The organism is Pseudomonas sp. KCJK9111 (assembly GCF_046231935.1).
GTDB classification, from domain to species: Bacteria; Pseudomonadota; Gammaproteobacteria; order Pseudomonadales; family Pseudomonadaceae; genus Aquipseudomonas; species Aquipseudomonas parafulva_B.
The window spans coordinates 113104-194081 of sequence record NZ_JBJJMO010000002.1; the positions used below are offsets into that span (position 1 = coordinate 113104).

Below are 80978 nucleotides of genomic sequence, written 5' to 3' on the forward strand. Positions count from 1 at the left end.
AACAGGATGCCGCGGGCCTGTTCGGCCGTCGCCGACTTGGTGATCAGAAGCGCCGTTACAGCATTGAACAGCTGCGAGCCGGCCACCCCGGCAAGGATGACGTGAGCCCCCGTGCTGCCTGGGCTCGCGGCGCGCGCCAGCAGCAGCACCAGTGCAAAGGCTGCCAAGGCGCCGATGAAGGCCCCAGCAGACATGCTCAGGGTCATGCTGCCCACGCCCAACAGACCCACCAGCACCGCTCCTGTAGATGCGCCCGCCGACAGGCCCAGCAGATAGGGCTCGGCCAGCGGATTGCGCAGCAGCGCCTGGAGGATCACGCCGCAGGTGGCCAGCCCGGCGCCGCAAGCCGCCGCGACGAGGCTACGGGTCAGCCGGTAGTTCCACACAACACCAGCATCGATGGGGTCGAGCGGGTAGCCCGCTTGCCAGGCGTGGTTGGCCAGCACCTGGCCGACCAGGCGCAATGACAGAGGGTTTTCACCGAACGCAGTACCCGCCAGCAGCGCACCCCCCAGGGCTACCAATGCGGCGCAGGTCACCGTCAGGCGCTTGATCACGGGGCTGCAACGCCAGTGGAAAAGGCTGCCGCTAGCGTTTGCAAGCCGCGGAACAAACGAATGCCCGCCTGCATCGCCTCGGCATCGAGCACGATGATGCGCCCATGCTTGACGGCGTCCATGTGCTGGGTCACAGGGTCATTGCGCAAGAAGTCGAGTTTCTTCTGGTAGTCGTCGGCCGGAAAACGACGGCGGTCCATGCGTGCAATGATCAGCCAGGTTGGGTTGGCCTTGGCCAATGTCTCCCAGCTCACAGTTGGCCACTCCTCGGTGGAGCTCACCACGTTGCGCACGCCAAGGGCACGCAGCATGAAATCCGCAACGCCCTGGCGACCTGCCACGTATGGGTCGGTGGCCAGGTCAGCGCTGGAGAACCAGAACAGCGCCGAGGTGTTTGACAGGTCCACGCCTGCCAGCTGCGCCTGGGCATTGGTCAAACGGCCCTTGAGTTCGTCATTGAGGGCGGCGCCACGGGCCTGCACATCGAAGACGCTGGCCAATTCGCTGACACTCTTGTAAATGCTTTCGACCTGGAAGGCCTGCAGCCGCGTGCCGTCGGCGCCTACCAGGTTGTCCTTGCCTTCGCAATCCGACGGCAGCACATAGGTGGCAATGCCCAACTCATCGAATTGCTCGCGCGTACCCACCGCGCCCTGGTCCCCGACCATCCATTCGAACTGGGCCGTCACCAGTTGCGGGCGCTTGCCCACCACCGCTTCGAAGCTGGGCTCGTTGTCGGCAAGCCGAGGGACCTTGGCGTTTTGCGCCTGGTAATCGGGCAATACGTCATTGAACCACAGCGATGAACCGGCGAGCTGGGCACCCAAGCCCAACGCGTACAGCATTTCGGTGCCCGCCTGACCGATGGTCACCACGCGCTGGGGTGCCTGGGTGAACACCTGGGGTTTACCGCAGTTGTCGATCGTCAGCGGATACGCGGTGGGTGCACCCTGGGCCAGGCCGGCGATGCCAAGGCCAGCGAGCAGGGTGGCGAAACGGGGCAGCATGCAGGACGATCTCCTGTGGGGCAGTTCCCGATGGCTCGCGCAAGACGAACGCGGGATTCCCTATTGATGTGAGGGTGGAAACTGGCGGCACGCATGGTAGACCATCGCGCCGCCGGGTGAAACGCTTTTAGGGCCTGGTTGAGCCGCCTAGAAGTACTTCAGCCACGCCAGATCACGCCGGCGTGCCTTCAGCCGGGCGAACCAGCGTACAGGCGGGTAGAGCATCAGCGGTAGCAGGGCCGACGTGAGCCAAACTGCGGCAATGGTCTGGAAACCAAAGTAGGCCCCCTGGTTGGCCCCCCACACACCTAGTGCGCTCAGGTACAGGAGCTTGAGCACGTAAAGGTGCAGCAGATAGAAAAACATCGGGGCTGCGCCAAACATCGCCAGCACTCCGATCCAGCGCGGGTGCTCTGCGCGCTCGAATGCACGCAGCAGCAGCAACCCAACGCCCAGGGTTAACGTCAGGAACACCAGTGACGGCGGGTATTTGGTGATGTTGAAGAAACTCATCAGCGTCTGCGCCAGCGCTGGGTGAACACTCCAGTGCGCTTCGCCATAGGCGTTGATCGCGCGCAGCGCGACAAAGCCCAACAGTGCGCCGCACCCAGCGTGTAGCAGCCGCCGTTGACGCAGTGCCGGTGTGCACGCGCTGTGCAACCAGGGGCCGAGCCAGTAGCCAACGGCGATGACGCCGACCCAGGGCAGTACCGGGTAGGAGGTGCGCAAGCGCAGTGTGGAACTGACGTCGAGCCAGGTACGGTCGTGAGCGATGGCCCAGGGCACATGCCAGGGGGATGCGGCGTCGAAGTGCACACCGTCAAGCAGGTTGTGCCCGGCGATGAGGGTCAGCCCAACGGCGAGCAGGCCAGCCCGGGGCAGCCATATCAAGGCTGACAGCGCCATCATGCTGATACCGATGGCCCAGATCACTTGCAGGTAGATCACAGTCGGCGGCACCTGGAATGTCCAGGCGAAGTTCACCAGGGTGAATTCCAGCACCACCAGAAATAGCCCGCGCTTGAACAAAAACATCGAGACTTCGCCGCGACGCTGCCGTTTTTCGCCGTAAAGCCAGGCAGACAGGCCGGTGAGCAGCACAAAGACCGGCGCGCACAGGTGTGCGAGGGTGCGACTGACGAATAACGCAGGCTCGGTGGTTTCCACGGCCATCGGGTCACTGACCTGATACTGCATGAAAAACGTTTCGCGCACGTGGTCCAGCAGCATGATCAGCATGACGAAACCGCGAAGGGCGTCGATGCTCTGCAGGCGTTGGTGTGAGAGGGGAGGTGGCAAGGATGTAGGGGGCATGGACATCACGGTTAAAGACGACGGACGAAACGTTATCTTATAACCCTGGCGGTGAGCAAGACTGCCTGTTTCAAACCGTCAGAATCTGGCGTGTACTGGCTCCAGGGCACGGGCCTCAGACCCTGGAGCGCCGTGGCTGACTACCGACCCTTGCGACGCGATACACGCGCTTCGATGTTCTTGCGGCCAATGAGCAACGCAGGCTTTTCCGTGACTGGCTCATCGGCCAGCCATTTATACATGACAAGGCAATCCACCAACCCCAGGTGTGCATGGCGATAAGCCTTGGGCAAGCGGCCGACGGTTTCGAAGCCCAGCTTGTGCCACAAGGCCACCGCCACTTCATTGCTGGCGACCACCGAGTTGAATTGCAGCGCCAGAAAGCCTTCCTGACGAGCCAGCTTCTGCGAGTGCTCGCACATCAAGCGCGCCACCCCGCGGCCACGTGCCTGCTCGGTCACCATGTAGCCACAATTGCCCACGTGGCTGCCTGGCCCGCCGGCGTTGGCCTTGAGGTAGTAGGAGCCCAGGAGCTCGCCCTGCGCTTCGGCTACCAGTGTGTGCCGGGGCAGCTCGAGCCACATATGGCGGGCCTGCTCAAAGGTCATGTCGGGGTCAAGGGCGTAGGTTTCGCGCGCCTGGACCACGCCCTGCAGCGTGGGCCAGAAGCGCTCGAAATCTTCTGGCGTCATGGGGCGGAGATTGATCATGTGCAGCCTCAGATGTAGATGAACACCAACACCAGCGCCGCCACCACTGCCCATTTTTCGAGGTAGTAACGCGTGCGATTGCGCTTCTTCAGTGCTTTGCCGCGTTCGCGGATGCGGTAGATGCGGGTGAACAGGCGGTTGATGGCGCCGGTCTTGTCCCCTGCATCGTTGGGCGCCGCGGCGGCGGCCATGACGTTGCGGCTGAACCAGCGATTGAACGCCGTGGCCCAGCGATACTTGAGCGGGCGCTCCACATCGCAGAACAGAATGATGCGATTGTGCTCGGTGGTGTTGGCCGCGTAGTGGATGTAGGTTTCGTCGAACACAACGCCCTGGCCATCGCGCCACGAATATTTCTCGCCATCGACGTCAATGTAGCAGCCGTCGTCGTTTGGAGTATCCAGGCCCAAGTGATAGCGGTAGGAGCCAGCATAGGGGTCGCGGTGCCGAACCAGCTTGGCCCCAGGGGGCAGGGTGGCGAACATGGCGGCCTTGACGGTGCCAATGCCTTGGAGCAGTTGCGTGGTGCGCGGGCACAGGGTCATGGCCGACGGATGACTTTCGCCGTACCACTTCAGATAAAACCGCTTCCAGCCGGTCTTGAAGAACGAGTTGAAGCCCACGTCGTCGTAATTATCGGACTTCTTGATTTCGCCAACCTGGAGTAAGCGCTGGGCTTCTTCACGGATTTCCTGCCAGTGTTCCTGCAGCGGTTGTAGCTCAGGGAAGGCTTCGACCGGCAGGTAAGGTTTGGCCGGATGTTTCGAGAACAAGTAAAGGAAACTGTTGACCGGGGCCAGGAAACTGGAATGGTCACCCAGCTGGCGGGTCAGCTTGTGACGCACCCGGCCGCGCAGGTGAACGTAGGCGATCGAGAGGACGAATAGCAGAACGAGTGCAATTTTCATGGACGTTTACTTGTCGAAAAATGGCCATGCGCGATGGCATAAGCCCGCCAGCATAAACAATCGTCGCGGCAGTTTGTACCTATTGTTACGAAACTGTCCGGCCAGTTCGGTGTCGCGTTGCATCGTCCGCGACCCTGGTTTCACCTTCAGGAGGTCTTATGGTTCAGGACACTCGCTCCACGGCCAGCCCGTTCAAGCGGCTGTTTTTCGCCCTGCCAGTCAGTGATGCCCAGCGCCGCGATGTCTCCCAGTGGCGACGCAGCCTGGCGCTGCGCAGCGGCAAGCCGGTGCCGGCCGCCAATTTCCATATCACCCTGGCCTTCCTGGGCAATGTCGATGCGGCCCAGGTCCCATCGGTGTGCGCTGCCGTCGACCAATTGCTGCTGCCCGACAAGGCGCCAAGGCTGGTGCTCGATCGCTTGCAGGTGTGGCACAAGGCCGGTGCCCTGGTGCTTGAGGCGCAGCATACGCCTGCGCCCCTTCTTCAACTGGTCTATGGGCTGCAACAGGCGCTGCTGCCCTTGGGTATCGCCGTTGCAGACCGCACCTTTCGACCCCACTTGACGTTGTCCCGCGACTTTCACGGGCAGCCCCCTGAGGCCAGCACGCCGCCCGAGTTCTTTGTCAGCGCCCGGGAATGTGTACTTTACGAATCTCGAAAGGGCGCCTATCAGCCATTGGCACGCTGGGCATTGGGGGATGGGGGCGCATTCATTAGCCCACTGGGCTTACACCGGTAGGCTCTGATAGGGCAATTCTTCGCCGGGGCTGCGTTCGAACTGGCGTTTGTACTCGCGGCTGAACTGCGACGTGCTCTGGTAGCCCACCCGATGGGCGACCTGAGCCACGCCCATACCTTCGCCGATCAGCATCTGCTGTGCCTTGAGCAGCCTCAGGCGCTTGAGGTACTGCATGGGCGCCATGTCCGTGCAGCGCTTGAAATGCTCGTGGAAGGTGGAGACGCTCATGTTCGCTCGCCCAGCCAGAGCCTCGACGCTCAGTGGCTCGCTGTAGTGTTCGCGCAGGTGGGCCAAGGCGGCGCCGATGCGGGCGAAATGGCCCTGTTGCTCGACCAGCGCTCTGAGTACCCCGGCCTGCGGGCCACGCAGGGCGGCGTACAGCACTTCGCGCACCCGGGCCGGCCCCAGCACCTTGGCGTCCACAGGGTCTTGCAGGCACTCCAGCAACCGCTCGACCCGCTCACGCATGGGCGCGTCCAGGGCGGCCGAAGTCATCGACTGGGGCGTCTGAGCCTGCACCGGGCCATCGGTGGCAAGGCCGCTGCTCTGCACCAGTTCGCTCAGCGTGGCGCGGTCGATGGCCACTGCCACGCCCAGCAAGGGCACATCGGGCGTGGCGAAGGTTTCGCACATGAACGGTACCGACAGTGCCTGCACCAGGTAATGCCCCGCGCCGTACTCCAGCGTGCGGGGCCCCAGGCGGGCCAGCTTGCTGCCCTGGGCCAGGATCATCAGGCTCGGCTCGTAGATCTGTGGGCTGCTGGCGACGTAGTGGTCCCAGCTCAGCACTTGTACCTGGGGCAGGTGGGTGGGCACGAACCCTGGGCGAACCGCCAGACGGCGTATGAGTGCGCAAAGCGGGGCATTGGCGTCGACGTGACGGGTCAGTTGCATGGAGCACCGGGGCAGAGAATCGGACAGCATGGGTGGACGGATTATGCCCGCCGCGCGTTGGCTGCACCAGAAGCTTCGGAGAATCAGGCAAGGCTTCCGGAGAATCTGCGGTGGGCAATGTTCCTATCTGAGAACAAAATGCTTCACATGAACCGTTTCACTTAACCGCGAGGTCTCCATGTATACCGCTATCGGTTACGCCGCCCAAACCCCCACCAGCCCGTTGGCACCCATGACCTTCGAGCGCCGCAGCCCGCGCCCGGATGACGTGGCCATCGACATCCTGTATTGCGGGGTGTGCCACTCGGACATTCATCAGGCCCGCAACGAATGGGGCATTGCGGTCTACCCCTTGATGCCGGGCCACGAGATCGTCGGCCGCGTGACCGCGGTAGGCGCCCAGGTCACCGGCCACAAGGTCGGTGACCTGGTCGGTGTCGGCTGCATGGTGGATTCCTGCCGTCAGTGCGCAGCCTGTGCCAAGGACCTTGAGCAATACTGCCTCGAAGGCCCCACCATGACCTACGCCACGCCCGATCGGGTCGATGGCAGCAACACCATGGGTGGCTACTCCAGCAGCATCGTGGTGAGCGAGCATTTCGTGGTACGCATCCCCGAGGGCATGGACCTGCCCAGCGCCGCCCCTATCTTGTGCGCCGGTATCACCACCTATTCGCCGCTCAAGCACCACGGTGTAGGCCCAGGCCACAAAGTGGGTATCCTAGGCATGGGTGGCTTGGGCCACATGGGCATCAAGCTGGCCAAGGCGCTGGGTGCCGAAGTCACGCTGTTCACCCGTTCCGAGGCCAAGGCCGCTGAAGCGCGCCGCCAGGGGGCAGACCATGTGATCGTGTCCACCGACGCCGAGCAGATGAAAGCGGCCGCCGGTCGCTTCGATTTCCTGCTCGACACCATCCCGGTCCAACATGACCTCAATCCCTACCTGGAAACCCTGACGTTCGACGGCGTGCACATCCTCGTCGGGCTGATCGAACCGATCGAGCCTGCGCTGCATGCTGCCAACCTGGTCATGAAGCGCCGCGTGCTGGCCGGCTCGTTGATCGGCGGTATCGCCGAAACCCAGGAAGTGCTGGACTTCTGTGCCAAGCACGACATCCGTTGCGACATCGAGATGCTGGATATCCGGCACATCAACGAGGCCTATGAGCGCATGATCGCAGGCGATGTGAAGTACCGCTTCGTGATCGACATGGCGACCCTCAAGGCCTGATCGGCCGTCGGCCTGCACCGGGATCAAACGGTGCAGGCCCTGTTGCTGGCCTTACCAGGCCAGCGGCTTTTCCCCACCTTTCCAGAACAGCCAGCGGCGGACCTCGCCATGCGGGCCTGTACCGATCTGCCAATCAGGTCGGCCACTGTCGAGCGCGATCACCGAGATGAACCCCGCATGGCTTGCGGCAACGAGGGTTCGACCATCCTCGCTGATGTCCATTGCGCTGATGGTCGAACCTAGATAGTGCTGCCAGCGTTCGCCACCGTCTTCCCCAAAAGCCCGTAAATAACCATAGGCATCACCGACGATGTACTCGTCCTGGCGCGCCACGCCTGCGTAGACCCGTGCGCCTTCCTGCACCACCGGCGTGCGCGGGTCCTGGCTGTAGTAATCCGTATCCAGGCCCTCCAGGTCGCTCACCCTGACGGCCAGCGACGCACCGCTGTAGAAGTGACAGGCATTGAGCAGCAACTGGTCCCCGGTACGGTTGAACAGGGCGTAGTGCGGGTATTCGCTGGCCGGTCCGATACTGGCAACAGGCGTTAACTGACGGTCCAGCACCTGGTGCCGGTTGGCTTGCTCGCCTACCACGACCCACTGCCCGTCGGGCGATACAGCGCCATGGGCCATGCTCAGGCCCAGGATGATGTCATCGGGGTCCGTGCCCTCTGCCAGCGCTTGCTCTACCTGCTCCTGGCGCGGCAGCAGCCGGCTCGCGCCCTGCTCAGAGAGCACGAAAATGCCCTCGTCGCTGATCAGCAGCACCTGTTGCCCATCGGGGAAGGGTATCAATGCAGTCGCAATGGGGGGCAGGTCGAAAGGCTCGAACGGATAGCCTTTGGGCAACCCCTCCAAACCGGTAGGCCACGCCAGCCGCCGCACCTGTGGGCCGCCCCATCCATCGGTCACGCGCACCCCCTCGGCGTTGGCCAGGGCGAAGAAGCGTCGAGCCGGGCAACGGCCGAAATGCTCGACGCCGATGATGGGTGTCACGGTGTACCCATCGATACGCACCACCTGGCCTTTCTCGTGCGGCATGCCGATCCGTGCGAGCAGGCTCCCGTCATCGAGCAGCAGCAACGTGGCGATACCCTGACCATGGGTGTCGAGCAGGGGCAACAAGGGCGCATGGGCTGGCGGCCAAGCCTGGCGAAATGCCTGGCGCTGGTGCTCCTCGACGGTCGGCTGGTTGACTTTGCGCAAGGCGGCGCGCCAGGCGTCCAGCAAATGTTTGGTGGCAGGATGCCGGGGTTCTTCGAGCTGGTCCCAGCCGTGCGCGCTGCCTTGTGCGACATAGTCGTTGACCGCCTGGGCGTAGGTGATAACGGCCTGCTGCCATTGCTGCTGGGGATGCTGCTTGTCCATGAGTGGGTGGAACTCCTTGATGTGCGCCAGTATCCGAGATTGCGCATGGTACGCCTTCGGTACGGCGGTTGTGAGGCCCGAGCATCACGCGTACCATGCCTGCGTCCCCAATTTTAATAAGACACACGCTCATACCGCTCCTAGTCGGGGCCGGACGTGCGTGGTCTTGCCTTGCCTGTGGAGAACCGGTTTCACGCCATGAACGGACCCTTACCTGACCACTTGCCGCCCACAGTAGGCGGCGGCAGCTGGCTGAGCGTCATCGCTCTGGCGTTGGCTGCCTTCATCTTCAACACCACCGAGTTCGTGCCGGTGGCGTTGCTCAGCGACATTGGCCGCAGCTTCGACATGACCACCGCGCAAGTGGGGCTGATGCTGACCATCTATGCCTGGGTCGTGGCATTGGCGTCACTGCCGATGATGTTGATGACACGCAACATCGAGCGGCGGCGCCTGCTGTTGTTCGTGTTTCTGGTGTTCATCGTCAGCCATCTGCTGTCGTGGCTGTCGCAGAGTTTTGCGATGCTGCTGCTCAGCCGCATCGGCATAGCCTTGGCGCACGCCGTGTTCTGGGCCATTACTGCCTCGCTTGCGGTGCGCGTCGCGCCCCCTGGGCAGCAGGCCAAGGCGCTGGGCCTGTTGGCCACCGGCACGACGCTGGCGATGGTGCTTGGCATCCCCCTGGGGCGCGTGGTGGGCGAGGCGCTGGGGTGGCGCGTCACCTTCCTGAGCATCGCAGGGGTGGCGCTGGCGACCATGCTGTGCCTGATGAAGTCGCTGCCGTTGTTGCCGAGCCAGAACTCGGGATCGTTGCGCAGCCTGCCGGTACTGTTCAAGCGGCCTGCGCTGGTCATCACCTACCTGCTGGTGACGCTGGTGATCACGGCGCAGTTTACCGCCTACAGCTATATCGAGCCGTTCGCCCTGCATGTCGCGCAGATCAGCGGTGAGCGCACCACGTTGGTCTTGCTGTTGTTTGGCGGCGCTGGCGTGGTCGGCTCGTTCCTGTTCAGCCGCTACAGCGACCGTTTTCCCCAAGGTTTTCTGGTGGGCTCGATCGGCATGCTGGCAGTCTGCTTGCTGCTGCTCTTGCCATTGTCCGGCAGCTTCCATGCGTTCGCCGTGCTGAGCATGTGCTGGGGTGTGGCGATCTTGAGCTTCAGCCTGTCATTGCAGTCACGTACCTTGAAGCTGGCCTCCGACGCCACGGATGTGGCCATGGCGTTGTTTTCCGGCATCTACAACATCGGCATCGGCGGTGGTGCATTGCTGGGCAGTATCGTCAGCAGCTACCTGGGCGTGGCCAATATCGGCCTGGTCGGGGGCAGCGTGGCAGTGGTCGGCTTGTTGCTGGCAGTGGGCAGTACCCGCCGCTTTCGCGACGCGCTGACCCATTGAGTCTGGCTTTGCGGGCAACAAGGCTGCTCAGCTCAATACCGCAGCCCACGCTGAGAGCAAGAGCAGGCCGCCCAGGGCCTGGTTGAACACGCGCAGGCGGCGTGGCGTTTGCAGCCAGGCCGCACTGCCTGCGCCCAGCACCGCCCACAGCGTCATGCACGCCAGTGCGATCACCAGGAACACCAGTGCCAGTTGCCATACCGCCAGGCCTGGCGTGGCAAACACGCCGATTACGGCCACGGCCATCAGCCACACCTTGGGGTTGATCACCTGCAGCGTTGCCGCGTCCACTGCCGTGAACACCCGCGCCTGAACTGGCGCGCCGGTATCGCCGGTGCTGCGCAGCAGTTGCCAGGCCAGCCAGCTCAACCACAACACTGCGCTCCACATCATCAGATGCTGGGCTTGTGGGTAGCGCGTCAACCATTGACCCAGCCCCATGCCAACTAGCAACACAGTGGCCGCTGCGGCCAGGCATGCCGCCAGGATGGGCGCCAGCGTGCTGCGCAGCCCATGTCGCGCGCCTTGGGCAAGGATAAGCAGATTGGTCGGGCCTGGGCTGATGCTGGCAACCAGGGCAAATGCAATGAATGGCAGGAAAGAATGCGTCATGTGCTGGGGCTCCTTTGGTGTCAGCCCCAATGCTCGACATTTGCATCGCCTCAGTCTGGAAGGATTGAGCAGCGCTTGCGGTAGTGTGCCGGGGTGAGCTGATAGGCCCGTCGAAACCACCGGCCCAAGTGGCTCTGATCGGCAAAGCCCAAGGTGCCGGCTACGTCTGCAGGGCTGGCCCCGCTGGCAAGCAAACGCCGGGCCCTGGCCAGGCGCAGCTGGATGAGGTACGCGTGCGGGGCGAGGCCAAATGCCGCCTTGAAGGCTCTGGTCAAGCGATAGCGGTCGATGCCACAGGCAGTCGCCAGCTCTTGGAGGCCAACATCCCGTTCGAGGTTGTCATGCAGATAATCGCGGGCCCGTTGCGCTGTGAGCGGCAAACGCGGGTCCGGGTCGACTCGCTTGCGCCAGTGCAGGTGGCGTGTGAGGCAGGCAAGCAACGCGTCGGTGGCCGACTGCCTGACGATGAGCAGCTCGTGTGCATGCAAGGCATTGAAGGCAAACGCGGTGGCTTGGGCAAGTTGCAGGTCCTGGGCCAGCGTGTCGGCGAAACAGGGCAGGGCGTCACGCGGCGCGTGTTCGAATAGCAGGCGCAACTGCTGCTCCAGCCAGTCCGGCTCCAGGTAGAGCGTGGAATAGGTAAAACCTTCTTCAGTGGGCGCGAGCCCGTCGTGCAGGTCCCCAGGTTCAAGCATGAAAACTTGCCCTGGCACGCTACGGTGCCTGACCCGACGGCAATTGAATTGCTGGACCCCTTGCTCGGTGACGCCTACCAGAAAGCTCTCGTGCCAGTGGGGGTCGTAGGCATGACCGACGAAATGGGCGCGGATCGACTCGATGCCAGTCTCGGCGTCCTGCTTGAGGTCGATCCAGTTACTCATGGGGGCTCGCTGTGTGCATGCTGATGCTTAGGCTGTACAGGAAGCCTAGCGCTCCCGGCTACAGGTGTCTGGAAGATTTGTGCAACTGCCGAGCCTGGCTGCCGGCTGCAGTGCATCGAACCGCTGGCGCAGCCACTGGTGCAGTTGCGTGACGGCGGGGGTAAGCTGCTTGCGGTGCGGGCATACCAGCGTGACAGGCGTCGGCTCGCCCGGCCATTGAGGCAGCACGATTTCCAGCCTGCCGCAGGCGAGGTCATCACTGACATCCAGCCACGACTTGTAGACGATACCTTCGCCAAGTACCGCTAGGCGGCGAATCACATCGGCGTCATCACTGATCAGTGGCCCTTTCACGTGCACCGTGCGTTGGCCAAGTTGCCACTTGTCGTACACCCGACCGTGCTGCATGTACAACAAGCAGGCATGGGCATGCAGTGCCTCGGGCGTCTGCGGTCGGCCGTGGCGGGCCAGGTAATCGGGGGAGGCGACCAGGACGCGCTGGTTCCAGTCGGCCAGGGGGAGGGCGATGTAGTTGGCGTCCTGGTTCAGGCCGTAACGCACGGCAACGTCCACCGGATCACGGTTCAGGTCGGCAATCTGGTCGGACAGCATGAACCGCAGGTGCAAGGCCGGGTGCTCCCGGCGAAAGGCGCTGAGCCAGGGCAGCAGCATGTTGCGGCCCAGGTCCGAGGGTGCTGAAACCTGTAAGGTGCCGCGCAGGGCGGTGGCATTGCCGTGCAAATCTTCATGCCCGCGGCGCAGGCTTTCCAGCACGTTCACGGCAGTCGGCAGGTAGCGCTCGCCCTCGGCAGTCAGGCGCAGGCTGCGGGTAGTGCGAACGAACAGACGTACGTCCAGATCACGCTCCAGCCGCTTGATGGCGGCCGCCACCTGGCCGGGCAACAGGTTCGCTTCGATGGCAGCTGCGGTGAAGCTGCCCAGCACGCTGCTGCGCACGAACAGTTCGAGGTCGGCAAGACGCAACATTGTCACTCCAGGGGTGAAAGTGTTGCTCGATTGTGCCGGTTTTTATTTGTGGCAGGAAAGATACCATGGGCATTCCTTTTCTCTCGACGTCCGGAATTGCCCATGGATACCGTCTCGCTGGCCAAGCGCCGCTACACCACCAAAGCCTACGATGCATCGCGTCAAATTCCCCAAGCCACGGTCGATGCCTTGCTCGAGCAATTGCGTCACAGCCCATCTTCGGTGAATTCCCAGCCCTGGCATTTCGTCGTTGCCCAGAGCGAAGCTGCCAAAGCCCGCCTGACCATCAGTACCGACACCGACTACGCCTACAATTCGCCCAAGTTGCGCGATGCCTCCCATGTCATCGTTTTTTGCACGCGCACCGACATGACCCAGGCGCACCTGGAGGCCGTGCTCGCCCAGGAGGCACTCGACGGGCGTTTTCGCGATGAGCAGGCCAAGGCGGCGCAGGACAACAGCCGACGCCACTACGCCGACCTGCATCGTTACGAGCGCAAGGACCTGCAGCATTGGATGGAAAAGCAAACCTATCTTGCCCTGGGTACAGCCTTGCTGGGCGCCGCTGCCCTGGGCCTGGACGCTACCCCCATCGAAGGCTTCGATAGCCAGCGCCTGGATGCCGAGCTTGGCTTGCGCGAACAAGGCTTCACCAGCGTAGTGCTGCTGAGCCTGGGCTATCGCAGTGAAACCGACTTCAATGCCGGGTTAAGCAAATCGCGGCTCCCGGCATCCAAGGTATTCACCTTCCTGTAAAGGCATGCTCGGCTGGCGTGGTTCACCAGAGTGCAGCGCTGGCCGTGGTCAGTGCCGAGGCCAATACTGCAATGGCCTTGTCGACTTGCGCCTCGGTAGTGAACCTGCCAACGCTCAGGCGAATGCTGTTACGGGCACGGCGCTCGTCCAACCCCAGCGCCAGCAGGACGTGGGATGCCGCATTGTTCGCTGAATTGCAGGCCGAGGTGGTCGACAGCGCCAGTTGTGTGGCGAGCGCCGCGCTGTTGAACCTTGCCTGATCGATACACAGGTTCAGGGTGTGCGGCACGCGCTGGGTAGCGCAGCCGTTGAGCGTGATGCCGGGCAGTGCCAATAGGCCCTCGCGCAGGCGCTTGGCCAGCTGCGCCAAGCGCTGGTACTCGCCATCGCCTGGTTGGCCGGCCAGGGCAAACGCGCTGCCCATGCCCGCGATCTGATGCGTGGCCAGGGTACCGGAGCGCAAGCCTTGCTCATGACCACCCCCATGCAGTTGGGCACGCATGCCGGCGCGCGCGCGCGGGCCAACGAACAGCGCACCGATGCCCTTGGGGCCATACACCTTGTGGGCGGAAAAGGACATCAGGTCGACGGGCAGGCTAGCCAGGTCGATGGCGAGCTTGCCTACCGCCTGAGCTGCGTCCACGTGGAACACGGCGCCGTGCGCCCGCACCCGCTCGCCGATGGCAGCGATGTCGGTGACTGTGCCCAATTCATTGTTCACCGCCATCAGCGACACCAGGCGCGTATCGGCGCGCAGCGCGTCCTGAACCATGGCCGGATGGATCAGGCCTGATTGATCAGGTTGCAGTCGGGTCACCGCCCAGCCTTGGCGCTCCAGTTCGGCTGCGGTGTCCAGAACAGCTTTGTGCTCTAGCTGACTGGTAAGCAGATGCCCAGGCTGGCCCAGTCCCTGCGCGACGCCTTTGAGCGCCAGGTTGTTGGACTCGGTAGCCCCGGATGTCCATACCAGTGACGCCGGCGGCGCCCCCACGCGTTCGGCTACTTGCTCACGGGCCAGCTCGACTGCATCGCGCGCTGCCCTGCCATAGACATGCCCGCTTGAGGCCGGGTTACCGAAATGGGCATGCCGACCGAGGCATCCAAGCATGGTCTGGATCACTCGATCGTCGACCGGGGTAGTGGCAGCGTAATCGAAGTAGAGAGGGGCGTCAGACATAAGCAGGTCCATTGGCAAGAGAGCGAGGGTGCCTGAACAAGATTAACTGCGTCACGAAGAGACTTTTGCTCTAAATCAGGGCGTTTTAAGACCATTTTGCAAAAGCATTCTCCGGATCGGGCATAACGAAAAAAATATTCCCACCCTTGTCTCGACACTCAGACGGTCTCTTCTCATTGACCGTTGAGAGTCCGTTCCTCTTCGCTGACTACCCGCTCGCACAACTCGGTAATCTGCTCGCGCATCCAGCGGTTCGCTGGGTCCTGGTCAGTGCTTTCATGCCAGTACAGGTGCGTCTCCAACGCCGGCACCTCTACAGGCAAAGGCTTGTAGCACAACTGATGACGGCGGGCGAAACGCTCTGGCACGGTCATCACCATGTCAGTTTGCTGCAGTACTTGCGAGGCCATCAGGTAATGCTGTGAGCGCAGGGCCACCTTGCGCTGCACGCCCATCTTGCCCAGCGCAAGGTCCACGTAACCCAGCCCGTTGCGGCGGCTGGAAATGTGGATATGGGTCATGCCAAGGTACCCATCCAGGCTCAATGCCCTGTCGGCCAGCGGGTGACCTTGGCGCAGGGCGCAGACGTAGCGGTCCTGCATCAACTTGATGTGCCGCACTTGAGGGTCGGTGTTGAGGGGGGCGTCGATGGCGAAGTCCAGTCGTCCTGCGGCAAGCTCCTTGGTGGTCTCCCGGCGCTTGCACAGGAAACTCTCGATCAGCACCCCAGGTGCCAGGCGACGCAGGCGTTGGAACAGCGGCGGCAGGATCACGGCCTCGGTCAGGTCGGTCATGCTGATGCGAAACGTCTTGCTCGCTTGCAGGGGGTTGAACGTCCGGCTTTCCTGCACCGAGGTGCGTAGCAATGCCAGCGCGCTGCGGACCGAGCCGATGATGTTCTGCGCCATGGGTGTTGGCACCATGCCCTGGGCGGTCCGTACGAACAGCGGGTCGTTGAACGTTTCACGCAGCCTGGACAATGCATTGGACACGGCAGGCTGGGTGATGCCGACGATCTGCCCGGCACGGGTGAGGTTGGCTTCGGTGTAGATTGCATCGAAGACGATGAACAGGTTGAGATCGACCTTGCTGAGGTTCATGAGCGCCGCTCGTTTTTGGAATTATTGGCCGATCATATATCGGTTATGAATGTTAATACACGCCGAAAATAGACTAGGTGGATGACCCGTGCCTGCCCTAGGCTTGCTTCATGTCATTCGACCTTGAAGGAACCCGCCAATGGATTTCGCCTATTCACCCAAGGTGCAAGCGCTGCGCGAGCGCGTGACTGCGTTCATGGATACCTACGTCTATCCTGCCGAGTCCGTATTCGAACGCCAGGTTGCCGAAGGCGATCGTTGGCAGCCTACCGCCATCATGGAATCGTTGAAAATCAAGGCACGCGAGGAGGGCTTGTGGAACCTCTTTCTGCCTGAATCCGAATACGGCGCAGGGCTGACCAACCTGGAGTACGCCCCACTGGCCGAGATCATGGGCCGTTCATTGTTGGGCCCGGAGCCGTTCAACTGCTCGGCACCGGACACGGGAAACATGGAAGTGCTGGTGCGCTACGGTACGGCCGCGCAGAAGCAGCAGTGGCTGGAGCCTTTGTTGCGGGGTGAAATCCGCTCGGCATTCGCCATGACCGAGCCCGATGTGGCGTCTTCGGATGCCACAAATATGGCGGCTACAGCGGTGCGCGAAGGGGACCAGTGGGTCATCAACGGCCGCAAGTGGTGGACCTCCGGCGCATGTGACCCGCGGTGCAAGGTCCTGATCTTCATGGGCCTTTCCAACCCGAACGGCCCGCGGCACCAACAACACTCGATGGTTCTGGTGCCGATGGATACGCCCGGTGTGAGGGTGCTCAGACCTCTGCCGGTATTTGGCTACGACGACGCACCCCATGGCCATGCCGAGGTGGTGTTCGAAAACGTGCGGGTGCCGTTGGAGAACGTGCTGCTTGGCGAGGGCAGGGGGTTCGAGATCGCCCAAGGCCGACTGGGGCCTGGACGCATCCACCATTGCATGCGGTCCATCGGCATGGCCGAACGGGCCCTGGAGCTGATGTGCAAGCGCGCGGTTGCCCGAACTGCGTTCGGGCAGCCACTGGCGCGCCTGGGCGGGAATGTCGACAAGATTGCCGATTCGCGCATGGACATCGACATGGCACGCCTGCTCACGCTCAAAGCGGCCTACATGATGGACACCGTGGGCAACAAGGTAGCCCGCAGCGAGATCGCCCAGATCAAGGTGGTAGCACCGAATGTTGCGCTGCGCGTAATCGATCGGGCGATCCAGTTGCACGGTGGTGCGGGGGTGAGCGCTGATTTTCCGTTGGCCTACATGTACGCCATGCAGCGCACCCTGCGCCTGGCCGACGGGCCCGATGAAGTGCACCGGGCAGCGATCGGCAAGTACGAGATCGGCAAGTATCTGCCTGCATCAGGCTCAGCGGCCCAACGCTGATTGCTGGGGTCAAGCCGCCAGGCTCAGCGGGCCGAGCGGCTGTTGGTATCGGCAGGCGTAGGGGTGGCAGGTTTGTGCAAATGCGCGCCAGTAGGGTCATCCAACTGAATGATGACGCCTTTCTGCCAACTGTCGGCGCCGGTATCGGGCGTAGGAATGTCGATATCAGCGCGCTGCTTGCGCGTCTGGGCGGTATCAATGCCCAGGCGACGGTTGCGCTGCTCGACCATCGCCGAGTCTGCCTGACCGTCCGCAGTGAAGCCCATCATCAGTTGCGGCACGCCCATCGGCAGTGACTTGTCCTGGTCGGTATGCCAGGTATGCCACGTCTTGCCGTAGGTGGTGGCCAGGCGTTTCATCAAGGCATGTTCGGCAGGCGCAGGGATACCGGGCGCCACCAACTGGCCAGAGGACACTTCAAACCCGTGGCTGTGCCACAGCGCTTTTTCCTTGGCGGGTAACCGGGCGAACAACTTCTGGTCGATGATGTACTCCACGCCCATGATCTTGGCCGTGGCCGTGCTGCCATCGTAGATCACGCACTGAATGACGTCTTCGTTGAGGATCGCACAGTAATGATGCGCTTCCATTTGAATATCCGGATGGCCGTTATAGAAGTGAAAACCATCCAGGTAGGCATTGAGTGCGTCAATAGGCGGTTTGGCCTGTAACAGCGCCGCGCCTTTTTCAAGCCATTGCGTGCCGGTTTTTATTGGGGCGCCGGGTGTTTGCACGGGCGATGCGGTTTTGGCCCCTGAGCAACCCGCGAGCAGGGCGCTGGCCAAACATAGGCCAAGAAGGCCGAGGGAAGGGTTGGGCATGATTGAGTCTCCGCAGGGTGTGCGCAACAGACCGCTTGCCGGACACTAACATTTTCTTTGACGGACAGACGGTAATGCTGTCTAGTTATTCAAGCCGGTTGAACCAAGTCTATGTTCGACTGCACTAACAAGTTACTGAAGTTTCATTGCCCGTCGTCCTGCAAAGGAAACGTCCCCATGTCTCGTCTTTCAGAGTTTCGTCAACTGGAACAGAAATTGGCTGCCCAACTTGCAGAGCTGGAAGCCATGAAAGGTAGCCCTGAGCTGCAAAAAGAAATCGAATTTGAAACCAAACTGCGAAATCTGCTGGCCAAGTACGAATACAGTTTGCGCGATATCGTCAACCTGCTCGACCCGAAAAACGGTCAACGGCCCGCTGCGCCTGCCGCGGCCCAGAAAGCGCCACGCCGTGCTCGGCAGGTCAAGCAGTACAAGAACCCTCACACCGGTGAAGTCATTGAGACCAAAGGTGGCAATCACACCAAGCTCAAGGCATGGAAGGCCGAACACGGCGCTGATGAAGTGGAAAACTGGCTGGCCAAGTAATGCCCACCCAACGCTATCCCATCACCCCGGACGGCCGCTATTTCGTTGTCCGGGGGCGTTTGTGGCGCTGCACCGATCCCTCCCTGTCCGACGCTCTGCGTCAGCACTGGGTGCATGCCCTGATGGACGCGCGCAGAGCGGTAAAGGACGCAAAGGTCAACGACGAACCCGATCAGCTTGCTCGCGCCCGTGCCCAGGTTCAGGCGGCAAAGGTCGCGCTGGGGGAGCGTGGCCCCGTCTGGTGGGGCGACGGGAGCCCGGACTTCAACCGGCGCATGGCGGTCAATACTCCTTATGCCGAGTGGTTTCAATCGCTTGATCCGGCTCAGTAACCGGGGCCTTGGCTTGACCGCGGGTTTTTATCAGCGACACCAGCACACCGCCCAGCAACAGCCCGAACGTGACACCCAGCGACAATAGGGCGGGCACCTTGCCAACCATGCCGTGGTAGAAGATCTTGCAGCCGATGAAGATCAGCACGAGCGCCAGCGCATATTTCAAGTACACGAAACGGTGCATCAGTGCCGACAAGGCAAAGTACAGCGAACGCAGGCCCAAGATGGCAAAGATATTGGATGTGTAGACGATGAAAGGGTCCTGGGTGATGGCGAATATCGCCGGGACGCTGTCCACGGCAAATACGAGGTCAGCCAGTTCAATCAACACCAGCGCAAGAAACAGCGGCGTAGCGTGGCGCACGGCATTGCTTTCCCCACTGGGCGTAACCTGCACGAAAAACTTCGAGCCGTGGATCTGATCGGTTACACGCATGTGCCGCCTTACAAACTTCAGAATCGGATTGTTGGCCAGGTCCGGCTGACTGTCTTCCCTGGATATCGCCATTTTCACGCCGGTAAAAAGCAGGAAAGCGCCGAAGAGATAAAGTACCCAGGCAAAGTTCTGCACCAAGGCCGCGCCGACGCCAATCATGATCGCGCGCAACACCACCACGCCGAGAATGCCCCAGAACAACACGCGGTGCTGATACCGTCGGGGAACGGCGAAATAGCTGAAGATCATCGCCATCACGAAGACGTTATCCATCGACAACGACTGCTCGACGAGAAACCCCGTATAGAACTCCAGTGCCGGTTGCGCGCCCAGGTAGTACCAAACACCCACGCCAAACAGCACGCCGACGCCGAAGTAGCCTGAATACAGCAGCAGGCTTTCGCGCATTTCGATTTCGCGGTCATGGCGATGCAGCACGCCCAGGTCGAGCACCAGCAAGCCGACGACGATGGCGACAAAGACCAGCCACAGCCAAGCGCTGGTGCCGAGAAAAGGTGTTGTGAGAAAGGTGTGCAGAGCTGTCATAAGCCCCTCCTGATCGGTCGACGTTGCGTGGCAACAGTGATCCGACATGGCGGCTGGCAACCGTCAGAGGGGCCCGGTATCACTTAGGCTTGAGCGTAGATCCGTTTGCGGGGCACGCCGAATGAGCAGCTGTTACATTTTTTTGCGAAGGGCGTGGGAGGCGCTGACCCCTCCAGTCTTGATGCCATGCGGCAAGCCTCAATAGACCCAGACCTCGACGCGACGGTTGCGCAAACGGCCTTGCTCCATCTCGTTACCCGCCACCGGCATCTGGTCACCTAACCCCGCCACTTCCAGCACCTCGATACCCCCGCGCGCCAGTGCCTGGCGTACCGCCTCGCCGCGCAGGCGCGAGAGCAGGGTAGCGCGCCCCGGTGTGTCCTTGGGGTCGCCAAAGCCCACCAGTACGGCCTTGCGGTGCGGCTTGCCGGCCTGGTTCAGGTAATCGATGACCCGCTGCACATCCTGGGTAGCCTTGCTGTCCAGGGCGGCACTGCCCGGTTGAAAGCGCAAGTTCACGCTCAACCGCTGGGCGTGCTCTGCCAGCGCCCGATACCGGGCAGGCATGTTCGCAACAGGCGTCACACGCTGGGCCACGATCTTTTGTGACACAAAGCCTTGCTCGGCCACGATGGCCTGACCGGCGGGGCTCTGGATGAAGTCGATCAATGCAGTGGCCTGAGGGCTTGGGGAAGTGGGCAGATACAGGAACAGGCGGCGTGACAGCGGGTAGACCTCACTGGCCACCAGGGCGCGTTCGGGCAGCAGCGCCGCCGCGGTGCCATCGGCCACTGCCAGTACCTTGGTCCCGTGGAGGGTCGAAAGCCCGGTAAACCCGATGGCCTGGCGATCGACTGCTACTTGGGCGGCCAGACGCTCGCCGGCTTCAAAACGCCTGGCTGTCGGCGCCAGGTTGACCTGCCTAGGCGCCAGGACCCGTGACCTGAACGTCTCGAACGTCCCGGAGCGCTCGTCCCTGGCGTACAGGTGGATGTCGCCACCGGCCACCCCGAGTTGCTCCCAGCGCCATACCTGCCCGCTGAAAACCTGCGCAATTTGATCCAGGGACAACTCAGACAAGGGGTTGGCGGGATTGACGAGGATGGCGACACCGTCCAGCCCGATGACATGTTCAGCTGCAGGGGAGCGCAAGTCGCCAAATGCCTGCAACTGCCGTGCTTCGCTGTCACTGATCGGGCGAGAGGCGGCGATCAGGTCAGCCTCGCCCCGAGCCAAGGCATCAAAGCCCGTGCTTGAGCCATGCGCCGCGATATCGACCTGAATGTCTACGCCGTCAGCGCGGGTCGCCGTGATTACTGACTCGTTGTCCGCCTTAGCGCTGTGGACTTGCACCTGGGTGGCGTGCTCGGCACGCAGCTGCGCCCGTACCAACGCCGGTAGCAGGGTACTGCCCAGGGTGTTGGAGCCCTGGATGCGCAGGTGCACGGGCTCGGCCCAGGCCAACATCGGCAGCACGGTCAACAGGAAGACGAGCAGGCGGGCCATGCTGACTGGGCCTTCACGGTGGCAATGGCCGCAGCGTAAGGCAGTGGCGTGATGGTGTGATGACAAGGCGGCAACGTCGCCAGGCGGCCGTGCGCAGGCACTTGCGCACGGACGATGAGCGGCGCCTGGATCAGTGAGCGCCGGCCGATTTGCTCAGGTCACTTTCTGCCCACTGGGTATAGATACACGCATCGGCCACCGCCCAGCGTACCTTGACGGTGTCGCCCGGCTGCATCGGCATGCCTGCCGCCGACAAAGCCTTGACCGTCAACGAGGTACCGCCTGCGGTGACCACATGACAGGTTTGGCTTTCACCGAGGAACAACACCTCGCCGACCTTGGCGCTGACTTCGTTCCAGCCGGCAGGCAACGGTTGCTCGGCAGCTTGCTGGGCAGTCAGGGCAAGGGCTTTCTCAGGCCGCACCATGATCAGGGCATCCTGATCTTGGCCCAGGCCTGGGGTCAGGCGAATGGCGACGCTTTGGCCTTCGAAGCTGCCTGCGCCATTGCTGTTGGCCTTGATGCGCAGGAAGTTGGAGTTGCCCAGGAACGAGGCCACAAACGCGTTGGGCGGGTTCTGGTAAAGGTCGTAGCCACTGCCAAGGCCCACGATTTTGCCATGGCTGAAGATCGCGATGCGCTGGGACAGGCGCATGGCCTCTTCCTGATCATGGGTGACGTAGACGATGGTAATGCCAAGACGCCGGTGCAACTGGCGCAGTTCATCCTGCAGGTCTTCACGCAGCTTCTTGTCCAGGGCACCCAGCGGCTCGTCCATCAGCAGGATGCGCGGCTCGTAGACCAGCGCCCTGGCGATGGCCACGCGTTGCTGTTGCCCGCCAGACATCTGCGAGGGCTTGCGGTGTGCGAAAGGCTCCAGTTGCACCAGCTTGAGCATGGCATCGACACGCTTGCGTGTTTCAACCGTACCCAGCTTGCGAATGGCCAGGGGGAAGCCAATGTTGTCGCGCACGTTCAGGTGGGGAAACAGCGAATAGCGCTGAAACACCATGCCGATGTCGCGCTTGTGCGGCGGCACGTTGACCAGCGACTGGCCCTCAACGAGTATCTGGCCGCTGCTGGGAGTCTCGAAGCCAGCCAGCATCGACAAGGTGGTGGACTTGCCGGAGCCGCTCGAACCCAGGAAGGTCAGAAATTCGCCTTCCTGAATATCCAGGTCCAGGTTGTCCACGGCGGTGAAGTCGCCGTAATGCTTGTTCAGGCCGCGCAGGCTGACCAGGGCCCTGCCACGCGCGTTGTCTTGGATCACTGCACTCATGGGTTAATCTCCGCGCGCTCAGGCGTTGGTTTCGGCACGCCGACGCAGGGCGGCGGCAAGGAACATCACAAGCAGCGACAGACCGATCAGCAAGGTCGATGCCACGGCGATCACCGGGCTGAGGTCCTGGCGCAGGGTGGTCCACATTTTTACCGGCAGTGTCTGCAGGTCGGGGCTGGCCATCATCACGCTCAGCACCACTTCATCCCAGGACACCAGAAACGCGAACAACCCGCCGGCGATCATCCCAGGCCGGATGGCCGGGAAGGTCACCTTGAAGATGGCCTGCAGGCGCGAGGCACCGCAGATGACGGCGGCGTCCTCGATCGACTGGTCGAACAGCTTCAGGGAATTGATGATGGAGATGATGGTGAAGGGCAGGGCGACGATCACGTGGCTCACCACGAAGGCGAACAAGGTCCCGGTGTAGCCCAGCTTGAGGAACAGGGCGTACACCGCTACGGCGATGATCACCAGGGGCACGATCATGGGCATGGTGAACAGGCCGTACAGCAGCTCGCGCCCCGGGAAGCGCCCGCGCACCAGGGCGAAGGCCGTGGGCAGGCCCAGCAGCACTGCCGCAACGGTGGTGAGCACGGCGACTTTGAGGCTGGCCAGGGCTGCGTCCATCCACTCAGGGTTGGAAAAGAACTGCCCGTACCATTTGAACGTCCAGCCGGGCGGTGGAAACACCAGCCATTGGGACGAACCGAACGACAGCAGCACGATGAAGACCACCGGCAGCAAGAGGAAGGCGGCAATTACACCGGTGGTCAGGTACAGGCCGGTGCGAAGCGGCCGGCCCATGGCATTGGGAGACAAGAGCATGTGGTTTACCTCGCAGTGCCAACCGGGGATTCCGGCTGCAGCTTCAGGTACAGGTAGAACAGCACCAGGGTGATGACCACCAACAAGGCAGCCGCCGCGCTGGCCAAGCCCCAATTGAGGAACGACTGCACCTGCTGGATGATGAATTCAGGCAGCATCATGTTCTGCGCCCCGCCCAGCAACGCCGGGGTGACGTAGTACCCCAACGACATGACGAACACCATCAGCGCCCCGGAGAACAGCCCCGACCGGCACAGCGGCAGGAACACCTTCCAGAAGTTGGTCCACGGGCTGGCACCGCACACCGAGCCTGCCTGCAGCACCATCGGGTCGATGGCATGCATGGTTGCCTGCAGCGGTAGCACGATGAACGGGATCATGATGTAGCTCATGCCGATCACCACGCCTGTGAGGTTGTGCACCATCTCAAGTGGGCTGTCGATGATGCCCATGGCCATCAGCATTTTGTTGATGACCCCCGAGCTTTGCAGCAGCACCAGCCAGGAGTAGGTGCGCGCCAGCAGGCTGGTCCACATCGACAGCAGGACGATGTTAAGCAGCCACCGGCCCCAGCCCTTGGGTACCAGCGTGATCGCCCAGGCCAGCGGAAAGCCCAGCAGTACGCTGATCAGCGTGACCAGCCCTGCCACCGAAAAGGTGTTGAACAACACCCGGGCATAGGCCGAGTTGGCGAACAACTGTTCATAGTTGCCAAGGCCAGGCGTAGGCTCGAGCACGCCGCGCAATAACAGGCCAACCAACGGTGCGAAGAAAAACAGGCCCAGGAACAGCAAGGCTGGCAGCAGGTTGCGGCTGCCCTTCCAGCGCTGGCTCAGGGAGGCGCGCCGTGGCCCGGCCCCTGGAGCACCGGTGCCCGAAGGGGCACCTTGGGCGTTATGCAGGGCATTGATCGCGACTTTCATTTGACCAGCCACTCATTCCAGCGGGCCGCGATGGCCTGGCCGTTCTTGGCCCAGTAGGCAAAGTCCAGGGTAACCTGATCCTGCGCATAGGCGGTCGGCAGGTTCGGGGCCAGGTCCTTGTCCAGCTTGGCGACGCTGTCGGTGTTGACCGGGGCGTAGGCCGTCTTGTTGGCGAATTCGGCTTGGCCTTCGGCGCTGCTGGCGTTGGCCAGGAACTTCATGGCTGCATCCTTGTTCTTGGCGCCTTTGGGAACGACCAGGAAATCGGCCATGACCAGGTTCTGCTTCCAGCTCACCCCTACAGGGGCGCCGTCTTGCTGCAGGGCGTAGACGCGGCCATTCCAGAACTGGCCGAGGGAGGCTTCACCCGAGGCCAGCAGTTGTTGCGACTGCGCGCCGCCGCCCCACCAGACGATGTCTTGCTTGATGGTGTCGAGCTTCTTGAAGGCGCGATCCAGGTCCAGCGGGTAGAGCTTGTCGGGCGCCACGCCATCGGCCAGCAGCGCCAGTTCCAGTACGCCTGGGCTTGGCCATTTGTAGAGGGCGCGCTTGCCGGGGTAGGTCTTGGTGTCGAACAGTGCGGTCCAGTCGGTTGGCTTGCTGGCACCGAGCTTGCCTTCGTTGTAGCCGAGCACGAAGGAGAAGAAGAACGAACCCACGCCATGATCGGAAACGAAGCGCGGGTCGATCTTGTCGCGCTGGATCTGGGAAAAGTCCAGGGGCTCGAGCAGGCCTTCGCTGGCGGCGCGCAGGGCGAAGTCAGCCTCGACGTCGACGACGTCCCACTGCACGTTGCCGCTTTCGACCATCGCCTTGAGCTTGCCGTAGTCGGTCGGGCCGTCCTGCACCACCTTGATGCCGGTGGCCTTGCTGAACGGAGCTGCCCACGCTTGCTTCTGAGCATCCTGGGTCGTTCCGCCCCAGCTTACGAAGTTCAGGCTTTCAGCCGCCTGAGTGGCCTGGCAGGCCAGTGTCAGGAGGCTGGCCGACAGCACTGCGGTTACACGTTTGCTCAACAGCATGATTACGCCCTCGTTGCTTTTTGTTATTCGAGGCAGGGCTGTGGTGCGCCCGCCAACAGTATTCGGGGAGCAGCGGTTACACATTCAAGGTCTACGGAATGTCATATTATGGTATTCCAAACTTTTCGCAAGTAGCAGCAGGCTACCGGCCATCATTTGGTTGATGGCCATGCAGGCGCTGCGATCAGCCGGTCATTGGCTCGAAGGGTATGCTTTGCACCACTTCCAGTTCGTAGCCCGCCAAGCCTGCATATTTCAAGGGCGGACCCAGGTGGCGAAGCTTGCCCACGCCCAGGTCTTGAAGAATCTGCGCACCGGTGCCGACCTCCGAATACACCTTCGACTGCCCGCGTTGGTAGGGGCGCTGGGGTTGGGTCAAGTGCGGCACACGCTCGAGCAGCGCCTGGGAGGACTCGTGGTTGGCCAGGATCACGACCACGCCTGTTCCTTGCTCAGCCACTTTCTGCAATGCCGCCCACAACGTCCAGTTGGCCGGGCCCGCCCACTCGGCGCCGACCAGGTCGCGTAGCGGATCGATCACGTGCACCCTCACCAGCGTAGGCGTTTCACGGCGCAATTGGCCCATGACCATGGCCATGTGCACGCCGCCGTCGATACGGTCTTCATAGGTGACCAGGCGGAAGGTGCCATGCACCGTGGGCAGCTCACGCTCTCCGATACGCTTGATGGTCTGCTCAGTGCTCAGCCGGTAATGGATGAGGTCGGCAATGGTGCCGATCTTGATGCCGTGGCGGGCCGCAAAGGCCTCAAGTTCAGGCCGACGTGCCATGGTGCCGTCGTCGTTGAGCACCTCGACAATGACCGACGCCGGGCTCAAGCCTGCCAGGCGGGCCAGGTCGCAGCCGGCCTCTGTATGCCCGGCACGGGTGAGGACGCCGCCTTCGCGAGCGCGCAACGGGAAAATATGCCCAGGCTGTACCAGGTCCTCCGGGCAAGCGTCAGCGGCCATGGCAGCTGCCACGGTGCGTGCGCGATCGGCGGCGGAGATGCCCGTGGTGACACCGGTCGCAGCCTCGATCGAGACGGTGAATGCCGTGCTGAACATGCTGCCGTTGGCCGGAACCATCTGTTCCAGGCCCAGGCGCTGGCAGTGCTCATCCGTCAGCGTCAGGCAGATCAGGCCACGGGCTTGCTTGGCCATGAAATTAATGGCTTGCGCGTCGCAGTGCTCGGCGGCGATCAGCAGGTCGCCTTCGTTCTCCCGATCCTCGTCGTCCACCAGCAAGACCATCTTGCCTTGCCGATAATCCTGGAGAATGTCATCGATGGTATTGAAAGGCATGTCAGGTGCTCGTGCTGAGATTAATTGTTTATGGTATACCATCATACATAAATGCCCAGCGCAGGAGACAAGCGGATGAAAGCCTACTGGATTGCCCATGTGGACGTGACCGACCCGGTCCAATATCAGCAGTACACGCAGCGTGCTCCGGCGGCCTTCCAGGCCTACGGCGGGCGCTTTCTGGCCAGGGGCGGGCGCAGTGAGGCCATGGAAGGGCGGCCTACGCCGCAACGCAGCGTGGTCATCGAATTCGACTCCTATGACCAGGCCGTGGCCTGCTATCGCTCCGACCTTTACCAGCAAGCCTGCGGCCTGCGCCAAGGTGCGGCGTGCGCCGAGGTAATCATCGTCGAGGGCGTCGCGCCCTGATGCCAACGGGCCTGGAGCAGGCGCCGCAATTCTGGCTATGCTTGGGCAATGACCAACCCTGTCCCGTTGCGCCAACCTTGCCCGCCCGGTGCCTGCATTTGCGGTCGCGATCAGCTGGCCACCGAGTGCGAGCCGGCCCGGCGCATCCTGCTGCTCACCCGACAGGAAGAAAAGCGCCTGCTCGAACGCCTGGAGAACCTTCAGGACATCGAGGACCTCTATCGCCTGCAACGTCGGCTGTATGACAACCTGGGCATCCGGCTGCATATCGCACCGGGCCACCATGAAGTGCGCACCATGCGCGGGATCGTCATCGAACTGGACGATCAGCCTGGGTTGTGCCGCAAGACCCGCCAGGCCATACCGGCGGCCATTCGCAAAGGGCTCGAACGAAATCCGCAGGTTGCCTTCCGCCTGCTCGATACTCACGACCTGTTGCGCGATACCTGACCGAACCGGCCTCACATTCACAGGCCGGCCCGGCCTCACCCAGTCGCCTAATTTTTTCCACCCCCTGCACGTCTACTTGAAAGTTCCCCTGCGCCGCGTGCGCAGCGGCAATCCCACTCAAGGAGGCAGGCAACATGACTTCAGTTTTCGACCGTGAAGACATCCAGTTCCAGGTCGTGGTCAATCACGAAGAACAGTATTCGATCTGGCCGCAGTACAAGGCGATTCCCGAGGGCTGGCGGGCGGTGGGCAAGGCAGGGCTGAAAAAGGACTGCCTGGCCTACATCGATGAGGTGTGGACCGACATGCGCCCACTCAGCCTGCGTCAGAAAATGGCTGAAGCTGGCGCGCAGTGACGGTGATCAATCTTCTGTGCCTGCCGTATTCGGGGGCCAGTGCGATGGTGTACAGCCGGTGGCGCCGCGCGCTGCCGGCGTGGTTGCAGGTTCGGCCAGTGGAATTGCCTGGGCGCGGCGCACGCATGGCCGAGGCGCTGCACACCGACATGCAGGGACTGGCCCGGCAGCTGGCCCAAGAGCAGCGGTTGGCGACCAGTACGCCCTATGCCTTGCTCGGCCATAGCCTGGGCGCGCTGCTGGCCTTTGAACTGGCCCATGAGCTGCAGGCGCTTGGTTGCCCGCCACCGCTGGCGCTGTTCGCCTGCGGCACTGCCGCGCCTACTCGCCGGGAAGACTACGACGGCCAGCGCTGGCGCGAGCCGAAGTCCGACACCGAGCTGATCGATGAATTGCGTGAGCTGCAAGGCACGCCAGAACAAGTGCTTGCCAATGACGAATTGATGAGCCTGACACTGCCGATACTGCGGGCCGACTTCCTGCTGTGCGGCACCTATGCGTATCGTCAGCGGCCCGCGCTTGGCTGCCCGTTGCACGTACTGGGTGGCGAAGAGGATCGGGCCAGCCACGAGCAGCTACAGGCCTGGCAGCACGAAACACAGGGCTCGTTTTCGCTGCAGATGTTTCCTGGCGGTCACTTCTTCATCCATGACCATGAGCCAGGCGTGCTGGCGGCATTGACCAGCGCCTTGGAACCGCTGCGGCTGACGGGTTGATTGACGTCTTGCCCAGGGTCGGCGAGGCTAGGGCATTTCAACCCTCAGGACAGACCATGCTGATCGATCCCTCTGCGCGCACGTTGGCAGGAGCATCCCACTGAACGGGCGCATGCTGGCCGCAGGCGTTCTGGCCTTGACCGTGTTGCAAGGGTGTACGGGGCACCGAGCGTCCGTACCCCAGGCTGACCCTGCGCAGGTGCGCGCCGAACTGATGCGGCTATTGCCCGCCAACGCCGGTGATCGCGCTGGCTGGGCCGCTGATATCCAGAAGGCGTTCCAGGCACAGGGTATCGAGCCCTCCAGGCGCAACCTGTGCGCGGTACTGGCTGTGACCGAGCAGGAGTCCACCTTCAACGCCGACCCCCAGGTGCCCCAGCTGGGCCGTATCGCCCGGGAGGAAATCAATCGGCGGGCTGCCCGTGTGCATGTGCCCAGGATGCTGGTCGACGGCGCGCTGCAAACCCCGTCAGGCAATGGCAAGACCTATGCACAGCGCTTGCAGGCAGTGCGCACCGAGAAGCAGCTGAGCGAACTGTACGATGAAGTGATCGCGCGGGTGCCTTTGGGCCGTACCTTGCTGGGGGGGCTCAACCCGGTACATACCGGCGGCCCGATGCAGGTGAGCATCGACTTTGCCGAGAAACATGCGCAAGCCTATCCCTACACGCGCGAGGGCAGCGTGCGACAGGAAGTGTTCACACGCCGTGGTGGCCTGTATTTCGGGATTGCGCATTTGTTGGGCTATCCCGCCAACTACGAGCGTCAGCTCTATCGGTTCGCCGACTTCAACGCCGGTTGGTACGCTAGCCGGAATGCGGCGTTTCAGGCGGCGCTCAGCCAGGTTACCGGGATAGACCTGGCGCTGGACGGTGACCTGATTGCGCCTGGGTCGATCATGCCCGGTACCACCGAAAGGGCAGCACGTCAGCTGGGTCGTCAGTTGGGCCTGCGTAACCCGCAGATTCGCAGTCAGCTGGAGCAGGGAACTGAACTGGATTTTGAAGATACCCGGCTATACCGGGAGGTGTTTGCCCTGGCCGATGCCAAGGCCGGCCGTGCATTGCCGCGGGCCGTGTTGCCGGGCATCGAGCTGAAAAGCCCCAAGATCACCCGCAAGCTGACCACTGCCTGGTTTGCCGAGCGGGTGGATGGGCGTTATGAGCGGTGTATGCGTAGGTGATTGGGTGAGGGTGGCTCACTGCGGCGCGCGCTCGATAGCTAAATAGCGAGCACTTCACAAGTCCAAGCTGTAACGCATTACCCGTGTAGGAGCGGCCTTGCCGGGGCGCCGGACCGGCCGCGATGGGCCGCATAGCGGCCCCAGCAATATGAGGTGCCTAGCTGAAATCCTGGGGCTGCTGCGCAGCCCATCGCGGCCGGTCCGGCGCCCCGGCAAGGCCGCTACACGGGCACTGCGCTGACGCTTGCCCTTTTGAAGTGCTCGTAGAATCCCGCATGGCGGTCAAGCCAGAACCCAAGCCACCTTCATATCACGCAAGGCCCCGCGGCCACCCGTTACCCTTCGCCTGTCCGCAGGCCCCTTCAGCCTTGACCCAATGCCTCGACAATCTGATCCACGCTGCTCTTCAACCCAGCCAGTGTGTCCTCGTTATCGCTCTGCACGACAACCAGTTTCGCGCCGCTGTCTTTGATTACCTGCGCCACCGCAGCCTCTGGTTGCCGATGATCCAAGACCAGGGCCACATCCTGGTTTTTGAGGTTATCGGCCAGGGCTTTGAGCGCAGCCGCATCCCACTCGGTGGGCAGCGGCTGATCCACCAGGTCCAGGTTCAATCCGCTGGCCAGATAACCCAGTCGCTCCGACAGGCTGACGGTGGTCAGGTTTTCCACCTTGGCCAGGCGCGTCTGGCTATTGGCGGCCAGTGCCAATACTTGCTGCTTGAAGCCGGCAAGGTTGGTCTGAATGCGTGCCTTGTCCGCGGGCGACAGCCGCTCCAGATCATTAGCCACCACATCGGCCATGCGTCCCAGATTGGTGGGGCTGAGCCATGGGTAGCCGGCGTAGGCATCAGCCCCCGTCACGGCGATGCCTGGCAATGCACCATCGACTGGGCGAGCGGCGTCGATTTCGACGATGCGAATATTGCTGCGGCGCGCCACCGGGTAAAGCGGATCGTCTCGCCAGATCGAGCGTACGCCGATCACCGCGTCAGCCTGCTGGGCCGCCTTGTGCAGGCTGGCTTCGCCACGGCCACTGAAGTACGACGGCTGGCGGCTGGCAGGCAAATTCGCCGGCGCAGCGCGTTTGAGCTCAACCGAAGTGCCTTCGAGCAATGTGTTGGCCAGGCTGTGGGTGACCGGCAGCGTGGTCAGCACTTGGGTGGCCGAGGCCAGGGACGGCAGGCTGGTAAGGGCGAGGGCCAGACACAGGCGTTTGAGGTTCATGCCGGGTTTCCTTGCAGGCGTGGGACGAGCGCGCGGGCCAGGGCGGCCAGGGCGAAGCAGAGGCCGGCGACCAGAATGATCGCAGCGCCGGACGGTACAGGCAGGTCGAAGACAATGGGCAGCAGAATGCCGAACAAGGTGCTCAGGGTAGCGATGATCACCGAGATGAAGAAAAAGCCTTTCAATGACTGGCTGACCAGGCGCGCGGCAGCGGCGGGGATGACCAGCAACGCACCCACCAGGATGGCGCCAATCACCTTGACCGCGGCCACCGTGACCAGGGTCACCAGCACCACGAACAAGTAGTCCAGGGTCTTGACGGCGACCCCGCGTACAGCAGCCAGTTGCGGATTGAAGCTGGCCAGCATGATGCGGTTGTAAAGCGGCAGCGCCAAGGCCAGCACCAGTACAGCGACGATTCCCAGCACGACCAGGTCCTGACCGCTGACGGTCAACACCGAACCGAACAGCACGTTTTCCAGAATGTGCACGTTGATCTTGCCTGCCAGCATCAGCAGCAGGCTGGCCCCCAGCGCCAGGGACACCGACAGGAAGACCCCAATCAGCGTGTCAGGTGACAGGCCGGTGCGGTTGCGCAGGAAATTCAGCAAGATACCGAACAACAGGCAATAGCCGAACAGGCTGCCGTAAGGGCCGGTGTAGGGTTCGCCCAACAGAATGCCGATGGCCACGCCGGTCAGCGCCGCGTGGCCGACTGCTTCGGAGAAGAAGGCAAAGCGCTTGACCACCACCAGCGTTCCAAGGCCACCGAGCACCGGCCCGATCATCAACCCGGCCAGCAAAGCATTGACCACGAAGCCGTAGGCCAGCGCCTCGGGCAAGTAGCCTTGAACGGCCCATTGTTGAACCAATTCACGGAAGGATTCGAAACTCATCAGGCAAGGCTCTCGCTGCGCGGATGGACGGAGAACAGGCCGAGCAGACGCTCAGGGGTGAGCGCCTGGGCAGGCGCAGCATCGAACAGCACGCGGCGACTCAGGCCGGTGACCCGGTCAGCCAGGCGCAGCACGGCTTCAAGATCATGTTCGATCCACAAGACGGTGGTGCCGGATCGGCGCCAGCTGGCCAGCAGCTGCTCGAACACGCGAATACCCGCTTCGTCCAGCGCCGACATGGGTTCGTCCAGCACCAGCAGTTGCGGCTCGGGAATCAGCCCTTGCGCCAGCAGCACCCGCTGACGCTCACCGCCTGACAGCGCGCCCATGCGCCGCTTGCGCTTGTCGAGCATGCCGACGTGGGTCAGGGCTGCCTCGATGGCCGGCTGGACCCGCTTGGACAGCCCTAGAAAGGCGGGCTGGCGCTGGCACATGGCGGCCATGAAGTCGTCCACGGTCATGGGCAGGCCGCGGTCGAACTCCAGCGCCTGCGGCACGTAGCCGATCACCTCCCGCTCGCTGGGCCAATGCATGGCCAATCGACCCTGATGCGGCATCTGCCCCAGCAGTGTCTTGATCAGCGAGCTCTTGCCGCCCCCATTGGGCCCGACGATGGCATGCACCGAGCCGGCCGCGACGCTGAAACTGACCTGCTCGAGAATGCGCGTACGGCCCAGTTCGAGGTTGATCGCCTCGAACTCGATGCGCGGCCCACAAACCGGCAGCACCTGGGTGGCGGCGGTCATGCGCGGTTCTCCTCGATGGCGCGCACCACCGTGTCGAGGTTGCGCTTCATTTCGATTTCATACTTGTCCTTGGTGTATTCGCCATAGGAAATATGCGTCAACGGGTACAAGCGCACCCCGGACTCGCGCTGGATCGTTTCCACATAGGCAGAGGGGAAGTCCATCTCCGAAAAAATGACCCGCACATCCAGCGCTTTGAGTTGGTCGATGGTTTTCTTCAACTGAGCGGGGCTGGGCTCGATACCGTGGGCAGGTTCCACCACGGCGGTCACTTCAAGGCCAAAATCACGCACGAGATAATCGTAGGCAGCGTGGATCGTGGCCACGCGGAAGGTGGCGCCAGGCGCTTGACTCACCTTGGCCAGGGCCTCGGCACGCAGGGCGCGCAGACGCTTGGCATAAGCCCGCGCATTTTGCGTGTAGAGCTTCGCGTTTTCCGGGTCCAGCTTGCCCAGTTCTCGGGCAATGTTGTTGACCTGTGCAATGGTGGTACTGATGGACAGGAAGGTATGCGGATTGACGACCTTGCCAGCGCCGCGTGCGGCAATGCCGGTTGCCGCGAGCAGAGGCACGTTCTGGTTCGATTCGATGGTGGCGATGTTCGGTTTTTCGCTGGCCGCGATCATGCGGTCGGCAAAGTCGTCATGACCGACGCCGTTGAGCACGACCACATCGAGCGTCCCGATGCGCTTGATGTCCTCGGCGCGAGGCTCGTAGGCATGGGGGTTGAAACCAGCCGGGATCAACGGCACCACCTCGGCCTTGTCGCCAACGATATTGCTCACATAACTGTAGTAAGGGTGCAGGGTGATGCCGATACGCAGCGGCTTGCCGGGGTCGGCCAGGGCAAAAGCGGGCAGGGCACAGGCCAGGAGCAGGGCGAGGGCGGAGCGAAGCATGGGGCGTTCCTTAAGTCAGTGACGGTGTTCGCGGGTGACACCGGCGTCGTAGTGGCTGACGACCTGGCGCCAGCCGACGGCGATCAGGCTTGCCGGGGCAAGGTCATCGACCGATGGGCTGGGGTTGCCTCGGTAGAGCCAGACGTCGGCCTCGGCGCCCCCTTCGGGCAGGATCATCAGCAGGTGGCCGGCGATTTCCGGCGCCTGGCTGCGGCCCAGGTAGGCGCCGCCCGCCAGCGACGACCATTGGTGATCGCCACGGCCCTGGCTACCGGCATCAATGACGAAAGGCGGCAGCCCCTCGGCCGCCAGCGCCTGCACCTCGGGGACGGCGCCCTGTTCCTCGCGCAGGTACTGTATTTCGTCGAAAGCCACCCGCAGGTCGGTATAGAGGCCTTGCTCAGCTGGGGTCAGGTCCCGGCGAGCGTCGATTTGATGGCTGGCGATCGGCTGATCGTCGACACGCTCCCCGCGCACCAGCACGACGCTGGCTGCCAGGGCCACGATCAATGCACTGACCAAAAGCACATACAGCGTTTCATGCCCGGCGCCGGCCGGGCGAATCACCTGAACCCGGCTCATGGTTGCGAAATGTCGGCGTAGTCGACTTCGACCACATGGCCTGGGCCTGCGTCGAACAACACGTAGAATTCGCCATCCGGGCGCTTGAAGGTGAGGGTGGAGTCATCCCCGAGCTTACCGCCGACCAGCACCTGTTCGTCGTAGCCGATCACATCCAGGGTGACCCCGGGTGCACCGCTCCCGTCCGAAAAGCCGCCCGTGCATTTGATCTGACTGCCCGGCACTTCCTCACACTCGCACATGGGGTTGTGGGCCATGGCAGCCGTGGCGGTTAACAGCAGTGAAGGGAGCATGAGCCTACGCATGAGGTGTTTCATTTGTTGCCTCCTTGTTTCTTGAGCCAGGCCACGGTGGCTGGCGATGCCTGGGCCAATGGCACCGAGGCTTGATGCATGCTGCCGTCCCAGCCTTCGAGGGTGATCCACACCTGGGCATCTGGCCGAGTACGCGGCGCAATCGGAAGGGAGGTACCCATGTGGTAGGGCGCCCCGAAGAAAATGGTGCCGGCGGCGCGCAGGCTGCGCGGTTTGCCGATGCGCAGGTAGGTGGCCTTCACCTCTTGGGCGCAGCCTTTGCAGAGGGCGGCATTGAACACCTTGAAATAGCCGGCCGGGCCATCGGCCTGGGGCACTTCGTCACGCATTTCAGCCAGGTCCAGGCTGTATGGCCCTACCTTGATATCGCGGATGACGTTCGCGCCCAGCCCGGCTTCGCCGCGAAACAGCTTGGCATCGGCAAAGTACTGAGGCATGAAGCCCAGCGGGATCAGGATCAGCAGAATGTTCAGGTGAAAGCGCCACTTCAACCAGAACTGCTTCAGTGGCCGTTGCGCGAGGGTGTGTGCCTGGCTCATGGTTGGGTCTCCAGGGTAGGCTCGCGCTGCGCGACGCGGGGGGCGCGCTCACTGCGCTTGAGGGCGGCGGCGGTGGCCTGGGCGGTGCGTTTGGTCCAGATGAGCAGGCCGCTGAACACCATCAAGGTCAACACCAGGCCGAAGAAGAACCACACCAGCTTGATCGGCAGCCCGCCGAAATCGCCGGTGTGCAGCGGACGCATGGATTCGGTGACGAACTCCAGGGGCGTGCGGTCGCTGATGCGGAACTGGCTGTCGACCTGGCGCGTGTAGGGGTTGACCGAGGCATTCTGGAACATCAGCGGGTACCAACCCGGCCCTGAAAGGCTGATGTGGCTGTAGGCCGTGGCGGGCAATATCACGAAGCTGACCTCAAGGCCTGGCACCGCGTGCCCGGCAATGCGCACGGCTTCGTCCAGGTCGATGCGTGGTGCGGGGGTGCCGTCGGTGGTCTGCGGCACGTCTTCGCGTGCAATCACCGGCACGATGGGCCGTGTGGAAATCGTGACGTGGTTATCGCCCAGAATGGCTTGGATCAGGAACCAGGTACCGGTAATGGAAATGACGGCAATGAACCAGATGGACCAGACGCCGGCCAGGCGGTGCACGTCCCCCCAGAAAATCCGCGAGCCGTGACCGGTGCGCACCGGCTTGAAGAAGCCTCTCCAGAATTTCTTGTACACCACAAGCCCCGTGACCAGGGACGCCAGCATGGGCAGGCCCAGTAGTGAAACAAGGTACCAGCCCCAGCTGTAACCGTTGGTGAACGGCACCAGCCACCACCCATGCAAGGCACGGGTGAAGGCTTCGAAATCGAAGTCGGGGGTCTTGCCCTGGATGGCCCCGGTGTAGGGGTTTACATACAGCGTAGGGCTGGTGCCGTCGGGCAGGGTAACGTTGGCAACGACCGCGAAGTGAGAGCCGTCGGGCTGGCGAAGCATGTCCACGATCATGTCCGGCTCAGCCTTGTGCAGCGCATCGAGCACTTGCTGGAAACTCAGGCGGTCCACGTCGGCATCGGGCTTGTTGGCGCGCACCGCAGGGTCGGCCAGCCATACGATCTCCTGGCTGACCACCGCGAGCATGCCGGTGAAACAGACGATGAGAACAAAGAACCAGATCGGCAGCGCGAGCCAGCTGTGGACCAGGAACCAGAGCCTGGACTTGGATTTCTTTGGAGTTTTGGCCATCAGACGATCTTCACAATAAGGGGCCGAGCATAAGCCCAACCCTGGAGAGCTGTATTGATAAGGACGAATGAGAATCGAAATTCCGTCGATTTAAATGCAAGGAAATGTTTCAGGCTGGGGAGCCGGCCCCTGCGCCTGAAGCTGGGGGCCGGTGGCAAAGCGTCTGTCAGGCGCGGGACAGGACCGCTTCTGGCAGGGGCAGGGTGCGCAACGAGGGCAGGTCTTGATAAAGCGCACGGCCAATCTCGGCGGCCCGCGAGGGCAGAACTGACAACAGGGTGTCGCTCAGGCCATGACTGTTCTCGCAGAAGCCTTGCAGGTACACCGACGCCTTGAGGTCGGGGCTGGTCAGTACGCGGTAGTTGCGATCAACGTTGAAATCCTCGAGGTAGCCAGCCAGCGGGGCCAGCAAGTCCCGGTGCGAACGGCGCTCATAGCCGGTGGCCAGGATGACGGCATCGTAGCGGTGGGTCTGTTGCTGGCCGGTGGCCAGGTCGCTGAGCGTCAACTCGATGCCCTCTGCGTTGCCCACCACGGCGTCTACCTGGCGCCGGCACAGCACATTGTGGCGGAACTGATGAGCCACTTTCTGCCGATAGAGGATGGCGTAGATGCGCTCGATCAGGTTCAGGTCGACCACCGAGTAATTGGTGTTGTGGTATTCATCGAGCAACCTGCTGCGTTGATCGGCCGGTTCGTTATAGACCAGGTCGGTGTAGTCGGGTGCAAAGATTTCGTTGACGAACGGGCTGTCGTCGGCCGGCTTGAGTGCCGAGGCGCGCAGGATCATGTCCACCTTTACCGACGGGTAGCTGTCGTTGAGGTCGATGAACGCCTCGGCTGCGCTCTGGCCTGAGCCGATGACCGCGATGCGCATCGGTTTGCCGGCGTTGCAGGGCAGCTGGCTGAGGCTGCTGAGGTAGCGGGAATGGTGGAACACGCGCGGGTCGTTCTTGAAGGCTGCGAACGTTTCCGGAATCTTCGGTGTACCGCCGCTACCCACAACCACCGAACGGGCCCTGCGGCTGTATTCCCGGCCTTCGGCATCACGGGACACCAGGCGCAGGTGTTCGACGCGGCCCTGGGTGAGTTCAGGTTCGATGCGCAGCACTTCTTCACCGTATACCGCCTGGGTCGCGAAGTGTTCGGCAGCCCAGCGCAGGTAGTCGTTGTATTCCAGTCGGCACGGGTAGAAGGTGCCCAGGTTGATGAAGTCGGCCAGGCGCTGCTTCTGGTGCAGGTAATTGACGAAGCTGTAGGGGCTGGTGGGGTTGCGCAGGGATACCAGGTCCTTGAGGAAGGAGATCTGCAACTCGCTTTGGGTGGCCAGGGTTTCACCGTGCCAGCGATAGTCTCGCTGCTTTTCGATAAATAGCGCGTCCAGGGCACGCCCTTGGCTTTCGGCAAGCTCTTCCAGGGCGATTGCCAGCGCCAGGTTGGACGGGCCGAAGCCTACGCCGATCAGATCTTTGATGGTTTCCTGCTGTGGGGCTTGGGTCATGGCCGCGATTCCATAAGGTCGATGTGGACGCTCACCGGTGATCCGGCTACCGCGCTGGTACATCTTCTGGAACGAGCCAACCAAGAGGGAATTTAGCAGGGCTCAAGACAAGGCCGTCGTAGCCGATAAATGGGGCAAGGACCGGTTTTGGAGCAAGGAATCATCATGGTCGCAATCACCTCGAGCACTCTGTTGATCAACGGCGTCTCAGCCCAGACGCTGAGCGTTGACGCTGCCGGCGAGCGCGAACGGCGCGTGCAGGCAGGCGAGGCGCCCGGCCCGCTGAGCATCGCCAGTGACAGCCTCAAAGCCAAGGCCACAGGCCAGGCACAAGCGGCCCAGGGCGAGGACAGCGACGAGCCAGAGGCGGTCAAGCTGTTGCGCGAGTTGATCAAGGCGTTGCAGAAACAGCTGGCAGAAGAGCAGAAACAACTGGCAGCGCTGATGAACAGTGACATGGAAGAGACCGCGAAGATGGCTGCCATCAGCACCAAGCAGAGCAGCATTGCCACGCTCAGCAGCCAGATCATCGCGGCCTCGGCACAATTGCTGGAACTGTTGCAGCAAAGCGGTGGCGGCAGTGCCGGTGGCCTGGTCAGCACCCGTGCGTAGCAGGCACTGACCAAACCCTGGGAGTCAGTCAGCGGCCAATCGCGCCTTGTGCCGATCGGCCTTGTACTGCATGGCCACCGCCGGGGCCGGCTTGGTCGCGCCCGTTTCCAGCCACTGGCGCATACGGCTGGCGTCGGCGAAGTGGGTGTACTTGCCGAATGCATCGAGAATGACCATGGCGACCGGCCGGTTATCCATCCGGGTCAACAGCACCAGGCAGTGCCCAGCCTCGTTGGTGAAACCGGTCTTGGTCAGCTTGATGTCCCAGTTGCTCTTGTTCACCAGGTGGTCAGTGTTGCGAAACCCGAGTGTGTAGTTGGGTTTGCTGAACGCTACGGTTTTCTCACGGGTTGTCGACAGCGTACTCAACAGGGGGTACTTGCGCGACGCCATCAATAGTTTGGTCAGGTCGCGTGCAGTGGAGACGTTCTGAGTCGAAAGACCGGTGGGCTCGATGTAGCGGGTATGGCTCATGCCCAGGCTGCGTGCCTTGGCGTTCATTGCCTTGATGAACGCCGGGTAACCGCCAGGGTAGTGGTTGGCCAGGGTGGTCGCGGCGCGGTTTTCCGAGGACATCAGGGTGATCAGCAGCGTCTCGCGTCTATTCAGCTGGCTGCCGAGCCGAACCCTGGAGTAGACGCCTTTCATGTCCGGGTTGTTGGCGATGGTCATGGTCAGCATTTCGTCCATGGGCAGCTTGGCGTCGAGCACGACCATGGCCGTCATCAGTTTGGTCACCGACGCAATGGGCAGCACGCGGTCTGGGTGACTGGCGTACAGCTCCTTGTTGCTGTTGAGGTCGATCAACAGGGCGCTGCCGGAGGCCAGGTGCAGCTTGGCAGGGTCACGTTGCAGCTGGGCGGCGGGCTGTGCAGCGACAGCGGTGCTGATGGGGGTCACGGTACCTGTGAGCAACAACAAAAGGCTGAGGGTAGACAGGATCGTTTTCACGTTGAGGCTCACTAAAGGGGGCTATGTCGTTGGCATTGCGAGGGTTTTCCCCTAGCCGGCGCATTCTGGAGTATGGCTCAAGCCGTGTCGATTGCCTTATCACCAATGGGCGCAAGGTGAAGAGAATTTAATCCTGCGGTTAGGGCTACAGCAATTCGGCTGCCCCAACTCTGTTCAGCCCCTACGGCCCTTGGTCGCCCACCGCCTAGAGCCGCTTGGGCTGTTTTACTGATTTGAGGTGAACTCCATGGGACCCAGCCCTGTCACCTTTGAACACACGGAGGATCCAGGCATGGTTGTGAAGTTGAGGACGTATCGCGGAGACGACATCCCGGAGTGGTACCAGCGTGACGATCTCGATGAGCTCTACGAGGTCGAGGATCAGCAGGGGGATGTGCAATTGCTCGAAGATGACGAGGATGCAGTGAAGCTCGTCGTAGACCTCACCTATGAAGATGAAGATGAAGATGAAGATGAAGATGCGCCCAAGCCTGAGTGATGGGAAGCAGATGATGCCTCGCAGCGGGCCCAACACCCACAGGCCCGCTGTTATTTGCGTATCGCAAAAGCCTTAGGACCTGCGCCAGGCAAGCGAGCCAATGCCTGTGAGTCGAAGCTCTGTCACGGCCAACCCGACCAGGATCAAGCCTGCGCCGGCCAGGCGCTCGGCAGGCAAGCGATCACCGGCCAGGAAGTAGCCGAACAGGCCACCGAAAATTGGCTCGCATATCAATATCAACGCCACCTTTTCCGGGGCCAACACCGCCTGGGCGCGGTTCTGGATCGCGTAAGCCAAGGCTGTTGCCAGCAGCGCCAATGCCAGTAGGGTGGCGGTGACAGGCAGCGTGGTGGGCACGGAGAACGCGTTGTTCGCCACACTCCATATCAGCGAAAGCGCGCCGACGACGCCCAGTTGAATCGAAGCCGATGCCATGGCCAGCGCTGGCGTGGTGAACGTCGATACCATCACGATATGCAAGGCGAAGCACACGGCACACCCCAGCACTAGCAAGTCACCGTAGTGCAGGGTGAACCCGTCCAGGCTCAGCAGGCCAAGTCCGAATACCGCGATCCCGGTTCCGATCCCTTGCTTGAGGCTCGGGCGACCCTTGCCCATGAGGTAAAGCAGCACCGGTGTAAAAATAGTGCACAGGCCCGTGATGAAGCCGGCATTGGAGGGCGTAGTCAGCGCGGTCCCGGAGGTCTGCAGCGAAAAAGCCATGAACAACACGACCCCGGCCAAGCCCGCATTCAACAGCGTGCCTAGGTTCATCAGTCGAAACGAGCGAATCGAGAAGGGAAACAAGGCCGCTGCTGCCAGGCTGAACATCCACGCATTCAAGGTGGAGGCAGCCATGAGGGTCAGCGTGTCGTGTTTGGCCACGAAGCTCCAGCCCCACACCGCCGTGACAGCCAGAAGCGAAATCGACCACAGGGTATTTTTCGACATGACGAATCCTTGGGCAGGCATTTATACCGAATGCTATGCCGAGCAATTTTCGTCAGCGGTACCCAAAGATCGCAAAGATAATTCAGCGCCCGGTCAATGGCAATTGTTCAATCCACCACCCAGTGGCCCCATCCAGGTTATCAACCGGTGGCCTAACCGGGTTTGGTACAGCGCATCAATAAGCAGATCATGTCATCAATCGACCAAGGCTTGCCAATGAACGCTGCAGTGGGTGGCAATGGCATATCGACCTTGCTGTAGCCACCACTCGTCACGATCACGGGCAAGCATGGACATTGCTCGTAAGCCATCCAGGCAAGGTCCCAGCCATCGAACGGGCCGGGCGTACGAACATCGGTCACGACCGCTGCCCAGGGTTGCTTGTCGAGTTGAAGAATACCTTCTGCTGCGGTTTCCACCGCCATTACCCGAGCGCCTGCTTCTTCAATGATCAAAGACAGAAACTCTCGCAAAGCGGGTTCGTCTTCGACGACCAAAATCCGTTTTCCAATCATCACCGCTGACCATATTCCGTCTATGCCTTTTCCGAGGACACAGAGCCCGACCTGTTGCCTTGAGGGGATGAGCGGTGCGGTTTGTACAACTATTGGTAAGATCGCCGCCCTTTGTACAACCCCTGTTATTGACCATCCCCGCTGCTCGGACGAGTTTTCCAATACGCAGCAGTGGGCATCTCAAGGGCCTGGCTCAAGAGTCGGCAGCCTGTGCATGGTCATGAGGCAAAAAAAAAGCCCGCACAGTGGCGGGCAACAGGGAGCAGCGCTAAATGTTCGTGTCAGGCGAGGAGGGCACCGGGGTGCAACTTTTCAATCAGGGCGCGGGCACTGGCCAGGCTTGGCATCGGTCCGCTGACCGGCTCGCCGTTGCTGACCAGGTACCAGCAAGCCAGCAGGCCCTGATCGCGCAAATTGGCCGGTACTGCCGAGCCGATAACGGACATGATCTCGATGGTGGCCATCTGCAGCCCTCCGCTAAAACATGGGGTTACTGTACCGACGCTGTGGGCGCGACTGAAATCAATGTGCTCAATAGTGCTTATCAGTTTTGCCTAACGTGCAGGCGTCATTGTGCAATGACCGTTGAGCACAGCGTCACGCGCAGTGTCGAGCCGGTAGGCTTGAGCCATCCGCTCTGCTAGGCTCATTCACCGTCCGTACACCGCAAGAGGATCGTGTATGCCCCTTACCCCCAGCAGGGATACCGTGCTGTGCATTTCCCTGGCAGGCCGCCCAGGCACCTTCGGTGTTCGCTTCCACAATCACCTCTACGAGCAGCTTGGCCTTGATTTCTACTACAAGGCCATGCGCACCGATGACTTGCCGGCAGCCGTAGCAGGCATCCGGGCGCTTGGGATTCGTGGTTGTGGTGTCTCGATGCCGTACAAGGAAGCGTGCATGGCGTTGGTCGATGAAATCGACCCGTCGGCTGCGGCAATCGATTCAGTCAACACCCTGGTCAATACCGAGGGCCACCTCAAAGCCTATAACACGGACTATTTGGCAGTCCGGCAGTTGCTGACGCAGCACAAGGTCGACCCGGCTACGGCGTTCGCCTTGCGTGGCAGCGGTGGCATGGCCAAGGCGGTGGCCAGCGCGTTGCGGGACGCAGGGTTTGGCGAAGGCATCATTGTCGCCCGTAACGAGCAGGCCGGGCGGGAGCTGGCCGATGTGTGCGGCTACCGCTGGCTGCCTGAGCTTGACGACCTTTGCCCGCCGATGCTGATCAACGTTACCCCGGTGGGCATGGCCGGTGGGCCAGAGGCGCAGCAGCTCGCGTTCAGCGAGATGGCAATTGCTGCGTCCGAGCGCGTATTCGATGTCGTGGCCATGCCAGTGCAAACACCTCTGATCGAGCATGCAGAGAAGCTTGGCAAGCAAGTGATCACCGGGCTCGAGGTCATCGCATTGCAGGCGTTGGAGCAATTTGTCCTGTACACCGGCATCAGACCAACCCCTGAGCAGGTACAAGCTGCCGTGGCCTACGCGCGCCAAGGTTGAGCCAGGGGCAGATCCTGCACTATTCGGCCACCAGCACGTTGAGCTGGTCGCTGCAGCGATTAGAACGCTTGCCTGGCCTTATCCAATTGCTCGTCAACCAGTGCACGACCATACGCCAGCGACACATGCTGAGCATTGTCCAAGTCGCTGAAGAACTTCATGGGCATCGATAGCCGCCGGCTGACATGGCCGTCAGGCGCCGTGATCAGGCAGCCTGCCGCAAAAGGTAAAGGCGAGCCAGGGTGAGGCATCACGCTGGCGGTGATGAGGTGCTTGCGGTATTCACACTGGAGCGATTGCATGATCGGTACCTCGCTGTGGCAATGAAGCCTTTACTTTATATACCACAGCAAAGGGCATGCAGGCGGACGCCCGACGAGCGTGGCCTGTGAGCCTTAAGCTTTGAGCTCACCAGGCTGGATGACCTCGACCCAGTAACCATCTGGGTCCTTGATGAAGGCCAAGTGGTTCATACGCCCGTCTTGCAGGCGTTTCTGGAACGGCACGCCCAGGGCTTCGAAGCGGGCGCAGGCTTCACGCACGTCCGGCACCGATACACAGATGTGGCCGAAGCCGCGTGGATCGGTATTGCCATCGTGGTAGGCGAAGTCGGCATCCTGTTCGGTGCCATGGTTGTGCGTAAGCTCAAGCACGCCTGGGATCGACTTCATCCACTGATGGCGGGCATGGTCGTCCTCTGGAATCTGGGCGGGGTCGACCAGGGCCAGGAAGTACAGGCTGAAAGCAGCCTCTGGGAAATCACGCTTGTCCACCAGGCGGAAACCCAACACGCGCGTATAGAAATCCAGCGACTTCTGGATGTCCTTGACCCGCAGCATGGTGTGGTTGAAGACGAATTGGGCAGTGGCAACGTCAGGCTGTGGGGTGACGCCCGGAACGGTTTGCAGATCGTGCAAGCTCATGGAAACTCCTGAGACGGGGCCGGGTGCCAGGACCCGGCGAAACGGACAGGCTGCTCATGATACGGAAGTGAAACGATTGCGCAAATGAAAGCGCCCTGCTCAAGGCAGGGCGCTGGAATTAGAGGCCCGCGTGTGCGGGCGCGTGATGGGGTCGCTAGTCCGTTAGCTGTGTTCATGGTGCCTGCGGCGCTGTGAAAAAAGTGTGAAGCCAGTGTTGAGGTTTCATCATGGTGTTGACGCGATCAAGTTCATGGCCGGTTGCTTTGTCGCAACTGGACGAAAGCGTACGAGGAGGGTAGATGAAACAGGTACTGCTGATCGGCATCGGCGCTGGGGATCCTCGCCACCTGACCTATGAGGCGGTCGATGCACTGCGCGGTGTGGACGTGTTTTTTGTCATGGACAAAGGCCCCGAGGTGCAAGACCTTCTGGGGTTGCGCAAGGCGATTCTGCAACGCTACCTGCCAGACCACAGCTATCGCATCGTGCAGATCACCGACCCGCCACGCGCCAGACAGCCCTCAGGGTATGCAACGTCCATTGAAGTCTGGCACCAACAGAGGGCGGCAGCCTATGCCGCCGCGCTGCAAACGGAACTGCAGCCAGGGCAGACCGGCGCATTTTTGCTGTGGGGTGAACCTGGCTTGTACGACAGCACGCTGCGTGTGATGGAGCTGGTGCGTGAACGGGGGGTGTCGCTTGCTTTGAAGGTGCTACCCGGAATAAGCAGCATGCAGCTGTTGGCCGCCCGTCATCAGATCGCGCTCACGCGTGTCGGTGGGCCGTTGATCGTGGTGCCGGGGCGGCGGCTGGCGAATCTTGAGCGCATCGATAATGTTGTGGTGATGCTCGACAGTCACTGCGCCTTCGCTGCACTGTCGGATCCAGCGCTCACGATCTTCTGGGGCGCTTACCTGGGAACCGCGGACGAAATGCTGATCGCCGGGCCCCTGGAAGCGGTCAAGGCACGCATCCTGGAGGCCCGGGCAAGTCAACGTCGGCGCAAGGGTTGGATAATGGACATCTACTTGCTGCGTCGTGAAGTGTTCGCGACTACGGATTGACCAACCTGACCGGCTACTGCGCCGAGCGCGCGCCAAGGATGGAGGCCACCGTGTCTCGCAACTGATCGATGGAGTAAGGCTTGCCAATTCTATACATGCCTTCCGGCACGTCGACGTTTTCTCCATACCCACTGGCGAACAGTACAGGGAGCATAGGGCGCAGCCCGCGTGCGCTCTTGGCCAGGTCATGGCCATCCATGTCCGGCAAGCCAACATCGGTTATCATGAGTTCGAGCGTTTGGTCAGGATTTTCGAGTACTTTCAGTGCGGTCGCAGCGTCATGCGCCTCGATCACGGCGTAGCTCAGATCTTCGAGGACCTCGACCATGAGCATGCGTACGATGTCGTCGTCCTCGACTACCAGAAGGGACATGGTTCAGATCCTGTCTTGATGAATGTCTTTGCTCTGTGCCTCACCAGGGCCCAGAAGTTCCCGAAGGATACCGATCTGATCGATCCGATGGAACGATTGGAACAGGTATGTTTCAAATGCTGGCTAAATGCCGGGCCAACTGATCAGAGCTTGCGCCAGGCCAGGGGCTGCCCCTCACCATAAGGAAAGATTGACCATGCTGTTCATGGACTCCATTTGCTCGGGCGTTTTCAGATGATACAAGCTGCCTCGATGGATCAACGTAGCTTTCGCAAGCTGTTGAGCCGCAACATCGGCCTGCCCCTGGGGCTCGGCCTGCTCGGTGCCGTGGCATTCGTCGCCGTTATCAACTACCTGCTCTCTGCCATGCAGTGGGTGGAACATACCGACCAGGTCATTGGCAACGCCAACGAGACGCTCAAGCTCTCGATCGACATGGAAACGGGCATGCGCGGGTTTCTGATCACGGGCGATGAGCGCTTCCTGGACCCTTACGAGGTGGCCAAGCCCAGGATCTTCAACAGCCTGCAAAGCCTGCGCAGCATGGTCGAGGACAATCCCCAGCAGGTCGAACGCATCGACCGGCTGATCGCGCTGCAGGGCGCGTGGAACGACTTCGGCAGCCAAATGATCGACCTGCGCCGCGCAGAAGGGGGATACCGCGAGCTGATTGGTAATGGCCGTGGCAAACGCCTGACCGACGAAATCCGCAAGGAGTTCGAGGACCTGATCGGGGCTGAGCAACAGCTGCGCATGACGCGTAATGAGACGGTCAGTACTGTCACCGTCGCCGGCATCATCACATTCGTTGTGCTGCTGGTCGGGCTCAGCGCATTACTCGCTTATCTCGGGCGCCGTGACTTGCTGGCCTTGTCCGACAGCTACACCAAGAACTTGCAGGCCCAGCAGCGCGCTGCGGAGCGCCTGGAGCATCAGGCCTGGCTACGCAACGGCCAGACCCAACTGGCCCAGCAGGTGCTGGGTCAATTGTCCCTGCCCATGCTGGGAGACAAGATCCTGCGGTTTTTCGCTGCCTACCTGGGCAGTGTGGTGGGCGCCGTGTATGTGCGGGATGAACATGGCCGCCTGGTGCGCGTGGCCAGTTATGGGCTCGAAGCCCAGGAGCAGGCGCGCGAACAGGTGCTGGGTGATCACCACGGCTTGCTGGCGCAAGCGGTACGTGAAGAACGGCTGATCCGCCTCGATGCCTTGCCGGAGGACTATTACCGTTTGGCGTCGGGCCTGGGCAAGGGGTTACCGCGCAGCGGGCTGATCGTGCCGGCTCTTGAGGACGGTCAGGTTAACGGCGTCATTGAACTGGGGCTGCTGCGCCCATTGCAGGACCGCGACGCGGAGATGCTCGAGCGCGTGGCGGGCAACCTGGGTATGTCGATCGAAAGCGCCCGCTACCGTCAACGCCTGCAAGAGGTGCTGGCCGAAACCCAGCAGCTCAACGAAGAGCTACAGGTCCAGCAGGAGGAGCTCAAGACCGCCAACGAAGAACTCGAAGAGCAGTCCCGAGTGCTCAAGGAGTCCCAGGCTTATCTGGAGACCCAACAGGCGGAGCTCGAGCAGACCAACGAACAACTCTCCGAACGCACCGATGCACTGGACCTCAAGAACGAAGAGCTCAGCCGCGCCCAGACCGAGCTTCAGGCTCGCGCCGATGAGCTGCAGCGTTCGAGCAAGTACAAGTCCGAATTCCTTGCCAACATGTCCCACGAGCTGCGCACGCCGCTCAACAGCTCGCTGATCCTGGCCAAGCTGCTGGCCGAGAACGGCGAGGGCAACCTGAGCCAGGAGCAGGTCAAATTCGCCGAGTCCATCTACTCGGCAGGCAATGACCTGCTCAACCTCATCAACGACATCCTGGACATCGCCAAGGTCGAAGCCGGCAAGCTTGAGGTGCGCCCCGAAACGACCCACGTCGATCGTCTGGTCGAGGGCTTGCGCGACATGTTCACGCCACTGGCCTCCCAGAAGGGGCTGGGCTTCGAGGTCACAGCTGAGAACCACGTGCCTGCGACCCTGTTCACCGATCGCCAGCGCCTTGAACAGATCCTCAAGAACCTGTTGTCCAACGCCATCAAGTTCACCGAGCGTGGCCAGGTCAGCCTGAATATCGGTTACCAGCCCGAGGCCGGTATCGTGTTCGCGGTGCACGACACCGGGATTGGTATCGCGCCTGATCAGCAGCAAGCCATCTTCGGCGCATTTCACCAGGTCGATGGCACCAGTAATCGCCGCTATGGAGGCACCGGGCTGGGCCTGTCCATCTCGCGCGACCTGGCCCGCCTGCTGGGCGGGCAGATCACCGTACAGAGCACGCCGGGCCAAGGCAGCGTATTCAGCCTGGTACTGCCAGAGCGCCATGATGTCGACGAACAGCCCGTCGCGCCGCTTACCCTGCGCCCTGCGGTGACTTCAATGCCATCGGTCATCCAGCCGCCAGCAGCGGCGGCCAAGCCCCCGGTACTGGCCTTCACCGATGATCGCGAGCGGGCGCCGTTTACCAACCGCTGCATTCTGGTCATTGAGGACGAGCCTAACTTTGCCCGTATTCTCTTCGATCTGGCCCATGAACTGGGCTACAGCTGCCTGGTGGCCCATGGCGCGGACGAAGGTTTCGAACTGGCCGCTCGGTTCCTGCCCGATGCCGTGCTCCTGGACATGCGACTGCCGGACCATTCCGGCCTCACTGTACTGCAGCGCCTGAAGGAGCGGACCGAGACGCGCCACATCCCGGTGCATATCATTTCGGTCGAGGATCGGGTGGAGGCGGCCATGCACATGGGCGCGGTCGGTTACGCGGTCAAACCCACCAGTCGCGAGGAGCTCAAGGAAGTCTTCGGGCGCCTGGAAGCCAAGCTGACTCAGAAGCTCAAGCGCATCCTGCTGGTCGAAGACGATGACCTGCAGCGCGAGAGCATTGCCCGGTTGATCGGCGACGAGGACGTCGAGATCACCGCCGTGGGCCTGGCGCAGGAGGCCTTGGCACTGCTGCGCGAGCACGTCTACGACTGCATGATCATCGACCTCAAGTTACCTGACATGCTCGGTAACGAGTTGCTCAAGCGCATGACGGCCGAAGACATCCGAGCCTTCCCGCCTGTGATCGTCTATACAGGCCGTAACCTGACGCGCGAAGAGGAGGCCGACCTGCTCAAGTATTCGCGCTCGATCATCATCAAGGGCGCACGCTCGCCCGAGCGTCTGCTCGATGAGGTCACCCTGTTCCTGCACAAGGTGGAGTCGCAGCTGTCCCATGAACGTCAGCGCATGCTCAAGACCGCGCGAAGCCGCGACAAGGTATTCGAAGGGCGCAAGATCCTGCTGGTAGACGACGATGTGCGCAACATCTTCGCCCTGACCAGCGCCCTGGAGCACAAGGGGGCCATCGTCGAAATCGGCCGCAATGGCCGCGAAGCCATCGAACGCCTCGAACAGCATGAAGATATCGACCTGGTACTGATGGACGTGATGATGCCGGAAATGGACGGTTTCGAAGCGACCCGGCTTATCCGCCAGCAGCCTCGCTGGCGCAAGCTGCCGATCATCGCCGTGACCGCCAAGGCGATGAAGGATGACCAGCACCGCTGCCTGCAGGCCGGCGCCAATGATTACCTGGCAAAGCCCATCGACCTGGACCGCCTGTTCTCGCTGATACGTGTGTGGTTGCCGCAACTGGAGCGAATTTGATTAGCGAACGCAATACCGACATCGAGATCCGCTTGCTCATCGAGGCCATCTACCTCAAGTACAGCTACGATTTTCGCAACTATTCCGGCGCTTCGATCAAGCGCCGGATCCTGCATGCCCTGCGCCAGTTCGACTGCCAGACCGTGTCCGCGCTTCAGGAGCGGGTACTGCATGACCCAGGCATGTTCATGCAGCTGTTGCAGTACCTGACGATTCCGGTCAGCGAGATGTTCCGCGACCCTGGCCACTTCCTTGCCCTGCGCACTGAAGTGGTTCCATTGCTGCGCACATGGCCATCGATAAAGATCTGGATTGCCGGCTGCAGTACAGGCGAAGAGGTGTATTCGATGGCCATCTTGCTGCGCGAGGAAGGTCTGCTGGAGCGCACCATCATCTACGCCACCGACATCAACCCGCACTCGCTGGAAAAAGCGAAGCAAGGCATCTATTCCATGCCGAGCATGCGCGAGTACAAAGAGAACTACAGGTTGGCCGGTGGGCGTCGTGACTTTTCGGAGTACTACACCGCTGCCTACGGCAATGCCATCATGGACAGCACCTTGCGTGAGCAGGTGACCTTCGCCGACCACAGCCTGGCCACTGACAGCGTGTTCTCGGAAACCCAGCTCGTCTCGTGCCGCAACGTGCTCATCTATTTCGACAAGGTCCTGCAGGACCGGGCCCTGGGCCTGTTCCACGAGTCCCTCTGCCACCGGGGTTTCCTGGTACTGGGCAGCAAGGAGTCGGTCGATTTCTCGGCCTATAGCCAGCGCTTCGAGCCCTGGGTCAAACCTGAACGGATCTACCGCAAGTCATGAAGGGTATACAGGCTGTGGTGATCGGTGCTTCGGCGGGCGGTGTGACTGCTCTGTTCAAGGTGCTCGGCGGGTTGCCAGGGGCGTGCAAAATTCCTGTGGTGTGCCTGTTGCATCTGCCTGAGGACCGGCATAGCCATCTGGCTGAAGTGCTGCAACGTCGCCTGGGCCGGCCGGTGCTCGAAGCCCGTGACAAGCAGTCTTTGCAAGACGGCGGCATTTTTGTGGCAGGCCCTAGTTATCACCTTTCGGTGGAGTGCGACTTCACCTTGTCTTTGAGCCAGGAACCGCCGCAACATTTTTCCAGGCCTTCGATCGACTACCTGTTCATGTCGGCAGCCGATGCCTATGGCAAGGCGCTGCTCGGCATATTGCTCACTGGCGCAAACGAAGATGGCGCCCAAGGGCTTGCCTACATCAAGAACAGCGGCGGCCGGACCATCGTCCAGGACCCCCGCGATGCACAGGTCGCGCTGATGCCGGAGGCCGCCTTGGCCCTGCACCGGCCCGACCATATTCTTCCTTTGAGTGGTATCGAGCAGTTGCTTGGTACTCTGGAATCCAGCGCATGTTAAGCCAGACCATCGCCAAATTGCTGATCGTCGACGATCTGCCAGAAAATCTCCTGGCCCTCGATGCCCTCATCCAGGGTGACGATCGCGAGGTGCATCAGGCCCAGTCCGCCGAAGCGGCGTTGTCACTGCTGCTTGAGCACGAATTCGCCTTGGCCATCCTGGACGTGCAGATGCCTGGCATGAACGGGTTCGAGCTGGCCGAGCTGATGCGCGGCACCGAGAAAACCCGCAACATCCCCATCGTGTTCGTGACCGCGGCCGGGCGCGAGATGAACTATGCCTTCAAGGGCTACGAAAGCGGTGCCGTGGATTTCCTCTACAAGCCGCTCGATACCATGGCGGTCAAAAGCAAAGTCTCGGTTTTCGTCGATCTCTACCGTCAACGCAAAGTGCTCGACCAGCAACTGCAAGCGCTCGAACGCAGCCGGCAGGAGCAGGAAGCCTTGCTGGACAAGCTGCAAAGCGCACGCTGCGAGCTGGAGCACGCTGTGCGGATGCGTGACGATTTCATGTCCATCGTCTCCCATGAGGTGAGGACGCCCCTGAACGGTTTGATCCTGGAAACGCAGCTGCGCAAGCTGAACCTGGCCAGGGGCAATCTGGAGGCCTTCAGTGAGGAAAAGCTAAAGGCCATGGTCGAGCGCGACGAGCGCCAGATCAACAGCCTGATACGGCTGATCGAAGACATGCTCGACGTGTCACGCATCCGCACCGGTAAACTGTCGCTGCGCCCGAAGCTGTTTGACCTCAGTCAGCTGGTACGGGGGTTGGTGGAGAACTTCACGGCGCAAGCGATCGCGCTGGATACCCGAATCGACCTGCATTGTGACGGGCGCCTGGCTGGCGAGTGGGACGAGTTCCGCATCGAGCAAGTGCTGGCCAACCTTTTGTCCAACGCCCTGCGCTACGGGGAGCGCAAACCTGTGCACGTGCGGGTGTTCGAGCTCGACGGCATGGCATGCGTGCAGGTGCAAGACAACGGCATTGGCATTGGTGCGGCCAACCAGCAGCGCATCTTCCAGCAGTTCGAGCGGGTGTCGAACCATCAGGCTACTGGTGGCCTGGGGCTTGGGCTTTATATCTCCGAGCAGATCGTCCAGGCCCACCGCGGGCGCATTCTGGTCGAGAGCGAGGAGGGCCAAGGTGCCACGTTCACCCTGCAACTGCCGCTTGGCGTGTGCGAACAACAAAACGACCAGGCGCGGGCAACCTCTGCGTGAGCCCGGGGTCTGATGGCAAACTGCAAGAATTTCCAAGGTTTCGATATGAGTGAAGATGCACAAGATGTGGTGCTGGTCGTCGAAGACGAGCCGGCCATTCGCATGATTTTGCGGGACTACCTGGCCGGGGAGGGCTACCACGTGCTGGTTGCCGAAGATGGCGAGCAGGCGTTTGCCATCCTGGCCAGCAAGCCGCACCTGGACCTGATGGTGACTGACTTTCGCTTGCCCGGTGGCATTTCGGGGGTGGAAATCGCTGAGCCCGCTGTCAAGTTGCGACCGGACCTCAAGGTGATCTTCATCAGCGGCTATCCAGCGGAGATCCTGGAGTCTGGCAGCCCGATCACCCGCAAGGCGCCCATCCTGGCCAAGCCGTTCGACCTCGATACGTTGCACGACAAGATCCAGACCCTGCTGCGCTGACAGCGGTAGGTTGCAGCAAAGCGGCTGGCCACGGGTCGAGCGATCAGTGGCCTGGTTCCAGTTCAACCGCAGGATTGCGCGTCAATGGGCGAACCGCTTGGCCCCGGCAACACACAGCACCGCACCCACCGTCACCGACACCATGGCCCAGCTCACCTGCTCGTGCAACAACAGCGCCGCCAACCCCAACCCTATGAAGGGCTGGACCAACTGCAGTTGGCCTACCGCCGCAATCCCGCCCTGGACGAGCCCGCGATACCAGAACACGAATCCAATGAACATGCTGAACAACGCTACATAACCGAAGCTGAACCAGGCAGAGGCGCCGACTTGCGTCAGGTTTGCCAGGGTAGGCATGGTGATGATCGCCAACACCAGCATCGCTGGCAGGGCAAGCAGCAACGACCAGCTGATCACTTGCCAGCCGCCCAGTGTGCGGGACAGGCGTGCACCTTCTGCGTACCCCAATCCGCACACCACCACTGCCGCGACCATCAATCCATCACCCAGTAGCGAACCCTGGCCTACGGAAGTTGATGCATATCCCGCCACCAACCCGGCACCTGCCAACGAAAATGCCCAGAATAACGGCCTGGGACGCTCGCCACCTCGCAGCACGGCAAAGCCAGCGGTGCACAGCGGCAGCAGCCCCACAAACACAATGGAGTGGGCCGAGCTGACGTGCTGCAAGGCCAATGCAGTCAGTAGCGGAAACCCGACCACGACGCCGAGCGCCGTCACGCCCGGGATGACCAATCGCCTCGCCCAGGCCGGGGCTGACGCAGCAAAATCAGACAACAAGCACCCACTAACGCGGCAATGGTTGCCCTCGCGCAGGTCAAGAATGTTGGTTCGAACGCCGTCACGGCAACGCGTGTTGCGGGCAAGGAGCCTGCGAAAATCACCACGCCGATGAAACCGTTGATCCAGCCGCTTGCTGTTTTCTGCATCTCGCACTCCTTGTCATTGATGAAGCCAGTACAGCACCAACGTGCGCTTTGATGCCATGTACAATCCAGTACAGTTTGGCGGAACTGTCAGGTATCGATGGGCAGTACAGGTGAGAGGATTTCAGTGAAAGAGCACAGCACACGCATTCGAAAAATCATGACTGAAGTCCATGCGCGCATCGCGGCCCGTACCTATTTGCCCGGTGCACGAATACCTTCAGTACGGGCAATGGCGCAAAGCATGCAGGTTTCGGTGTCGACTGTGGTCGAGGCCTACGAACGACTGGTGGCCGAAGGCGTAGTCCATGCGCGCCGTGGCGCCGGGTTTTATGTGGCAGGGGTCGCGGCGCCCTTAGTGCTGACCGAGGTGGGGCCCAAGCTTGAGCACGAAGTCGACCCGCTGTGGATCTCTCGCCAGGCGCTCGAACCCGCTGGCGGCACGTTGAAACCTGGGTGCGGCTGGCTTCCTGCGCAATGGATGTTCGAGGCCGGGGTGCGCAAGGCGCTCAGGGCTACTGCGCGCTCGCAAGCCGAGCAAGTGGTCGAGTATGCATCGCCGCAGGGCCATCCGCCGCTGCGTCATTTTCTGTCGCGGCGACTGGCAGGCTTTGGCATCGACGTGCCGGCAGAGCAGATCATGCTCACCGAGTCCGGCACGCACGCCATCGACCTGATCTGCCGTTTTCTGCTCCAACCCGGTGACACCGTACTGCTCGACGATCCCTGTTATTTCAACTTCCATGCCTTGCTCAGGGCCCACAGCGTCAACGTCGTCGGTGTACGTCAGACCCCTACTGGCCCTGACATCGATGCATTTGGTGCTGCCCTGGCGGCGCACTCGCCACGGCTCTACATCACCAATTCCGGTATTCACAACCCAACAGGTGCCTCCCTGTCACCGGGCACTGCACACCGGCTGCTCAAGCTCGCTGAGGCCGCGAGCTTGTTGATCGTCGAGGACGACGTTTTTGCTGACTTCGAGCATACGCCTGCGCCCAGGCTCGCGGCCTTCGATGGCCTGGCGCGGGTCATCCAGATTGGCAGTTTTTCCAAGACCGTCTCCGCTTCGGTCAGGTGTGGGTACATCGCCACGCGTCATGACTGGATTCAGAGCCTGGTCGACCTGAAGATCGCCACCACGTTCGGGGGCGGTCGCCTGGCAGCGGACATCATTCACCATGCGATCACCGGCAGCGGCTACCGCAAGCATATGGAGAACGTGAGGATGCGCCTTGCCATCGAACGGGACAGGACGGCTGAAAAGCTCAAAGCGCTCGGCATCATCCCCTGGCTGATGCCACAGGCAGGGCTGTACCTGTGGTGCCGTCTGCCGCAGGGCAAGGACGCCGCCGCGTTGGCCAAGGTGTGTTTGAACGATGGTGTGGTGTTGGCACCTGGGAACGCTTTCAGCCAGTCCCGGACGGCGGGGGACTATGTGCGTTTCAACGTCGCGCAGTCAGCCGACGGGAAAATCTACGAGGTACTGGCTCGGGCTCTGGATGCCTGAACCCGGCGCCTGGGCTTGCCGGCTGCAGGCCGCAATGCGGCCCATGGCAACCATGACGCCCGAGCTTTTCTGAACCCTCCTCAAGCGGGCAGTGCCCAACGTATCTCCAGGCTCACGCAGGCTAGCCATCATGGATCACCCAGAAATCATTCACCACGGCGCCCGCGAGGGCGTGACCGGCTCATGCCATCAAGTCTGGATGGACCAGACGGCCAGCTTGCTGATCGACTGCGGCGCCTTTCAAGGCGAGGACGAGGGGCAAGGCGGGGAGGGCTTGACCCTCGACTTCACCATCGATGGCGTCAAGGCCCTGATCGTGACCCATGTGCATCTGGATCACGTCGGGCGAATCCCACATTTGCTGGCTGCGGGTTTTGAGGGGCCGATCCTGTGTAGCGAACCGTCAGCCCAACTGTTGCCCATCGTACTCGAAGACGCGTTCCGTCTAGGTATCAGCGACGATCCGGAGCAACTGGAACTCTATCTCAAGGTGGTGGAGCAGCGCACCATCGCCTTGCCTTACGGCAACTGGTTCACGCTCCACGAAACCGAGGGTGCCCACTGCAAAGTCAGGCTGCAACCGGCCGGCCATGTGCTGGGTTCGGCGTATGTGGAACTCGAAATGACAGGGCCGGATGCCACTGCCCAGCGGGTGGTCTTCAGTGGTGACCTGGGGGCGCCGCATTCCCCGCTCTTGCCAGACCTGACCCCTCCCGAGCGCGCTGACCTGCTGATTCTGGAAAGCACCTACGGCGACCGCCGCCACGCCGACCGGGAGCACCGGCGTGAACGCTTGCAGGCTGTCATCGAGCGCGCCTTGCAAGATCAGGGCACGGTGCTTATCCCGTCTTTCTGTATTGGCCGCACCCAGGACTTGCTCTACGAGCTGGAGGAAATCCTCCACGAGCATGAGCTGGCGGGGCAGGACCAGACCAACAGCGGCCCTGAGGTGGATTGGCCACATTTGCCGATCATCCTCGATTCACCATTGGCCAGCCGTTTCACGCAGGTCTACAAAGGTCTGCAAGGGTATTGGGACGAATCAGCCCAGGACCGCATCAAGGAGGGACGCAAGCCCCTGTCCTTCAAGCAACTGATCACCATCGACAGCCATGAGGAGCACCAGCGCATCGTTCAGCACCTGGCCGAGACGGCCCGGCCGGCCATCGTCATCGCGGGCAATGGCATGTGCTCGGGTGGGCGTATCGTCAACTACCTCAAGGCGATGCTGGGTGATGCCCGGCACGATGTGGTCTTCGTCGGTCACCAGGCCCATGGCACACCTGGCCGGGACATCCTGACCCACGGCCCGGAAGGCGGCTACGTCATGCTGGACGGCGAGCGCATAGACATCCGTGCCGCAATAGAGCGCGTGGAGGGCTATTCAGCCCACGCCGATCAGGCAGATCTGGTCGGTTTCGTCACGCGCATGCAGGCCTGGCCGTCGCATATCCGCCTGATACATGGAGAGCCTGAGGCCAAGCAGTGCCTGGCTGGCGTTCTGCAAGCGCGTTATCGCGAGAGCGGTCACGAGGGAAGTGTGCACATCCCCTGATGGTTGGCGACCAGAAAGTCCACGAACACCCGCACGCGTGCGGGCATGTTCGGTCCACCGGCAAAGACGGCGTGAATCGGTTCACGGTCGCCTGGGTTGAAGGCCTCGAGCAGTGACACCAGGCGCCCGCTGGCCAGGTCATCGGCGACGGTGAAGGTGCCTATCCGGGCGATGCCTGCGCCCAGCCTGGCCAACTGGGCCAGAGCCTCGCCACTGCTGCATTCGATGTTGCCGCTTACTTTCAATGCGAACTCGCGCCCGTCACGTACGAACGGCCAGTCCGAGGTGGCGCGCCTGAAGTTGAACCGCAAGCAGTTGTGCTTGGCCAAGTCTTCGGGCAGCAAAGGGGTGCCCCGCCGGCTCAGATAGTCCGGCGAGGCCACGATCACTTGGCCCGTTTCATCGATTTGCCGAGCATTCAGCGTACTGTCTGGCAGCGCTCCGAAGCGCACGGCCACATCGGCCTGCCCACCGAGTACGTCGGCAACTTCGTCACTGAGGGTGAGATCAACCAGTACCTGCGGGTACTGCACGCTGAACGCCGCCACCAAGGGGACGATGCGCAGCCGGCCATGCCCAAGTGCAGCGCTGACGCGAACCCGACCGCGCGGCACGCCCTGGTCGGTAATGGCCTGCTCCACTTCCTGAAGGTCGGTCAGTACACGGCGTGCCCCTCGCAGGTATGCCTCGCCTTCTGGCGTGAGGGTAAGCGCGCGAGTGGTGCGCAGCATCAGCCGTGTCCCCAGACGCTGCTCGGTACGCGCCAATATGCGGCTGACGGCAGAGGGGGTCAGGCCCAGTGCACGGGCGGCGGCGGACAGGCTGCCTGCTTGCGCCACTTTGGTGAACACTTCCATCTCGCCTGATCGTCCTGTCAGATCCATTTGTGCCTCGTACGCAAAGGTGGTTCGCACAATCGCTATCTAGTGCCTTGGTGAAACAGATCGTAGCATTTACGGCACAGATAAGGAGTTAAGCCATGCGTATCAACCCACCCCTTGTAGCGCTCGCCATGGGCGCATTCGGTATCGGTGTTACCGAGTTCGCCCCCATGGGCATGCTGCCCAGCATCGCCACTGACCTGGGCGTTTCCATTCCGGCCGCTGGTCTGTTGGTCAGCGCCTATGCACTGGGTGTACTGATCGGCGCCCCGCTCATGACCCTGGCAACCGTACGCGTACCGCGCCGATACCTGCTGATCGGCCTGATGGCCATCTTCACCTTGGGCAACCTGATGTCGGCCCTGGCCAGTGACTACGCCAGCCTGTTGGTCGCACGGGTGGTGACCTCGCTCAACCACGGCGCCTTCTTCGGCATAGGTGCCATCGTCGCGGCCAGCGTGGTGCCCGCCGAGAAACGTGCCGGCGCCGTGGCTGCAATGTTCATGGGCCTGACGCTGGCTACCATCGGCGGCGTCCCTCTGGCGACCTGGTTTGGCGAGTTGCTCGGCTGGCGCACGGCGTTCTGGGGCATAGCCGGACTCGGGTTGGTGGCGATGACCACGCTGTGGTATGCCTTGCCCAATGTGCCATCGCCCAAAGGCGACGGTGCACTGGCCGAGATACGTGTGCTGACCCGTGGGCCCGTGTTGGCTGCCTTGCTCCTGACCGTGGTGGGTTCCAGCGCGATGTTCACGGTGTTTACCTACATCGCGCCCATCCTGCAAAACGAAGCCGGCGCCTCTACTGCATTCGTCACGTCCATGCTGGTGCTGTTTGGTGTTGGCCTGACCCTGGGTAACGTATGGGGCGGTAAAGCGGCGGACCGTTCCGTAGATCGAACCCTGATCATCTCGCTCGCCGTGCTGATCGCGGTGCTGCTGGTGTTTCCACTCGTGCTAGGCTCGTCCCTGCTGACCGCTGGCGCAATCCTGGTTTGGGGCGCAGCCAGCTTTGCCCTCGTGCCGCCCCTGCAGATGCGCGTGATGGAGGCCGCCAAGGACGCACCGAACCTGGCATCGGCTGTGAACATCGGTGCTTTCAACCTGGGCAACGCCATTGGCGCTGCCTTGGGGGGCGCCGTGATCAATGGCGGCCTCGGTTACTCGGCCATCGCGTTGGCCGGCGCTGGCACTGCGGCGCTGGGCTTGATAATGGTGCTGACGTTCGCCTGGCGAGGCCGTCACCAGGTTACCCAGGTCGCGGTCTGAGGCATGGGCCTTCGCCAAGGCCGCTGCTAGCGGTCAGGGCGTGCCGTTACGCCCATGTTCGTGATAGGCCGGGCGCTCGCTCAGGCGCTCGTAATACTCGCGCAAGGCAGGCAGCTGAGGGTGTTCGAGCGGCGTTTCGAACCAGCGGTTGACCGACAGGCCAATGGGAATGTCGGCCAGTGTGAAGTCGCGCCCGGCTACAAAGGCGCCGGTGCGGGCCAGTTGGCGCTCGAGAATGAGCATGTTGCGCCCCCACTCGGCGCAGCCGTTGGCCAGGGCATGCGGGTCCTGATGGGCAGGTGAATGCCGAACCAGCGACAGGAACGCATAGCGCCAGGAGGCGTTCAGGTCCGAAGCCTGCCAGTCGATCCACTGGTCGATCCTGGCCCGGGTGCGGGCCTCAAAGGGGTAGAACGCTGCTGCGCCATAGCAGTTGGCCAAGTAGCGAATGATGCTGTTGGACTCCCACAAGGTGAAGTCGCCGTCCTGGATGACGGGGATCATGGCGTTTGGGTTGAGCGCAAGAAACGCTTCGCTGTCGGTTGCCTGAAAGCCCGATCCCCAGTCCTCACGCACGAACGGGACCTGAAACTCCGCGCACGCCCACAGCACTTTGCGAACGTTGATCGATGAGGCTTTGCCCAGTATGCGCAGCATGTTGCCATCCTTGTAGGCGGTGTTTCGATCCTCGGTTACCGAGGGCAAACGGTCAAGAGGCAGCGATCATGTAGGCTCTTTCTGAAAATGCGCGCATGCACTTGCTGGTCGTTGTGCTCAGGGAAGCACCTGCCTAGTCTCGGGTCTCCAGACAGGAGAGCAAACAGCATGGACAACGACCCCACCCGACCAACCCAAGGCCCCACCGTGGTCAACGCAGCCCGACGTTTCGCAAGCGCCGGTTCCGACCTGGTCCAGATGAAGCCAGCGTTGCCCTTGCGTACTGCCTTGATGGAAGCATCCACCATCATGGGTTCCATCACCGAGCTTACCCGCAAGGCCATCGACAAGCCCGCAGACCGCAAGAACGCGATGCTTGCCACCTGCTATCTGGCCGCCATGGCCAAGGCCCTTATCGACGGGCAATTGCAGGCGTTGCGCAATGTTCGTGAGGACGATGTCGAACGATAGCGGTCAGGCGCTTGCCTGGGGGCTGCGAACTTGGCACCCTTGGCGGCGCGTATCGCCTGTAACTCGACAAAAGGAAGAGTGCATTGAGCTGGGACAAGGTGGGGAAACTCCTCGTAGCCGTTCTGATCGGGCTGGCGGCCCTGTTGTTCGTCTACAAGGCAGTGGTGGGCAGCCCGCGCCTGGAAGCGTCGCTGACCTACGCCTACCTGACCTATCCAGGGCAGTTCAGCGAGCGCATCAGCAAAGCCAGCGAGCAGCTCAAGTACGAGCAGTTGAGTGCACGCATAAACACGATCGGCCAAGGGCAACTGAGCCGTGATCAGGTCGACCGGCTGGTGGAGATAGCCCAGGCGCCTTATGCCCAGCTGTTTGCAAAACCTTTCGAGGCCGGCCTGGTCGACCACCGGACTGGCTTGCTCATCGAGTTGCAGAACACCGGCAATGCACCCGTGGACCAGGTGAGGATTCGCTTGCCGTCCAAAGGCCTGGTGCAAATCCGCGATTCGGCCGGCAATGACACCTTGCTTGAAGCTGCCACTGCTCAGCTTGAGATCCCGGCGATAGAGGCCGGTGGCTCCAGCAAGGTCTGGGTGTATTTCGATGCTGATTATTCGCAGATACGCCAGAGTGGGGTCGGTATCAGCTACGCCGAAGGCACGGCGGATATTCAGGTGTATCAGTCGGTCACCGGCTTCCCGGCCTGGGTTGCCCGCTACAGCACAGAGCTGATGGGGCTGTTGACTGTCCTGGGGGTGAGCGTGCTGGCGCTGGGTTACGCCTGCCTGTCCCGCCGGCGGCCGTCCTAGGCTCTGTGTGAAAAGCCTTGATACTCGGTGATGCTGCGTTGAAAACAGCCTGGATCGCCAGCCCGGTCGGAATGCTCATTTACAACCTGTAAAGTCGAACGCGACTCCGACCGTTCCTCGGCTGTTTTCGCCTTGCCTGACCTTCGTCTCAAAACTTTTCACACAGAGCCTAGGCGTTACTCAAGCGCCAGTGTCGTGCAGTGCCAGGCTCTGACGCAGGTGCTCCAGCAAGGCCAGGCGCACCGATTGCGGTCCCTGAACGCGGATCGCCCCGGCCTGGGACAGCAGCCAGCCCATCAACGCTCGATCATCCGCTACCGTCGTCACCAGGATGGCACCGCCGTTGGGCAGGACTGTGAGGCGCATGCCCGTACCCAGCGGATGCATTTCCAGATGATGATAGAGCGACTCGTCGACCCAGGCGTGCAATTCCACTTGGACAGGGGCCTCACCTGGCGCGGGCGAGGGGCTATCGCGCAACTTGCGTCCGGGCTGCCAGTGCCAGCTATAGGGCATGCACGCGCTGTTGCACTGCAAAGGAAACAGCCCTGCCAGCTCCACCAGGTCACGCTCGACCGTACGTTTGGTCGTGGCATGACCTGCGCTCGATAGCGCCGCCTGTAACTGCGTGCAGCTCATGCCGGGATGGCGAGCCGGCAGTAGCTTGAGGAGTTCCCACTGGCGGGCGATGGTATGACGCGATGACTGACTGGGCAAAGGCTCGTCCTTGAGGGCAGACAATGAAAGCCTACTGGTGGCTTCAAGCTACCGGGCAGGATACCGCCTCGGGGGACCTGAACCAAGCCATTCGTGTGAGTGGCGCATAGGAAGGGGCGAGGGCGCCTTTGTGTTTGGAGCGTCACCCCTGGGTCAATGACACAGGGGCGATGGGGCGGGTCTCGAATATCATCTATTCAGGTAACGGCTCAGCGTGCGCATGACTCAGTTGAGCGCATGGGCCATACCCTGGTCTTCACCCAGGAAGCCACCGCTCTGATGCTGCCACAGCCGTGCGTAAGTGCCATTCTTTTCCAGCAGCTGGGCGTGCGTGCCTTGCTCGATGATGCGCCCCTCATCCATCACGATCAGGCGGTCCATGGCGGCGATCGTGGACAGGCGATGGGCGATCGCAATCACTGTCTTGCCCTCCATCATCTCGTCCAGGCTTTCCTGGATGGCGACCTCCACCTCAGAATCCAGTGCACTGGTCGCCTCGTCGAGCAGCAGGATGGGGGCGTTCTTGAGCATCACCCGGGCGATAGCGATGCGCTGGCGCTGCCCACCGGACAGCTTGATGCCACGCTCACCGACCATGGTGTCGTAGCCGGTGCGGCCCTGTTGGTCGCTGAGCTGACTGATGAACCCGTCAGCTTGCGCGTCACGGGCAGCCGCCCGGATTTGCGCCTCGGTGGCATCTGGCCGTCCATAGGCGATGTTCTCGCCAATGGTGCGGTGCAGCAGTGACGTATCCTGGGTCACCATGCCGATGGCGCTGCGCAGGCTGTCCTGGGTGACCTTGGCAACGTCCTGACCATCGATACGGATCTGGCCACTGTCCACGTCGTAAAAGCGCAGCAGCAGGTTGATCAGCGTGGACTTGCCTGCACCGGAACGGCCGACCAAACCCACTTTTTCACCCGCCTTGATGTGCAGGCTGAGGTCGGTCAGTACCTGGCGTTCACCGTTGTAATTGAAACTGACCTTGTCGAATGTCACCGCGCCACCACGGGTCACCAGCGCAGTGGCGTCCGGGGCGTCCTGCACTTTCGGGCCGCGCGTCAGGGTGGCCATGCCGTCCTGAAGTGTGCCGATGTTTTCGAACAATGAGGTCATCTGCCACATGATCCAGTGCGACATACCATTGATGCGCAGGGCCATGGCGGTGATGGCCGCCACAGCGCCGGTGCCCACCTGGCCCTGGTGCCATAGCCACAGCGCATAACCGCCTGCACCGAGAATCAGCCCTACCACCAACGCCTGGTTGACGATCTCGAACTGGCTCACCAGACGCATCTGCCGGAAGCCGGTCTGCTTGAAGTCCTCCATGGCCGCCCGGGCAAAATGGGCTTCGCGCTTGGAGTGCGAGAACAACTTGACCGTGGTGATGTTGGTATAGGCGTCGGAAATGCGCCCAGTCATCGACGAGCGCGCATGGGCCTGCTCTTCACCTACTGCGCCCAGGCGTGGAACGAAATAGACCATTGCCAGCCCGAACAGCACCAGCCAGGCAATGAATGGCAGCATCAGTTTCAAGGCAAAGCCGCCGGCCAGGGCGATGATGGCGATGAAATAGACGCCAATGCCAGGCAGGATCTCAATGACCGTGAACAGTACCTCGCGCACGGCCAATGCAGTCTGCATCACCTTGGTGGTGACCCGCCCGGAAAACTCATCGGAGAAGAACGACAGGCTCTGGCGCAGCATCAGCCGGTGAAAATCCCAGCGCAGGCGCAGCGGCAGGTTGATGGCCAGTACCTGGTGCTGGACCATGGTGCGTAGCGCCACCAGGCCTATGCTGATCACCAGGACGATGCCAATTCCCCACAGTACGTGACTTTCCTGAGCGGCAGCGGTGTCGCCGGCCTGCCAGGCCGACAGCAGGTCCACCACCTGGCCAAGGAAGCTGAATAACCAGGCTTCATACAAGGACACGCCGGCACTGAGCAGGGCCAGCGCCAGAATGTAGCCGCGCGCCCCACGGGTACACGCCCACAGAAACGGCACGAGGCCAACGGGAGGCGGCGGTACCTCATCAGGAGGGAAAGGGTCGAGCCTACGCTCAAAGATACGAAGCATGCAGTGTCTCCGGGAAAAACGAATGGCGTGGCAGCGCTGGTACTGCACCAGCAGTGCCCGCCTTTACATAGACACAACGAGTGTCCATCTGATCAAAAATCTCAGCGTCATTGGCCTGCGTGAGGCACCACGTGCTCAAGGCCTGTTGCATCGGCCAGTCAATCAGCCTCTGTCGCCATGCCCTGTGCAGGCAGAAGAGGCACGAGCGTGTCCGCAAGCCAATTCATGCCCTGGGCGCTGGCCTCATTGGATTCATGGCGGGAAAGTGTGCGTATCTGCATGCTGACGGTCCGTGTGGGCAAGCGGTGAGGTCATAGTACCAGCGCTTGTTTCTGGCAATTGCAAAGGAATGTATTCGTGCCCGCCTGAGCGTGCAGCGAGGGAGTTGCCGGTCAGTCCTGCTCGGCCGAACGGATACTTAGGCCTGAACGCTCATCGACTTCCTGCATGGATGGGGCTAGCCTCGTGCCAACCTGCCCAGCCTGGATCGAACAACGTCCTATGCCTGCCGTTTTTTCCGACTTACCGTCCCTTGGCGCCCTGCGGGTATTTGAGGTCGTGGCACGGCACCTCAATTTTCGCCTGGCCGCTGCAGAGCTGGGGGTTACCCAGGCTGCCGTGGCTCAGCAGATTCGGGGGTTGGAGCGCGCCTTGGAGGTACGCTTGTTCGAACGCCTGCCTCGAGGCCTGGCATTGACCGACGCTGGCCGTGGGTATAGCGAAACCGTGCGCACTGCGATGGGCATGCTCGATGAGGCGACACGCCGGCTGCGCCCTGCGCCTTCCCATATCACCGTCAGCGTGACTCCTACCTTCGCCGCCAAGTGGCTGATACCCAGGCTCGGCGGACTGGCCGAGCGCCACCCGACATTGGATGTGCGAATACTGGCCACCGATCGGCTGTCGCATTTTCATACCGACGGCGTCGACCTTGCCGTGCGCTACGGGCGCCCGCCTTTTGGGCCAGGGCTTGAGCAGGCACTGTTGATGGCCTCGGAAATCATCGCGGTGGCGAGCCCCACCCTGGTAGTGGCGCTTGGCCCGCCTGAAGACTTCGCAAGCCTGGAGCGCTATGTGGCCCTGAGTGATGCCCATGATTGGTGGCCGTCTTACCGTGCGCAGGTCTATCCCGGTCACCCCGCCGTCTGTGCAAGGTCTGTCCAGTTCAACCAGACGTCGCTTGCCATCGACGCGGCCATTGGCGGGCAGGGCATTGCGCTGGCGGAACGCGCCTTCGTTGCGCAGGACATCGACGCCGGGCGCCTGGTCCAGGTCGCCGAATCGCAGCTGCGCCCAGACAAGGCGTTCTACCTGGTATGGCCCCGCAAAGGGCGAGAGACGCAGCTGCTGCAGTGGGTCATCGACTGGCTCAGGTCTAATGCCGGTGATAGAAAAACTACTGGCTGAGGCATTGGTAGCTGTCTCCCTCACTTCTCTGCCCCTTGGTAGCCTGAGTCCTGTACGCACTTAATGCCCATCACAGGAGGCAGCATGACAATCGAAAAGGTTGCAATCATCACCGCAGGCGGCAGCGGCATGGGCGCGGCGGCAGCCAGGCGCCTGGCCGCCGATGGCTACAAGGTCGCGATTCTTTCCTCCTCTGGCAAGGGCGAGGCCTTGGCCAGGACGCTGGGCGGGCTGGGCGTGACGGGTAGCAACCAGTGCACGGATGACCTTGAGCGGTTGGTCGACGAGGTCATGCAGCGGTGGGGCCGCATCGACGTGCTGGTCAACAGCGCGGGCCACGGACCTCGGGGGCCGGTGCTGGAGCTGAGCGACGCCGACTGGCATGCCGGCATGGACACCTACCTGCTCAACGTCATCCGGCCCACACGCCTGGTCACGCCAGTGATGCAGCGCCAGGGCGGCGGGGTCATCGTGAATATCTCCAGTGCCTGGGCCTTCGAACCCAGCGATCTGTTTCCCACTTCCGCCGTGATGCGTGCAGGGCTGGCGGCGTTCAGCAAACTCTTCGCGGACACTTACGCACGTGACAATGTGCGCATGAACAACGTGCTGCCGGGATGGATCGACAGCTTGCCGGCCACCGAGCAGCGTCGCGACAGCGTGCCGCTCAAGCGCTATGGCAGCAGCGACGAAATCGCCGCCACGGTCGCGTTTCTGGCCAGTGATGGCGCCGCCTACATCACCGGGCAGAATATCCGGGTCGACGGCGGCCTGACCCGAAGCGTCTGAGTTGAACGATGCGCTCAAGGCAGGCTCACAACCCCAAAGGGTTTCTCAGGAGCAGTGTGATGAGTATCAAACGCAGTATCCCTGAACTCGCGGCCTGGTATGCCCAGTACGACGACATCAGCTACCGCCGTGAGTCACCCGATGCCTACCACCACGAACTGGTGCGTACCGCCGAAGCGTTGCGTGACGATGGCATCATCGATTGGGACGATTGGCTGGCGCTCAAGGCATTGGCCGACCAGGCGCATGTGCATGCCCTGGAAGATGCCGTGCACGCCCATGTGATCGACCCTGACACATGAAAGCGCTGAGGATCGCCACGTTCAACATCAACGGCATTCGCAGCCGACTGCCAGCGCTGCTGGCCTGGCTCGAACGTGAAAAACCCGATGTGGTCTGCCTTCAGGAGCTCAAGGCACCCGACCAACAGTTCCCGGGTGGGGCCCTGGAGGCCGCTGGCTACGGTTGCCTGCACCTGGGCCAGCCTGCCTGGAACGGGGTGGCGATCCTGGCGCGCGACAGCGAGCCGCTCGAGGTACGGCGAGGCTTGCCGGGCATGGAGGACGACACCCAGAGCCGCTACTTGGAGGCAGCGGTACATGGTGTGTTGGTCGGGTGTTTGTACCTGCCCAATGGCAACCCGCAACCAGGGCCGAAGTTCGACTACAAGCTGCGTTGGTTCGAGTGCCTGATCGAGCATGCCCAGCAGTTGCAGGGCAGTGGTCACCCCACCGTCCTGGCTGGGGACTTCAATGTCGTGCCCACGGACCTTGATATCTACGACCCCAAGTCCTGGCGCAAGGATGCACTGCTGCAACCCGAATCGCGCGATTGCTTCGAGCGCTTGCTGGCCAGCGGCTGGATCGACGCCATCCGGCACCTGCATCCGCAACAACAGGTATTTACGTTCTGGGACTACTTTCGCAACCACTGGGCACGTAATGCGGGCCTGCGCATAGACCACTTGCTGCTCAACCGGGATTTGGCGCCATACCTCAAGCGTGCGGGTGTCGATGCCTGGGTGCGCAATGAGCCCAAGGCCAGTGACCATGCTCCGACCTGGATCGAGCTGGGGAGTCGGCGTAGCCGCAAGTCAGCTTGAGCCAGTTAGTCAGGATGGGTGCTGTCCCTATCTCTGGGCTATGAGGCTTCGTGTGGGAGCGGTCCTTGTGCCGCGATGGGGCGCGAAGCGGCCCCAGGATTTCAGCTTCGCCGCTGACGTTGCCGGGGCCGTTTCGCGGCCCGTCGCGGCACAGGGGCCGCTCCCACAAGGAGATTGCTAGCTTGTTGGCGTACTCACATCATCTACGTATTCGACTTAATGAACGACGTAAACACGCATGAGTCTACTTGATGCTTTCTCTTAGCATGACTAATACTAAGGAACGGCCGGTGAGGGATGATCATGCAGATGCGCTTCGTTGTGGTTCCAGCAGTACCGCAAACCAAAGAATGGCTGCCACGGCGACTCGGCTTTCCATCATCGTTAGGGGAGGGCTACGACCTGTACGACACCCAGGACAAGGTCAGGCTGAGTCTAAACCTGCCGACTCGCGCACAAGCTGAATACGAGTGCAGCTGTCGTAACGGCTGCGAAGTGGCCGATGACCTGACCAGAAGCGGCTGAGGGCATGCCCAGCCCGATCAAGCCAGGTAGTCGTTGAAGAACTCCAGCGTGGCCAGGTTCTTGTCCTTGCATTCGAACATGATGTCGAACCTGTCCAGAAACTGCAGTGCGTAGTGGTTCGTCCAGCGGTTCCACATGCGAGCGCTGTGGGCATACAGGTCGCGTTTGTTCACCTGTTCCAACAACTCATCGATCACCAGCTTGCGATCAGGGTCGAAACCCAGCGCCTGCAGATGCTCCGGGGGCTGAGAGTAGTGCATGGTCGGGCGTACGCCTCGCCAGCTTTCGATCACCCGCTCCACTCGCCCATCGTTCGGGTCGATGTAGTCACCCTCATGGATCCAGCAATGGTGGATATCCAGCACCACCGGCGCCAGGTCCGCCAGCGCCAGACAGTCGTCGAGCCCATAGGTCTTCTCGTCGTTCTCGAAGGTGATCACGTTGCGGGCCACATCCGACAGGCGCGGCCATACGGTGCGAATACCCGCACCGCCCAGCCGGCCGGCAATGTGCACATTGCATTTGAAGTCCTGGAAGACCTGTCCGTAGCCCATCATGCGGATCATGTCGGCATGGTATTCGAACTCGGCCAGGCTGTTCTCCACCACATCGGGGCGGTCTGAGCCCAGCACGCAATACTGCCCAGGGTGAAACGACAGGCGTATCTCCCTGGCGCGTGCGAAAGCACCGATGGCGGCGAAACGTTCGGTCATCAGCGCTTGGAAATCCGCCTCGCGGTAAACGTGGGCCACGCTAGGGTGGCTGTACAGCGGTAGCAGGTCGCTGCTCAGGCGCAGCATGCGCAGCGCCTGGGGCAGCTGGGCCACGTAGTCGAGCAAGCGCAGCTGGGCCTGGAGATTGTGTTCAACCAGTTCCAGCAACTTGTTCCGGGCCGCCTCGCGGGAGGCGCCCGAGACCCAGCGCAGCGTCGTGCTGCGCGGGTTGAACGTCCGCTCGATGGTCTCCAGCTCCTTGACCGACAAGCTGCGGTGGGGGTGCCGGTACATGCAGGCGAAACCCAGGCGTGGCATGCAAATACTCCAGAGGGCTGGGCCCGTTTACAGCAGTTTGTCCAAGGTAATCGGGAACTCGCGTACCCGCTTGCCCGTGGCATGGTAAATGGCATTGGCCACAGCCGCGGCTACGCCCACCACGCCAATCTCGCCCACCCCTTTGGAACCCAGTTCGTTGACGACATCATCATGCTCTTCGACGAAGAGCACCTCGATATCGCCAATGTCGGCGTTCACCGGTACGTGGTACTCGGCCAGATTGTGGTTGAGGATGCGGCCCAGTGCATGGTCGGTCTGGGTTTCTTCGTGTAGTGCCATGCCGATGCCCCACACCACGCCCCCCAGAATCTGGCTGCGCGCTGTCTTGGGGTTGACGACCCTGCCTGCCGCCACCGCACTGACTACGCGGTTGACGCGCACGGTGCCCAGGTCTTCGTCCACCGATACCTCGACGAACACCGCCGAATGGGTGGCCGTGGAGTAGGGCTTGCGCTTGTCGTCTGGGCCCGCCTCTACCTGCACCTCGAAGCAGGCCTGCTGGGTACTGGGCAGCAGGTCGGCAAGGGCGAAGCAATGCTCATCGGCGCTCACTTGGCCACCTGCAATCACGAACGCGGAATCGCCCAGGCTGGCCAGGCTCGGGAGCTGTTGCCTGGCCTGCTCGACAACCTGCTTGCGCAGCTCCAGGCAAGCTTTGCGTACGGCGGAGCCGACGGAAGACACGGTGAATGACCCGCCTTGCAACGGAGCCTTGGGCAAGGAGGAATCGCCCAGCAGGAACGTCACATTGGCCATGTCGAGGCCTGCGGCGTCGGCGGCGATCTGCGTCATGACGGTATAGGTGCCGGTGCCAATGTCGGCGGTGGCACTGCTGACGGTCAGGTGCCCGTCGCAGCCCAGACGCGCCTTGGCGCTGGCTTGCATTTGCATGGCTTCCCATACACCACCGGCCATGCCCCAGCCTATGCGCTGGTTGCCGTCACGCATCGAGCCGGGCGTAGCCTGACGCTTGTGCCAACCGAAACGCTCGGCCCCTTGCGCGTAACAGGCCAGCAGTTCCTTGCTCGAGTAAGGCTTGCCCTCGTTGCCGTTGTGGCTGGCAAAGTTGCGTCGCCGTAACTCGACCGGGTCCAGCCCGGCTGCGCAGGCCAATTCGTCCATGGCGCACTCCAGCGCCAGCACGCCTGAACCTGCACCCGGCGCGCGCATGTCCAACGGGGTGTAGACGTCCAATGGCGCCAGGCGGTAGCTCAACGCAACGTTGTCGCACTGGTACAGCATGCCGCTCCACTCGACGACGTGTTCGGCAAAGTCTTCAAAACGTGACGTCTGGCCAATGGCGTCGTGACCAATGGCAGACAGGCGGCCTTGCGCATCGGCCGCCAGACGCAGGCGCTGCTGTGTGCGTGGTCGATAGCCAAAGGTAAACATCTGCTGGCGGGTCAAGGTCACGCGAACCGAGCGCATCAGGTGCAGGGCAGCCATGACCGCCAGAGGCAGCTGATACTGCGGACGCAGGCCCGAACCGAAGGCGCCACCGACGAAGGCTGCCTTGACGCGCACTTTTTCCTTGGGCAGGCCAAAGACGTTGTGCACGTATTCCTGGCAATTCTGCGTGCCCTGGGTTTTGTCATGAATGACCAGGCTACCATCGAGTTGGTAGCACACGGTGGAGGCATGGGGCTCCATCGGGTTGTGGTGCTCGTTGGCCGTCCAGTAGGTGGCGTCCACGCGGGTAGGGGCACTGGCGTACTGGCCAGGGAAGTCACCGCGCGGCTCAGGTGTTTCAGCCGGCGCATCGTGCGCTTGACCCAGCACCTTCTCAAGGTCGGACTCATGGCTTTCCTGGCTGTAGTGGATCTCGACCAGCGAACCTGCATGACGGGCGATTTCCAGCGTCTGTGCTACGACCAGTGCAACGGGCTGGCCGCTGTAGAACACGCGGTCGTTGAACAACGGTCTGAAGGGCGAGCCCTCGGCTGCATCATCGTCGCTGTAGTCATCGTCGTAGCTGGAAATACGCGGACGGTTGATGTGGTCCAGCACCGCCACCACGCCTGGTACCTGCAGCGCTTTCTCGCTGTTGACCTTGACCACCCGGCCACGGGCGATGGTGCTGGAAACGACGCTGCCGTGCAGCAGGCCTTCTTCCGGGTAATCGGCGGCATAGCGCGCCTGCCCGGTGACCTTGGCCGCGCCGTCGACGCGGTCCGCTGGGGTTCCTACTACTTTGCTCATTGTGCGTCCCCCTCGAGGCTGCCGCCGGCGGCGGCCTCGTTCAATGCCCGAATGATGGCTTGTTGAGCCAGCTGCACCTTGAAGCCGTTCTGGCTCAGGGGCTGTGCCCCTTGCAGCAGGGCAGTGGCCGCTTGGGTGAACAGCTCGGAGCTGGGCGCCTGGCCGTGCAGCGTGGCTTCCACAGCTTCGTTGCGCCATGGCTTGTGGGCCACGCCACCCAGGGCGATGCGGGCCTCTTGAATTAACCCGTTTTCGATGCGCAGGGCAGCGGCAACCGAGACCAGCGCGAAGGCGTAGGAGGCTCGATCACGCACCTTCACATAGCGGAAATGTTCGGCAAAGCCTTGGTCGGGCAGCTCGATGGCGGTAATCAGCTCATCAGGCGCCAGGTGGTTGTCCTGCTGCGGCGTATCGCCGGGCAGACGATGGAACTCGGCGAACGGAATCTGGCGTTTGGCGGCAGGCCCTTGCACATGCACCACGGCCTTCAGGGCAGCCAGTGCCACGCACATGTCCGAAGGATGAGTCGCCACGCACGCCTCGCTGGCGCCGAGAATCGCATGAATGCGATTCAAGCCGCTGCGTGCTGGGCAACCGCTGCCGGGTTCACGTTTGTTGCAAGGCGTACCGGTGTCATAGAAGTAGTAGCAGCGCGTACGTTGCAACAGGTTGCCGCCGGTGCTTGCCATGTTGCGCAGCTGCGGCGATGCACCGGCCAGGATCGCTTGCGACAGCAATGGGTAGCGCTGGCGGATGAGCGGGTCCCATGCCAGGTCCGCGTTGCTGACCAATGCGCCGATCACCACACCGCCCGCGTCGCTGGGTTCGATGCGGTTGAGTTCCAGCCCTGTGATGTCAATCAGTCGCTCGGGCCGCTCGACATTTTCCTTCATCAAGTCGACCAGGTTGGTCCCGCCTGCAATGAAGCGCGAGGACCCATCGGTCAGGCGCAGCGCCTCTTCCACCGAGGCCGGCTTGTGGTAGCTGAAAGGGGTCATGTGCGCGCCCTCTTGATCAGCGGCAGGGCCTGCTCGACGGCGGCCACGATGTTGCTGTAGGCGCCGCAGCGGCACAGGTTGCCGCTCATCTGCTCGCGGATGTCGGCACGGGTATGGGCGTGTCCTTCATTGGCCAGGCCCACGGCCGAGCAGATCTGGCCAGGTGTGCAGTAACCGCACTGGAAGGCATCCTGGCTGATGAATGCCTGCTGCATGGGGTGCAGTTGGTCACCCTCGGCCAGGCCTTCGATGGTGACGAGGTCGGCACCTTCGCACATCACCGCCAGGGTCAGGCAAGCGTTCACCCGGCGACCATCGCGCAGCACGGTACAGGCCCCGCATTGGCCATGGTCGCAACCTTTCTTGGTGCCCACCAGGTCCAGCTGCTCACGCAGCAAGTCGAGCAGGGTGGTCCAGGGTTGTACCGTCAGGGCCTGGGGTTGGCCATTGAGGGTGAAGTTCAGGGTCTGCTGTGCAGTGCCCTGTTCAGGGAGTGCAGTCATGGTAGGTCCTCACGGTTCGATTGCGCACAGTGGGCTGTGTCTATGGAGTGCGACTGGTCAAGCGCCCGGAACGTTCATCCCAAGCGCCAGGCCCTTGTCATTTCTTGGCAGGCAGTACCGCGCTCAGCACCTGCTTGGCGGTCTGCACGATCACGCCGGCCTCATCCGGGTCACCCTTGAGCAAGGTGGTTGCGAACTTCCTGACCTGCTCGAGTTTCAGGTGCGGTGGCAGTGGCGCTACGTTGGGGTCAGTCTTGAACTCGATCAGCACCGGGCGATCAGCTGCCAGTGCGCGCTCCCAGGCGGGGGCGACATCTTCCTCGCGCTCGACGTAGATGCCCTCAAGACCAATCGAAATGGCGAACAAGTGATAAGGCACGTCGGGTATCGATTGAGAGGCTTCGAACTTCGGATCGCCCTCCATCACGCGCTGCTCCCAGGTCACCTGGTTGAGGTCTTCGTTGTTGAACACCGCGCAGATCCACGTGGGGCTTTCCCACTGCTGCCAGTATTTGGCCACAGTGATCAGTTCGGCGAGGTTGTTCATCTGCATGGCGCCGTCGCCCACCAGGGCGATCACTGGCCGGGTCGGGTGGGCGAACTTGGCAGCAATGGCGTAAGGTACGGCCGCGCCCATGCAGGCCAGGCCGCCCGACAAGGAGCACTGCATCCCCTCACGGATCATCAGGTCCCGGGCGTACCAGTTGGCGCACGAACCCGAATCACTGGATATGATCGCCAAATCTGGCAGGCGCGGGGATAGCTCGTGCACCACTCGCTGCGGGTTGATCGGGTCGGCCTTGACCAGCGCGCGTTTGGTCAATGTCTTGTCCCAGCTTGCGCGCCATTTCTCGATTTTCTTGCGCCAGCTGTGGTCTGGGCGCGTGTGCAGCAATGGAAGTAATGCCTGCAACGTCTGCGCGGCGTCACCGACCAGGTTCACCTCCATGGGATAGCGCAGGCTGAGCATGTCTGGCTGCAGGTCGATTTGAACGCCGCGCGCCTGACCTTCCTTGGGCAGGAATTCGGAATACGGGAAGCCAGACCCAATCATCAGCAGCGTGTCGCATTCGGCCATCAGTTTATAACTCGGCTCGGTCCCCAGCAGGCCGATGGCGCCCGTTACCCACGGCAGTGCATCGGGCAGAACGCCCTTGCCAAGCAGGGCCTTGGCAACGCCGGCACCCAGTTGCTCCGCCACGGCGGCTACCTCTTCACTGGCCCCCAGCGCGCCGGCCCCGACCAGGATGGCGACCTTGCGTCCTGCATTGAGCACATCGGCGGCGCGCTGCAAGTCGGCATCGAAGGGGACCACCTTGGGTTTGCTATAGCCAATGCCCGAGTGCACGGTGCCATGGGCACGGGGCGGGTCTTCGTAGGGCAGGTCCTGCAGGTCGTTGGGCAGGATCATGGCCGTTACGCGTCGCTCTCCAACGGCTGTGCGCACGGCGCGGTCCACCAGATGACGTACCTGTTGCGGCGTGGATGCCTGCTGCACAAACGCACCGGCGACGTCCTTGAACATCGAGACCAGGTCCAGCTCCTGCTGGTAATGACCGCCCAAGGCGGCACGCGCTTGCTGGCCCACGATGGCCAGGACCGGCTGATGGTCCATGCGCGCGTCATACAGGCCGGTGAGCAGGTGCGAGGCACCCGGCCCGGACGTGGCGATGCACACGCCCAACTCGCCGGTGAACTTGGCGTGGGCACTGGCCATGAAGGCGGCCATCTCTTCGTGCCGGGCCTGGATGAACTGGATCTTGGCGCCCGCGCGGTTCAGGGCGCCGAACACACCGTTGATTCCGTCACCTGGGTAACCAAAGATGCGGCGTACGCCCCATTGGTACAGCCGTTCGACCAGAAAATCGCCTACAGTGCCGCTCATCGTCTTCTCCTGCCGCGTCTCGGATAAGTTCTGGACTTGGCAGGGAAGACTAAAGTTTCAACGGACTTGAAGCGGTTCAGCTGACCGGGATGACCCGTTCCTGCACATCAGCCGTGCTTGCGCAGCGCTTCGATCAACTCGGCCTTGGTCATGGTCGAGCGGCCCTTGATATCCTTGCTGCGCGCCTCCTTGAGCAGGCTCTCCTTGGTCTGGGATTCCAGTGAGGCCGAGCTGTTGCGCGGGTGTCCCTCGCGGGACTTGGCAGCCCGTTTGGCAGAATCGGAACGTGCGGCTTTCTTGTCGGTGCTGCTGGTCTTGCTGCCAGAGCCACCTTGCTTGTCGCCCCCGCCCGATTGCTTGTTCACCGTGGCCCAGGCACGCGCCTCGGCCTTGTCCTTGGGCAAACCCTTGTCCTCATGGCTTTGCTCGATGTGCTCGGCTTTGCGCTTTTGCTCTTGGGTGTACTTGTCCTTGTCGCCGCGTGCCATGGTGGTCGCTCCTCATTGGATGGGTATTAGGGTTGAAGGCCAGCACACGCTCGAGTGCCGATGGGCGGACGGACGGCAGGCCCATTAGTCGTCGGATTCCATCTGAGAGAGGGGGCGGGCGACGTGCTCCAGCGACCGGCGCTCTGCGGCAACCCCGTAAACGGCCTGGACGACTGCCGCTGCCAGCATGAGCGCAGCGCCGAGCAGGTACCCATACCAGACCTGGGTACGCTCGCCCGATTCGATCAAGGCACCGAACAATGTCGGCCCCACCATGCCACCCAGCCCCGTGCCGAATGCATAGAACACGGCAATGGCCAGAGCACGGATCTCCAGCGGGAATGTTTCTGCCACCGTGAGGTAAGCAGAGCTGGCCGCGGCCGAGGCAAAGAAGAAGATGACCATCCACGCGATCGTTTGCTCGACGGCATTGATCATCCCCTGTTCGAACAGATAGCCGCTCAGGGTCAGCAGTACGCCCGACAGGGCATAGGTGGTGCTGATCATGATGCGCCGCCCTAACACATCGAACAGCCGCCCGAGCAACAAGGGGCCACAGAAGTTGCCGAGCGCGAATGGCAGGACATACCAGCCAACGCTGGAGGAGGGCACATCGTAGAAGTCGGTCAGTACCAGGGCGTAGGTGAAGAAGATGGCGTTGTAGAAAAAGGCCTGCGCCGTGAGCAGCGTCAGGCCTACCATGGCCCGGCGCCTGTGGATGACGAACAGGCTGTGAAATACCTCGGCCAACGGCGTGTGGTGCCTGGCTTGCAATTGCAGGGGCGGGCTATCCAGTGCAGGCAGTGTCAAGCCTTGATCGCGGCACCTGCGCTCGATGTCGGCCACGATGCGTTCAGCCGCCTCGGGTTGATTGTGGATCATCAGCCAGCGCGGGCTTTCCGGCACCCACAGCCGCATGAGCATGATCAGCAGGCCCAACGCAGCGCCAATGCCAAAGCATAGGCGCCATCCAAGATCACCGTGCGCCATCGAAGGGTCCAGCAGCACGATGGCACCCACTGCACCCAGCGCAGCGCCTAGCCAGAACGTACCGTTGATGGTCAGGTCGACCCAACCACGGTAGCGCGCTGGAGTGAACTCCTGGATGGTTGAGTTGATAGCGGTATATTCCCCACCAATGCCCGCGCCTGTGAGAAAGCGAAAGACCATGAAGCTCCACAGGTTCCAGGAAAATGCCGTGGCAGCGGTGGCGCCGATGTAGAGCGCCAGGGTGATGAAAAACAGCTTGCGCCGACCCAGGCGGTCGGTCAGCCAGCCGAAAAAGAGCGCGCCGAGCACTGCCCCGGCGATATAGATGGCGCCAGCCAGGCCGACATCGCCGTTGCTCATGGCCAGGGCAGGGCTGTCTTTCAGGGCGCCGGCCAATGACCCGGCAAGGGTGACTTCCAGGCCGTCCAGTAGCCAGGTAATACCAAGGGCTACCACCAGCATCGTGTGAAATCGTGTCCATGGCAGTCGATCGAGGCGGGCGGGGATATCCGTGTCGTAGAACCGCTGGTCGTGACGACTGGCGTGTGTGTCGTGTCTGGATTCAGTCGCCACGTCAGCCTCAAGTCCGTTGTAGCTGTCGTTTGAAGGAAGGGCTGCACAGCAGCCCTTGTATTCCACGTGTCAGGCTTGGTTAGCCATAGCGCTAGTCACATGCACCGGATGATCAGCTACCACCACCCGAGCCGCCTGCGCCGCCGGCACCGCTACCTGAGCCGCCGCTCCCGCTCCCGCTGCCCATGCCGGTACCGCCGCTGCCGCCCATGTCGCCTCTACCGCCCATGTCGCCACTCCCGGTGCCGCCCATGCCCGAGCCGCTCCCGGTGCCGCCGGCGCCCGTGTTCGCCCCATTACCGGTACCGGTACCCGAGCCGGGAGCAGTGCCATCGCCCCCCGTGGCGTCGGTGCCGTTGCTCCCGGTACCGTTTCCGGTGCCCATGCCATCGCCCGGGGTGCCAGAACCGCTGGCGCCGCTGGTGCCATTCATGGTGCCGTGATCGCCCGATTGCATGCTGGGGGTGTGTTGATCATTCATGTTGGTTGCTGCCATGACCACCGGCGCGGATGCGCCCAGGCAGAGCGCAAGCAGCAGGGAGGAAGGTTTTAGCATTGTCATGATGAAGCTCCTTTAATGAGGTGTCCTCGTAGTGTTCGTCAGGTTGGACTGCCGGCCGTGCCCGGTAATCGACGAACGGGCTTAGCTGAGCCCGTAACTACTGGCACGACAGTCATTTGTCCGCCTTCGTCCTGAGTGCACCCCAACACTGCGGCAAGCTCAAGGGTCCCAAACGTTCACCCAACAGTGCTTCGCGCAATTCGTCAGGCTGGAGTGAATTGCTTTGACCAGCCGCCCAATGATCCGCAGAAAGCCGCTGAGGCGGGCCGCGAAGGCGGCAAGAACAGCCACGGCGGTGGCCGCTCGAGCGATGAGAATCGTTGATCAACGTTGAACCGACCGGGGCAGTGACCGCTGCCCCGGCACGATGATGAGGATTTACCGATGTTCATGCACAACAAGCGTCTGCAGTACACCGTCCGTGTTTCCCAGCCCGACCCTGGCCTTGCGAACCTGCTGCTCGAACAGTTTGGCGGGCCCCAGGGTGAACTTGCCGCCGCGATGCGCTATTTCACCCAGGCCGTGACCGAGGATGACCCAGGGCGCAAGGACATGTTGTTCGATATCGCCACCGAAGAACTCAGCCACCTCGAGATCATCGGATCAATCGTGGTGATGCTCAACAAAGGTGCCAAAGGCCGTCTGGCCGAAGGGGTGGAAGCCGAGGGTGAACTGTATCGATCACTCACCGGCGCGGGTAACGACTCGCATGTCACCAGCCTTTTGTATGGGGGTGGCGCTGCGCTGGTGAACTCTGGTGGTATTCCCTGGACCGCTGCCTACATCGACACCATTGGAGAGCCGACGGCAGATCTGCGCTCGAACATTGCCGCCGAGGCCCGCGCCAAGATCGTGTATGAACGTCTGATCAACGTGACCGATGACCCCGGCATCAAGGATGCGCTCGGTTTTCTGATGAGCCGAGAAATTGCCCATCAGATGTCTTTCGAGAAAGCGCTGCATTCCATCCAACCTAACTTCCCGCAGGGCAAAATGCCGGGTGATCCCGAGTTCAACCATACCTACTTCAACATGTCCCACGGCGGGGAGGTGCGCGGCTCATGGAACGAAGGCCAGGATTGGGTCTATGTGGATCAGCCGCAACCGGCCGTCGATGGCGGTAATGGCATGGCGTCGGTGGAGCTCGATGGGGCCAGTGCAGACGCAGTGGAGGCCATGAAGCTGAGAACCCAGTCCGATCCCGACCTGCAGCCAATGACCGGTGCCGAATTGGGCAAGGTCAATGGTGATGAGCCTATATGAACCGGCAGGGCAGCGGACCGTCGGGTCCGCTGCTACGTTCAAGCGTTACATGTCACGCGTTCACGCCCCCCGCATACCCATGTTGTCTCGCCCTTGCGCATGCACGTTCGCCTCCTGCGGCAGCGCCGTGACCTTGATGGCCCGCACCGGTACGGCGAACTTGGCGCCGATTTTCGAGAACCGTTCAAGCAGCTTGAAGTTGATGGCCTGCTGGATGTCCATGTACAGGTTGTAGCCTGGGTCCTGCACGATGTAGACGCACTCGAACTCCAGCGCCTCCTTGCCGAAGCCACGCAAGTGCGCCCGGTCGAAGCGTGCTTGGGCTTGAGCCTTGATCGCTTCCTCGACGATCCCGGGCGCCTTCTTCACCGCCTCGGTAGGCGTGTCGTAGGACAGACCAAACTCGAACACGATGCGACGTTCTTGCAGGCGCTTGTAGTTCTGGATGGTGCTGCTGATCATGCTGGCATTGGCCATGACGATCTGCTCGCCGCCCAGGCTGCGGATGCGCGTGGTTTTCAGGCCAACATGCTCGACGGTGCCGGCCAGGGGGCCAATGACGATGAAGTCACCTACCTCGAACGGTTTGTCCACGGCGATGGACAGCGAGGCGAACAGGTCACCCAGAATGTTCTGCACAGCCAGAGCGACCGCAATACCGCCCACACCCAAGCTGGCGACGAAGGCGGTGATGTTCACGCCCAGGTTCGACAGCATGGCCAGTAGCACGATCGACCACAACAGCACCCGCGCACCCCAGGCCGACAACGTGGCCAGGGCACTGCTCTGCTGGGAACCGTCCGGGTTGTGGCGGGTGAAGTAGCGATCCAGGCCCAGGCCGATGGCACGGTTGGCCCACAGGCCGATCTGCAGCGCTGCGACGACGAACCAGAGGCTGCCAACCCGGCTCAACCAACGCTCCGGCAGGTCGAGCATGCTCAACCCCACCAGCAGCGAAGCCAGAAACAGCAGCGAGTTACTGGTGCCTGACAGGACCTTCTCCACCACATGGCTCAACGCCCCGGAATGCGAGGACCAGTGCTTGACGCGCCGCTGTACGAAACTGATGGCTGCCCTGGCGACCAGGAACGTCAGTACGGCCACAGTGACTGCGAGTAACAGGTTGAGAATGGAGATACCGAAGAACGTGGTATCGGTGAACAGTGTAATGATGCGATCGCTCATGAAGGCTTGCCTCCTCTAGCAAAGGTTTCGAGGTGTCAGGCGTCGAGCAAAACAATTGCCCTGCGAATGGTTATCGGATGATCCGTGCACGTCGATCCTGGACAGATGGACTGTGCGGGTCGGGTAGGGGCCCGTGCGCGGGTAGGCCATTGATTGGTCCACGGTGGACAACAAGTGGGGCCCGGTCCAGCGATGCGCTGATGCGGCACATCATGGCTGCGGCGCGTCGTCTTCAAGCGGTGCGCCGGTGCGTGCGGCCAGTGCACGGTATTCCTTGCGCAGCTCGCGCAGGGTCTTGCTGTCCATGGCCTCCAGGTCCAGCACCGAACGTTGCGCCGATTGAGTGGCCCGGATCAGCTCGTCGAGCTTGACGTGAATGATGTCGTTGTCTCGGTTCTGGGTGTTCTGGATCAGAAACACCATCAGGAAGGTGATGATGGTGGTCGAGGTGTTGATGATCAGTTGCCAGGTATCGTTGTAGTGAAACCATGGGCCGGAAACCGCCCACATGATGATGAGCACGATGGCCATCAAGAACGTGCTGGGGCGGCCGGCCTGGTTGGATAGCCACTGACAGAACTGCGCGAACTTCATCGGATCCCTCCTGGTGATTGCAGCGTTTCAGGCGGCGCAGTGTGCGCCGCCAAATGTGTAAGGGTCAGCCGTCAGATTGCTCTTCGGGTGGTACCTGGCCTTCCGGCCATTCGGGAGCCGGTTCGGTGGGTTCCTGCTCAGGTGCTTCAATGGGATCACCCGGATTGTGCGGTACGTCGTCCACATAGGGGTCTGGTTGAGTGGGGTCGGTCATGGTGAATTCCTCTTGGGATGTGCTGCGTTAGTGCCCAGCCTGTTGCCAGGTGTTCCATCGAATCTGCCAAGTAGAACGCCTGAATACTGAAGCGACTCAACCATTGATCGGTAATCTGGATGCCTTGCAGCCCAGCATTTACAAGCGCTCGATCAGCGATAGCCTGCAGGCGCGTTGCGCGAGTGAGCCAGACGGGCTTTGGCCTGTTAAAAAGGGGAAAGTGGGATGCCTGGACCTGCTGGGCGGCCATAGCGAACCAACAGGCTCAATTAGCTGCAAAGCAGCATGGGTTGCGTGGCAATCACGCTGGGGCCAGTGGCGGCATTAGTTGATGTGTTGGATGTACGGCGCCCCATTGCTCGACACTCTGAGAGCCCCACTGCCGGGCCGTACAACTCCCGCCGCCGATGTGGCGCAGTGAGCGACCTATTATTGTTGCCAGTTGGAGGGTCACATCGACTGCGTTAGTTTCAAGCCTTCCTAGCACTGTGGAGTTCACAAGCATGACTGTGCAATTTTCTGGCACACCTGACTATGACTACGGCACGCAAGGCGTGGCCAATATTCCGCCCGAACCTGGCTATAACCCGGACGTGCACTCTCTCCAGATTGGGCCATCTACCCTCGACGACAAGGGACGACTGGTAGTATTCGGCAGGAACCCCTCAGACACAAGCCCAGGACTGCTCACCCGGATCAATGCCGATGGTCACTGGGACGAAAGCACCGGCCATGTTGTAGTAGACGCTGAGAATCTGCCCGACGAGGCAGTGAACTACAAAGGGATTATCGGCGCCACGATCAATGGCCAGCAGACCTATTTCGCCGTTGGCGTGCCCACCTATTTTGATGCCAACTATGAGCAATATCTAAACTTCATCGGTATCAGTCGATTCGATGAAGGCTTCCAACCGGTAACATCCTTTGGCGATAACGGCCACGCGTTACCAGATCCCGGTGAACATTGGCAGACGCGTGACGAAGGCCTTGAAAAAAAGCGATGGGTGAAGCACTCGACGAAAGCGCTTTTATCGTCCGAAGAGCGTCCATTGGCATTCGCGAGCGGGTTACTGCGAGCCATCTTCCCCTATACGCTTGGAAATGACCAGGACGAGCGAATCGAAAGTTGGTTGGCGGTCTTCAACCCTGTGACTGGTGAGCTGGCACATGAGCTCGGCGAGGCGCGTAATCTCGGCATGTGCCCACTGACCGATAACGCCGGTGAGTCATTGCGGGTCTTGCGTGCGCACTTCTTTGCTGACGGTAGTTTCCTAGTGCTCGCAGAAACCATCAACCAGCGAGTCATCGTAAGACGGTACGACCGGCATGCTATCGCCGATGAGCGTTTCAACGGTGGCCAGGGTCAGCGAGACCTATTCGCCTTTCAAGGAAGGATGCGCCCGGGTATGTTTGCAAGGAATGGTCGGATCGCCGTTTCCCGAAGTGTGGAATACCAGACCCAACAACCCACGACGGTGTTCGTCTTGGCCGAGTCCGGTATGAACGACACGACCTTCAATCGTGGCCAACCTTTAACGCTCGGCAGCGATGGTCACGGTCTGGCCCTGAGCGAGCTTCACATTGATGCCCAGGATCGCATTGTGCTCGGTGGCGCCCTGCTGACCGCCATCAACGTCGGCCGTTTGCATGTATATCGCCTGACACGGTCCGGAGAGTTCGATAGCGCCTTCGGCAACGAGGGGCTGTTCGACGGCGGCCCTGATTTCAGGACGGCGAACAAGATTTTTGCCAGTGGTTACGGCATACACATCCTGACGCTGTTCCCTACCAGCGGTCCCTATTTCTTGGAAAGGGTGCTCAAGCTGCACAACTGACTGGTTTCTGCGCCACCCTGCGTTGCTTCGCTATCATCAGTATCCAGCGGCTATCACGGATTTGAAGATCTGCTGTTCAGAAGTTGGATTTTCCCGGTTCGCTAGGCAACGGAGGGTTGCAATCGGTTTTTCCCGCTACAGCTCTTTGGTAAATACGACATAAAAGCCAATCACCGCGATATTTGACGATTCGGGCTACGTTGAAATTCCGGGTCTTCATCATGAAAATAGCTGCATGCGCGTGCCTCATGACTGAATTCTGATGGCATCTACAGACCC

85 protein-coding genes and 1 pseudogene (1 of these 86 running past the window's edge) are annotated in these 80978 nt (G+C 61.8%); 34 read left to right on the forward strand and 52 right to left on the reverse strand.

Annotated features, from left to right (window positions below; translation table 11 throughout):
• From ACK59L_RS01480 to lpxO, 5 genes are all read right to left on the reverse strand, one after another.
• Window positions 1-557: the 5' portion of a FecCD family ABC transporter permease gene (locus tag ACK59L_RS01480; protein WP_409271419.1), read on the reverse strand. The gene continues 460 nt to the left of window position 1, outside the view; 557 of the gene's 1017 nt are visible here — the first part of the coding sequence; its start codon is at window positions 555-557; its stop codon lies off the left edge, out of view.
• Window positions 554-1564: an ABC transporter substrate-binding protein gene (locus ACK59L_RS01485; RefSeq protein WP_409271421.1), complete on the reverse strand. Its 1011-nt coding sequence runs from the start codon at window positions 1562-1564 to the stop codon at window positions 554-556. The genes ACK59L_RS01480 and ACK59L_RS01485 overlap by 4 nt, the downstream gene beginning before the upstream one ends.
• A 147-nt stretch (window positions 1565-1711) precedes the next feature.
• On the reverse strand, window positions 1712-2878 hold the full coding sequence (locus tag ACK59L_RS01490) for a DUF1624 domain-containing protein (protein ID WP_409271423.1): 1167 nt from the start codon (window positions 2876-2878) through the stop codon (window positions 1712-1714).
• A gap of 140 nt (window positions 2879-3018) precedes the next feature.
• Entirely contained in the window at window positions 3019-3588 is a 570-nt protein-coding gene (locus tag ACK59L_RS01495; protein WP_326383818.1) for an N-acetyltransferase, read from the reverse strand.
• An 8-nt stretch (window positions 3589-3596) separates the two neighbouring features.
• The gene (gene lpxO, locus ACK59L_RS01500; RefSeq protein WP_023536108.1) at window positions 3597-4496 is read right to left on the reverse strand and encodes a lipid A hydroxylase LpxO; all 900 of its coding nucleotides are present in this window, start codon (window positions 4494-4496) and stop codon (window positions 3597-3599) included.
• Between the two features lie 158 nt (window positions 4497-4654).
• On the opposite strand from lpxO, the gene thpR reads away from it, so the two are divergent.
• Window positions 4655-5236 (forward strand): RNA 2',3'-cyclic phosphodiesterase, encoded by a 582-nt coding sequence (gene thpR, locus ACK59L_RS01505; protein WP_409271426.1) that lies wholly within the window; start codon window positions 4655-4657, stop codon window positions 5234-5236.
• Here the strand turns inward: thpR and ACK59L_RS01510 are convergent.
• On the reverse strand, window positions 5225-6130 hold the full coding sequence (locus tag ACK59L_RS01510) for an AraC family transcriptional regulator (RefSeq protein ID WP_058603869.1): 906 nt from the start codon (window positions 6128-6130) through the stop codon (window positions 5225-5227). The two genes, thpR and ACK59L_RS01510, sit on opposite strands and share 12 nt — an antisense overlap.
• Window positions 6131-6308: 178 nt before the next feature.
• On the opposite strand from ACK59L_RS01510, the gene calA reads away from it, so the two are divergent.
• A complete protein-coding gene (calA, locus tag ACK59L_RS01515; protein ID WP_027914670.1) occupies window positions 6309-7361 on the forward strand; it encodes a vanillin reductase in 1053 nt (350 codons plus the stop codon).
• A gap of 51 nt (window positions 7362-7412) precedes the next feature.
• Here the strand turns inward: calA and ACK59L_RS01520 are convergent, their stop codons facing one another.
• A complete protein-coding gene (locus tag ACK59L_RS01520; protein WP_409271429.1) occupies window positions 7413-8729 on the reverse strand; it encodes a hypothetical protein in 1317 nt (438 codons plus the stop codon).
• Between the two features lie 198 nt (window positions 8730-8927).
• Between ACK59L_RS01520 and ACK59L_RS01525 the strand changes: the two genes are divergently transcribed.
• Complete coding sequence (locus tag ACK59L_RS01525) at window positions 8928-10127, forward strand: sugar transporter (RefSeq protein ID WP_409271431.1); 1200 nt, start codon at window positions 8928-8930, stop codon at window positions 10125-10127.
• 27 nt (window positions 10128-10154) lie between these two features.
• Here the strand turns inward: ACK59L_RS01525 and ACK59L_RS01530 are convergent, their stop codons facing one another.
• The 3 genes from ACK59L_RS01530 to ACK59L_RS01540 are packed head-to-tail and all read right to left on the reverse strand — an operon-like array spanning window position 10155 to window position 12607.
• Window positions 10155-10739, reverse strand: a complete 585-nt coding sequence (locus tag ACK59L_RS01530; RefSeq protein ID WP_409271433.1) for a LysE family translocator — start codon at window positions 10737-10739, stop codon at window positions 10155-10157.
• Window positions 10740-10789: 50 nt separating this feature from the next.
• The gene (locus ACK59L_RS01535) at window positions 10790-11620 is read right to left on the reverse strand and encodes an AraC family transcriptional regulator (RefSeq protein WP_409271435.1); all 831 of its coding nucleotides are present in this window, start codon (window positions 11618-11620) and stop codon (window positions 10790-10792) included.
• 45 nt (window positions 11621-11665) lie between these two features.
• On the reverse strand, window positions 11666-12607 hold the full coding sequence (locus ACK59L_RS01540) for a LysR family transcriptional regulator (RefSeq protein ID WP_409271437.1): 942 nt from the start codon (window positions 12605-12607) through the stop codon (window positions 11666-11668).
• A gap of 102 nt (window positions 12608-12709) precedes the next feature.
• Here ACK59L_RS01540 and nfsB point away from each other — a divergent pair, with 102 nt between their 5' ends.
• Window positions 12710-13363 (forward strand): oxygen-insensitive NAD(P)H nitroreductase, encoded by a 654-nt coding sequence (gene nfsB, locus ACK59L_RS01545; RefSeq protein ID WP_409271439.1) that lies wholly within the window; start codon window positions 12710-12712, stop codon window positions 13361-13363.
• Window positions 13364-13385: 22 nt separating this feature from the next.
• Here the strand turns inward: nfsB and ACK59L_RS01550 are convergent, their stop codons facing one another.
• Together ACK59L_RS01550 and ACK59L_RS01555 are read right to left on the reverse strand one after the other, a co-directional pair.
• Window positions 13386-14540, reverse strand: a complete 1155-nt coding sequence (locus ACK59L_RS01550) for a cysteine desulfurase family protein (protein ID WP_409271441.1) — start codon at window positions 14538-14540, stop codon at window positions 13386-13388.
• Between the two features lie 173 nt (window positions 14541-14713).
• A complete protein-coding gene (locus ACK59L_RS01555; RefSeq protein WP_058637333.1) occupies window positions 14714-15640 on the reverse strand; it encodes a LysR family transcriptional regulator in 927 nt (308 codons plus the stop codon).
• A 139-nt stretch (window positions 15641-15779) separates the two neighbouring features.
• On the opposite strand from ACK59L_RS01555, the gene ACK59L_RS01560 reads away from it, so the two are divergent.
• Entirely contained in the window at window positions 15780-17009 is a 1230-nt protein-coding gene (locus ACK59L_RS01560) for an acyl-CoA dehydrogenase (protein WP_409271444.1), read from the forward strand.
• Window positions 17010-17032: 23 nt separating this feature from the next.
• Here the strand turns inward: ACK59L_RS01560 and ACK59L_RS01565 are convergent, their stop codons facing one another.
• Window positions 17033-17830, reverse strand: a complete 798-nt coding sequence (locus ACK59L_RS01565) for an OBAP family protein (RefSeq protein WP_409271446.1) — start codon at window positions 17828-17830, stop codon at window positions 17033-17035.
• A 177-nt stretch (window positions 17831-18007) separates the two neighbouring features.
• On the opposite strand from ACK59L_RS01565, the gene ACK59L_RS01570 reads away from it, so the two are divergent.
• Both ACK59L_RS01570 and ACK59L_RS01575 read left to right on the forward strand, forming a co-directional pair.
• Complete coding sequence (locus ACK59L_RS01570) at window positions 18008-18376, forward strand: histone-like nucleoid-structuring protein, MvaT/MvaU family (RefSeq protein ID WP_409271448.1); 369 nt, start codon at window positions 18008-18010, stop codon at window positions 18374-18376.
• Window positions 18376-18708, forward strand: coding sequence for a hypothetical protein (locus ACK59L_RS01575; protein ID WP_409271450.1), 333 nt, complete (start codon window positions 18376-18378; stop codon window positions 18706-18708). Before ACK59L_RS01570 ends, ACK59L_RS01575 begins: the two co-directional genes overlap by 1 nt.
• On the opposite strand, the gene ACK59L_RS01580 is transcribed toward ACK59L_RS01575, so the two are convergent.
• The 7 genes from ACK59L_RS01580 to ribBA all read right to left on the reverse strand — a co-directional run bounded on the left by ACK59L_RS01580 (window position 18659) and on the right by ribBA (window position 26554).
• Window positions 18659-19693: a TerC family protein gene (locus ACK59L_RS01580; RefSeq protein WP_409271542.1), complete on the reverse strand. Its 1035-nt coding sequence runs from the start codon at window positions 19691-19693 to the stop codon at window positions 18659-18661. The genes ACK59L_RS01575 and ACK59L_RS01580 overlap by 50 nt on opposite strands.
• 198 nt (window positions 19694-19891) lie before the next feature.
• Entirely contained in the window at window positions 19892-21199 is a 1308-nt protein-coding gene (locus ACK59L_RS01585) for a substrate-binding domain-containing protein (RefSeq protein WP_409271452.1), read from the reverse strand.
• Between the two features lie 130 nt (window positions 21200-21329).
• Window positions 21330-22478 (reverse strand): ABC transporter ATP-binding protein, encoded by a 1149-nt coding sequence (locus ACK59L_RS01590; protein WP_409271454.1) that lies wholly within the window; start codon window positions 22476-22478, stop codon window positions 21330-21332.
• Between the two features lie 18 nt (window positions 22479-22496).
• Window positions 22497-23306 (reverse strand): ABC transporter permease, encoded by an 810-nt coding sequence (locus ACK59L_RS01595; RefSeq protein ID WP_023536057.1) that lies wholly within the window; start codon window positions 23304-23306, stop codon window positions 22497-22499.
• A gap of 5 nt (window positions 23307-23311) precedes the next feature.
• The gene (locus ACK59L_RS01600; RefSeq protein ID WP_027914685.1) at window positions 23312-24229 is read right to left on the reverse strand and encodes an ABC transporter permease; all 918 of its coding nucleotides are present in this window, start codon (window positions 24227-24229) and stop codon (window positions 23312-23314) included.
• Window positions 24226-25251, reverse strand: a complete 1026-nt coding sequence (locus ACK59L_RS01605; RefSeq protein WP_058603885.1) for an ABC transporter substrate-binding protein — start codon at window positions 25249-25251, stop codon at window positions 24226-24228. Before ACK59L_RS01605 ends, ACK59L_RS01600 begins: the two co-directional genes overlap by 4 nt.
• 184 nt (window positions 25252-25435) lie before the next feature.
• Window positions 25436-26554, reverse strand: a complete 1119-nt coding sequence (gene ribBA / locus ACK59L_RS01610) for a bifunctional 3,4-dihydroxy-2-butanone-4-phosphate synthase/GTP cyclohydrolase II (RefSeq protein ID WP_409271457.1) — start codon at window positions 26552-26554, stop codon at window positions 25436-25438.
• Window positions 26555-26629: 75 nt separating this feature from the next.
• Here ribBA and ACK59L_RS01615 point away from each other — a divergent pair, with 75 nt between their 5' ends.
• The 5 genes from ACK59L_RS01615 to ACK59L_RS01635 all read left to right on the forward strand — a co-directional run bounded on the left by ACK59L_RS01615 (window position 26630) and on the right by ACK59L_RS01635 (window position 29628).
• A complete protein-coding gene (locus ACK59L_RS01615; protein WP_058603887.1) occupies window positions 26630-26923 on the forward strand; it encodes a DUF1330 domain-containing protein in 294 nt (97 codons plus the stop codon).
• Window positions 26924-26971: 48 nt separating this feature from the next.
• Window positions 26972-27373, forward strand: a complete 402-nt coding sequence (locus tag ACK59L_RS01620; RefSeq protein WP_023536132.1) for a hypothetical protein — start codon at window positions 26972-26974, stop codon at window positions 27371-27373.
• A 134-nt stretch (window positions 27374-27507) separates the two neighbouring features.
• Window positions 27508-27729, forward strand: a complete 222-nt coding sequence (locus tag ACK59L_RS01625) for an MbtH family protein (RefSeq protein ID WP_409271460.1) — start codon at window positions 27508-27510, stop codon at window positions 27727-27729.
• Window positions 27726-28445, forward strand: a complete 720-nt coding sequence (locus ACK59L_RS01630; protein ID WP_196134955.1) for an alpha/beta fold hydrolase — start codon at window positions 27726-27728, stop codon at window positions 28443-28445. The genes ACK59L_RS01625 and ACK59L_RS01630 overlap by 4 nt, the downstream gene beginning before the upstream one ends.
• Before the next feature lie 112 nt (window positions 28446-28557).
• On the forward strand, window positions 28558-29628 hold the full coding sequence (locus ACK59L_RS01635) for a DUF1615 domain-containing protein (protein ID WP_409271462.1): 1071 nt from the start codon (window positions 28558-28560) through the stop codon (window positions 29626-29628).
• Between the two features lie 362 nt (window positions 29629-29990).
• Here the strand turns inward: ACK59L_RS01635 and ACK59L_RS01640 are convergent, their stop codons facing one another.
• From ACK59L_RS01640 to ACK59L_RS01680, 9 genes are all read right to left on the reverse strand, one after another.
• Window positions 29991-30854: a metal ABC transporter solute-binding protein, Zn/Mn family gene (locus ACK59L_RS01640; protein ID WP_145255283.1), complete on the reverse strand. Its 864-nt coding sequence runs from the start codon at window positions 30852-30854 to the stop codon at window positions 29991-29993.
• Window positions 30851-31750: a metal ABC transporter permease gene (locus ACK59L_RS01645; protein ID WP_144964198.1), complete on the reverse strand. Its 900-nt coding sequence runs from the start codon at window positions 31748-31750 to the stop codon at window positions 30851-30853. Before ACK59L_RS01645 ends, ACK59L_RS01640 begins: the two co-directional genes overlap by 4 nt.
• On the reverse strand, window positions 31750-32496 hold the full coding sequence (locus ACK59L_RS01650; RefSeq protein ID WP_196186617.1) for a metal ABC transporter ATP-binding protein: 747 nt from the start codon (window positions 32494-32496) through the stop codon (window positions 31750-31752). Before ACK59L_RS01650 ends, ACK59L_RS01645 begins: the two co-directional genes overlap by 1 nt.
• A complete protein-coding gene (locus ACK59L_RS01655) occupies window positions 32493-33395 on the reverse strand; it encodes a metal ABC transporter substrate-binding protein (protein WP_058637321.1) in 903 nt (300 codons plus the stop codon). Before ACK59L_RS01655 ends, ACK59L_RS01650 begins: the two co-directional genes overlap by 4 nt.
• Window positions 33396-33410: 15 nt before the next feature.
• Window positions 33411-33977: a DUF6162 family protein gene (locus ACK59L_RS01660; protein WP_409271466.1), complete on the reverse strand. Its 567-nt coding sequence runs from the start codon at window positions 33975-33977 to the stop codon at window positions 33411-33413.
• The gene (locus ACK59L_RS01665; protein ID WP_027914698.1) at window positions 33974-34294 is read right to left on the reverse strand and encodes a hypothetical protein; all 321 of its coding nucleotides are present in this window, start codon (window positions 34292-34294) and stop codon (window positions 33974-33976) included. The genes ACK59L_RS01660 and ACK59L_RS01665 overlap by 4 nt, the downstream gene beginning before the upstream one ends.
• The gene (locus ACK59L_RS01670; RefSeq protein ID WP_144964194.1) at window positions 34291-34830 is read right to left on the reverse strand and encodes a thiamine pyrophosphate-binding protein; all 540 of its coding nucleotides are present in this window, start codon (window positions 34828-34830) and stop codon (window positions 34291-34293) included. Before ACK59L_RS01670 ends, ACK59L_RS01665 begins: the two co-directional genes overlap by 4 nt.
• Entirely contained in the window at window positions 34827-36020 is a 1194-nt protein-coding gene (locus ACK59L_RS01675; protein ID WP_058603898.1) for a PepSY domain-containing protein, read from the reverse strand. Before ACK59L_RS01675 ends, ACK59L_RS01670 begins: the two co-directional genes overlap by 4 nt.
• A gap of 166 nt (window positions 36021-36186) precedes the next feature.
• A complete protein-coding gene (locus tag ACK59L_RS01680; RefSeq protein WP_196134962.1) occupies window positions 36187-37521 on the reverse strand; it encodes a lysine N(6)-hydroxylase/L-ornithine N(5)-oxygenase family protein in 1335 nt (444 codons plus the stop codon).
• Between the two features lie 165 nt (window positions 37522-37686).
• Between ACK59L_RS01680 and ACK59L_RS01685 the strand changes: the two genes are divergently transcribed.
• On the forward strand, window positions 37687-38133 hold the full coding sequence (locus ACK59L_RS01685; protein ID WP_409271469.1) for a hypothetical protein: 447 nt from the start codon (window positions 37687-37689) through the stop codon (window positions 38131-38133).
• Between the two features lie 24 nt (window positions 38134-38157).
• Here ACK59L_RS01685 and pbpG read toward each other — a convergent pair whose 3' ends face one another.
• On the reverse strand, window positions 38158-39084 hold the full coding sequence (gene pbpG, locus ACK59L_RS01690; protein ID WP_409271471.1) for a D-alanyl-D-alanine endopeptidase: 927 nt from the start codon (window positions 39082-39084) through the stop codon (window positions 38158-38160).
• A 298-nt stretch (window positions 39085-39382) separates the two neighbouring features.
• Between pbpG and ACK59L_RS01695 the strand changes: the two genes are divergently transcribed.
• A complete protein-coding gene (locus tag ACK59L_RS01695) occupies window positions 39383-39583 on the forward strand; it encodes a hypothetical protein (protein WP_409271473.1) in 201 nt (66 codons plus the stop codon).
• A gap of 72 nt (window positions 39584-39655) precedes the next feature.
• On the opposite strand, the gene ACK59L_RS01700 is transcribed toward ACK59L_RS01695, so the two are convergent.
• The 3 genes from ACK59L_RS01700 to ACK59L_RS01710 all read right to left on the reverse strand — a co-directional run bounded on the left by ACK59L_RS01700 (window position 39656) and on the right by ACK59L_RS01710 (window position 41513).
• Window positions 39656-40534, reverse strand: a complete 879-nt coding sequence (locus tag ACK59L_RS01700; RefSeq protein WP_409271475.1) for a DMT family transporter — start codon at window positions 40532-40534, stop codon at window positions 39656-39658.
• 152 nt (window positions 40535-40686) lie between these two features.
• Window positions 40687-41049, reverse strand: a complete 363-nt coding sequence (locus tag ACK59L_RS01705) for a response regulator (RefSeq protein WP_409271477.1) — start codon at window positions 41047-41049, stop codon at window positions 40687-40689.
• A 281-nt stretch (window positions 41050-41330) separates the two neighbouring features.
• On the reverse strand, window positions 41331-41513 hold the full coding sequence (locus ACK59L_RS01710; protein ID WP_409271479.1) for a hypothetical protein: 183 nt from the start codon (window positions 41511-41513) through the stop codon (window positions 41331-41333).
• A 217-nt stretch (window positions 41514-41730) separates the two neighbouring features.
• Between ACK59L_RS01710 and ACK59L_RS01715 the strand changes: the two genes are divergently transcribed.
• The gene (locus tag ACK59L_RS01715; protein ID WP_144964186.1) at window positions 41731-42552 is read left to right on the forward strand and encodes a shikimate 5-dehydrogenase; all 822 of its coding nucleotides are present in this window, start codon (window positions 41731-41733) and stop codon (window positions 42550-42552) included.
• 59 nt (window positions 42553-42611) lie between these two features.
• Here the strand turns inward: ACK59L_RS01715 and ACK59L_RS01720 are convergent, their stop codons facing one another.
• Both ACK59L_RS01720 and gloA read right to left on the reverse strand, forming a co-directional pair.
• Complete coding sequence (locus ACK59L_RS01720; protein ID WP_409271481.1) at window positions 42612-42854, reverse strand: hypothetical protein; 243 nt, start codon at window positions 42852-42854, stop codon at window positions 42612-42614.
• 93 nt (window positions 42855-42947) lie between these two features.
• Window positions 42948-43475: a lactoylglutathione lyase gene (gene gloA / locus ACK59L_RS01725; protein ID WP_409271483.1), complete on the reverse strand. Its 528-nt coding sequence runs from the start codon at window positions 43473-43475 to the stop codon at window positions 42948-42950.
• Window positions 43476-43774: 299 nt separating this feature from the next.
• Between gloA and cobF the strand changes: the two genes are divergently transcribed.
• Window positions 43775-44539 (forward strand): precorrin-6A synthase (deacetylating), encoded by a 765-nt coding sequence (cobF, locus tag ACK59L_RS01730; protein ID WP_409271485.1) that lies wholly within the window; start codon window positions 43775-43777, stop codon window positions 44537-44539.
• A 13-nt stretch (window positions 44540-44552) separates the two neighbouring features.
• Here the strand turns inward: cobF and ACK59L_RS01735 are convergent, their stop codons facing one another.
• A complete protein-coding gene (locus ACK59L_RS01735) occupies window positions 44553-44912 on the reverse strand; it encodes a response regulator (RefSeq protein WP_196134968.1) in 360 nt (119 codons plus the stop codon).
• A gap of 234 nt (window positions 44913-45146) precedes the next feature.
• Between ACK59L_RS01735 and ACK59L_RS01740 the strand changes: the two genes are divergently transcribed.
• Genes ACK59L_RS01740 through ACK59L_RS01760 form a run of 5 tightly spaced genes read left to right on the forward strand, consistent with a single transcriptional unit; the run spans window position 45147 to window position 51644 of the window.
• The gene (locus ACK59L_RS01740; RefSeq protein WP_409271487.1) at window positions 45147-48611 is read left to right on the forward strand and encodes a response regulator; all 3465 of its coding nucleotides are present in this window, start codon (window positions 45147-45149) and stop codon (window positions 48609-48611) included.
• Window positions 48608-49429, forward strand: coding sequence for a protein-glutamate O-methyltransferase CheR (locus ACK59L_RS01745; protein ID WP_196134970.1), 822 nt, complete (start codon window positions 48608-48610; stop codon window positions 49427-49429). Before ACK59L_RS01740 ends, ACK59L_RS01745 begins: the two co-directional genes overlap by 4 nt.
• On the forward strand, window positions 49426-50001 hold the full coding sequence (locus ACK59L_RS01750; protein WP_196134971.1) for a chemotaxis protein CheB: 576 nt from the start codon (window positions 49426-49428) through the stop codon (window positions 49999-50001). The genes ACK59L_RS01745 and ACK59L_RS01750 overlap by 4 nt, the downstream gene beginning before the upstream one ends.
• A complete protein-coding gene (locus tag ACK59L_RS01755) occupies window positions 49995-51221 on the forward strand; it encodes an ATP-binding protein (protein WP_409271490.1) in 1227 nt (408 codons plus the stop codon). Before ACK59L_RS01750 ends, ACK59L_RS01755 begins: the two co-directional genes overlap by 7 nt.
• A 45-nt stretch (window positions 51222-51266) precedes the next feature.
• The gene (locus ACK59L_RS01760; RefSeq protein WP_027914716.1) at window positions 51267-51644 is read left to right on the forward strand and encodes a response regulator; all 378 of its coding nucleotides are present in this window, start codon (window positions 51267-51269) and stop codon (window positions 51642-51644) included.
• Window positions 51645-51725: 81 nt separating this feature from the next.
• Here the strand turns inward: ACK59L_RS01760 and ACK59L_RS01765 are convergent.
• Window positions 51726-52594 (reverse strand): annotated as a pseudogene (locus ACK59L_RS01765) (DMT family transporter).
• A gap of 124 nt (window positions 52595-52718) precedes the next feature.
• On the opposite strand from ACK59L_RS01765, the gene ACK59L_RS01770 reads away from it, so the two are divergent.
• Both ACK59L_RS01770 and ACK59L_RS01775 read left to right on the forward strand, forming a co-directional pair.
• Window positions 52719-54101 carry a PLP-dependent aminotransferase family protein gene (locus ACK59L_RS01770; RefSeq protein WP_409271492.1) on the forward strand — a complete coding sequence of 461 codons (1383 nt, stop codon included), beginning with the start codon at window positions 52719-52721 and terminating at the stop codon, window positions 54099-54101.
• Window positions 54102-54231: 130 nt separating this feature from the next.
• Window positions 54232-55656 carry an MBL fold metallo-hydrolase RNA specificity domain-containing protein gene (locus ACK59L_RS01775; protein WP_409271494.1) on the forward strand — a complete coding sequence of 475 codons (1425 nt, stop codon included), beginning with the start codon at window positions 54232-54234 and terminating at the stop codon, window positions 55654-55656.
• On the opposite strand, the gene ACK59L_RS01780 is transcribed toward ACK59L_RS01775, so the two are convergent.
• Window positions 55629-56540, reverse strand: a complete 912-nt coding sequence (locus ACK59L_RS01780) for a LysR family transcriptional regulator (protein ID WP_409271496.1) — start codon at window positions 56538-56540, stop codon at window positions 55629-55631. The two genes, ACK59L_RS01775 and ACK59L_RS01780, sit on opposite strands and share 28 nt — an antisense overlap.
• A 95-nt stretch (window positions 56541-56635) precedes the next feature.
• Between ACK59L_RS01780 and ACK59L_RS01785 the strand changes: the two genes are divergently transcribed.
• Window positions 56636-57805 carry an MFS transporter gene (locus tag ACK59L_RS01785; protein ID WP_196134977.1) on the forward strand — a complete coding sequence of 390 codons (1170 nt, stop codon included), beginning with the start codon at window positions 56636-56638 and terminating at the stop codon, window positions 57803-57805.
• Window positions 57806-57838: 33 nt separating this feature from the next.
• Here ACK59L_RS01785 and ACK59L_RS01790 read toward each other — a convergent pair whose 3' ends face one another.
• Window positions 57839-58462, reverse strand: a complete 624-nt coding sequence (locus ACK59L_RS01790; protein ID WP_409271498.1) for a glutathione S-transferase family protein — start codon at window positions 58460-58462, stop codon at window positions 57839-57841.
• Window positions 58463-58630: 168 nt separating this feature from the next.
• On the opposite strand from ACK59L_RS01790, the gene ACK59L_RS01795 reads away from it, so the two are divergent.
• Window positions 58631-58933, forward strand: a complete 303-nt coding sequence (locus ACK59L_RS01795; protein WP_409271500.1) for a DUF3077 domain-containing protein — start codon at window positions 58631-58633, stop codon at window positions 58931-58933.
• An 83-nt stretch (window positions 58934-59016) separates the two neighbouring features.
• Window positions 59017-59739, forward strand: coding sequence for a hypothetical protein (locus ACK59L_RS01800; RefSeq protein ID WP_196134980.1), 723 nt, complete (start codon window positions 59017-59019; stop codon window positions 59737-59739).
• 180 nt (window positions 59740-59919) lie between these two features.
• Here the strand turns inward: ACK59L_RS01800 and ACK59L_RS01805 are convergent, their stop codons facing one another.
• Together ACK59L_RS01805 and ACK59L_RS01810 are read right to left on the reverse strand one after the other, a co-directional pair.
• On the reverse strand, window positions 59920-60456 hold the full coding sequence (locus ACK59L_RS01805; protein WP_196135035.1) for a WYL domain-containing protein: 537 nt from the start codon (window positions 60454-60456) through the stop codon (window positions 59920-59922).
• 225 nt (window positions 60457-60681) lie between these two features.
• Window positions 60682-62535, reverse strand: coding sequence for an ABC transporter ATP-binding protein (locus tag ACK59L_RS01810; RefSeq protein WP_409271503.1), 1854 nt, complete (start codon window positions 62533-62535; stop codon window positions 60682-60684).
• Window positions 62536-63036: 501 nt separating this feature from the next.
• On the opposite strand from ACK59L_RS01810, the gene ACK59L_RS01815 reads away from it, so the two are divergent.
• The 5 genes from ACK59L_RS01815 to ACK59L_RS01835 all read left to right on the forward strand — a co-directional run bounded on the left by ACK59L_RS01815 (window position 63037) and on the right by ACK59L_RS01835 (window position 66358).
• Complete coding sequence (locus ACK59L_RS01815; RefSeq protein WP_409271505.1) at window positions 63037-63942, forward strand: LysR substrate-binding domain-containing protein; 906 nt, start codon at window positions 63037-63039, stop codon at window positions 63940-63942.
• Between the two features lie 84 nt (window positions 63943-64026).
• Complete coding sequence (locus ACK59L_RS01820) at window positions 64027-64731, forward strand: SDR family oxidoreductase (RefSeq protein ID WP_058603925.1); 705 nt, start codon at window positions 64027-64029, stop codon at window positions 64729-64731.
• 59 nt (window positions 64732-64790) lie between these two features.
• Entirely contained in the window at window positions 64791-65033 is a 243-nt protein-coding gene (locus tag ACK59L_RS01825) for a hypothetical protein (protein ID WP_409271507.1), read from the forward strand.
• Window positions 65030-65833 (forward strand): exodeoxyribonuclease III, encoded by an 804-nt coding sequence (xth, locus tag ACK59L_RS01830; RefSeq protein WP_196134984.1) that lies wholly within the window; start codon window positions 65030-65032, stop codon window positions 65831-65833. The genes ACK59L_RS01825 and xth overlap by 4 nt, the downstream gene beginning before the upstream one ends.
• 297 nt (window positions 65834-66130) lie before the next feature.
• Complete coding sequence (locus ACK59L_RS01835) at window positions 66131-66358, forward strand: hypothetical protein (protein ID WP_182139522.1); 228 nt, start codon at window positions 66131-66133, stop codon at window positions 66356-66358.
• Between the two features lie 17 nt (window positions 66359-66375).
• Here the strand turns inward: ACK59L_RS01835 and uvsE are convergent, their stop codons facing one another.
• The 8 genes from uvsE to ACK59L_RS01875 all read right to left on the reverse strand — a co-directional run bounded on the left by uvsE (window position 66376) and on the right by ACK59L_RS01875 (window position 75608).
• Window positions 66376-67389, reverse strand: a complete 1014-nt coding sequence (gene uvsE, locus ACK59L_RS01840) for a UV DNA damage repair endonuclease UvsE (RefSeq protein WP_409271510.1) — start codon at window positions 67387-67389, stop codon at window positions 66376-66378.
• A gap of 27 nt (window positions 67390-67416) precedes the next feature.
• A complete protein-coding gene (locus ACK59L_RS01845) occupies window positions 67417-69609 on the reverse strand; it encodes a xanthine dehydrogenase family protein molybdopterin-binding subunit (RefSeq protein WP_409271512.1) in 2193 nt (730 codons plus the stop codon).
• A complete protein-coding gene (locus tag ACK59L_RS01850; RefSeq protein ID WP_409271514.1) occupies window positions 69606-70607 on the reverse strand; it encodes an FAD binding domain-containing protein in 1002 nt (333 codons plus the stop codon). The genes ACK59L_RS01845 and ACK59L_RS01850 overlap by 4 nt, the downstream gene beginning before the upstream one ends.
• On the reverse strand, window positions 70604-71110 hold the full coding sequence (locus ACK59L_RS01855) for a (2Fe-2S)-binding protein (protein ID WP_058603931.1): 507 nt from the start codon (window positions 71108-71110) through the stop codon (window positions 70604-70606). Before ACK59L_RS01855 ends, ACK59L_RS01850 begins: the two co-directional genes overlap by 4 nt.
• Before the next feature lie 97 nt (window positions 71111-71207).
• Window positions 71208-72995 carry a thiamine pyrophosphate-requiring protein gene (locus ACK59L_RS01860; protein WP_409271516.1) on the reverse strand — a complete coding sequence of 596 codons (1788 nt, stop codon included), beginning with the start codon at window positions 72993-72995 and terminating at the stop codon, window positions 71208-71210.
• A 107-nt stretch (window positions 72996-73102) separates the two neighbouring features.
• A complete protein-coding gene (locus ACK59L_RS01865; protein ID WP_409271518.1) occupies window positions 73103-73483 on the reverse strand; it encodes a termination factor Rho in 381 nt (126 codons plus the stop codon).
• An 84-nt stretch (window positions 73484-73567) separates the two neighbouring features.
• A complete protein-coding gene (locus ACK59L_RS01870) occupies window positions 73568-75046 on the reverse strand; it encodes an MFS transporter (protein WP_409271520.1) in 1479 nt (492 codons plus the stop codon).
• 112 nt (window positions 75047-75158) lie between these two features.
• Entirely contained in the window at window positions 75159-75608 is a 450-nt protein-coding gene (locus ACK59L_RS01875) for a hypothetical protein (RefSeq protein WP_409271522.1), read from the reverse strand.
• Between the two features lie 213 nt (window positions 75609-75821).
• Here ACK59L_RS01875 and ACK59L_RS01880 point away from each other — a divergent pair, with 213 nt between their 5' ends.
• Both ACK59L_RS01880 and ACK59L_RS01885 read left to right on the forward strand, forming a co-directional pair.
• Window positions 75822-75932: a general stress protein gene (locus ACK59L_RS01880; protein ID WP_409271524.1), complete on the forward strand. Its 111-nt coding sequence runs from the start codon at window positions 75822-75824 to the stop codon at window positions 75930-75932.
• 60 nt (window positions 75933-75992) lie between these two features.
• The gene (locus ACK59L_RS01885) at window positions 75993-76871 is read left to right on the forward strand and encodes a manganese catalase family protein (RefSeq protein ID WP_409271526.1); all 879 of its coding nucleotides are present in this window, start codon (window positions 75993-75995) and stop codon (window positions 76869-76871) included.
• 60 nt (window positions 76872-76931) lie between these two features.
• On the opposite strand, the gene ACK59L_RS01890 is transcribed toward ACK59L_RS01885, so the two are convergent.
• From ACK59L_RS01890 to ACK59L_RS01900, 3 genes are all read right to left on the reverse strand, one after another.
• The gene (locus ACK59L_RS01890) at window positions 76932-78056 is read right to left on the reverse strand and encodes a mechanosensitive ion channel family protein (protein WP_058603937.1); all 1125 of its coding nucleotides are present in this window, start codon (window positions 78054-78056) and stop codon (window positions 76932-76934) included.
• Between the two features lie 210 nt (window positions 78057-78266).
• Window positions 78267-78650 (reverse strand): low affinity iron permease family protein, encoded by a 384-nt coding sequence (locus tag ACK59L_RS01895; protein WP_196134992.1) that lies wholly within the window; start codon window positions 78648-78650, stop codon window positions 78267-78269.
• A gap of 64 nt (window positions 78651-78714) precedes the next feature.
• Window positions 78715-78864 (reverse strand): hypothetical protein, encoded by a 150-nt coding sequence (locus ACK59L_RS01900; RefSeq protein WP_167340251.1) that lies wholly within the window; start codon window positions 78862-78864, stop codon window positions 78715-78717.
• A 503-nt stretch (window positions 78865-79367) separates the two neighbouring features.
• Here ACK59L_RS01900 and ACK59L_RS01905 point away from each other — a divergent pair.
• Window positions 79368-80699 (forward strand): hypothetical protein, encoded by a 1332-nt coding sequence (locus ACK59L_RS01905; RefSeq protein WP_409271529.1) that lies wholly within the window; start codon window positions 79368-79370, stop codon window positions 80697-80699.
• The last annotated feature ends 279 nt before the right edge of the window (window positions 80700-80978 follow it).

Bases quoted from the DNA above. Each gene is read 5' to 3' on its own strand.
- ACK59L_RS01810 (WP_409271503.1), bottom strand. From the start codon at position 62,535: ATGCTTCGTATCTTTGAGCGTAGGCTCGACCCTTTCCCTCCTGATGAG.
- gloA (WP_409271483.1), bottom strand. From the start codon at position 43,475: ATGAGCTTGCACGATCTGCAAACCGTTCCGGGCGTCACCCCACAGCCT.
- ACK59L_RS01835 (WP_182139522.1), top strand. From the start codon at position 66,131: ATGATCATGCAGATGCGCTTCGTTGTGGTTCCAGCAGTACCGCAAACC.
- ACK59L_RS01820 (WP_058603925.1), top strand. From the start codon at position 64,027: ATGACAATCGAAAAGGTTGCAATCATCACCGCAGGCGGCAGCGGCATG.
- ACK59L_RS01495 (WP_326383818.1), bottom strand. From the start codon at position 3,588: ATGATCAATCTCCGCCCCATGACGCCAGAAGATTTCGAGCGCTTCTGG.
- ACK59L_RS01535 (WP_409271435.1), bottom strand. From the start codon at position 11,620: ATGAGTAACTGGATCGACCTCAAGCAGGACGCCGAGACTGGCATCGAG.
- ACK59L_RS01615 (WP_058603887.1), top strand. From the start codon at position 26,630: ATGAAAGCCTACTGGATTGCCCATGTGGACGTGACCGACCCGGTCCAA.
- ACK59L_RS01650 (WP_196186617.1), bottom strand. From the start codon at position 32,496: ATGACCGCCGCCACCCAGGTGCTGCCGGTTTGTGGGCCGCGCATCGAG.
- ACK59L_RS01855 (WP_058603931.1), bottom strand. From the start codon at position 71,110: ATGACTGCACTCCCTGAACAGGGCACTGCACAGCAGACCCTGAACTTC.
- ACK59L_RS01620 (WP_023536132.1), top strand. From the start codon at position 26,972: ATGACCAACCCTGTCCCGTTGCGCCAACCTTGCCCGCCCGGTGCCTGC.
- ACK59L_RS01670 (WP_144964194.1), bottom strand. From the start codon at position 34,830: ATGAGCCAGGCACACACCCTCGCGCAACGGCCACTGAAGCAGTTCTGG.
- ACK59L_RS01680 (WP_196134962.1), bottom strand. From the start codon at position 37,521: ATGACCCAAGCCCCACAGCAGGAAACCATCAAAGATCTGATCGGCGTA.
- ACK59L_RS01565 (WP_409271446.1), bottom strand. From the start codon at position 17,830: ATGCCCAACCCTTCCCTCGGCCTTCTTGGCCTATGTTTGGCCAGCGCC.
- ACK59L_RS01795 (WP_409271500.1), top strand. From the start codon at position 58,631: ATGGACAACGACCCCACCCGACCAACCCAAGGCCCCACCGTGGTCAAC.
- ACK59L_RS01710 (WP_409271479.1), bottom strand. From the start codon at position 41,513: ATGGCCACCATCGAGATCATGTCCGTTATCGGCTCGGCAGTACCGGCC.
- ACK59L_RS01700 (WP_409271475.1), bottom strand. From the start codon at position 40,534: ATGTCGAAAAATACCCTGTGGTCGATTTCGCTTCTGGCTGTCACGGCG.
- ribBA (WP_409271457.1), bottom strand. From the start codon at position 26,554: ATGCCTTTCAATACCATCGATGACATTCTCCAGGATTATCGGCAAGGC.
- ACK59L_RS01895 (WP_196134992.1), bottom strand. From the start codon at position 78,650: ATGAAGTTCGCGCAGTTCTGTCAGTGGCTATCCAACCAGGCCGGCCGC.
- ACK59L_RS01560 (WP_409271444.1), top strand. From the start codon at position 15,780: ATGGATTTCGCCTATTCACCCAAGGTGCAAGCGCTGCGCGAGCGCGTG.
- ACK59L_RS01640 (WP_145255283.1), bottom strand. From the start codon at position 30,854: ATGAACCTCAAACGCCTGTGTCTGGCCCTCGCCCTTACCAGCCTGCCG.
- nfsB (WP_409271439.1), top strand. From the start codon at position 12,710: ATGGATACCGTCTCGCTGGCCAAGCGCCGCTACACCACCAAAGCCTAC.
- ACK59L_RS01885 (WP_409271526.1), top strand. From the start codon at position 75,993: ATGTTCATGCACAACAAGCGTCTGCAGTACACCGTCCGTGTTTCCCAG.
- ACK59L_RS01655 (WP_058637321.1), bottom strand. From the start codon at position 33,395: ATGCTTCGCTCCGCCCTCGCCCTGCTCCTGGCCTGTGCCCTGCCCGCT.
- ACK59L_RS01665 (WP_027914698.1), bottom strand. From the start codon at position 34,294: ATGAAACACCTCATGCGTAGGCTCATGCTCCCTTCACTGCTGTTAACC.
- ACK59L_RS01785 (WP_196134977.1), top strand. From the start codon at position 56,636: ATGCGTATCAACCCACCCCTTGTAGCGCTCGCCATGGGCGCATTCGGT.
- ACK59L_RS01705 (WP_409271477.1), bottom strand. From the start codon at position 41,049: ATGATTGGAAAACGGATTTTGGTCGTCGAAGACGAACCCGCTTTGCGA.
- ACK59L_RS01715 (WP_144964186.1), top strand. From the start codon at position 41,731: ATGCCCCTTACCCCCAGCAGGGATACCGTGCTGTGCATTTCCCTGGCA.
- ACK59L_RS01595 (WP_023536057.1), bottom strand. From the start codon at position 23,306: ATGCTCTTGTCTCCCAATGCCATGGGCCGGCCGCTTCGCACCGGCCTG.
- ACK59L_RS01775 (WP_409271494.1), top strand. From the start codon at position 54,232: ATGGATCACCCAGAAATCATTCACCACGGCGCCCGCGAGGGCGTGACC.
- ACK59L_RS01575 (WP_409271450.1), top strand. From the start codon at position 18,376: ATGCCCACCCAACGCTATCCCATCACCCCGGACGGCCGCTATTTCGTT.
- ACK59L_RS01570 (WP_409271448.1), top strand. From the start codon at position 18,008: ATGTCTCGTCTTTCAGAGTTTCGTCAACTGGAACAGAAATTGGCTGCC.
- ACK59L_RS01510 (WP_058603869.1), bottom strand. From the start codon at position 6,130: ATGCAACTGACCCGTCACGTCGACGCCAATGCCCCGCTTTGCGCACTC.
- ACK59L_RS01585 (WP_409271452.1), bottom strand. From the start codon at position 21,199: ATGGCCCGCCTGCTCGTCTTCCTGTTGACCGTGCTGCCGATGTTGGCC.
- ACK59L_RS01525 (WP_409271431.1), top strand. From the start codon at position 8,928: ATGAACGGACCCTTACCTGACCACTTGCCGCCCACAGTAGGCGGCGGC.
- ACK59L_RS01605 (WP_058603885.1), bottom strand. From the start codon at position 25,251: ATGCTGTTGAGCAAACGTGTAACCGCAGTGCTGTCGGCCAGCCTCCTG.
- ACK59L_RS01540 (WP_409271437.1), bottom strand. From the start codon at position 12,607: ATGTTGCGTCTTGCCGACCTCGAACTGTTCGTGCGCAGCAGCGTGCTG.
- ACK59L_RS01600 (WP_027914685.1), bottom strand. From the start codon at position 24,229: ATGAAAGTCGCGATCAATGCCCTGCATAACGCCCAAGGTGCCCCTTCG.
- uvsE (WP_409271510.1), bottom strand. From the start codon at position 67,389: ATGCCACGCCTGGGTTTCGCCTGCATGTACCGGCACCCCCACCGCAGC.
- ACK59L_RS01580 (WP_409271542.1), bottom strand. From the start codon at position 19,693: ATGACAGCTCTGCACACCTTTCTCACAACACCTTTTCTCGGCACCAGC.
- calA (WP_027914670.1), top strand. From the start codon at position 6,309: ATGTATACCGCTATCGGTTACGCCGCCCAAACCCCCACCAGCCCGTTG.
- ACK59L_RS01740 (WP_409271487.1), top strand. From the start codon at position 45,147: ATGATACAAGCTGCCTCGATGGATCAACGTAGCTTTCGCAAGCTGTTG.
- ACK59L_RS01530 (WP_409271433.1), bottom strand. From the start codon at position 10,739: ATGACGCATTCTTTCCTGCCATTCATTGCATTTGCCCTGGTTGCCAGC.
- ACK59L_RS01645 (WP_144964198.1), bottom strand. From the start codon at position 31,750: ATGAGTTTCGAATCCTTCCGTGAATTGGTTCAACAATGGGCCGTTCAA.
- ACK59L_RS01845 (WP_409271512.1), bottom strand. From the start codon at position 69,609: ATGAGCAAAGTAGTAGGAACCCCAGCGGACCGCGTCGACGGCGCGGCC.
- ACK59L_RS01520 (WP_409271429.1), bottom strand. From the start codon at position 8,729: ATGGACAAGCAGCATCCCCAGCAGCAATGGCAGCAGGCCGTTATCACC.
- ACK59L_RS01760 (WP_027914716.1), top strand. From the start codon at position 51,267: ATGAGTGAAGATGCACAAGATGTGGTGCTGGTCGTCGAAGACGAGCCG.
- ACK59L_RS01685 (WP_409271469.1), top strand. From the start codon at position 37,687: ATGGTCGCAATCACCTCGAGCACTCTGTTGATCAACGGCGTCTCAGCC.
- ACK59L_RS01790 (WP_409271498.1), bottom strand. From the start codon at position 58,462: ATGCTGCGCATACTGGGCAAAGCCTCATCGATCAACGTTCGCAAAGTG.
- ACK59L_RS01755 (WP_409271490.1), top strand. From the start codon at position 49,995: ATGTTAAGCCAGACCATCGCCAAATTGCTGATCGTCGACGATCTGCCA.
- lpxO (WP_023536108.1), bottom strand. From the start codon at position 4,496: ATGAAAATTGCACTCGTTCTGCTATTCGTCCTCTCGATCGCCTACGTT.
- ACK59L_RS01750 (WP_196134971.1), top strand. From the start codon at position 49,426: ATGAAGGGTATACAGGCTGTGGTGATCGGTGCTTCGGCGGGCGGTGTG.
- ACK59L_RS01660 (WP_409271466.1), bottom strand. From the start codon at position 33,977: ATGAGCCGGGTTCAGGTGATTCGCCCGGCCGGCGCCGGGCATGAAACG.
- ACK59L_RS01490 (WP_409271423.1), bottom strand. From the start codon at position 2,878: ATGCCCCCTACATCCTTGCCACCTCCCCTCTCACACCAACGCCTGCAG.
- ACK59L_RS01625 (WP_409271460.1), top strand. From the start codon at position 27,508: ATGACTTCAGTTTTCGACCGTGAAGACATCCAGTTCCAGGTCGTGGTC.
- ACK59L_RS01815 (WP_409271505.1), top strand. From the start codon at position 63,037: ATGCCTGCCGTTTTTTCCGACTTACCGTCCCTTGGCGCCCTGCGGGTA.
- ACK59L_RS01865 (WP_409271518.1), bottom strand. From the start codon at position 73,483: ATGGCACGCGGCGACAAGGACAAGTACACCCAAGAGCAAAAGCGCAAA.
- ACK59L_RS01850 (WP_409271514.1), bottom strand. From the start codon at position 70,607: ATGACCCCTTTCAGCTACCACAAGCCGGCCTCGGTGGAAGAGGCGCTG.
- ACK59L_RS01860 (WP_409271516.1), bottom strand. From the start codon at position 72,995: ATGAGCGGCACTGTAGGCGATTTTCTGGTCGAACGGCTGTACCAATGG.
- ACK59L_RS01675 (WP_058603898.1), bottom strand. From the start codon at position 36,020: ATGGCCAAAACTCCAAAGAAATCCAAGTCCAGGCTCTGGTTCCTGGTC.
- ACK59L_RS01735 (WP_196134968.1), bottom strand. From the start codon at position 44,912: ATGTCCCTTCTGGTAGTCGAGGACGACGACATCGTACGCATGCTCATG.
- thpR (WP_409271426.1), top strand. From the start codon at position 4,655: ATGGTTCAGGACACTCGCTCCACGGCCAGCCCGTTCAAGCGGCTGTTT.
- ACK59L_RS01875 (WP_409271522.1), bottom strand. From the start codon at position 75,608: ATGACAATGCTAAAACCTTCCTCCCTGCTGCTTGCGCTCTGCCTGGGC.
- ACK59L_RS01485 (WP_409271421.1), bottom strand. From the start codon at position 1,564: ATGCTGCCCCGTTTCGCCACCCTGCTCGCTGGCCTTGGCATCGCCGGC.
- ACK59L_RS01780 (WP_409271496.1), bottom strand. From the start codon at position 56,540: ATGGATCTGACAGGACGATCAGGCGAGATGGAAGTGTTCACCAAAGTG.
- ACK59L_RS01720 (WP_409271481.1), bottom strand. From the start codon at position 42,854: ATGCAATCGCTCCAGTGTGAATACCGCAAGCACCTCATCACCGCCAGC.
- ACK59L_RS01900 (WP_167340251.1), bottom strand. From the start codon at position 78,864: ATGACCGACCCCACTCAACCAGACCCCTATGTGGACGACGTACCGCAC.
- ACK59L_RS01635 (WP_409271462.1), top strand. From the start codon at position 28,558: ATGCTGGCCGCAGGCGTTCTGGCCTTGACCGTGTTGCAAGGGTGTACG.
- ACK59L_RS01590 (WP_409271454.1), bottom strand. From the start codon at position 22,478: ATGAGTGCAGTGATCCAAGACAACGCGCGTGGCAGGGCCCTGGTCAGC.
- ACK59L_RS01905 (WP_409271529.1), top strand. From the start codon at position 79,368: ATGACTGTGCAATTTTCTGGCACACCTGACTATGACTACGGCACGCAA.
- ACK59L_RS01890 (WP_058603937.1), bottom strand. From the start codon at position 78,056: ATGAGCGATCGCATCATTACACTGTTCACCGATACCACGTTCTTCGGT.
- ACK59L_RS01550 (WP_409271441.1), bottom strand. From the start codon at position 14,540: ATGTCTGACGCCCCTCTCTACTTCGATTACGCTGCCACTACCCCGGTC.
- xth (WP_196134984.1), top strand. From the start codon at position 65,030: ATGAAAGCGCTGAGGATCGCCACGTTCAACATCAACGGCATTCGCAGC.
- ACK59L_RS01825 (WP_409271507.1), top strand. From the start codon at position 64,791: ATGAGTATCAAACGCAGTATCCCTGAACTCGCGGCCTGGTATGCCCAG.
- ACK59L_RS01555 (WP_058637333.1), bottom strand. From the start codon at position 15,640: ATGAACCTCAGCAAGGTCGATCTCAACCTGTTCATCGTCTTCGATGCA.
- cobF (WP_409271485.1), top strand. From the start codon at position 43,775: ATGAAACAGGTACTGCTGATCGGCATCGGCGCTGGGGATCCTCGCCAC.